The sequence below is a fragment of the Bacillus sp. CZDM1 genome (genome assembly GCF_055502545.1).
This window is the reverse complement of the sequence record NZ_JBUESO010000007.1, coordinates 1-115,343: the sequence shown is the minus strand read 5'-3', so window position 1 is coordinate 115,343 and position 115,343 is coordinate 1. Positions and strand designations below refer to the sequence as shown.

Here is a 115,343-nt window from a genome sequence, read left to right as displayed (position 1 = left end):
CGTAGCTGACGGGATCCATATGCCTTATGGGGAGAAACCATTTGAAAGAAAGCTAACCCCCAATTTAACACCTAATCAAGCTGCTCCCATCCTTATTTCTAATAAAGGAAGATTCGTTTGGTCAGAGGAACCTTTTGATTTCGCTTTTTCAAAAGACTTGCTGGAGATCTCTAACGCAAAAGGTGACATTCAACAAGGCGAGGGATATTTTCATCTAAAAGATGTGTATAAAGCGGTACAAGCAAAATTTTTCCCTCCAACTGGGAAGCTTCCTGAGCCCTTGATGTTTACATCACCACAATATAACACTTGGATTGAGCTCATGTACGACCAGGAGGAGGAAAAAATACTAGAATATGCTGAAGCCATTATTGCCAACGGGATGCCTCCTGGAATTTTAATGATTGATGATAATTGGCAGGAGGATTACGGTGTATGGACCTTTCATCCTAGCCGATTTAACCATCCCAAAAAAATGGTGGAACGACTACACCAATTGGGATTTAAGGTCATGCTGTGGACATGCCCGTTTGTTAGTCCTGATAGTTCTGTTTATCGAAAGTTATGGGCTGATGGTTTACTTTTAAAAGATGAGGCTGGAATGCCGGCCATTCGCCAATGGTGGAACGGTTACAGTGCGATTCTGGATTTAACAAACGAGGGTGCCGTGGACTGGTATCAACAGCAGCTTGACAATCTCGTAGAGTCCTACAATATTGACGGCTTTAAATTCGATGCCGGTGATCCTGTATATTATAAAGATACAGATAGGAGTGCAGTGCCAACTCATGCGAACGGGCATGCAGAAGAGTTTGCAAAGCTTGGAAGACGAAATCGTTTAAACGAATATCGAGCTTGCTGGAAAATGGCTGGTGAACCTCTCGGACAGAGATTGTGTGATAAATTACACAGCTGGGGAGATAATGGACTGGGGTCCCTTATTCCCAACGGTTTAGCACAAGGATTAATGGGCTACTACTTTACTTGTCCTGATATGATTGGCGGCGGCGAATATCAAAATTTCCTTGCCAACTCAGATAAATTAGATCAGGAGTTATTTGTTCGATATGCCCAATGCTCTGCTTTATTTCCGATGATGCAGTTTTCGGCAGCGCCATGGAGAGTTTTAGATCATGAACATTTTGGTTATTGTATTGAGGCAGCTAAGCTTCATGAAAGGTTAGGCAATGAAATACTGCAAATAGCGGAGAATGCTGCATTAAACGGTGAACCAATTATTCGACATATGGCGTACATGTATCCAAAAGAAGGATTCGAAACTGTGAATGATCAATTTATGCTTGGTGAGAATATTTTAGTGGCACCTGTAGTAACCAAAGGAACCACCCAGCGATTTGTTCAATTTCCTTCGGGTGCTTGGCAGGATAGAGACGGTATAATCACTCAAGGACCGTGTAATCAATTAGTAGAGGCCCCACTATCGCATTTACCTTGGTTTAGAAGAGTTAGATAGTTGTTAGTTATTGAAGCAGGATCATGATCAGTCTAGTGCCGTCATCTTTGGCGGCAAAGGCGGTGCAGAGATCGACCCGTAACCGAGTATGGATAAGGAGGTAAAGGTGGAATTGTCAAATCATAATAAACCAAATATCGTTTTTATTTTAAGCGATGACCAGGGGGCATGGGCGCTTGGCTGTGCGGGGAATCATGAGATTCGGACACCAAATTTAGACCGGCTGGCTGTTGAAGGAGTGAGATTCTCCAACTTTTTTTGTACCTCACCCGTCTGTTCGCCGGCAAGAGCCTCGTTATTTACGGGAAAGATTCCATCCCAGCATGGTGTACATGACTGGATTAGTGATGGGAATGTTGGAGACAAGCGGATCGAATATTTACAGGGGCAAACGGCATACACTGAAATTCTTGCCAAAAATGGTTATGTCTGTGGAATCAGCGGGAAGTGGCATTTGGGTGATAGTCTAAAACCGCAGAAGGGTTTTACTCATTGGTATGTTCATCAGGTAGGTGGGGGTGCTTATCATCACGCCCCGATGATTCGAAATGGTGAGCTGGTAAATGAAAGCAGTTATCTTACGGAGCTAATTACGGATGATGCCTTGCAATTTATAGAAAATCAGGATGGCAGTGGCCCCTTTTACTTAAGCGTGCATTATACGGCACCGCATGACCCATGGATCAATAGTCATCCGCAGGAGATTGTGGATTCTTATGATAGTTGTCCGTTTGAAACATGCCCGCAAGAACCAAGACATCCCGATTTGATTCAAACTGCACCAGAGGGGAGCAGGGAAAACCTAAAGGGATATTTTGCGGCTGTCACAGCCATGGATCAAAACATTGGAAGAATAGTAGATAAGCTTGATGATTTAGGCATCCGTGAACAAACCCTTATTTGTTTCCTAAGTGACAATGGATTTAATTGCGGTCATCACGGTATTTGGGGAAAAGGGAATGGAACTTTTCCTCAGAATATGTACGATACATCCGTTAAGGTTCCTGCCATTTTTTCACACCCTGGGATAATACCTAGTGGAAGGGTTTGTGATGAGCTAGTAAGCGGCTACGATTTTATGCCGACCCTTCTTGAATATACAGGATACCAAAATCCCGAAGCGGACAAACTTCCCGGAACAAGCTTTTTACCGCTTTTACTAGGACAGCAAAAACAGGGACAATCACATATCGTTATCTACGATGAATATGGTCCAGTGCGTATGATTCGTACGAAGGAATGGAAGTATATTCACCGCTACCCTTATGGCCCGCATGAATTATATGATTTAGCAGCTGATCCCGATGAGAGGAATAATCTTATAACTGATCCTGACACACAACAAAAGCGGATCGAATTGAAAGCCATGCTAGAGAACTGGTTTGTCCGCTATGTGGATTCGGAAAAGGATGGAACGCATGAAGGGGTTACAGGACTAGGTCAGTTGGATCTTGCTGGAACAGCAGGGGGTGGGAAAAGGGCATATCAAGATTTTAATGATTAGGAAATCGACAAAATCCTTGCAATGGCGATCGTCCCACACCTCCATGTAAATACAAAAAAGTATCAAAAATACAATATTACTAAAGACAGAATTGAACACGCATTTATTTCCAGTGTTAAAAACACTAATAAAAGAATGGGGATAGAAGAATGGAGATTCGTCAATTGTATGCAAATGAAAGGCAGGCTGCTATTAAATTTTCAGATAAAATATTCCGAACGACTGGCCAAAAGTCAATGGGTGAAGCATTTCCAACGATATTTTCTCCAGGCTTTATTGAACAGTCCTTTGGTGCATTTATAGGTGGGGAGCTCGTTTCATTTATGGGATTAGTACCTTCTTTTGTAAAAATAGGGCAAGCAAAGTTAACTATATTTTCACTTGGTTCAGTATTTACATTAGAAGAATACCGGAAAAAGGGGATTGCTAGTAAAATCTTAGAAAAGGTATTTCACTATATAGATGAAGCCGGTGCCTCATTACTGCTCGTATCAGGAGATTTGCCACTCTATACACGAGTTAACTGCTGTCATTTTGGTCAGGTGAAAAAGTACAAGTACTGTTCGGAAAGGAATGACCATAACCAAGATACTATGATTAGGGAAATGAGAAATGAAGATGTGGTACAAATGAAAAAGATCGCGGAACAACGAACCGTTACATATGAACAAAGTGTATCGGACTTGCAAATGCTGCTTCATGCTGAAGCAAATGCTAGCTGTGCTAATTTAACTCATAAAGTATTACTTATGGAGACCGATAGCCAGGTAAGCAGTTTTATAGTCCTTGGGCTGCCGGACCAAAACAATCAAACCAAAAAGGGAAAAATGATTGAGTGGGCAGGTCAACCAAATGAAGCCCATAATCTTATCTCATACGCATGTAAAAAGTACGAGCTGGAAGAAATAGAAGTGGCTGTCCCATGGTATGAAGATGAAATGGAGAAAGAACTGCTCGGCCAGCCATTTTCGCTTCATCCAAATGATGGAACGGTCTATATTGTAAATCCCGAAAGGTTAGTAAAACAACTAGAACCCTATCTAAACGATAAACTTTTGGATTCTTTTGAAGCTAAATTGGCGGCTCATGAACATGTTGAAATAACCTTTGGTAATCAATCAACTACACTAACGATTAAAGATTTCGTTTCGTTTTTATTTGATGTTCAACCACAAGATGCAAGCATTCAAAACTTACAAAATAAAATGGGGGGTGTATTTCCAATCCCATTTCCCTATACAGCTGGGTTAAATTATGTATAGTAATGGACGGGAATTGTACGCCCTGTTTAAAATGTCGTGTTGACAGATTATTGGGTGTTGGCGTATATTGGAATTAATTGAAAATTTCGGTTAAAGTACGGTTGTAGTTGTACCCACAACCCGTTAACAGTACTAGGAAAACGTTTGGATATAGTTCCAGAAAACATCGATGGTTTGTCGCTATGTGTAATGTTTGAATATCATCTCTAAAACCGGACTATCGGAGGATTGTCTTTTCATAATAATCAATCGTTATTTACAAAACCATCCAAGTGAAACTAAGGTGAAAAAAATGACATTTTTTAAAAGGTTTGATAACTTTTGGTTTTATTATAAGACACATATTTTAGTAGGAATTTTTATTATAGCTGCGGCGGTTCCACTGGTCGTTTTTGATAAAGATCAGAAACCAGCGGCTTTACAAGTTTCCCTGATAGGGAACGCCATCAGCCCGATAAATCAGGAAAAACTCCAAAATGAAGCAGCCGCTATTATTCTAGGGAAGGATGCAAAATCTGAGGTAAGGTTGAACTTTTGGCAAGTGGATGGGCAAATCCGTTCAATGTCCAATATTGATTTATACCAGAAACTCCTAGCTCAAATAGGAGTGAAAGAGATTGATGTACTACTACTAGAAAAAAGTGATTTTGATCTTATGGTAAAAGAGGACGCCTTCATGGAATTGAATAATATTTTGGGTAATGATGGCATCAGAGTGGATAACGAATTTGGAATTAACGTAACGGGGAATCCAATGCTAAGCAACGCCGGTTATCACACGGAAAATAAAATCGTTTGTATCTTGAAAAATACAAAACATAAAGAAACTGCTGTTAGGTTTGTAGATTGGTTAGTGAAACAATGAATCTTGGACTTTAGTCTCTTCACTATAATTCAAAAAAGGTTGTGATTACCCTTTGAAACCTAATATTTTGTTAATGATGGTCGATCAAATGCGCGGGGATTGTTTAAGTATGCTAGACCATCCCGTAGTGGATACACCGAATATCGACCAGCTAGCTCGTAATGGAGTCCTGTTTAAAAATGCCTATACTGCAACCCCTACCTGTGTCCCGGCAAGGGCGTCGGTATTAACGGGAATGTCGCAAACCTCTACGGGCCGTGTGGGGTATCAGGAAAAGATTCCTTGGACCTATCACCATACATTGCCTGGTGAACTAGCGAAGGCTGGCTATCACACACAAGCGGTAGGAAAAATGCATGTGTTTCCCGCTCGGAATTTAGTCGGCTTCCACAATGTGGTTTTGCATGATGGGTATTTGCATTACAATCGCTTTAAGCACCAGAACCTTGAGGCGGAATCCTTTAATTTCAGCGGCGACGATTATTTGCTTTGGCTGAAAGAAAGGGCAGGGACAGAGGCCGATTTGATTGATTTAGGACTTGACTGTAATGCATCGACAGTCACAAGGCCTTGGCATTTGCCGGAGGCCTTGCACCCGACCAACTGGGTAGTTACTCAGTCGATTGATTTCTTAAGAAGACGTGATCCAACAAAGCCATTTTTCCTAAAGATGTCCTTTGTTAGACCGCATCCGCCGTTTGATCCGCCGCAGGTATTTTTTGATATGTATAAGGATTTAGAACTTCCCGACCCGCCTGTGGGTGATTGGGCTGAACTCGAAGATTTAGAAAGAGCGGGCTATAACCCTATTACCTATAAAGGAAAGGTACCAAAAAATCGTCTGAAGCGGGCTCAGGCAGCCTATTATGCGCTGATTACCCATATTGATTACCAAATCGGCCGTTTCTTAATGGCGATGGAAGAGCACGGTGTTTTAAATAATACGGTTATACTTTTTGTTTCAGATCACGGGGAATTGCTGGGAGATCATCATCTTTTCCGAAAGGCCTTGGCCTACGAAGGAAGTGCGAAGGTTCCGTTTATTCTTTCTGACCCCGGAAATGTGCTGGGGCTTAAGAAAAATCAGGTGGCAAAAGAGGTTGTCGAGCTAAGAGATATTATGCCAACCTTGTTAGATGCGGCAGGTGTTGAGATTCCCGATTCTGTGGACGGAAAGAGCGTTCTGCCATTATTAAATGAGAAGCCAGGAGAATGGCGTGAGTATATTCACGGGGAACATGCATATGGCCAGCTTTCCCATCATTATGTAACCGACGGAAATGAAAAATATATCTGGTATTCTCAAACGGGGGAGGAACAGTTATTCAATTTAGTACAAGACCCTCAAGAATTGAATAATCTAGTAAAGAATGAAGAACTTCAGGACCGTTTAGAATATTGGAGACAGAAGCTGGTGAAGGAGCTGCACGGACGGGAAGAGGGTTTTACGGATGGAAATAGCCTTTTTGCCGGCTGTAAAACGAAAGCCTGCTTAGATCATTTGCTAAAAACAGTAGAATGATTTTGTTAACTCGGAAAACGTTTGGATTACTATGTGAAAACATTTGGATATGGAACTAGAGGGATGGTTCCTAATTTTTAACCATCGCAAGTGAATCGATTAAAAAATGTCACTTGTAAATAGGGGAGGCCAATATGGAGGAAAAGGGGTTAATAGGAAGATTATTTTATTTCTTTGAAAAGGTTATGAGAATTGCCCAATTTCAACTGCTCTGGGTATTGTTTACACTTTGTGGCGGGGTAATCCTAGGGATTATGCCCTCGACCGTTAGTCTCTTTACAGTTATTCGGAAATGGTTAATGGGGAACACAGAGGATCAATCATTTTTTAAATTATACTGGACCACGTTTCGAAAGGAATTTTGGAAAGCAAATTTCCTGGGGGTTGTTCTAACCTTGGTCAGCCTTTTGATCTATCTCAATATTTCCTTTATGCCTTTCATTCCTGGAATTGCTTATTGGTTTAGCTTAGTCTTTGTGCTTATGTTAAGTATCCTATTTTTCATCCTACTATTATATATCTTTCCAATTTATGTTCATTTAGATTTAAAGTTTTCCCGGTACTTTAGTGTTGCATTATTACTTGGGATATCTTCCCCTTTCCATACACTTTCGATTGCTGCCGGTTATTTCAGTACCTATTTGTTGTTAAAAATGATACCTGGATTTATTCCTTTTGTAAGTATCGGTTTATTCTCTCTAGTGTCCATGTGGGTATCATTGCGGGTGTTTAAACGAATGGAACAAAAGGAAGGAAGTGGACCATCAAAAGTGGAAAAAGCATTACTGAAAAGTTCGAATCCACAGCAGCTCAGAGAAGTTTAAGGCAAACTATTAAAATAGTAAATTTCATTGAAAGGAAGTGAGCGGGGATTGGCGAATTTACAAACTCCTGCAGAAGATGTTTTGGATATAAAGGAACAAGCCGCAATGATAGTTCCAAAAAAGAAAAGTGCATTACAAAGGTTATGGAAAGAGCGTTATCTATATTTATTGTTATTACCAGGGCTTCTGTTTTTTATTATTTATCGGTACGTTCCGATGGCTGGAAATTTAATTGCTTTTCAAGATTATAGCGCATTTCAAGGCTTCTTAAACAGTGAATGGGTGGGGATGAAGCATTTTAAAACTATCTTTGAAGATAGTGAGGTCATTCGTGTATTATGGAACACTTTATACCTATCCTTTCTTCAAATTGCCTTTGCCTTTCCAGTTTCTATTATTCTAGCTCTTATGTTAAATGAAGTGAGGTCTTCTGTATATAAAAGGATCATCCAATCTGTAGTTTATCTTCCTCACTTTTTATCTTGGGTTGTTGTAATCGGTATGGTCACCATCCTATTAAAATCAGAAGGGATTGTTAATAAAGTTCTTGGAAGCGTTTTCGGAATGGAGGCAATTCCTTTTTTGCAAGACCCTAACTGGTTTATGCCGCTGATTGTTTTAGAGGTTATTTGGAAAGAATCCGGCTGGGGAACCATTATCTTTCTTGCAGCTCTGTCAGGAATCAGCCCAAGTTTATACGAAGCTGCAGCCGTTGATGGTGCAAACCGGTGGCAGCAAATTTGGCATATTACCTTACCTGCCTTAAAAAGTACCATTATTATTCTATTAATTTTGCGTCTAGGCAGTGTATTGGATGTAGGCTTTGAGCAAATTTACTTAATGTTAACTCCATTTACAATGGAAGTTGGTAATGTTCTAGATACATTTGTTTATTTGAAGGGGATTCAAAACTCCGACTTTAGCTTTGCCACCGCGGTTGGTTTATTCAAATCCGTTGTCGGACTGATCTTAATTGTGACGGCAAACCGCTTGGCCAGAAAATTTGGTGAAGATGGAGTCTACTAAGAAAGGATGAAATCATGTTGGCTAAAAAAAGGAGCCTGTCAGAAAAGATTGTTGATTCAACCAATATTATTCTTCTCGGAATAATTGCGCTAGCGATGTTATTTCCATTTTATTATATGTTTGTGGTTTCCTTTGCTACCTATGAGGAATTCGTTAAATCAGATTTGCTTCTTATGCCTAAAACCTGGGTGCTCGATGCCTATGAGTATATTTTAGGCTCGAAAGAATTTATCCGTTCATTGGGAGTTACGGTTTATGTCACAGTGGTCGGCAGTTTGATAAGTATTATGCTTACAGCCATGATGGCCTATGCTTTAACGAGAAATATTCTGGGGCAAAAGGTTTATGTTTTTCTTGTTTTATTTACTTTTGTATTTGGGGCTGGGATGATTCCAACCTATATGGTTGTTCAAGCAACAGGTTTAATGGATACACTCTGGGCCCTTATTATTCCAGGTGCTATCAGCTCCTTTAACCTCATCGTCATGCGGCAGTTTTTTTTGAGCTTACCAATGGACTTGACGGAAGCTGCGATTATTGATGGTGCAAACGATTTACAGATATTTGGAAAAATTATTCTGCCACTGTCAAAACCGGCGTTAGCGGCGTTTGGATTATTTTATGCGGTAGGATATTGGAACTCCTATTTTACTGCATTGCTTTATTTAAGTGATCCGGCTAAGTGGACGGTACAGGTCGTTCTAAGACAGATGGTCATTCTGAATAAATCCAACTTACTAGATGTCGGTATGCAAGCAGGGATGGATCAGCCGCCGCCAGCCGAGACAGTAGGGATGGCGGCGATTCTCCTAGCTACAGTTCCAATTTTGATTGTCTATCCATTCTTACAAAAACACTTTGCGAAAGGAGTGATGCTTGGTTCTGTGAAAGAGTAATTACTAAACGAATATGAAAAGGTTTGAACGTTCGCAAGTTTGATAGTAAACAATTAATAGGGGGGAATTACTTTAATGAAACGTTTTTTATCAGTAACTCTATCGACTGTTCTTTTGGCAGGATCGCTTGCTGCCTGCGCACCAAATGATGAAGCCTCATCTAATAAAAGTTCAAAAGATGGTAAAGTATCGATTACGTGGTTTGATGGAACATGGGAAAACCCAGTGCCGGAGCCAGGAAATGAAGCAGTTAAACAGCTAAATGAAAAGTTTAATGTTGACTTTAAAGCACAGTATATTCCTTTTGACCTTTATACTGATAAGCTCACCGTTAAAATGGCTTCTGGTGATATTCCAGATGTAATTGGAACAGAGGGTGCAGATACAAACTATGTCAAGTGGGCAAAGCAAGGCGCATTCCTGCCATTAAATGATTATGTGGAAAAATATGAAAACTTTAAAGCGATCCCGCAGTCTGTATGGGATGCTGTAAGTATAGATGGGGAAATATACGGTATTCCACTCTTTTTCCCGGCATCTGGCGGTAAAAAACCAATCATCCGTCAGGACTGGCTTGATAAATTAGGTTTAGAAATGCCTACAAACTTTGAGGAATTAGAGGAGGTTGCTATAGCTTTTGCAACAAAGGATCCAGATGGTAATGGAAAAGATGACACGGTAGGGTTAGGTCTTGGGAAAGGGATAGTTTATGATCCTTCCTTTGGTGCCTATTGGGGCAATAGCTGGTACCATAAAAATGAGGACGGGCAATTAATTCCAGGGCAAATTTCAGAAGGAAGCAAAGAAAAAATTACCTCATTAAATAAGCTGTTTAAAGCTGGTGCACTTGATAAAGACTGGGCCGTTAAAGAATATAATGAAGTATTTAAAGACTTTAATGCAGGTAAAGTAGGAATTTGGTATGAACAGCCTGGAACTCAAAAAGGGGCCCAGCCTAACAATCTTGACTTAGCTACATTGAGAAAAAATGCACCTGATGCGAAAATTTCAGCTATTCCAGCATTTGAGCAGCCTGACGGAAAATCCGGGTATGTATTCGGAAGCGGTTATTACCGAATTTGGATGTTAAACGCAAAATTGAATAAAGATTCTAAAAAGGTTGAGAAAATCTTGGAAATGATGGACTATATGGCCAAGTATGTACCTGCTGATGAACAAACTGCGGACAATGAATATTTCGATTGGACGATGGGCGGCGAAGGCAAAGGGTATACCATTGTTGATGGGCAGCCGGAAAAATCAGAGGATTATAGTAAATATGCGCCATTAGCATTGTTCAACGAGAAGCTGGGTGGATTTGAAATTGGTGAAAAAGTAATGGAAGATTACGCTAAACAATCCAAGGCTCCAGAGGCAAAAGAATTTAATACTATCATGTTTGAAATGCTATCTAAATCGAATTACTATATCAGCCCTGTTGGTCGGATACACTCTGATGTATATAATGAAGAGATGGCTGCTTTAAATGAGTATGCTGCGAATGAACAAACCAAAATGATTGCGGGTCAAAGACCGATTTCTGAATGGGATGAATTTACAAATGAGTTTTTATCTAAAGGCGGAAAAGATGTAATTGAGGATGTTAATAAACTACTCGATGAAAATAAAATTGAAGGTGAATGGTTGAAAAAAAACAACCGGTGAAGTAACAGGGACATGGGACAAGAACCGTGTCCCTGGGCTTTGACAAATATGAAAGCGGGACAAGAAATCTGACCATCCGTCCCTGCCTCTGTCCCGGCCCGCATGCTGATATCTCTGGAATGATGGGGGTTATAATAGTATAATAAAGAAATATTATTAGGTGCGAAGAAGAAGGTTGAAAAAACCTATTAAAATGATGGATAAAGTTAGAAGTCTGAGGTGTATTTGTTGTGGCGAGATTAAAGGATATTGCTGAATATGTAGGGGTTTCTATCTCAACTGTTTCACGAGTCATTCAAAATGATCAAACACGAAATGTGAATCAAGAAACGAAAAACAAAATATGGGAAGCAGTAAAAGAGCTAGGCTATGTTCCAAATCAGCATGCCCGCAATCTTGTAAATAACAAGCAAGAAAAAAGTAAGACAAGAACGATGAAAATTGGCTGGGTCGCCAATCCGGCACAGGCAGAAATCAACCCCTATTTTGCGCAAATCTATAATGGAATTCGTGATACGTTAGGGGCAAATGATTATACCCTCATCACGATTACTAAGGGTGAGCTTGAAAATGAGTCATTGCTTATGAAAACCATTTATGACTTGGGACTTGAAGGTCTGTTGCTCATTGAAAGGATGGATGAGAGTCTCCTTGGATATATTCAGCAAACTATTCCTGTGGTAGGATTGGACTTTTTCTATACGGATCAGAATATAACGATTATCGACTACAACCGCGAAGCTGCCATCAAGAAGGTGGTTCAGTTTTTTGTTAGTCAGGGACATCGGGAAATCGGATTTATTGGCGGTGGCTTCAATAACGGATTTGAAGATATCGAGGCAGAACACCGGTTTAGAGGATTTCTAGCGGCAATGGAGGAAGAAGGACTTGAAGTCCGGGCTGATTGGATAATAAATACAAAGTGGAGGATGGAAAATAGCTATAAGGAAATGGATCAGTTTATCAAAAGAAGCAGAGAGCATTTGCCAACTGCCATGGTTTGCGCCAGTGATATGATGGCCATCGCTGCGATGAGAGCAACGATTGAAAATAATCTTAGCATTCCAGGGGACATCGCATTCTTTGGAGTAGATAATATAGAAATGGCAAAATATTCGTCACCACCTCTTTCTACTGTGGAAATCCCTAAATATGAAATGGGGCGTTTGGCGGCGAAGACCATTATAGGAATGCTTGAAGAGAAAAATACCCTTCCTCTTAAGATTATGCTTCCATTTGAATTAGTTATTCGAGAATCATCCAATATAAAACGAACCTAAAAGGTTCTTTTTTCATTCATTATCGGAAAACGTTTGGATAAAATCAGGAAAACGTAAACAACGCGAGAAATCATAAAAGGAGAGAAAAAGAGATGAAAACAATGACCGCAATCGTAATCGGAGCTGGTGACAGAGGGTCGAGAGCCTACGCCCCATATGCCTTGACATATCCTAATGAATTAAAGATTGTTGGCGTAGCAGAGCCGGGAGTAGAAAGAAGAACGAGATTACAGCAGACACACGATATACCCGAAGTAAATTGTTTCGAGTCGTGGGAGGAAATCTTAAGTAGCGGACAAAAGATGGCAGACATTGCGATTATTTGTACACTCGACCGAAATCACTTTAAACCAACAATGAGAGCATTGGAACTCGGTTACCATGTCCTGCTGGAAAAACCAATGTCTCCTGACCCCATGGAGTGTATCGCAATGGAACAGGCAGCAAAAAAGTATAATCGGCAGCTGACGATCTGTCATGTTCTGAGGTATACCGAATTTTGGTCCACGATTAAAAAGGTGATTGCTAAAGGGGAAATTGGCGAGGTTGTTTCACTGCAATTAAATGAAAATGTAGAAGCAATGCATATGTCCCATAGTTTTGTACGTGGCAACTGGAATAACAAAGAGAAGTCAAGTCCGATGATCCTGCAGAAATCATGCCATGATATGGATATCATCTCCTTTGTGATAGGCAAAGAATGTAAACGTGTTAGTTCCTATGGTTCACTCATGCACTTTAAAGAGGAAAATGCCCCTGCTGGAGCGCCGCAAAGATGTTTAGAGGGCTGTCCAGTTGAACTGGAATGTCCATTCCATGCAGGAAGGTACTATCTTGGCGAAGGCAGGGGCTGGGCGAAGAAATTTACTGAGGATTATACAAATGAAGGCATCATTCAAGCATTACAAGAAACACCATACGGAAAATGTGTCTACCGTTCAGATAATAATGTAGTTGACCATCAGGTTGTTAATATGGAATTTGAGGACGGGGCAACTGCCACATTCAGCATGTGCGGCTTTACAAGAGAGCAGACAAGAATTGTTCAAATTATGGGAACAAAAGGCGAAATTCGTGGGAATATGGAGGACAATAGTATATCCATTTTTAATTTCCTAACAAGGCATGAAACAGTGATTAAATTTGACCACCCTGTAGGCGGACATGGGGGCGGTGATAACGGTATCGTAAGAACATTTCTAAGGGAAATTCAATTTGGAAATAACGAAGACGGAGTTTCCTCGGCATCTGCATCCGTTAGAAGCCATCTTATGGCATTTGCCGCGGAGGACTCCCGATTAAACGAGGGACAATCAATCCAAATTGATGAATATTATAACAGTTTACTAGAGCGAAGTTCTAGATTGGGAAAGTAAACGAAGATAAGATATAAATCGTAAAGACGATTCGGTCCACACGAATCGTCTTTTTACTATTTGTGTAGGTTTGATTACGTTGGAATTTAAACTGCCTGATAAACTGGTTCTTTGGTAAAATCTCCTTCTATTATTATCTGATTTTACTAAAACAAACTCGATAAAACCCATTTAACTTATACCCGGATTCAGTAGATTTCAAGGGGTCAAACCCCTAATACCCCATTGTTTTATCAATGTTTTCATATCAATGCTAATCTTTACTGCACTCCTGTAGTATGATTTTACCATCATGATAAAGTCTAAAAATTACCAATATATCAATTTATTTTAGTAAAATCCATCATGAAAGCATTTACTTTTAGTAAAACTGCTATTATAATAATCCTATAAACAGCTAGGAGGGATAAAATGATGAACGTATCAAAGAAATGGAAATTATTTTTTCTTTTTACAATTGTAGCAACATTGCTTTTATCTGCATGCAGCTCATCCAATCCAAAGGAAGATAAAGCAGAAGATGGAAAAGTTAAGTTAAGGTTTGCGACGTGGGATGTAGGTGACGATGTCGAGCTGCAACAGGGATTAATTGATGAATTTAACGCGAAAAACAGCGATATAGAAGTAGTTTTGGAAGCTTACGGCGGCGATTATGACACGAAGATTACTGCCGGTATTGGTGCTAAGGATGCTCCAGATATCATGTATATGTGGAATTACCCTCAATACAAGGATGCGCTTGAGCCGCTTGATTCTTATATAGAAGATAGAGGGGAAGAGTACAAGGGTAACTTCTATGAAGCATTATGGAACTATAACTCCGTGGGAGAAGATATTTACGGTCTTCCAGTAGGTTATACGACACATGTTGTTTACTATAATAAAGATCTTTTTGATGCAGCAGGAATTGAGCATCCAAAAGCTGGCTGGACATGGGATGATCTACAGGCAGCAGCGAAGAAGCTGACAGATAAAGAAAAGAAAATCACTGGATTTGCTTTCCCAGGCCAGCCTGACCCTTATGATTTTGAAATGTATTTATGGGGCAATGGTGCTTCTTATGTAGACAGCAAAGGCAAATTAGCTGGAAACTTAAATTCCAAAAAATCAATTGAAACGTTTACGATGTTCCAAGATATGTTGAAAGACGGAATCGCGATTACCACTGAAGGCTATGGTGATACCGAGATGAAAACAGGCAGAGTAGGTATGCTTGTTAACGGTGCATGGTATCTGTCCGCATTTGAGGAAGCTGGAATTAACTATGGTGTCGTTGAAATTCCTTCATTTGGAGATAACCCAAGTGCAAGTATCGTAAGTTCTTCTGGTATTGCGATGTCAAAGGATTCTAAGCATAAAGAAGCAGCATTTAAATTTATGGAGTTTTGGACAGGGGAACAAGCTAATAAAGCACGACTTTCCTTTGAACTTCCAGTATTAAAAAGTGTAGTTGAATCAGAAAAGCTGCAAGAAGATCCAGTTAAAAAAGTCTTTTACAACATGCTGGAACAAAGTGAAGGATATACACCAACATCGTTTGTAACAGAGGACTGGAGTAAGTTATCTGAAGATTTAAGTTTAGTCTTTGAACAAATATTTAACCCAAGTACACGTGTTGATCCTAAAGAAGCTTTAGATAGTGTAGCTAAGTAGGTTGTCATTTGATCTAAATGAGGATATATCATGGCAGCATGATATATTCTCATTTTAATAAATTTTAACGGGGAATGGATTTCATTTTCTAAAAGGTCAAACCATTAAGAGGGAAATATATGATTACTAAAAAGAACAAACCAAAAAAATTCACATTAGTCCGTAAAAGAGTGCCCTTTTTATTTATTTTACCGTGGATTATCGGCTTTATTGTTTTTACTTTAGGACCTTTAGTTTTTTCATTAATTATGAGTCTATTTGATTGGCCAATCGCCGGTGAAGCGAAGTTCATTGGACTTGATAACTTTAAGAAGATGTTTACGGCTGATCCCCAATTTTATGATTCGCTCGTCATCACCTTGAAGTTCGCCTTAATATTTGTTCCATTAAACCTCTTTGTTGCTTTGGTGCTTGCGCTGCTTATCACGCAGCCAGTCAAAGGAATTAAGATATTTAGGACCATCTTCTATCTGCCGGCCGTTGTATCCGGTGTGGCAGTGTCGATTATATGGGGTTGGATGTTTAACTCTGAGTATGGTGTTTTAAATTATATATTATCTTTACTAGGTATGGAAGGTCCGAACTGGCTGATTGATCCTAAGTGGGCAATTATCACCATTGTGATTGCAAGTGCTTGGGGCGTCGGAACGATGATGTTAATTTTCTACACGGATATAAAAGGAATTCCGAATGAAATGTATGAAGCTGCATCCATTGATGGTGCGGGTCCCATCAGACAGTTTGTTAGTATTACGATTCCTACGATTACACCAACCATCCTATTTAATGTCATCACATCTGTCATCGCCGCATTACAGCAATTAACGTTAGTGCTTTTATTAACAGGCGGCGGACCATTAAAATCTACTTATTTCTATGGACTATTTGTTTACAACAATGCCTTTAAGCATCATGAACTTGGTTATGCCAGTGCAAATGCTTGGTTTATGTTTATCATCATCCTGCTATTGACGATGATCATCTTTAAGTCATCCTCTGCCTGGGTATTCTATGAGGCTGAAGTGAAAAAGGAAAGAAAAGGAAGGAAAAGAAAATGAAGATAACCCGAAAACATAAAATTATTGTTTACAGCATTCTTGTCCTCTTTTCTCTTTATTTCCTATTTCCGTTCATATGGGCATTAATCACAGCGCTTAAATCAGAAACAGAAGTTTTTAGCTTTCCACCTAAATTTGTCCCTGATACACCGCTGTTTTCCAACTTTATGGATGCCTGGAATAGCCAGCCATTTGGAACGTATTTTAAGAATTCGATGATTGTTACCGTGTTAACCACCATCGGCCAGCTTATATCCTGTTCCTTAGTTGCCTATGGTTTTGCCAGATATGATTTTAAATTTAAAAACATTCTCTTTATCTTGCTTCTATCAACGATGATGATTCCGTGGGATGTTACGATGATTCCACTTTATATGGAATTTAACATGTTTGGCTGGATCAATACGTTAAAACCACTGATTGTCCCTGCCTTCTTCGGCTCAGCTTATAATATCTTTTTGTTAAGGCAGTTTTTACTGAACATTCCTAAAGAATTAGAAAATGCAGCGAGAATTGATGGAGCAAATGAGTTTCAAATCTTTTATAAAATTTTCCTGCCAATCATGAAGGCTCCTTTAACCTTGATTGCTGTATTAAATATTATTTTGGTTTGGAATGACTACTTAGGACCACTGATTTATTTGAATGATCAATCTAAATATACAATGGCACTTGGTTTAGCATCATTCCAAGGTGTACATGAGCTTCAAATTATTCCAATTATGGCGATGACGCTTGTTATGATCATTCCGCCAGTCATCGTTTTTGCCTTTGCGCAGAAATATATTGTTGAAGGAATAAGCGGCTCAATCAAGTAATATAGTTCGGAGGAAGAGAACATGCAACGTGAAATGAAGAGATGGGAAAATATCCATCTTACGGCACTAAACAGGCTTCCGGCACATACTGATTTTTACAGATACCGTGCATTTGATGAGGCATTACAATTAAAAAAAGAAAATAGTAAGGGATATACGTCACTTGATGGTGATTGGAAGTTTCTATTCTTGGAAGCACCTGAATTTTCACCAATCAACTTTGAAACAGAGGAATTCGAAATTGAAGATTTAGATGATATCACGGTGCCGTCTTGCTGGCAATTAAAGGGATATGGCCACATGCATTATACCGATTTACTATATCCATTTCCGATTAATCCGCCATTTGTGCCACAGGATAATCCAACAGGAATCTATTTTAGAGAAGTTTATTTAGAAGATATAAAGGAAGAAGAAAAAATCATCGTTAAATTTAATGGTGTGGATTCTGCCTTTGATCTCTATGTGAATGGCCATCATGCAGGATATAGTAAAGGCTCAAGAATGCCATCAGAGTTTGATGTTACGGAGTACGTTCGTGCTGGAAAAAATAGATTTACAGTTAGAGTTTACCAGTTTTCCGATGGTACCTACTTAGAAGACCAGGATATGTGGTGGCTTTCAGGAATCTTTAGAAGTGTGGAACTCTACCGAATAAACCAAGATACGCTTCAAGATGTTTTCATCGAAACATTGCCGGACGCAGATTTTAAAGATTTTACATTAAAATTAACCGGGAAGTTTTTCACGAGTGAAATTCAGGCAGTAAATGTGAAGCTTTTTCTAGGGGAAATAGAGGTAGATTCCTTCTCGGCAGATGTGATTAATGGCGAATTCCAAGTGTTAAGAGAAATGGTGAATCCATTACTATGGAATGCAGAGGAACCTAATCTCTATATGGCTGTTTTGGAGTATCATTTAACAGATGGCGAAAAGGAAATGGTTTCGCTCAGATTCGGTGTAAGATCAATCGATATTATTGATAACGAAATGAGAGTAAACGGAAAAAGAATCTTCTTTAATGGTGTAAATCGACATGATTTTAACCCGAGAATGGGAAGAACCGTAACTTACGAGGATATGCTTCAGGATGTCATCTTAATGAAACAGCATAATATCAATGCTGTTAGAACTGCCCATTATCCTAATAATGATGTTTTTTATGATCTCTGTGATGAATATGGACTTTATGTCATTGATGAGGCAGATCTTGAGTGCCATGGCTTTGAAAACACAGGAAATTATAACTGGATCAGCGATAATGAGTTGTGGGAGAAGCAGTATGTAGATCGTGCCGTTCGAATGGTGAAAAGAGACCGAAATCATCCAAGCGTCATTATTTGGTCCTTAGGCAATGAATCTGGTCAGGGCAGAAACTTCACAGCCATGTATCAGGCAATAAAAGAAATTGATTCTACTAGATTGGTTCATTATGAAGGAGATTTTCATGCTGCCTATAGTGATATGTATACCACGATGTACACGAGATTAAAGGCACTTGAAGAAATCGGGCAGAATTCTGAAGGGAAAAAGCCGCATATCCTATGTGAATACGGCCATGCAATGGGTAATGGGCCTGGCGGGCTGACAGAATACCAAGAAGTGATGAGGAAGTATCCTCGTTTACAAGGTGGATTTGTATGGGAATGGTATGACCATGGAATCGAACAAGTAGATGAAGATGGAAATGTCTATTATCTATATGGCGGGAATTATGGGGATTTCCCTACGAATGGAAACTTCTGCATAGATGGACTCGTATTCCCAGACCGAACACCATCACCCGGGCTGATTGAGTACAAAAAGGTTATTGAACCGATTGTAACCGAGGCTATTGACCTCACCGAACTTAAGATTAGAATAAAAAACAGATATAATTTTAGGAACTTAGAAGGAATTCAGTTGAATATAACGGTAGAATCCTTCACCCATGTAATAGAAGAAAAGAATATTAATCTTCCATCCATTAACGCACAGGATGAAATGGAATTGACACTGCCAATTAATCTTGCTGAAGCCTTACATTACGATGATGCCCGTATCAAGTTAAGCTATTCAGAGCCGAAGAATACACTTTATGCGAGTGAAGGTCATCTCATTACAAGTGAAAGTTTTTTACTAGAAGCGACAAAGGTGAAAAAAATGGTTGTAAGCAAGCATGAGGGTGGAACAACGATTTCCATCAGAGATAATTTTGGCGAGCTGTTGGTTGAGAATGAGCATTTTAAAACAGTTTTTTCAAAGATTCATGGTGTTCTCGTATCTCATCAATTAAATGGGGAAGAAATTATTGAAAAAGGACCTGAGCTGACACTTTGGCGTGCGGTTATTGACAATGATATGTATAAGAAGGATGCCTGGATCAATAAATACTTTCTAAAAAATGCAAAGGAACAATTGGTTTCCTTTGACTATCAATTAAATGAAGGATATGCGGATATTGAAATCAATAAATATTTATCCAGTGTCAATCAAGCATGGGGCTTTCATTTGAATTATCACTATCGAATCACCCAGGAAGGTGTACTAAACCTTCAATTGAAAGGATCTAAAATCATTCGCGGGAAAGAAATACCTGAAATGCTGCCAAGAATAGGAATTACGATGCACCTAAACAAAGAGTATAATGATGTGACATGGTATGGTCGTGGAGATTCTGAAAGTTATCAGGATAGCAAAAGAAGCCAAAGTATTGGCCTTTACCATACAAGTGTAGAGGAAATGCACACGGATTACGTTTATCCACAGGAAAATGGCTCAAGATGTGATACCTCTTTCTTAGCGGTAACAAAGGGGAACCAGTCCATCCTCTTTAATTTTAAAGAAATCAGGGATTTTACCATCCATGACTACGAAACAAGCGCGTTAGAAGAGGCAACGCACCGTGGTAAAATTAAAAAATCACCATTCAATGTGTTAACCATCGATTATCGACAAAGCGGTCTTGGAAGTAATAGCTGCGGTGAGGAACAGCTGCCAGCCTATCGAGTGGGAATAGAAGACTTTGAAATCGGGCTGGAAATTAGGAGTGTTCAAAAAGATGATCTTGTAGAAGAAAGCAAGTACTTCAGAGCTAGATAAAATTTCAAAGGCAGGGGTAACCCTGCTTATTTGAAATATATCCAGTTCCAGCGGCTAGTTCAAATGACAAGGAGAAATAGGATGAAATTAGATATTAAAGAAATACCCTTTTCCAGATTTGGCTCCTATTTTTGTGTCTCACAAGAAAAGGATTCTGTATATATTAGAGACGTGCATGGAGGCGATGACGCACCATCCAAGCTTTTTCAAATCGATATCGTTAAGGATGGAGTGGAACAGGAGTACGAAGTGCGTGCTTCAGAGGTAGCCCTTTCCTTCTATTTAAAAGACAAATCGGAACGTGTTGCAGAAATCATCATTCCTGAGGAAGATGAACTCCATATTGAAGTACAGAATGTAGAACTTAGGTTACAAGCGACAAAAGGAAAGTATGATTCATTATTGGAATTGGAAGATGGAATGTATGAATACCACATCTATCCGAAGGAATTAAAATTAATGATCATCAACCTGAATGGCGAAATGGCAGTAGAAGCACCTTGGAATATTATCGGAAATGATTTTATTGATATGCGTTTGAAAAATGGACATTTTGTCATCGAAAGCTATCGAACGGTTTATCATACAAAGGAATACCTTCCTTTTAGCCAGGGAAAAGCACAAGTCGAGGGGCTTTACAAAGAATGGTTTGATTCCATGAAAAAGGGATACCAGCAAGAGGAATATCTGCCTTCCCTGGAGAGGGCTTCCTATATAACATGGTCTAGCATCGTCCATCCGGATGGAGTACTCAAAGATTATGCTATGTATATGTCAAAGCTTTGGATGTATAATATTTGGTCGTGGGATAATTGCTTTAATGCTTTAAATTTAGGTGAACAATATCCAGAACTTGCCTACGCTCAATTAAAGATTTTCATGGACACTCAAGATGAATCCGGCGCCTATCCAGATTTCGTAAATGATAAATTCATTTCCTACAATTGTGTTAAGCCGCCTGTTTTTGCTTACGTCTATGAGCAGCTTATGGAAAAAAATGATTACTTTAAGGACGAACAGCGATTAAGAGCGGTTTATGAGTCTACTAAAAAAGTAATGAATTATTTTGATCACTGTCGGACCTATCAGGGAAGGCTGCCACACTATAAACATGGCAATGATTCAGGCTGGGATAATGCTTCGTTATTTCATGAGGGAATGCCAGTGGAAGCACCTGATCTTGCTAGTTTTTTAATACGTTCATATGATATTCTCTCATCCTTTGCAGATAGATTGGGTGAAGAAGAAGAGGCATCAAATTTTAAGAATAAAGCCGACTCCATGTTTACCCTGCTGCTTGAGAGACTTTATGATGATGAAGGCTTTTATGGCCGAGTGGGCAAAAATGGTGAGAGGATCACGATTAGAACCAGTTTAATTCTAAGATTGCCAGTCATTATTGGCTATCGCCTAGATAAGGGCATCATGGACCAATTAGTGTCTGACCTTGAAGCAAACTATGAAACAAGGTATGGCTTGGCCACTGAGAGTGTCACAAGTAAGTTATATCGAGAAAATGGCTATTGGCTTGGTCCTATTTGGGCACCGGTTACCTACCTCTTTATCCATGCTTTAAAAAATAATGGATACAAAGAAGCTGGAAACCGGCTAAGGGATAAATTTATTGACCTCACGCTAACAGGAGGAATGGCGGAAAACTTTGATCCGTTAACGGGTAAGGGATTAGTAGATACATCCTTCACGTGGACATCAAGTGTATTTCTGCTGCTGTTAGAAGATAATCTAAGGGGTGATTAAATGCAAAAGTATATGGGAGAAATAGCACTTACGATTACGGCCATTATATGGGGAAGCGGATTTGTTGCCAGCGCCATCTCTTTGGAGCATTTCACTCCCTATCAGATTTTGGCGGGAAGATTTATTATCGGGACCATCATACTAAGCATAATTTTCCATAAAAGGCTGAAAAATATGAATAAAAGCACTATCATAAAAGGGGCTGTATTGGGGATCTTTTTATATTTGGCCTTTGCACTTCAAACAGTCGGCCTTCAATATACAACACCATCAAAAAATGCTTTTTTAACGGCAGTGAATGTCGTGATCGTCCCTTTTATTGCCTTTGTCATGTATAAACGAAAAATAGATATGTACGAATTAGTTGGCGCCATCTTAGCTATGGTCGGGGTCGGCATCTTATCGCTTAAACTCTCAGCTGACATTAATATCGGGGATTTGCTGACACTGGGCTGTGCATTTGGATTTGCCTTCCATATCTTCTATACGGCAAAATATGTGAAAGATACAGACCCTGTTTCGTTAACGCTCATTCAAATGGTAACAGCTGCAATAATTGGGAGCATTGTGGTTGTTTTCAAAGGAGAAACATCTGTTCTGATGGAAACGGAAGGATTGTTCTCCCTCCTTTATCTTGGTATTTTCTCAACAACAATTGCTTATCTATTGCAAACCGTTGCTCAAAAAATGATAACTGAAACAAAAGCTGCCATTATTCTTTCAACAGAATCGTTTTGGGGAATGGTCTTTTCCGTTGCCATATTAGATGAAGTAATGACGATAAAAATGGTACTAGGTGCGATTCTTATCCTTTGTGCTATCATTATTTCAGAAACAAAATTACCTTTTTTAAAAAAGAATAAATTAAAGGAAATACGTAATTGAATCGAAGCGGGTTAAAAAAACAGGCAGGCAGGGTGAAATAATGGCCACAATAAAAGAAATAGCCAGTTTAGCTAATGTTTCAATCACTACCGTTTCAAGAGTGTTAAATTACGATGAAACATTAAATGTCTCACCGGAAACAAGAAAAAGGGTATTTGAAGCGGCAGAGGAGTTGGCCTATGTGGTAGCTCCGAAGAAGAAGCAAAAGAGTAAATGGAAAATAGGATTATACGATTCTTTCTCACTTGAAGAAGAATTGGTTGATACGTATTACTTGTCGATAAGGGTTGCTTTAGAAAAAAAACTGAAAAGTAAAAGCATTGATTTTTTCAGAATTGACAAAGAAGGTAATGAAGAGAATCTCAGAAAAATTGATGGAATCTTATGCCTTGGGACTTTCAAAAGCAAGGATATTGAAAAAATTAGAGGTTTTAATAAACCATGTGTCTTTGTGGATTCCAATCCGGATGACTATTATTTTGATTCCGTTGTGATTGATTTCAATTCTGCCACCAAAAATGCGCTTAACTACTTAACAGAACTGGGCCATGAACGTATTGGTTTTATTGGCGGAGTAGAAACAGATATGTATGGAAATCGATTTAAAGATTTGCGGCAGGATGTTTTTGAAAATTATTTAATAGAAAAAAATATTTTCAAAGAGGAACTGGTAAGAATCGGCGGATATGACCCAAAGGATGGTTATACCAATCTTAGAGACATGTTGGCAAATGAAACAAAACCAACAGCCGTATTTGTTGCGAATGATACCATTGCGGTGGGATGCTATAAAGCTGCCTATGAACTAGGGGTTAAAATTCCAGATGAACTAAGTATTGTTGGTTTTAACGATGTAGCCACAGCGCAGTATATGGTTCCTCCTTTAACAACTGTTAAATTATACACAGAAATTATGGGTGAAACCGCTGTTGATTTACTGATAGATCAGCTGACCTCCAAAAGGGAAGTCAGTAAAAAGATCACGATAAATACAAAATTAATTATTAGAGAAAGTGCTTCAGTACCTCAAAGGAAATAATGTTATTTTGGGGTACTGTTTTACTCCTCTTTTTTTCATGTCCACATTTTGTTTTACAAGGTGGAGAAAACTTTGAAAAAACCTACTACAAAAATAAAAAACTATTCTTTCCTGAGCATTCGTACAAAAATGGTGTTGTTTTTCCTCATTGTTGCCCTGTTTCCATTATTACTATTTGGATTTCTATCCTATGGAAAGTCTTCTGAAATTGTAAATAAACAATTTAATGATTATGAGCAATTTGCTGTGTCTCAACTCGCCAAACAACTCGAAAATACGTTTGAGCAAATGTATGTCGTTTCGAAGGATATTAATCAATATTTATCAGATCCAACTTTGGTCATCCTACAAGAAGAAATCCCAAGAACGTATATAGGGTTTGTGGAAATCAAAAACTTTGAAAGATATTTAGAGGCACATAAAACCTATGACACAAAGGGAATCTATTTAATTACGAATACAGGCTATTATTATGGAAATAGCCGCTTGGATATACATAAACTCTTTCAAAAGCCATTTTGGAAAGAGATTAATCGCTTAAAAGAAGGAAATCACTGGATAGGGTTTTATAATTCTGACCATTATTACACTGGTAAAAAAGATGAAAAGGTCATTGGACTGGTTTTTCCAATTGAAAGTGATTTTGGAGTATTGAAAGGAAGTAAGCTTTTAATAGAAACAAATGCAGAGGAGTTATTCTCTTATATTGGTTTCCTAGAAAATGAGCTTCACTCTTCTATCACCCTTAAAAATGGTAAGAATCAGGTAGTTTATAAGACAAAGAATGCACCGAAAGAGTTGACAACGGATATTATCTGGAATAACCACTTTGATGCCTATGGATGGGATGTCCATGTTCGCATACCAGAGGAATATTATTATCAATCATCAAATGTGATTTTACGGTATACGATAGCGGCTATTATATTTTCAATCCTTTTGGTCTCCGTGCTTGCTGTTGTATTTTCTGTTCCGCTCACGAAGGGAATTAAACGCCTAAATTCCTCGATGAAACGAGTCAGTGAAGGAAACCTAGATACACAGATTACCGTTACTTCTAAAGATGAATTAGGAATTTTATCTCAAAGCTTTAATGATATGGTCAATCAAATCAAGGACCTAATCGAGAAAATCAGCATGACAGAACGTTTAAAAAGGCAGGCAGAATTAAAAGCTTTCCATTATCAAATTAACCCTCATTTATTATTTAACACCTTAAACTCGATCCAATGGAAGGCAAGGCTTATAGGAGCAAAAGAAGTTCAAGAGATGATCTACCATTTAACCGAGGTTCTGCATGAAAATTTAAATTTTGCTGATGAGTTAATTCCGTTAAGAAAGGAACTCCAGACGATCAAACATTACTTGAAGGTTCAAGAGATACGGTATGGCCAAACATTTGAATACATAGAGATGATTCATCCGGAATGCTTGGACTGTTTAATCCCTAGAATGACGCTCCAGCCTTTGTTTGAAAATATCTTTTTCCATGCTTTTGAAGATGGCCAAGGAAGAATTGAACTAGAGATAACCGTTAAACCTGAATATCTAGAACTTTCCTTAACCGATAACGGCAAAGGTATGAATGAAGAAACGATTGAAAAGCTTCTAAACCCGAAACATCAGGGTGTTAATGGGAGGGGAATCGGTGTTTATAATGTCGATCAACGGGTAAGGCTTCATTTCGGGTATGAGTATGGTCTATCAATCGAATCGGTTGTGGGAAGGAATACAATCTTTAGCATTAAATGGCCGAAAAGGAGATAACGTTGATGATAAAGGTATTAATTGCAGATGATGAACTCATTGTTAGAAAAGGATTAATCGCAACGGTCGAATGGGAGAAATTCGGTATGGAGGTAGTCGCCGATGCACCGAATGGGCAAAAGGCATGGGAGCTTTTTCAGCAGCATTCTCCCGAAGTAGTGATAACCGATATTGTGATGCCTGAAATGAATGGGATTGAGTTAGCCCGAAACATAAAACAATCTTCCCCAACTACTAAAATATTATTGTTAAGCTGCCATCGGGACTTCACTTTTGCGCAGGAGGGGATGAATATTGGTGCCTCAGGTTATATTTTGAAAACAGCCTTTGAAGACCAACAATTTGAAGAATACCTTTTGCGCATCGAACATGAAATTAGTCATGCAAATATCCAGAAGCCCTATGATTCTTCCATTCTAGCAAAGGAATTTTATGAGTGGTTATGTGACTTTGAAAATTCTTTTCATAGGTTAGTTGGTGAGCTATTTTCTAATGACTGGAATTGGATGGAAAATTCATATTATATTTACTTCCTTAATGGACTAAATAGCAGTGAGATATTTCATGAGAAACGTTTCTTAGAGAAACCATTTGCTAAGATTTCTTGCGGACAGGACCAAGCCTTTGTATTTATCCCTGAAAAGTCAAAACCAGATTTTGAGCATTTTCTAGTTGAGGCTAGAAGTAAAGAATCCTTTATTGGTTGGATGGAATATGGTCCAAATCGAGGAATGAATGACTGGATGGATGGAGTAACAAATCTTTACCGAAGGTTTAAATTTGAAAAACAATTTAAGGTTTCGATGGAGGATTGGCCGCTCCCCATTCGTAAGGCTGTTCAAATCATGATTCAAGATTTAGAGCAATCCTTTTCATCCAGCGATGTTGCAAATGAGGTAGGCTTAAGTCGGAGCCATTTTAGCACCATGTTTAAAAAGACAACTGGAGAAAGCTTTATCACTTTTACAGAAAAGCTGAAAGTTAAAGCTGCATGTGAACTTCTTGAAAATACTTTACTTCCATTGCAAGAAATTGGTGAAAAAATAGGCATTCAGGATGGAAAATATTTTAGCAAATGGTTTAAAAAATGTATGGGTAAAACACCTTCAGAATATCGACAGAACAAAAAGGAGAATGGAAGCTAACAAATTTCCTAATCAGACGCTATTTTAGGAAAACTCAAACAATAATACAAAAAGAATAAGATGATTCTAAGTTCTAGACCGCTTTCATTCACGTTATAATGAAAGCGGTTTCCACTATATATAAAGAAAAAAGGGGAACAAGTGATGAAGAATTTCAGGATAACCTTTCTAGCACTCCTATTCGTATTCGTTCTGGCTGCCTGTTCAGATGATAAGTCCAGCAGCGGGTCTAACCGAACAAGGGATGAAGGTAATGAAAAAATAGTGCTTCGCTTTGCAACCTGGGATTCAGGGGAAGCACTAAAAATCCAAGAGAAAATTGCCAGAAAATTCGAAGAAAAACATCCGTTTATAAAGGTACAGATGGAAGCCTATGGTGAAGAATTTGACCAAAGGCTGACTGCGGCATTTGGTGCAAAAAATCCTCCAGATGTTATGTATATGTGGAATTTTCCGGCCTATTTTCAATCACTTGAACCACTTGAAAATTTTATTAAAAGAGATCCCGCTATCGACTTGAATGATTTTTACCAAGGACTCTTTAATTATTCTACAATTTACCGAGAATTGTATGGTATGCCTGCCGGGTTTACAACAAGGGTGGTCTATTATAACAAGGATTTATTCGATGCTGCAGGGATTTCTTACCCAAAAGATGGATGGACATGGGATGACTTTAAGAGTGCGGCAAAGAAATTAACGAATCCTGCCTTGGGGCAATATGGATTTGGGGTAAGGCCAGAACCAGATACATATGACCTTCAGGGCATTGTTTGGAGTAATGGTTCAAGCTTTATTAGTGAGGATGGGCAGAAAATCAATAGCTATATGAACAGCCCAGAAACCATTGAAGCAATCGAATTGTTTGCAGACATGGCTAAGGAAAAAAGTGCAGTACTTGTAGGCGGGAAAAATCAACAGAGTGGTGAAGAGGCTTTTAAAACCGGCAGGATTGCCATGTGGGAAACCGGAATTTGGCCATTGGATGAGTTTAAAAAGGCTGGTGTAAACTTTGGAACAGTTGAAATGCCTGCCTTTAAAGGAAAACCGGTAAGAGGAGTGATTTCCGCCTCGGCAATATCGATTGCGAAGGATTCAAAAAATAAGGATTTGGCATGGGAATTTGTGAAATTTTACTCCTCAGCAGAAGCCATAAAAATAAGAACTGCTGATTTACCTGTCCGGATTCGTTTGGTGAAGGAGATGAAAACGGATCAAGACCCGTTAATCGGTCCATTCTACAAAATGCTAGAACGATCGAATGCTACACCAGCGTATTTACTGGCTGAAAATTGGGATGAAATCAATCGGAATCTATCATCAGCAATAAATTCCGTCATGCAGGAACAAGATGCGGAGAAATTACTGAATAATGCCGTTATCGATTCAGAGAAATATCTGGGGCAGTAAAAATAAATTGGGTTTCATGCATTTTTTAATATATATCAAATCAATTGGGGGTCAAAAAATGAAAAAGTACATGTCAATATTATTCGTGATGGTTCTGCTCATGCTTTCAGCCTGTTCCAATAATACGGCAGGGGATAATGAGAAAGCAGGAGATTCAAAAAATCCAGCAGGGACAATCACTGTATGGGGCTGGGATGTTGCGGCAGCCACTATGGAAGCTGCAGTTGAGGGATTTCAGAAAAAATATCCCGAAGTAGAAGTTAAAGTAGAGGATTTTAATAGCTCCGATTTATACGATAAGGTAACAGTGGGTCTGGCAGCAAGAGGTTCAGGATTACCAGATGTTGTGTTAATGGAGGATGAACGAATTCCTGGATACTTGCACCAATTTCCTGAAGGATTTGTAAATTTGGACAAGCTTGGGTATGACCATTATAAAGATTCATTCAATCCGGCTAAGGTCGCAGCTGTACAGAATAAAGACGGGGATTTCATCGCTGCCCCATGGGATATAGGTCCTGCGGGAATGTTCTACCGAGTAGATTTTTTTGAAAAAGCAAATATAGATCCAAACTCCATCGAAACATGGGATGATTACATTGCAGCAGGGAAGAAGATTAAAGAAGCTACGGGTGCGCAGCTATTACCAATTGATATACCGAACTATGATGGTGTCTTCCAAATGATGATGCAGCAGCAAGGGCTTTCTTATTTCGATCATGACGAGAAAATTACCTTACAATCCAAGGAAGCGGTTCAAGCCATGGAGATAATCAAAAAGCTTCATGATGAGGATTTAGTCCTAAACAACAAAGGCTGGGATGGAATTGTAACCGCAACAGTAAATGGTAGTGTTGCTACCATTCCTTATGGTGTTTGGTATGCAGGTACCATCATGGACCAAGCACCAGATTTAAAAGGGAAATGGGATGTATTTTATCTGCCGAGCTTTGAAAGTGGCGGCACTAGATATGCCAACGTAGGAGGATCCTCTGTGTTGATTCCTTCATCAAGCAAAAATCAATCTGCTGCCTACGCCTTCGTAGAATTCTTTACAACAGACCAGGCATCGCAATTGGTAGGTTTTGAAAAATACGGGCTTTTCCCATCCTTAAAGGAAACGTATAGTAATCCAATATTTACTGCGAATAACGAGTATTTTAATAATAGCCCTATTTTTAAAAAGTTTGCTGATATTGTTGATCAAGTGCCACAAATTAACGTAAACGAGAACTTTGCAAAAGCAACTAGTCTTACGAGTAATGCGCAGGCAGCCATTTTACTTGAAAACAAATCGGTTGAGTCAGGATTAAAAGATGCGCAGGACCAATTAGAGAATGAAATAAAATAATAGATTTATAGAGCTAAAGAGCTGAGTGTTTCAATTTTTCTCAGCTCTCTCTTATTCTAAAATCCCTTGAAGTTAGGAAGGTGGCTCGGTTGGAGCAAACAGAAAAGGTTGTAAATACCAAAACAAACTTTCGAGTTAAAACGAGTAGAAGTTTATTAACTCCTAAAAATGTTCCATATGTTTTTATCGCACCGGCATTTCTGCTGATTTTAATTTTTACCGTTTATCCCGTGATTTTTTCATTTATATTAAGCTTTCAAGAGGTACGCGGTGTGGAGAAATCATTTGTTGGTTTGGCCAATTATTTTCGTTTATTCCAAGATCCCGTATTCTATAAATCGCTGTTAAATACCTTTCAAATTTTAATTGTCCAAGTCCCAATCATGCTTTTTCTCTCTTTACTGATTGCTGTGGGGCTGCATTCTTCTATGTTAAAAGGGAAGGCGTTTTTTCGAATCTCTTTCTTTATGCCTGCCATCACAGCGCTTGTTGCAGCGTCGATTGTTTTTATGATCCTTTTAGATGAGCATTTCGGTCTCGTCAACTATTTATTATCATTCATCGGTGTTGAAGCCATCCCGTGGTTAACAACTCCATTTTGGGCGAAGGTCTCTGTCATCCTTGTTATGACCTGGAGATGGACAGGATACAATATGGTGATATTTTTAGCCGGATTACAGAATATCCCATCCGAGCTGTATGAAGCTGCAAGTATTGATGGAGCAAGTAAAGTAAAGCAATTTTTTATGATTACCATTCCTCAATTAAAACCTGTATTTATTTTTACAGTTGTCATGTCAACCATTGGCACCCTTCAGCTGTTTGACGAGCCGTTCATTTTGACTCAAGGCGGACCAAATAATGCCACGATGACGATTACACTTTATTTATATGAAGCAGGCTTTAAATTTTTTGATTTTGGATATGCCTCAGCGATTGCCTATGTTCTCGTAATCATCACGGCAATCATATCATGGGTTCAGATGAAATTAGTAGGTGATGAATAATGATACATTCTAAGAAACTATCTACGAAAATAGGGCTTTATGGTTTATTAATAGCAGGTGTTCTTCTTTCGATTGCCCCATTTTATTGGATGCTTGTCGGCTCGACCCTGCCATCAGGAGAGATTTTTCATTTACCGCCTAAACTTCTTCCAGGTGATTACTTGGCAAAGAACTTTCAGTCGCTTAATGAGTCATTAGGGTTTGCCAAAATCTTTTGGAATTCATTATTTATTGCTCTCGTTTATACATTGGTTAGTACACTTATTAGTTCAATGGCTGGATACGCATTTGCAAAGTTTAATTTTAAGGGAAAGAACTTGTTTTTTTTCATTATTTTATGCACATTAATGATTCCTTCTCAGGTGACGTTGATTCCACTGTTTGAAATGATGGTAACCTTTAATTGGTTAAATACGTATCAAGCGATCATTTTGCCAACCTTGGCTTCACCTTTTGCGATCTATTTAATGAGGCAGAATATGAAGTCGGTTCCAGACTCGATTATTGAGGCTTCCCGAGTAGATGGGGCAGGGGAATTAAAAATATTTTTCACGGTTATTTTGCCTGTAACAAGACCTGCAATGGCTGCGGTAGCTATATTTCTATTTATGTCCCAATGGAATAGCTTACTTTGGCCGCTAATTACGTTAAATTCACAAGAAATGTTCACCCTTCCTGTTGCATTATCCAGTTTAATCGGAATGGCGCGGATTGATTATGGACAGTTAATGCTGGGAACTACCTTATCTACGGTCCCCATTATGATCTTTTTCCTATTGCTGCAAAAGCATTTTATCTCTGGTATTTTAGGTGGAGCGGTAAAAGAGTAACAGGTGGTAAGGACTTAAAACAAAAGCGCCCAGCGACAATTTTAGTCACTGGGCGTCTTTTTATTTTGATTCTGCCGCTTTTCTTTCTTTGAACTCTGCTTTAATTTGAGCTAATGTGTCTTCATCTGTGATTAGTTTTAATGCGGTTAGTGCCAATGCTTTTGCACCTGTTATTAGTGCTTGGTCGCCTCTAGAGGAAGCAGCGGCTTCCCTAAAAGGTACAGTATGGGCAACAAGGTCCGCTGATCCAATTTTAATATACGGGTGAATGGTTGGGACAACTTGACTGATGTTTCCTGCATCCGTTGAACCGATACCGGGTCTGTCCCCTTCTGCAATGGTTTCACCTAGTTCTTCAACGACTTCCTTGAACACGGCATCATAATGTCTATTTAATAGAAGATTATCGACTTCATTTTGAAAGGCGATGACCTTTAAGGTTGCTCCTGTGGCTAATGCAGCGCCTTCTGCCACTGCTTTTACCCGCTTAGTAACTTCGTTCAAACCGGCTCTTGTAGCAGCACGAATGTAAAATCTGGCTTTTGCATATTCAGGGATAATGTTTGGTGCATCTCCGCCATGGGTGATGATTCCGTGAATGCGCACATCGTCTTTAAGCTGCTGTCTTAACGCGTTGATGCCATTAAACAGCTGAATCACCGCATCTAATGCATTAATTCCCTCGTGCGGGGAAGCGGCGGCATGTGCTGGCTTTCCAATAAATTCAAAGTCTAGTGGATCAACAGCAAGAGAGGTGCTGGTTATGCGAGTCTCGCCACTTGGGTGAATCATAAGTGCGGCGTCAATCCCGTTCACTAGTCCATGTTTAACAAAGCTTCCCTTTGCACTGCCGTTTGGCCCGCCTTCTTCTGCAGGGGTACCGAAAACAACTGCTTCTCCGCCTGTTTCTGCTAAAACCTTGCTCAAGGCAATCGCTGCAGCGACGCTAGTAGTACCAATAATATTATGTCCGCAAGCATGCCCTAGGCCTGGAAGGGCATCATATTCTGCTAGGAATGCAATGGAGGGACCAGGTTTTTCTGACTTTTTACGAGCTACAAAGGATGTTTCATGTCCGGCAACAGCCTTTTCAACCTCAAATCCTTCTTTTAAAAGAATATCTGTCAGTAGTTCAGAAGCAAAAAATTCCTCATTGCCGATTTCAGGGTTTTCATGAATTTTATGGCTTGTTGAAAGGTAAAGCTCCTTATTGCCTTCTACATTTTCAAGGATTGTTTCTTTTAATGAAGCTAACGTTTTTGTTGTCATATTTTTCTTCCTCCTTATGTAAAGAGGTTTTTGCTGTGAGCAAAAACCTCTTTGAATTATTACCAGCCAATGTTACTTAACGGAACGAATGTTGGAATCATGTTACCTTTATACTCTTTTTCAATAAACTTAGCTGTATCTTCGGACTGATAAAGTTCTGCTAATCTCTTATATGTCTTGTTGTCTTTGTCTTTTGCTTGGACCGCAATAATATTAAGGTATGGGGTAGCTGTTTCACTTTCAACAAAAATCGCATCTTCTAATGGGCTAAGACCTGCATCACCAGCAATCCCGTTATTGATAACTGAAGCGGCAACGTCTGGAAGTGCTCTTGGTGTTTGTGCTGGTACAACAGCAACAAAATCAATGTTTTTAGGGTTTTCTTTTATTTGCGTAAGATCACCATTTGGATCGAAGTCTTCTGGTAATTCAATAAGTCCAGCTTCTTGCAGAAGTAATAAGGCACGTCCTTGATTGGATGCGTCGTTTGGAAGGGCAATTTTCGCACCATCTGGAATGTCTTTGACATCTTTGTATTTTTCAGAGTAAATTCCCATTGGGGCAAGGACCGTTGTCGCGATTGGCACTAGGTCTAAATTGTGTTCCTTAATAAATACGTCAAAATAGGCAACCGTTTGGAATGCATTCACATCAATTTCGCCTTCTGCAAGAGCTGTGTTGGGAGCGACGTAATCAGAGAATGAAACGATTTCGATATTGATTCCCTCTTTTTTAGCCTTTTTCGCTACAAAATCCCAAATACGTGTATCAGTTCCGCTGACACCAAGCTTAACGGTAGTTGATTCTTTACCCTCTGATGTTTTTTCAGCACAGGCTGCGCTAATAATCGCCAAAGTAATAATAATGATGGATAGTAAAAGTTTTTTCATCGTTAATTTCCCCCTAGTTTATCTTCGTCTGATTTTCTTTGCTGCTATATTTCCAAATGACTGCAGGCCTTGAACCATTACAATCAGAATTGCTACTGTAATCATCATTGTGACTGTATCAAAACGCTGGTAGCCATAGGTAATGGCTAAATCTCCAATCCCGCCGCCTCCGACAGCCCCAGCCATTGCCGATGCACCAACTAATCCGATAGTGGCTATCGTTAAGGCTAAAACAAGTGAACTTAGTGCTTCTGGAATAAGAAATTTAAAAATAATTTGCCCAGGGGTTGCACCCATTGCCTCTGCTGCTTCAATGACACCTGGATCCACTTCTAGCAATGAATTTTCTATTAATCTGGCAATATAGGGACCGCAATAGAATACCAGAGGAACAACTGCCGCCGCCGTTCCAATCGATGTACCGACTATTAATCTTGTAACGGGAATCATCGCCACTAATAAAATAATGAACGGGACGGAACGAAAAATGTTAATGATCCCATTCAAGACGGTAAAGAACGGTAAATTCTGAAGCAGATGGCCTTTCCTAGTTACGACTAACAAGATTCCCAGCGGCAGACCAAGGATGGTTGAGAACAAGAGAGAGAAAGCGACCATTTGAATGGTTTCAATTAAGGCTTCTATGATTTGCTCTGAATTAACTAGCATGTGCGGTCACTTCCTTTATGCTGATTTTCTTCTGGTTGATATAGGTTAACGCTCGGATGACTTCTTTATCAGACCCCTGGAACTCAACAATGAGGTTTCCAAAAGGAGTTCCTTGAAGCTCGGTAATATTGCCGAACAAGACATTGATATGAATATCAAACTGTTTGGCTAGTTGTGACAATAATGGCTGACCCGCGGTGCTGCCGACAAAATTAATTCGGAAAATCCGCTGCATTCCATCATGCTTTTGAATGATTTCTTTAATAGAATCAGGCAGCTGGTCATTCATGACTGTGCTGACAAAATTTTTGGCAGTCTGTGTTTTGGGTGCTGAAAAGACATCAAACACTGTGCCTTCTTCAATAATTTTCCCTGCTTCGATAACGGCCACCCGGTCACATATCTCTCTAATTACCGCCATCTCGTGGGTGATAATTAGAATCGTAATGTTGTATTCGTTATTGATTTTTTTCAACAGCTGCAAAATCGAGCTGGTTGTCTGTGGATCGAGAGCAGATGTTGCCTCATCGCAAAGTAGAATGGAAGGCTGTGTTGCCAATGCTCTGGCGATTCCGACACGCTGTTTTTGTCCCCCGGAAAGCTGATCAGGATAATAGTCCGCCTTGTCTGCTAACCCGACAAATTCTAGTAATTCCATAACGCGCTTCTTAATCGCATCCTTAGGAACTTTGGCAAGTGTCAGAGGCATTGCCACGTTTGCAAATACTGTTTTTGAGTTTAATAGATTAAAGTGCTGAAAAACCATCCCAATATTTTTCTTAATCTCTCGGACCTCTTTGACAGACATAGAAGTGAGGTTATGACCATCAACAATCACACTGCCAGAGGTCGGACGCTCTAGTAAGTTCACACAGCGGATAAGTGAGCTTTTCCCAGCACCACTAAAGCCAATCACTCCAAATATCTCTCCCTTATTAATCTTCAAATCAATTCCGTTCAACGCGGCAACCTGCTGCCCGCCACTCTCATAAACCTTCTTAAGATTCTGAAATTCGATCATGGTGTATCGCTCCTTTATCAAATAAATAAAAAATCCTCTTCTAGAAACAAGAAGAGGATTGGCCAATGCAATGCATAGGAAGCTCTTCTTATCTCTCAAGCATTTTCCGCCTGCTGGATTTGGCACAGTCACCAATTTGGTTCCGCTGCCGAGGTGTCATAGGGCCAGTCCCTCAACCTCTCTGGATAAGAAATATTATTCAGTTAAAAATAAAAAACCTCTTCTTGAAAAAGAAGAGGGCGAATTGAAAAAATCATAGGTCCTCTTCTTATCTATCAAGTCGTACTTGCTGGATTTGGCACAGAATCAGAATTCCGCTGCCGAGGTGTCATAGGGCCAGTCCCTCAACCTCTCTTGATAAGAAGTATTTTTACTTTATTCATTTTTTGAACTTGTTAATTAATTTACTGTAGGAAAATTCAAAAGTCAAATACTATTTTTAAAATAATATTTAATCAGTTATCTTACAAACGCTTTCAAATGCTATAGATAGGCATTTTGAAAAAATAATATTTTTTTTATCGCAGACTTCAAATAAAGAGAAAAGAGAGCGTATGAATTCGCTCTCTTTCATGTTGCTTATTTTTAGAATTACCTTCTTTTACCAGCCAAATGAAGGACCCCATGGATGATTAGTACAAGAGAGAATAAAAGGATAGCCAGGACACCGATAAGGATAACTAATGGACTAAGCGGTGCAAAAAATCCTGTTAGCGGTACTCTTAGTAAAGCGAAACCAGCCAGGATACATAAGAAGTATAAAAAAGGACTGCGATCCAACACACTCATGGTATTCTCACTCCTTTCTAGGGTTAATACATTCGTATTCAAATAAGGAGTTATTTATTTACCAGAATAATAAATCAGTCCCATGTAACTATCTTTTTGGTAATATAATCCTCGCCTATGGACGGAAGGAGCAGTACCTTTGACATTGAACATTTACACTTTATTAAAATGCTTCCGCACTTTCCTTCACTGTATTTTTCACTGCAATCTCCGGATGAACCTTTCTTATGACGGTCGGTCTTAAAAGAGTAAGGACTACACTCACACATAATCCAGAAGACAGGAGCAGAACCCATTGTGCAGGGAAGATATCATACAAAAACCCATATAGCACCATTCCTAATGGTGATAAGGCCATGGCAACTGTTTCAATAAGGGAAAATACACGTCCCTTAAATTCATCTGCAATTTGTTTTTGCATCATTACTTGTGTTGGTGTATTGACGAAAACAATGCACACGCCTAAAACAAATTGAAGAAGAATGTAGTAGCCAAACATGATGTTGTAAGACATGGTGAAGAGTAAAGGGAAAGTGGCACTTCCCATGATGCCCCCCATGATAAGAATACCCCTTTTTGAAACCAGCAACGGAAATCTTATCTCTTTCCGGATGGAGAGATAAATCGATAACAGCAGCATGCCAACGGCAAAGGCGCCTTCTGTAAAACCAAAATGCTGGGAAAGCATTTTTAATTTTTCAATAAGAATGAAGGAATATCCAACCTGGTAGGCGCTGAAAAGGAAATTAACTAATAAGGCTATCCAGATAATGGTCATCAACATCGGCTGTAATTTTAAATAAGATACACCCGCCTTCATTCCTTGCCACATGGATTCTTTCGACTTTTCCACAGGTTCAGCTTTTTGGGCAGCGAACAAAGTGAAATTCATCGTGGCATCGAGAACAATCGCGATGGTAGAAGCGGCCATATAGAAAATCAGGAATAGCGGCATGGAAATGATTCCATACAAAAGTCCTCCGACTGCTGGAGAGGCAATAGCCGCAAAGGATACAGACATTTGATTTAAAGACATTGCTTTTTGAATTCTTGCTTCGTCCACAAGCCCTGTTATGGAGGAGGTGAATGCTACGCTGGAAAACATGGATGTAAGGGACAGGATGCAGGTAGTGATATAAATTGCTGTTAAAGATAATCCAGAGGTGACACTGACGACTAACAATCCCCCGATAGCCAAGGTAGTTGCAATTTGTGAGATAATCGCGATCCTTTTACGTGGATATTTATCGATGATATAACCTGCAAATGGTGCAGCGATGGTACGAGGTAATACATTGCAAATCAAGTTTAGTGCAAAACTTTTCGCCGATCCTGTGGCTTGCAAAATATAAAAACTAATGGCAAATGAATATACCTGTGAACCAAAAGAGGCAATCAGTTTGCTTATGGTAAAAGTCCAAAGATGGTAAGTGGCTTTTTTCAACATGGTGCTATTATTCACACTATCTCCTCATTCCTTAGAATTTTTGTAGAAGTTTAATTTAATTAAACAAAGCATAACATGAAGTTTTTACCAAATCAAGAAAAAGTTTAATTTAATTAAACAAAATCTAAGCCCGTTTTGGCTACAGCTTCCCATTTGTGGGTATGTTTAATATAATTAAACTATTCACAAGTAGGAGGATGTTCAGTCGATGCTCGGAGACCGAATACGAAAAATTAGAAAGCAGAAAAAGCTGACACTAGAAGCACTCGCAGGTGAGGGGCTTACGAAAGGTATGCTCAGTCTCATCGAAAACAATAAAGCGAAGCCTTCTATGGAAAGCCTCGTATACATTGCTGAGGGGCTGGGTGTTGAGGTAACGGATTTATTAGAGGAAATCAGCACACAGGAATTAAGAGAAACGCTTGAAAAGGCTGAAACGTTATATAATCAAAAATTGGAAAATACGACAGATAAATATAAACAGCTGCTGACTCTTATTGAACCTTATATAAAAAATCTACCCCAAGGATATGAATCAGCACGCTTATTAGATATCTATAGCAGAAGTCTTTACGAAGAAGAATTATCAGGCTGGGAGGAATTCCTAGATCAAGCTGCGGCCATGTATGACAAGATGAACTTAACAGCCAACCGCGCACAAATTGCGATCTTTCGTGAACTGGTGCACTTCGTTCAGCATGAGTATCAAAAGGCTTTAGAAAATTTGGTAAAGGAACGTGAAGAGATTGAATCCAATCATGTCTATATGGATCCAATGACCACTGTTGACCTTGACTATACTGAAGCAGTGTTACACTATGCGGTCGGAGATGATCGTTCAGCCACCGTTACGATGGAAAGGGCGATTGCTTTTTCAAAAGAGCATAAAATCTTTTATCGTATTGATGACTTATACAGACTTGGTGCAGGCCAGGCTATGATGCTGGGCGATAAAGAAAGAAGAGAACTGTATTTACGAAAGTTAAAGCAGTACGGTGAATTTGCGGATGATTTACTTTCTATACTCGTCCACGACCTTATTGTTGCCATGACTCTTAATGCTGAGAATCAAGAGTACATGAAAGCCTTAGAAATCATTGATCAATATTTGGAAGACCCAAAGGTTGAGGAAATAGTTGAATCTTTGTACCTAATTGAAAAAGGAAAGTCGCTCTATGGGCTAGGAGAGTATACAGAAGCCATTCTTCATTTTGAAAAAGTAGAGACGCCTTCTAGCACCCACCATCCGTTTGACTTGTCACTCTTTTATATTAGGTATTCTTACAAGGCACTTTGCCATTCAGAGCTTGGAGAGATGGAAGAGGCGGTTCAAGCTGCCAAACTGGCTGTTGAGAAATTCAGAGCCCTTCCAAATACACCTTTCAAGGAATTTGCGATCAAAACCTATGAAAAAATAACCCCCGTACATGAATGATTGTACGGGGGGCCTTTGTTAAATTCCTCTTTCAATCCCTCGTTTAAGCCTTGGGCCAAACCCTCGTTCTTTCTTCGGTTCAGCTTCAGGTTCATCCCGTTTGCCTTCGCTTCCAATCACTTTAAAGCTATTCTTGGTCATTTGATAGGAAGGAGCTTCACTTGCCTGATTCTCCTTTACCTTACGTGCTTTTGGAAGTTTATATAAAACTCCGACTTTAACCTGCTGCACTTCTTTCACCCCCTGGATAATCAGCTGCATCGCAAAAATGGCAAGCATGAAGGCAGCGAGTATCCACAAATACCAGTAGCGGCCAGAGGCGATGGTGGTTCTGCCTAATTCGCCAATTAACCCTGACCATTCATTGGTCATCGACATGGGAGGATTAGCACCTCCCGGATCAAAGTCAAGTTTAGTCCCGCCAAAGAAAAACTTAAATATTCCTAAATGAATAAAGATTAATAGTACTTGAATAAATTGAGTTCCAAGTAAAATCGTCAAACGGGGACCAATATGCGGGAAAATATGACGCCAGAAAAGATGAAATCTGCTGCCGCCTAAAACGCGGGCGCTGGCAATAAACTCATAATCAAGAACCCGCTTTATCTCTTTTCCTAATAAGACACTTGTTAAGGGAACAACCAGGATGGTTAAAATAAACATTTCTAATAATATCCGTTCGGTAAAGGTGTAAGTGAATTCATAGCCAAAACCAGTAAACGCCGGCATTAAGATTGGCGCAAGCAAGATGTAAGCTACCAAGCTTAATGGCAGAAAGTGAATCGAATCAATAAACTTTCCAAACCATTGCTGGGTACGTGGACCTAGGTGGAAAGCATAAATGACCCCAAACAAAAGCCCGCCGAGAATCCGTAATAAGGCGATTAACAAAGCAAAAATCAGTGTATACTTCGCGCCGATTACTAATTGGTCAAACAGGCTGAATCCTAATTTGTCTGAGCCAAAGAAAAAGGGCTTTGTTGGTGCATGCGGGACTGCGCTAAGGAGCGTTGCACCATCTTCTGCGTAATAAAGTAGTACTTGGTCGACGTGGTTATCGGTGGTGACCGAATAAATGATACTGTAGCTAATGGTTATAATGAAAAATAAGGCCCCAAGTGCAAACTTCCAATTTTTCATATGCCTTCCAAAGAGAAACAGTACATTGACAATTGGACGGAAGGGCGATAATTTTCTAAGGTTAATAGATTGAAGAGAAAAAAGGATGTTTTCAAAGAACCGCTTTGCCCCGCCTGTGATATTACCCATTCGCCATTTGTGCCACCAGGAACTTCGTCTTGTTTCGTAAGAAAGATGCTGATCTTCTTTAAGCCAAAGATCGACTAATTGGAATAGGAAGTAAAAGGGTGTAAAAATAAGACTCAGTGTAACAAAAATGGTTATCGGCTGGAAGTTATCAAGTAAGTAGAAGGTTAGTCCATGAACGTTAAACACCCGTTCAATAATAAATTGGCTTGAAAGTGTCCCCCAAATGATTATCTTTATATGATGAAACGAAAGGGGCATGATATTTTTTAAGATATGTCTGATTAAGATGTTGAATTTGTTTATCCCTTTACTTTTAACAAAGGTGACATAAACCTTCAAAAACTCTTCCTCTATCATAAGGATTAAAATCTTGAACATGGAGACGAGCGGTAAGATGGCCAAGGTAACGATTGGGGCAAAATAAGCCTTTTCCTTATAGCTGGCCACCTGAAATAAATCTAATCCAAACGTTTTAAAGATAACTATAGATAAAACTTGTAATAAGGTGGCGAGAATCAAATCTGGAACAGACTCCAATACATCAAGCAGTCTTTTTATCGGACTAAGCACTACTCTAGGCAAAAAGGCTGACCCTAAAGCGAGAAAAAGCGCGATGCTGAAACCTGCTAAAAGAGCTCCTAAGAGAATTTGCGTTGAATAAATAAATGCCGGCCCCATAACTTCCATCATTGGAGCACCGCCAGTTAGGGATCGCTCGAATTTATAAATCCATGTTTCTGGTTTAAACAAGTCCTTGCCAAAAGAGATTAATTGTTCAAAATAGCCTGGTGAATCAGGAGTTTCTCTAGTAGAAAAATATTGTGGGAAAATACTTACAGTAAATATCGAAAGTATTCCAAGTATATAGTATGTAATGAATCTAACAATCTTCAAATTCCCTCACCCCATTATCTCCTCTAAATTGCTACATTTGTATAATAGAAGTAGTGTCACGTAATGAAAATTATATTCGAAATATTCCCCCTTTTCAACTAAATTTATTACCAGTAATTTCAACTTATGGAATTTTGACGTAAGTGCGGCTGAATTGGTTACAAAAATAGGAAAAAATTTATTGGAGTAATAGAAATGCCCTTGCCTGCAGGTAGCAGGCAAGGGCATTTTAGAAGGTATTTATTAAAAAATGAATTGAATGATTAATTTTATCCAACCGAAAAATGCAATCCATAACGGTACACTTATAGAAGTTCCCCAAACTAGCCCGTACGCGAAATTACCCTGCTCGTCCATGAAATCCACTCCCTAGTATTAGTTGTAGATTACCTTCTTTGTTTTTTCGATTGCGTACATTCATTTTATTTGAAAACGTTTACAATAACAATGGTATAAACTACTTAATTCATAGTGTTTAACTTAATAATATATAAAGTAGACAATAACTAACATTTCCATGTCTATAAGATAACAAATTTAGAACGAGAAAAAACTAAAAGCTTGTCTAGGAAATAGAATTGTTTTTCGACTTTTTACCGACAAAATATTTTCCAGGAAATTGATTTAGATTCTTTTTACACTGGAGTTGAATGCACTTTTAATCAAACGTTTGATTAGTGATTGAAGGAGAAAATATTGTCTGAGTTTGTTGATATCTATCACAGCTAAATCTGCCAATTTAGTATAAGGTCACTTTAAGTAGTATTTGTTGATTCTCAGTGATAGTGGAAAGGAGATTTCTCTTGAGATATGAGATCAAAAAGTCAGATATGGGTTCTGTTGTCGAGGGTTGTAAGCCCTTACTTTCTGGTGCGCCAAATCCTTGTTATATAATGGATTTGGAGGGGAGTATTGTTTTTTCAAATGAAGCTATTCAAGAATTAACAGGTTATAGCAGACAAAGTGAATATCAACGGAGTTTTGTTTCGTTTTTAGAAGAAGAGGAGATTGATAAAACAATCGAGCATATTAATGCTGTCCTCAAGGGAGAAAAAAAGAGTCTTCAAACAAAGATTAGACATCGGGACGGTTATGTAATAGATGTAAATATTCTTTCAATACCTGTGAAAGTAGAGGGGATAATTCTTGGCATTTGCGGCTATATTACCAGTGCTTCAAATGAAAAGAATGTTCCGCATACCATTTCTAGGAACTGGGATAGTATCCTTACTGGTATTAAGAGGATTGACAGAATCTTTGTGGATATTACCAAGCGAAAAAAAGCTGAGGAAAAATTAACATTTTTAGCTTTTCACGATTCTTTGACGGGTCTGCCGAATAGACGGAAGTTGGATTATGAGCTTCATAAAACGTTATCGGAAGCAAAGGAAAAGAAAAAGAAGGTTGGAATCTTATTCCTAGATCTAGACCGATTTAAATATATCAATGATTCCCTTGGTCATAAAATGGGGGATAAGGTGCTGCAGGTTATTGCAGAACGGTTGAAGGATAGTTTGAGAGAAGATGATATGATCTCCCGTCAAGGCGGGGATGAGTTTGTTATATTGCTTAAAAATCTAACAACGAAAGAGGATATTCAGGAAACGGCAGCGAGGGTTAATGGTATTATTGCAGACCCCATTCGACTGCTTGGCAATGAGTATGTTTTAAGCGCAAGCATTGGGATGAGTATTTACCCTGATCATGGGTATGAGGCTGAGGGGCTAGTTCAGAAAGCTGACCATGCGATGTACCTAGCCAAGGAAAGTGGAGTAGGAATTCAGCCATATGAAGTGGGAATGTCGAAATGTCTATCGCGAAAACTGCTGCTTGAACAATATCTTCATAAAGCGATTGAAAAGAATGAATTATACTTGGACTATCAACCGATTGTGGATGTTTATGGAAAACAAGTGATAGGATTGGAAGCACTCCTTCGCTGGACTCATCCTGTTTTGGGGAATATACCGCCGGGAGAGTTTATCCAAATTGCTGAAGAGTCGGATTTAATCATAAAAATAAGCAGCTGGGTGTTGGAAACAGCCTGCAGACAGCGTAAGATTTGGATCGATATGAACTTGCCGCCCTTTTATGTATCGATTAATGTGCCTGCAAGACAAATTAATTTGGAGTCGTTCCTTCATAGTGTCAAGGACACATTGGAACGCTATCAGGTGCCGGCTAATCTGTTGAAAATTGAAATCACAGAAAGAACCGCGATGACCAAAGTTCAAAATACGTTGAATACGATAAAAGAATTACAGGATATTGGAGTCGATATCATTCTTGATGATTTTGGGGTGGGGTATTCATCGATTAGTTACCTTGTACAATATCCGTTTAATACGATAAAAATAGATAAGTCGTTTATTGAAGGGTTAGAGAATAGGAATCAGCGGTCTGTTTGTCGAACATTAGTGGCAATGGGAAGGAATCTTGGGATGAATGTGGTGGCAGAGGGCGTGGAAGAGCTAGAACAATATCAATTCTTATGCAGTATTGGCTGTCATAACATGCAAGGCTACTATTTTAGCAAACCCACTAGTGCTAAATTAGTCGAGAGATTCTTTATGCCTAAAAAGAAGGGGCTGCAGGATAAATTTCAATAGGTTAAAAGAATAGCCGAAGACAAAATTGTCTTCGGCTATTCTTTTACCATTGTTATAAATACAGTTGCTCTGCTACGAAACTCGATTTTCTTTACGAATCCTAGTTTCGTATAAAGATGAAGGGCTCGGTGATTAAATTTCGCTACTGTTAAACGGAAAGAATTCACCTTATAGTTTTCTTGAATATAAGACAGAATAAACGAGAAGAATGGAGCTCCAAAGCCCTGACCAGTTAAGGCGGGATTCATGCCAATTCCTATATCCGTTACATCCTCTGAATAAGCTCCAGCTGTATAACCAAATGGGACTTGTGCAGCTTTCCCCATGCAAAAAAAGCCGGCCAGTTCATTGTTTTGATTCAATACTGCATAATAGGGGTTTTCGAGCAATTCGTTAAGAGATTCAGAGCTTTCTTCGTTATTATAAAAATCATAAGGTGCTTCATATTTCCATGTTAGGATCTGTCTTGCATATTCCTCCGTCATACTCTTTACCATTAACTGCATGTTTAATGTTCCCTTCTTAAAAGTAAAACCGCCGCCGTTAAATGCAGCGGCGCTTACTTTTTATATTTTTGCCGTCCGAATGACCTTACTCATCATTTCTGCGTTTGGATAATTGACTTCATGGTAGAGGGCCGCGACACGTTCGAGCTCGTAGCTTACCCTTCTGATGGATGTTTTCAGATGACCATCCTCAATTTCAACCAGACCATAAGATGCCTTAGCCAGACCATCGAACGGCAACCCCACACTGCCGATATTCATAATGACCTTGCCATTGAGAAAACGAATGTAAGGCTTGTGGATATGGGCATAAACATATACTTGTGCTTCCTGTGCATGCATTAAACTTGATTCAATTTCGTTGTCATCGGCGTTTGGCAGTACGATATCAAACAAACTTTTTGGTGTGGCATGGAACGCCGAAATTCCAACCCCTTCGATTGAAAAATTTAATTGGGCAGGCAGGCTATTCAAATAATCAATGTCGGATGGTTCAAGCTGTTCCACAATCCATTGACGTTCAGTGTTCATCAGCTCCAATGCTTTCCCAGGAACTTCACCTTCCCGAACGCCGCGTACCACCCATTCATCGGCATTTCCTTTAATTACTTCAGTATGTAAAGAACGGACTAAATCAAGAGAGCGTTTAGGCTCTGGTCCTCGATAACAGATATCACCGAGTACATAAATCTTATCAATCCCTTGCTTTTCTATATCCTCAAGGACAGCATCAAGAGCAATAGCATTCCCGTGTATATCCGAAATAAAAGCAACTTTCATAGCACAACCAACCTCCTTTTATAAAAAATAGTACCATCATTTGTCTATAAAATCGAATTGGTTATAGGAAATAAAATATTAATTTTGACAAAAGACTTCGCTTCTGAGGGCTGTCTGCTGTATAATCTTTTCTAATAATAATAGAGGAGTTATGAGGATGAATTCATATATAAAAGACCAAGTAGAAAAATTTCAAAAAGAGAATCAAAATCGTGGACGGCTGCTTGTCAGCTGTTCGGATCAGCCAGGGATTGTTTCAGCCATCTCTCAATTTTTATTTTCCTATCAAGCCAATATCATCGAATCTAGTCAATATTCAACCAATCCGGAAGGCGGAGTATTTTTTATCCGTATTGAATTTGAATGCCCGGGTCTAAAGGAAAAGGCGAAGGAGATGGAGGAACAGTTTGCTGCGATTGCTGAGACGTTTTCGATGGATTGGAAATTAACGCATGTCTATCAGGTGAAAAAAGCGGCAATCTTTGTGTCAAAGGAGCTTCATTGTTTGCTCGAACTCTTGTGGGAATGGCAAAGCGGTGATTTAATGGCGGATATCGCGCTTGTGATCAGTAACCATGAGGAAGCAAGGGATGCGGTCGAAGGGTTGAATATCCCGTTTTATTACATTCCGGCGAATAAGGATATACGTGCTGAGGTGGAAGCACAGCAGCTTCAGTTGTTAAAAGAGTATGAGATTGATTTAGTGGTATTGGCGCGTTATATGCAGATATTGACGCCAGAATTTGTAGCCGCAAATCCAAACAAAATCATTAATATTCATCATTCCTTTTTACCGGCGTTTGTTGGTGCACGACCATACGAACGTGCCCATGCACGCGGTGTAAAGTTAATTGGAGCGACCTCCCATTATGTCACTAACGACCTTGATGAAGGGCCGATTATCGAACAGGATATTGCCCGTGTCGATCACCGTGATGACACGGACAATTTGAAAAAAATTGGCCGCAGAGTGGAAAGAAGTGTATTGGCACGAGCAGTAAGATGGCACATTGAAGACCGAATTATTGTCCATCAAAACAAAACGATTGTTTTCTAAAAATATATAGGTTACTGCGTAGTATGTTGTTTCTGGGGGCAATCTTTAAAAGAGGCTCTTAAGGACAAAACTCAATAGGGAAGTAAGAGATTAGTCTTTAATAATAGCCTTTAAGACAAACTAAACTAAAAAACTGTCATCTAGATAATTTCATTGTAGATGACAGTTTTTCTATTTTATTTACAAAATATATGTTTTCCGATTTTCTTTATCTGCGGTCTACTCCAAATCCAACTGCTTGTGGCGGTATCAGGATTAAAATAATAAATGGCATTACCGGTAGGATCCCATCCATTTAAGGCGTCCAGCACCGCTTTTTTTGCTGTTTCGTTTGGTGTTAAGTTAATTTGTCCATCGGCAACAGCCGTAAAGGCTCCAGGTTCATAGATGACGCCTCCGACGGTATTAGGAAAAGAGGCACTTTGGACTCGATTCAAAATAACAGCAGCGACCGCAACTTGACCAATGTAGGGTTCTCCGCGAGATTCCCCGTATACGGCATTTGCCATCAATTGGATATCGTTTTGGCTGTACCCGCCTGGAACATTGGCGCTAGTACCTCCTGAATTTCCTTGCTTTTCATATTTTGTCGCTTTCACTAGCATCGCCTTCGTATCTGCTCCGACAATCCCATCGACAGGAAGACCAAACTTATCCTGAAAGTTTCTAACCGCCCAGTAGGTATTCCATCCAAACACACCATCAATCTTACTTTTAAAGAAGCCATTATACGTAAGGCGCGATTGCAGCTCAATCACATCTTCCCCGGAAGAGCCTTGCTGGAGCACTTGGTTAGAAAATGCATGAATATCTTTACTCTGATCGCTATTGGCTAAAGATGTAACAGTTAGAAAAATAATTATCAGCAGAATCTTAAAGATTGTTTTCCTCAGCACAGGTTCAACCTGGTTACTAAAATCTATCAAATTCTACATCTCGCCTCCGAACCAAGAAAAGGAGACATACCGCGACGATTCTCACGTCATTCCATCAGGAAGGGAATTGCACCCTTGTCATGAACCTATTGTTCAAGACACCCCGCGGTGCTCTGTTAGAGCCGGTGATTTGCAGTAGACCATTCCTTCCATTGGTCAGCCTACCACAAAGAATGGATTTTAGTACCAGGATTACACCTCCTTCAGTTGTAATTCCTGGTTCTTAATCATTAATGTTTTATGAATCACATTCCATAGTTTCCAACTATGGTTTTCTTTGAACGTTTCCATATTTTTTAACAACATCCCCAAATACTTTCGCCTTTGCTTGCCGTTTTTTGACTTTTTCTCGGATTCTTCCATTGACCCAAGAATAGAAATCAACTTTGGCTTTACTAGCGTGCGTACCTGGTTTAGGATTTCTTGTGGTATTTTTTCATCACAACCAATCCCTCTTCTCCCAATCACTAAAGCAGCTGCTTCGTGAACGGATAAGCCATACTTTTTACTATATTTAAACCGTCCGATAACGGATGTATAAGCGGGATTTACTTTTTTTATTTTAAAACCAAATCTAATTCCTCTAGAGATAATGGCCTTTTGTAATTTTGTTTTTGCAAATGAATGGACAAGGCGGTTGAATCGTTTATTCGTATCATGATCTTGTTTTAGTTTGATATCTTCTATGACGATAGCTCCCACGTTCCAAGTCAAAAGATACTGAACGATTTCTTTTGAGATTTCTCCTGAAATATTGGACCTGCGGTTGCTTTTTACATATTCCATTTCATGACAATAGAAGGTTTTAGATTCTACTAAATTTCCTTGTTTGGTTAAAATAGAAACCGCTATGCGATCAATGTTCACATCAATTCCCGCAAATAAATCAGACTGAATCTTTTCATTCCAATTCAGCATAGAACCATGGACAACCTCTTCATAAGTGATGTGGACAAAGATCTTACTATTTTTCCGTTTTAACTCAATGGAATAGGGGATATATTCTTCCATAGGTTTGTTCTTTGAGGTAACACCAACTTCATGGGGTAATACTACCCCAACAACATCATTGAAATATTTCTCCGGTACATGTAGTTTGAATCGTAATCTAGGACTCCTTTTTCTACCCTCAACGAGTAGTGGATTGGCCACTTCTATAATAAACTGCTGTTCCACCTCGTCGAATACGATTCGGGTGTTCAAATTACCCATTTTTGACTTATCACCACGAGAATAAAGGGTATTAGAACGTAGACCCTTCCATTCATTTCTTGATATTTTCCCTTTTAAACGCTCATAAAAATTCTTTTTTCCACCAAAGATGACGGTTGGAATTGTCTGATCTTCCTGGTGTTTTAATAAAACGAATTCCTTTACTTGAAGTTTTTCTAAGCGGGTACTCAGCCCTTTTAAACAGGTCTCAAGAGGGACTTTTTTCGGTCTTTTCTTCCCTGTCTGATAATCTTTTAATTTCATGCAGGTCTTATTAATTTTTTCTTGTACTCCTTGGATTCTTAAGGGTAAAAGTTCTTTTTGACTTGAGATTATTGCTTGGGCTTGCATCACAGCATCTTCAGAATATCTTTTGTTCAAATGAAAGAGAGCACTTACCGATTTATTTAAATTGTTTGACTGTTCACCCTCTAACAAGCGATTAAAGGAATACCGCAATGCAGCGCAAAAAACAGTCATTAATCGATTTAGTTCTTCAAACTCGGCGGCACTACCATCGGCTATTTGGCAAATTTTCGTTACCTTCATTCCATCCCCTCCTAAAAAGAACAAATGTTCTATATTAATTATAGGATTTTATTGGAATAAAGTCAAAAATTAGTCCCTTTTCTTTTGTCAGATTTTAATAATATTTCGTAGTTTCTATAGATTTATTTAAGTAGTTACAACCTCCTAACGATTTAAAAAGCCGTATAATACTATCTTTTCATATTTTTAACATTTCTATGTACAAATGAAGGGAGTAAAGGTTAATACTGCAAATAATTTAAGGCTTTTAAAGATAGAACTCTATATCGGTCCTTCATAAGGGGGATTGAGGGCAAAGCCCAGAGATTAGCCTTTCATAAGAGGGCTGAAGGACAAATCCCAATAAGGAAGCAAGAGATTAGTCTTTCATAAGGAGGATGAAGGACAAATCCCTATAACTAGGTAAGAGATTAGTCTTTCATAAGGAGGATAAAGGACAAATCCCTATAACTAGGTAAGAGATTAGTCTTTCATAAGGGGGATGAAGGACAAATCCCGATAACGAGGTAAGAGATTAGTATTTCATAAAGACCAAGAAGTATATATCCCAATAGAATCAAAAATGTCCCCAACAATATGTATGGGGACAAGTCTAATTTTGGGCTTTGTTAAATTGTGCATAAGAAACTGTGTATTTCTGATATCGGACTTTTTCCTTCATTTAGAGGGGACTTGGTCTCTTTATGAATGATATTTTTTATACCAATCTACGAAATGACTTAATCCCTTTTCTAATGGGGTAGCAGGAGAGAAGCCAGCAGCCTTTTGTAGGTCGGTAATATCCGCATAGGTCACTTTCACGTCTCCAGGCTGCATCGGGAGAAATTCGATCTTTGCTTTTTTACCAATTAACTTTTCTAACGTTTTAATAAAATCCATCAATCTGACTGGACTGTTGTTGCCGATATTATAAATTTTGTAGGGAGCATGACTCGTGCTTGGATCAAGGTTTCTGTTTGAATCGGCTATAGGCGGATGATCAAGTAATTTGACGATTCCTTCGACAATATCATCAACAAATGTGAAGTCTCTAAGCATGTCGCCATTATTATATACCTGAATGGTATTCCCATCGAAAATATTCTTCGTAAATGAATAATAGGCCATATCTGGTCTGCCCCATGGTCCATACACGGTAAAGAAGCGAAGACCAGTGGTGGGGATATTAAATAAGTGACTGTAGGTGTGAGCCATTAATTCATTTGCCTTTTTCGTTGCGGCGTAGATACTAACCGGATGATCAACAGAATCTTGGGTAGAATAGGGGGTTTTGGTATTCGCTCCATAAACAGAACTAGATGATGCGTAAAGTAAGTGCTCCACTTGATTATGCCTGCAGGCCTCTAATATATTTACAAACCCTACTAAATTGGAATGAACATAGGAATGTGGATGGGAGATACTATAGCGGACACCAGCCTGAGCAGCTAAATTAATGACAATAGGGAGAGAATGATCCTCGAAAATTTGATTTAAGGATTCCTGGTCAGCTAAATCTGTTTGATAAAATTTGAAATTCATATTACTCTCTAAGAGCTTTAGCCGCTCTTTTTTTAAACGAACATCGTAATAATCATTAAGGTTGTCCACACCGATTACATAATAATTTTCAGCTAACAAACGTTTAGAAAGATGGAAGCCAATAAAACCTGCCGCTCCTGTCACTAAAATGTTCATCTTCTTCTACCCGATCCCTTTTTTCGATCATGCTCTTTATTATGACCCCGGTCTCTTTTATGGTTGTGATCCTTATTATGCCGATGGTTTTTATTTCGAGCGTTCCTCTTTTTATTTTCATGCTCTTTTTTACTACTGCGGTCACTTTTCCCTTTATTTACCGTTTTAATTTCCTTTATTTCTAATTGCGCTTCTTCATTTGTGAGTGGAATCGGTGTTTTTGTCCATTCCGCATGGGTGGAAGAATCAAGAATCTTTACTTGTTCAAGGAATGTGTCAAGAAAACCTCTCTCATGAAGGTTTTGAAAAAGTTCAAGGGGTCTTTTTTGTATGCGAGAGAATGAGTACACATGGTCGACCATTTTAAAACCTTTGTTGGTGACAAAAACATGTCTTAATGGGGTGTCAATTTGTTTAAATCCTGCCTTTTTCTGTGATGTTAAAATCTCTAGTAAAAGTTTTGTCACGAACTCCGGAAGGGTCGATTGTTTTTTTAGAAAGGTGTTTAAATCCGGTCCAACTAAATATTCCATGACAACATAATTTTCTCCCTTTTCGTATACCTTGGGAATAAATGATAGTTTTTGATTAGACAATAGAACTTTTTTTTCCAGCTCACAATGTTCCGGCTTTCCATAAATCTTCACGCATTTATCTTCTGATATTCGATAGACAGCCCCTTGATGCCCAGCTCCAATTAATGTCTGTGAGATAGCGCTATCTACTTTTACTCCTTCACCATCTCCTCCCGAATAAACGGGAATGTTTCGGTAGTCCATTTTGTTTTCATTAAAATATTTCTGCCATGTTTCATATGTTCCAGGTTCGAAATTTCTTACCTGTGATAAGAAAGATTCTTTTAATAGCATGATGTTTAAATCTCTTAATAATTTAAGAGGGACAGGATGAACACGCTTGAAGGCATTTACGTGGTCAATTACTTTTAATTCTTCATTTTCTAATACAAAAATATGACGCAGCGGGGCATCGACCATCGTGAATTGCGCCTTTCTCATTTCGCTGAGTAGATACAGGAGCTTTTTCGAAATGGATTCTGGGATGATCGTGCAATTCCTGAGGTATTCCTTTAATGTTGGAGCATTAAAGTATTCCATGACGATATAGTTTTCACCATACTCATATAATCGCGGGAAAAATTCTAAGTGCTGTCCAGCTTTCAGAGCTTCTAATTCCATTTTTGCTTGGAGAGTATTCGAATAAATTTTTACACATCGCTCCTCCGAAAGTTTAAATACAGCTCCTTGGGCACCCATTCCAATAAGTGGAAAGTTAGTGGGGTTATCAATTTCTAAGGTTTTTACACCTTTGGTTACATTAATAAATCTGAAATCTTCCATTATGATCCCCCTAACAATTCATCATAATATTTGGCCTGCAAAAAGAGCTGCTTTTTCTGGTCAAAGTTTTGTTCGACTTTTTGGCGAGCAGAAATGGTGTAGCTTTCCCATAGGTGTCTGTTCAGTAACATAAATTCTAATGCTTGCGCAAGATGTTCGACATCGTTTTCCCGTACTAATATTCCATCTTGGTTATTCGTGATAATCTCTGGAATACCAGCATGGTTCGTGGTGAGAACCGGAATACCGGTTGCCATTGCCTCTTTGATGGTATTCGGAATCCCTTCTACATCTCCTATGGAGGAAGTTAAACTTGGCGCGCAAAATAAATCAGCTTGTCCCATTAATTTTGGAATTTGACTTTTGGGAACATGATTTAATAGGCGGAAGGAAGTTCCTAAATTCAACTGCGTGGCAAGAGATTTAAGATACCCTTCGAGTTCACCACCGCCGATAATCGTAAGTGTGGCTTTTGGAAATTTATCTCTGATTTTTTCAAATGCCTGCATTAAGATATGATGACCTTTCTTTTCTACTAATCTTCCTATGGAAATAATGTTTTGTGAGTCATGTAGATTTGGCGTTCTGTATGGAAAAAGGTTAAGGTCGACACCCCCATAGAGAACTCTGATTTTATCTGCAGGACATCCCCACATATTAATTTGCTGCGCTAAATACTGACAAACAGGGAAAAATCGCTCCCCTTGCTCAAAAAGCAATTTCATACCATCTAAATAGCCAACCGGCTGATTAGCGAGAGTTGCATCTCTGCCACGAATACTGGTTACGAGCGGAAGAGACGTTTCTTCTTTAAATGGAAGAAGTAATTGACCTAATTGACCATGGTGCGCATGTAAGAGGGCTATCTTATTTTTTTTCACATATTCCTTAGGCGAGAAAATTTCACTAAGGTAGTGAACCCGCTCATTGAGAAGAGGCAGATTGATCATATACTTGGGCTGCCGTACCAAATGAATATAATCATAACCAGGAATATCGCGAATTTGAGGAATATACTGGGTCGGGTCAACCCTTAGGTTCAAATGCATAACTTTTGGCAATTGATTAATCTCCTTTCAAGAAAGTATATAAACTTATTATCCTATAAAAATAAGGTATGCAATTAGAATAGGGAGGCTTGGACAAATTGGAAAAAACACAAAAATGCGCCACAGTCCATTCTTGACTGTGGCGCTATCGTTTTATTTATTTGTCTTATCGGATTGTTTTTAAAGCGCCGCTCCAAGCGATTACTTCGTCAAGCATTGCAGTCATATTTGTTTGGTGTAAATCTTGTGGTTTGAACACAGAGCCGTTTTCAAAGTCTGTGAATAAAGACAAAGTTGGATGGGTGCGAACGTCAGCCACTTTTACTTCGCCAAGAATTCCACGTAAATGTTCTGCAGCACGAGCTCCGCCAGTTGAACCATAGCTTACGATTCCAGCAGCTTTGTTGTACCAAGCTTCACGTGCGAAATCAATGGCATTTTTTAATGCGCCAGTAATGCTGTGGTTGTATTCTTGAACAACGAATACAAATCCATCTAAACTAGCAAGCTTTTGATTCCAAGCAGCAATTCCTGGCTCTGAGCCATCAGTTGTGCCTAGGAATGGTAAGTTATAGTCTGAAATATCAACGATTTCATAGTCTGCATCTCCACGTTGGTCAGCGATTCCTTTTACCCATTCTCCTACTTGCGGGCTAACACGTCCTTGACGTGTGCTTCCTAAAATAATACCTATTTTTAATTTTGGATTTGTCATTGTTTCTTCCTCCTTAGTTGTTGTACCAAATAATTTGTTAAAAAAACCCATGCTGTCCACCCCTTGCTGTTATTTTTAATTTATATAGGTTTTTTGAATTCGAGTGTTTTGAATTAAAATATTACTAAATTTGTTATTTTTAATTCGAGATAAATATAATACATATTTATCTCGATGTCAAGAGATTGAATTTACGTTTTTATATGTTAAAGATTTCAAAAAGGAAAAATCTTTAATAGCTTGCATTCATTAAGGCCAAAATTACGAAAGGATGTAATGGAGGGTTCTCATAAGGTGGGGATGAAGCCCAAGTATAGCAGGGAAAGAGAAAATGGACCTCATGAAGGTTCATGAAGCCCAAAAATACTTTACTGAAATTCTTGTAGAGATCCATCATGAAGTTTCTTTTTAATAAATCGAAAAAGTACAATTAACAATACCGCGGTAAGTGGATAGGTTGGAATAGAAAAATATAGCTTCCAGCCGCTATAGGTTAATGCCTGGTTATGTACAGTGATCCATTCGAAAAATAAAGAAAAACCAGTCCAAAACAGAATATACCAAAGCGTTTTCCTGCCATATAGCTGCCATTTATCATACACATCTAAAAATAGGAGAGAGGCACATGGATACATAAAAAAATGAAACAGTGCACCAGAAAGCTCATATGTGGGGTTATCGCCGAAAAAATAAAATTTAAAGGGAGTGGCAATAAAAAAATAGTCAATGGTGGAAACGTACCAGATATTAAATACGAAAATAAAAAAGACGAAAACAGGTGGAAAGTAATTTCGAATCGGTAAAAATATCAAGAGTGCAATGAAAACAGCTATAATGAAATACCATTCATTCCAATCAAAGGTAACGTTCAATGTTTCCATCCTCCTATATAAAGGATGTTTCGAAAAAACTTCATTAGTCCAACTAAAACGATCAAAGTGACCAACCAAAAGGTAAAGGACCACCAAAGCTGCCAATGGACATGATTCATAACACCTAATAAATCAGATAGCCATTCTAACCCAGTTAATAGTATGATTAAGCCTCCTAATAAAATGAGCTTTCTCAAGTGAGAGTTTAGAATTTTAAAAAATTGAAGGAAAGTTACCATTATTGCTGGATAAAGCACTATTCGGTTGATAAAATGAGCAAATTCATAGGTGAGTTTATCGGGAATGATCAACGTTTTAAAATTCATAAAGCAGAGGGCAGAGAAGTTTTGAAAAAGATACGAGCTAAACATCCAGTAAACCAAAATTTCGAGAATATGGAGACTTTTCCATTTTTATAAAAAAGAATATAGTCAATACGTTGACTATTAAATAAAAGATTAAAATCATCTGAGCTGCTCCTTATCTTCACTTTGCCCTTTCATTTATTATGGTTGAAAAAAGGGAAACTATGTAGAAACTAGAGGGAGGCTTGTCCGTTTTTGCAGACTATGCCACAATATACAAAGAGGATGAACGAAGGGAGGAATTGAAGGATGTCTACTTTGCCAAATTGTCCAAAATGTAGTTCTGAATATACATATGAAGATGGAAGTTTATTGATTTGCCCAGAGTGTGGTCATGAGTGGAGTTTGGAAGCTGCAGCTGTGGAAGAAGAAAGAGTTATAAAAGATGCAAATGGAAATGTTTTAAACGACGGTGATTCGGTTACTGTCATTAAAGATCTTAAAGTAAAAGGAAGTTCCTCGACGCTAAAGCAGGGAACAAAAGTAAAAAACATTCGTTTAGTGGATGGAGACCATAATATCGACTGTAAAATCGATGGTTTTGGTGCGATGAGCTTAAAATCTGAATATGTGAAAAAAATATAAAAAATTGGCGCTCCTTTCGTAAGGGGCGCCTTATGTTTTTTACTAGAAATCAATGTTGTAAGTTGTATGTCATTTTATTGAACCTCCAATTTTTGATTTGAAAATGAACACATGTTATCGGTAACGGTTTCGTCTTTTTGCTCAAGCCTTCGACTCCAGGCAGTAAGGATGACAGCACCAAAAACCATTAGCGCTCCAATCCAAGTGGTATGAATCAGTCCAATTGAATCCGTGATGAAGCCGCCTAAAAAGGAACCAATCGCAATACCTGCATTAAAGGCTGCAATATTTAGGGCAGAAGCAACGTCTACAGCAGTTGGTACGTACCGCTCTGCCAGCATCACCACATAAACTTGTAATCCAGGTACATTCATAAAAGCAAGCATCCCCATTAAGAAGATGGTTATTAATCCTGCTATTTTAAATGGTGCTGTAAATAGCAGGATAAAAAGAACCACTGCTTGGGCGATGAACATATAAAATAGTGCCTTAATCGGATTATTATTCGCTGCCTTTCCACCAATCATGTTGCCGATTGCAATCGCGATTCCGTATCCAAGAAGAATGACAGCAACGGTACCTTCCTTAAAACCAGTGATTTCCTGAAGGATAGGCGTTAAATAAGTAAAGACAACAAACGTTCCTCCATACCCTAAGGCAGTGATGATAAATACAAGTAATAAGCGACTATTTGTTACTATTTTAATTTGATCAGTAAAAGATGTTTTTATCCCTTTTCGTAAAGCAGCTGGTACTAGGATACTATTAGCAATCATGGCAATGACACCGACTACAATGATAAGGATAAATGCCATCCGCCAGCCAAATTGCTGGCCTATAAAGGTACCAAAAGGAACACCCGTTACAGTGGCCACGGTTAATCCAGTAAACATAATCGATATCGCGCTGGCTCTCTTATTTTCTGGTACTAAATCAGCTGCAATGGTGGAGCCGATTGACATGAAAATACCATGTGAAAGGGAAGATATAACGCGGGCTACAAGTAGTACACCAATGTTCGTTGCACTTGCAGCTAGCCCATTTCCGATTATAAAAATAACCATGACCCATAGTAATAAAGATTTACGTGACATACTAGAAGTAAGAGATGTCAAAATCGGTGCCCCAAAGGTTATTCCTAAAGCATATAAGGAAACCGTTAATCCGGCAGTAGTAACGGGAATTTCTAGGTCATTTGCAATCAACGGTAAAAGGCCGACACTGATAAATTCAGTGGTGCCAATTGCAAAGGCACTAATGGCTAATGCCAGCAGCGCAAACGTACTTTGTTTATGATTCAAAGACATGTTGTCTCCTCCTTAAAAATATACAGATATATGATTTCGATTTGCTGGTTGCAGCTCAATCGATAAATGTTATTATGGGATATAGTAGAACATTAGTGAAGTACGCACTTTTAAGTGATATAGATACTTATAAGTAATATAGGTACTTTTTAGTGCCTATTCGTGAGGAGGAGTTTTACTTTGAAAGAAAAGAAATACAATATATCTGTTGAAGCGACGCTGGAAGTGATTGGAGGAAAGTGGAAGTGTGTGATTCTCTGCCATTTAACCTATGGCAAGAAACGAACGAGTGAATTGAAGCGATTGATGCCGGATATTACCCAGAAGATGTTGACGCAGCAACTGCGGGAATTAGAGGAAGATGGAGTCATTAACCGAATCGTTTATAATCAAGTTCCGCCAAAAGTAGAGTATGAGTTAAGCGAGTATGGATGGAGTTTAAAGAGTATCTTGGATTCCCTTTGCGCATGGGGAGAAAAACATATTTCCAAAGTGTATGGCAGTTTGGATGCCTTGGAAAAGAACGTACTTAATGAACATCTGAAATAAAAATTAAGGCGCGCCTATTAAAACTGAGCATTTTATTTGATTCACATGAACATGAATGCAGGCTTTTTTTCATACTATATTTTGGAGGTGAAAAAATGCCAAGAGTATCTTACCGAAGTTCAGACATTGACTTAATGGCAAGGATGATGAGAGCAGAAGCTGAAGGCGAAGGGAAACAAGGAATGCTGTATGTTGGAAATGTAATTGTTAACCGTGTAGTAGCAGAGTGTCCAGACTTTAGAGCATTGACAAATATTGAACAAGTCATATTTCAAGTACAAGGAGGAAATTTCTCTTTTGAAGCTGTTCAAAAAGGCAATGTATTTTATCAAAGAGCAAGAGAAGCTGAAAGAAGATTAGCAAGACAGAATGTGCAAAATTGGAGAGAACACCCAGCGAAATATTCTCTTTGGTACTTTAATCCAACTGGTCCGTGTCCTCCAACATGGTACGACCAGCCTTTTACTGGTCAATTTAAAGAACATTGTTTTTATGAACCAAAACCTGGAACATGTCCGAGCGTTTATAGCGGATGAACTAGTAAAAAAAACGCTCAGATTTCTGGGCGTTTTACTTTTTAGGTAACTTTTCTATTTTTTTAATAAAAGGTACATAAAATACGGTGCACCAATGAGTGCGACCATAATTCCTGCTGGGATTCCGGCGGAGTCCATGATATTACGTCCCACCGTGTCAGCAAACATTAACAGCCACCCGCCAATTAATATGGCAACAGGGATAAATAATTGATTTCTTGGTCCGACTAGCGCCTTAGCCATATGTGGAGCCATTAATCCGATAAAGGAAATTCCACCAGTAACGGAAACAGCAGATGCGGCAAGGGCAACGGCTGTAATCAGTAATACAATTCGTTCCTTTTCAATTGAAACTCCCACGCCGATCGCTACTGGTTCACTTAATCCAAGCAGGTTTAACCGATTGGCTTTATATAAGGTAAAAGGAAGCAGTGCAACCAGCCAAGGGAGGAGTGCCCATATAAAGGGCCAATCTGTCCCCCAAATATTCCCCGCTATCCATTTCGCAATAAAATCGACTTTTGCCCGCTCGGCAGATGAGATGAGAACAATCATCGCTCCGGAGAGTGCCATCGAAAACCCGACTCCAATTAATACTAATCGAACAGGCTGAAGACCCTCACTTTTGCTATACGCAAATAGATATAGAAGGATAGCTGTCAGCATGGCGCCGATAAAAGCTATAACGGGAATCATGTAAGTAAACGAACCTGAATCAATGGGGAAAAATAAAAAGAATACGGTAACGGCGACACCTGCACCGGAATTAATCCCAATAATCCCTGGGTCTGCCAAATCATTACGGGTAATACCTTGTAAAATAGCCCCTGATAATGCCAAGGCCATTCCAGCTAAAAGGGTAATGATGATTCGCGGCATTCGAATGGAAAATAACACGAATTCCTCTTTGAACGTCCCTTGCCCGAGAAGGGTTGGAATCAGCCTATCATACGATAGAAAGGAGAAACCCAATCCCAAGCCACCCACGATTGTAACCAGGATTAATGCAAATAAAATTAATAAAATGATACGTTGCTTTCTAAGTAACGAGGGTTGGATCATGAGAATGCTTTCCCTCCTTTACGAACAATCACAAGGAAGAAGGGTAACCCCAGTGTTGCCACAATCGCCGCGACAGGGGTTTCAAAGGGTGCATTCATTGTCCTGCCAAGTGTATCGGCAAAAAGCATAAACGTTGCCCCTGAAATGGCAGACATGGGAATAATAAAACGGTAATCCGTACCCACGATGGCCCGTACGACATGGGGAACCATTAATCCGATAAATGCCATATTTCCAATAAGGGCGACGGATGCGCCCGCTAATAAAATAATCGCAATGAAGAGAATAACTTTTATTTGGGTCGTTTTTTGACCTAATCCAACGGCGACTTCTTCATTTAAGCTAAGAATCGTGAGCTGCCTTGAGAGAAATAGAGAAACTAGTAACCCAACAAGGATGAAGGGAATAATGACTTGAAGCTGGCTCCAACTGGTTCCAACCATTCCTCCGGCCGTCCACATCGAAACATTTTTTGAAATTTTAAAGGTAATCCCAATTCCTTCTGCAATCGCATAAAGAAAAGCAGAAACAGCCGCCCCCGCTAAAACAATCCGCAGCGGAGAAAAGCCTCCTTTTTTCATCGCACCCATCCCAAATACCATCATTGTTCCGACAGCTGCTCCAATAAAACAGGCAATGGTAATGCTGAAATAGTTGGCAGAAGGGACGAAGGCGATGACGATTGCTAGTGCGGCATTTGCTCCCGCCGTTAACCCTAATAAACCTGGGTCTGCAAGGGGGTTTCTGGTAATACCTTGCATAATCGCTCCTGAAACCGAAAGCGCGGCTCCGACCACGATGGCTGCAACCTCACGCGGCAAGCGTATTTCACGGATAATCGAAATCTTTTCACCTTTTGCATCTGAAAAAAGGGCCTGTGATACATCTTTAAGGCTAATATCTGCTGCTCCCATCATCATGGAGAAAACAAACATCGCTGCAAACACAAGTATGCCGATTATCAGTTTATATGCAAAAGGAATAGATCGTTGTTTTTCATTGATCATAAGTCTCTCATCTTTTCTTTCCTAGAATAGGTGGAAAGAGGAATTCCGTTAAGAATCCCTCTCTACTATTAGTTGCCTAAAAATGATTTTTTAATGAATTCTAGCTGCTTTTCTAGTGTGACTGGATCACTGAAGGAAGCACCTTGACCATTCATTTCAAACACACGGTTGTTTTTTACCGCAGGAATGTTTTTGTATGTTTCTGTTTCTTGGAAAGAAGTATCAGCGTCTGAATATTTACTTAAGATCACATAATCCCCTGCATACTCAGGAATAACTTCGGCGGATAAGGCAAAATAACCGGCACCCTCTGCGACTTCTTTTACTTTTTCAGGCATTTTCATTTTCATTGCTTGATAAAGAATTTCCGTTCCCCGTGCCCAGTTGCTGCCGAATACATAAAGATCTTTTCCGTAGCTTTCCATAACAGAAACGGTTGCATCTTCACCGATTTTTGCACGAATTTCTTCACCAGCGGCCTCAGCTTCTTTTTTGAAGTTATCAACCCAGCTTTGAGCTTCTTTTTCTTTATTTAATAGTTTTCCAATTTCTAAGTGCTGTGTTAAATAATCAACTTTTCCCCACGTGTAGGTTACAGTTGGAGCAATTTCACTTAGCTTATCAACGTTTTTAATATTGGATAGACCAATGATTAAATCTGGCTCTAATTCGATAATCTTTTCTAGGTCTTCATCGGAAACTTCTGTAACATCTTTCATTTCTTTTTCAAATGTCGGGTTGTTCTTTGACCAAACATCAGCACCCACGATATTAACGCCTAAATCGATAACATTACCAGTGAATCCGGAAAGCATAATAACGCGCTTTGGATCTGCAGGAACTTCAATCGGTCCAGTTTCAGATTGATAGGTGATAGTATCAGACTTTTTATCATCTGGTGCCGCAGCTTCCTCACTTTTTGATGTTTCGGCTGTACCGCATGCACTAATAATTAACACTAAGAGCAGGATAAATGGCAGTAGTAGTTTTTTCATGTTTTGTTTCTCCCTTTAGTAGATTGTACGTTACGCACATTGTTTTTTTTGTTCGAGGGTCGTGTCCGATGACCGCGTCAATATTGAATACCTTTTTGAGAACTTTATGACTGATGACTTCCTCACAATTCCCTGCTTTTACAATTTCACCGTCTTTTAAGGCGATAATATGATCCGCAAAGCGGGCAGCCTGGTTTAAATCATGAAGGACCATTACAATTGTCCGTTCCTGTTCATGATTTAATTTTTGCAGAAGCTCCAAAACTTCTAGTTGATGGGCCATATCCAAGTAGGTGGTTGGCTCATCCAGGAAGATAATTTCCGTTTCTTGAGCAAGTGCCATCGCAATCCAAACGCGCTGGCGCTGTCCGCCTGATAGTGCGTCTACTGGACGAAATTTAAAGTCGATTGTACCTGTGACTTCAAGGGCCCAGTCAATCACTTCATAATCCTTTTTTGTTAAGCGGCCAAAGCCTTTTTGATAAGGGAAGCGCCCATAGGATACGAGCTCGCCAACTGTTAAGCCACTTGCACTTTCTGGTGTTTGCGGAAGGATTGCCATTTGTTTAGCAAGAAGCTTCGTGTTTACCTTTGAAATATCACTGCCGTCTAAAAGGATGTTTCCAGATTGATGGGAGATGATCCGTGTAATGGCTTTCAATAATGTCGATTTTCCACAGCCGTTCGGTCCGATAATCGTGGTAATCCTCTTATCTGGAATTTCGATACTAAGGTTTTTGACAATTAAGCGTTCACCATAACCAATGCTTAATTCATCTGTAGATAGGCGAACCATGGGAACACTCCTTTATGTAACTGAGAATTAATTGATAATGATTATCAGTATCGTATGAGATTACTATAAAGGTGAGTGATAATGATTGTCAATTACAATTTTGTGAAAAGTTTTTAATTGTTTGATAGTGTTTTTTTCATTCATCTCATTTCTTTATGTTCTAGAGGTATGTTGTACATTTTCATCCGTCAAAAAATCGACAAATATGGGTGCTACGGAATTTTCAAAAAAATATGTATTGTCAATCAGGAGAAAATCCATTACTCTTATTGATAATGATAATCAATTACAGTTGGTTAGGGAGTGGACGGAAATGGAACAACAAGAATTGTTTGATGTGACAGTTATTGGCGGCGGACCAGCGGGGCTTTATTCTACTTTTTATAGTGGACTCAGAGAAATGAAAACAAAGGTGATTGAGTATCAACCTCAGTTAGGCGGTAAAATTCAAGTTTACCCGGAGAAAATGATCTGGGATGTCGGAGGCTTAACACCAATAACGGGAGCAAAATTAATGGAACAGCTGGTTGAGCAAGCATTAACGTTTAGCCCAACCGTCGTCTTGAATGAAAAGGTTGAATACATCACGCGTAATGAAGAAGGGATTTTTGTCTTAAAAGGATCTTCTGGAGAACTTCATTATTCAAAAACAGTGATTACTGCCATTGGCAGCGGCATTTTGAAACCGCAAAAGTTGGAAATAGAAGGCGCGGAGAAATTTGAAGTCACGAATTTACATTACACGGTAAAATCTTTTAAACAGTTCAAAGACAAAACAATCATCATTTCTGGAGGCGGGAATTCTGCCGTAGACTGGGCCAATGAGCTAGAACCGATTGCCAAAAAAGTCTATTTAACCTATAGAAAAGAGGAATTGGGGGGCCATGGTCAAGAGGCACAGGCAACAAAGCTTCTCGAAAGCTCTGTAGAATGTTTCTTTCAATCTTCGATTACTAAATTAATCGCGAATGGCGAACGTGATGAAATCGCCACCGTTGAATTAACGAACCATGAAACAGGTGAGGTTTCACACCTGGCGGTTGATGATGTGGTGATTAGTCATGGCTATGAACAGGATGCAACACTATTGGAAAATAGTAAATTGAGTATCGATCGAGTGGATAATTATTATATTGCGGGTAACGCTACGAGCGAATCTTCGATTAAAGGTCTTTATGCTGCGGGAGATATTCTTATGTATGAAGGGAAAATCAACCTGATTGCCGGTGCGTTCCAAGATGCGGCGAACGCTGTAAATAAAGCCAAACAGTTTATTCAGCCTGACGCTGCTAAAGCCGCAATGGTTTCTTCCCATAATGAACTTTTTAAGAAGCGTAATAAGGAATTAGTGAAGCAATTAGTTGGAAAATAGAGTGAAGGCAGCCTTCACTCTATTTTTTTTTATAATTTGGGGCGATTAAATCAATTCGATTGGTCCAAATCCCGCCACTATATTTGTCAGGAAGTCTCGTTAAGTCATCTTGCGTATCAAAGCCTTCTGACCAACCTCCGTCACCTGCGACAACAATTACTCTTGTATCAACACTGTCCATCCGATTTAAAAATTTATCTGACCATCCCCAAATCCACGGAGCAATTTTTTCTGGCAGATGCAATTGTGTTTTCTCACATGCAGAGGGGATATAACCTGTCCACCCAACGGCAATATAGGGAAGAAGACAGCTTTTTAAAGTAGCCTTCGACATCACACGAAGACCTGGGATTTCCTCTTTTATTGTAGCAATGGGCTGGTCGCCGCCATAAACCGTTAATTGACTTAAGCGTTTTTTAGGCAGCTTTTTCAGTACTTGAGCTAGCTGATTTCCTTCTTCTGGATCATCACTTTTAATATGAATTAAAAATGAACGGTTTGGAAAATGGTTGAACACTTCATCAAGTGAGGGCATGAGGCCGACACCCTTACCGCGAAAAGGATAGGTTTTTCCATTATCCGCTGTGTATCCATAGCCAATGTCCAGCTGCTTTAATTCTGCCATCGTAAATTCCTTCGTTGTACCTTCTGCATTTGTCCGGCATTCCAGCGTCCAGTCATGAAAAACAGCAAATTGACCATCTTTTGTCGGTTTAATATCCAACTCAACAACATCCGCACCTGCTGCAAAAGCTGCTTCCATGGAAGGAATCGTGTTTTCGAGATAAGGGTGTTCAGGTGGGTGAATTCGTTCCGCCGTACACGTATCCCCCTGAATTCCTTCCATACTAAAAGTTTGGCCAAGCCCGCGGTGAGCGAGAAGCAGGGGATTACCCTCACGATCCTTCGCAAAAATAGAACTATTGTTGAGAAAAATAAACAAAGAAAATAAGAGTAGAAATATGAATATTCTTTTTAGTATTTTTTTCAGTTTCGTTTCCTCCATTGATTGATATGCAAGATAATTGACGCTAACGGGAGCAGAATTGTTTCGTTTTTCGTGGCTTTCATGTCTAAGTTAGTGAATTTTCTATGTTAATACAAGATTAGAAGAGAACTTTTTCACAAAAATGGGGATATCGGCGATAAATAAAATATATCAGTGAAAAGTGAAATATATCAGCAAAAAATCGATTATATCAGCATAAAAATGGAATATATCAGCGAACAGCAAAAATCCACAAAAAAACTGATTGGAGTTGCCAATCAGCACTAAACTAAATTCTCTTTTTAACATCTTCTCTAATGGATTCAATCAGTGTATCCGATAAATTAGCTGGCAGCGAGGTACCATCTTTAAAAACCCAGGCATTCATGATTTCCAAATCTGCTTTTTTAAAAGTAATGCTGTAATTCAGTTGATCATGGGTAAACTCTGCCGTCACATATTCCTCGCTGTCGAAATCATCATCAACAATCATATTTGTTATTTCATATGTATTCACAATAAAATCTCCTTTATGCATTCTATAAAATAGAGTTTACTAAAAGGAATTGTTTATACATTTTTAAGGAAAGTATATGTCTAGGTGGTTTTCATGGTTTCTTAGGGTGTAGTAGTTTTGAAAGTCTGTGTTTATGCTGGCATGTGGATAGTCTGTTGTATCAATCTTGACGAGCGTTCCATCTATTTTCGTAAAGATTAAGGAAGACGCTGTTACTTGGATCTTTTGAAAATGAAAACCGTCCCTTTGGACCATCATTTCTTCATCCTGATAATAGTTTAGAATCACTTGGCGATTTTGATAGTTTGACAGAAGTGACAAGTCGTTTAATTGTTTTTCCATACCCGTAGTACATACCCTCCACAACCGCATTGGTCGATAAATTTCATTTCAATTCTGCCGCCAAAGTAAGCCAATAATGCATCTGCTAAATAGTCATTAGGGTTCCCGAAAGAAGCCGGGGTCACAACATTTACATAATAACCCTTTCCAGTATTCTCTACGGCATCGATGGCATCCGTAATTACCAGCTCCATGTCCATGACATACTCCTCATGTTCAAGTGATATTGACCAATTCTTATCCAACGCAATCACCTCTTATCTTTATTTTAGTATGAAGAACTTAGTGACGAGGTGATAGGAATCACAATCATCCACAAAAACTCAGCGAAAGGATATAAGCCGTCATAAATAATACTCCAAACACAAAAAAAGGAACCATCTCCACTGATGGTTCCTTTTTTCGTAAGCTATGAGATTTTCGCGGACCTGTTGCTTTCAATCATGGCACTTACTTGCGTGACCGTTAATGGTTTACTATACAAATCACCTTGAAAGGCATCACAATTCATTTCTTTTAGAAAGAGCAGTTGATCTTTCTTTTCAATCCCTTCCGCAATGACTGATAAATCGAGGCTATGGGCTAGATAAATCGTCGTTTCTACTAATGCTTTGTCTTTATGGTTGTTCAGGACATCCTGAATAAATGGTTTAGGGATTTTTAAGGCGTTAATCGGAAATCTTTTTAGATAAACGAATGAGGAATATCCGGTACCGAAGTCATCGATGGATATTTGTACTCCCAAATCCCGTATTTCTTGCATCTTTTTAATGGCGGTTTCAGCGTCTGTAAAAGCAACCCCTTCGGTAATTTCTAACTCTAAATAGTTTGGATCAAAGCCCGTTGTCTTTAGTGCCTTCATGACCATACCCACCAAATTAGCATGAAGGAATTGTACAGGTGATAAGTTGACAGCCACTTTTAAATGGGTATGCCCTGAATCATGCCAGGCTTTCCCCTGCATACAGGCATGTGTTAGAACCCATTCTCCCATAGGGATGATAAGCCCCGACTCTTCTGCAACAGGAATAAAATGATTCGGTGCCACCATGCCGGCTTCCACTGTATTCCACCGGAGCAGCGCTTCCACACCGATTATTTCCCCCGTCTGTAAGCTCACCTGTGGTTGATAATTTAGAACAAACTCATTATTTTTTAATGCTTTCCGCAGCCCATTCTCGAGTGTCATTTTTCTAGAAATGGCTTTGTTCATATCAATCGAAAAGAATTTGTAGTTGTCTCTTCCTTCTTCTTTCGCACGATACATGGCCATGTCTGCATTTTTCATTATTTCTTCCGTACTTTTCCCGTCACTTGGATAAAACGCGATGCCAATACTCATGGAGACATGTAATTCTTGGCCAGAAATGACAATCGGTTTTGCGACAATGGAACGAATCCGTTCAACTAGCGGGATTACATCCTCTTCAGATCGAATGCGGTTCAAGAGGATGGTAAACTCGTCGCCGCCTTGCCTAGAAATCGTATCGATTTTACGGACACTTTTTGTCATTTGATTGGAAACATGCTTTAACAGTAAATCACCAAATTCATGCCCAAGCGTATCATTAATATTTTTAAAACGATCTAAATCGATAAAGATTACGGCTACTTTAAAATGATTGCGGTTTGCCTCTTCCATCGCTTTTAATAGCCGTTCCAAAAACATCCTCCTGTTTGGGAGTCCACTTAACACGTCGTGATAGGCCATATGCTTCATTTTTCTCACAGCAGCAAGAAGCTGCTGGTTTTTTGAGCTAAGTTCTTCTGTCCTCTCCCCAATCTTTTGCTCCAGCTTCTCCGTTAGGTCATGATACTTCGATAACAGAGTTTGATTTTCTAAGGAGGTAAAGACATGTCGTAAAATCACGAGGAGGATGGAGATAGCTGAACCAATAACTAAGCTTTTAACTTCTTTATTTTGAAAAATCATCATCATGAATAATAGGATGACGCTGATATAGGGTAATAACAATCGTAAGGAAATAGAATCCTTTAAATAATCTTTTTTGTTTTTCTTTGGAATGGCTTGATTTTCATTTAGAACAGTTTCCAACGCAAATGTTCCTGCAATGACCATTAATAATAGTGCCAGCGACCCTAATGGTTGAAATAGAATCTCTGAAAAAGGAATGTTTGTTAGGCTTAAATAAAGATAGGCTGAATCAGCACCAACCTGAAGTGCTAAGCTTACAAGAATGAAAGATAGAACCCGCGAAGGAAAAAAGTTTGCGGAGCCTAAGCAGAATACAATGGCCCCGAAAAAAAGAATTAAATCTCCAAGTGGATATCCAATCGATACCAACTGAAAAAGAAGTGAATGATTCGTATATTGAATCAGGATTTCGCGTATGATGAAGTGCCAGCTGAAGGTAACAGCCACAGTCATAATAATGCATGTATCAAAAATAAATTTAATTAGGTTCAGGTTCTTGCCATTACATCGAATTTTGTAAATAAAGGCGATGAGATAACATATGATTTGTAACATAGTAAACAAATCAGGTAATCCAGATAACCTATTATAGTACCTGGCCAGCACGGCGATAAAATAACAAAAACTGCCTATCGAAAGGAAAAGCCAAATATATTTATCACTGGTTTTAAGATTATGGTAAACGTAAAATAGAATACTAGATGATAACAAAGACGCCAGTATTAAAAGGATATTTCCACTGATTGTAATACTTCCATTGTCTAAGTAGAGCAGCAGATAAAAACCGAGGATATGAAACAGTGTATAGTAAATAAGCAGCTTTTTTCTAACTAACCAGTTCATCCAAGACACTCCCATGAGAAAAAGAAATACTATATTAAAAAGTTGTAGTAACCTTATTCTACCATTTGGAAGAGTGGGGTTATGTCGAAAAATGTCAGGGTGTAGTGAAAATTACCTATGTCATTTTAGGTTTATATAGCAAATAATTTCTGAGTATTCGTAAATCTACAACTGTTTATTGTAAAATATCACTATATATAACTTTGGAGGGGGGACCTTAGCATCGCTTGCGGGGCTGCCAGAATTCTAAGGAAAGGGAGACGACTATGAAACCAAAAATCTACATAACCCGGAAGCTTCCGGATCCAATCGTTGATAAATTGAAAAATGCATTTGAAGTGAGAATGTGGGAAAAAGAAGAGGAACCGGTACCTAGAGAAATTTTAGAAAAGGAAATACAGGAAGTCGAGGGACTCTACTGTTTGTTAACCGAATCCATTGACAAAGACCTTCTCCATCTTGCACACAGGTTGAAAATTGTTAGTAATATGGCCGTTGGCTATAACAATATCGATTTAGCTGCTGCAACAGAAAAAGGAATTATGGTTACCAATACACCGGGAGTATTAACAGAGACAACGGCGGACCTAACCTTTGCGCTGTTAATGGCAACAGCTAGGAGAGTGGTAGAAGCCTCCGATTACTTGCGTGCAGGCGACTGGAAGACTTGGTCGCCGATGCAATTAACCGGACAGGATATTTATGGTGCTATCTTGGGAATCCTTGGATTAGGCAGAATTGGTGAGGCTGTAGCGAAAAGAGCGCGCGGATTTGACATGAATATTCTTTATCATAATCGTTCACGAAAGCCTGAAGCCGAGGGTCAGCTTGGTCTAAAGTACGTAAGCAAAGAAGCCTTACTTCGAGAATCCGATTTTGTTTGTGTGTTGACCCCTTATACGCCGGAAACGGAAAATTATATTGATGCGAAAGAGTTATCACTCATGAAACCAAATGCGATCTTGATTAATACCGCTCGTGGCGGGATTGTGAATGAAGAAGCCCTCTATCATGCTTTGAAGAGTGGACAGATTTGGGGCGCTGGCATAGATGTATTTGAGGAAGAGCCGGTGAGAACAGACCATCCTCTGCTGAGCCTTCCTAATGTTGTAGCTTTGCCGCATATTGGAAGTGCGAGTAATAATACCAGATTGAAAATGGCGTTACTCGCTGCAGAAAATTTAATTCAAGGGTTACAGGGGAATACCCCGAAAAATTTAGTGAATTAACCTAATGGCGAGAAATACTGGCGGATGGCGAGAAATACTGGCGGATGGCGAGAAATACTGGCGGATGGCGAGAAATACTGGCGGATGGCGAGAAATACTGGCGGATAGCAGGAAATACTGGCGGATGGCGAGAAATACTGGCGGATGGCGAGAAATACTGGCGGATGGCGAGAAATACTGGCGGATGGCAGGAAATACTGGCGGATGGCGAGAAATACTGGCGGATGGCAGGGAATACTGGCGGATAGCGAGAAATACTGGCGGATGGCAGGAAATACTGGCGGATGGCGAGAAATACTGGCGGATAGCGAGAAATACTGGCGGATAGCAGGAAATACTGGCGGATAGCAGGAAATACTGGCGGATGGCGAGAAATACTGGTGGATAGCAGAAAATACTGGCGGATGGCAGGAAATACTGGCGGATAGTAAGAAAATCCGCCCATAAAACTCCCAGGTACCCCCTGGGAGTTAGGTCAGCTCTGAATTTTCTCTTTTAAATCAAGGAGATACTTTCGCCATTGTCCCGCAAGCTCCTCCACACTCAATATTTTATCTATCTCTTCAATAGACGGTGATGGGTCATGGAAGTAGAGATGATGGATGGAGGAAACAGTGATTTGCTCAGGATGTGAAAACAGCTTTTCTATTTGAGAATCTGCTGTGATTTTTCCTTCTTCGAGCACTCTGAAAAAATACCCCGTATACCCCGTTTCAATAATTCTTTTTAAAAGAAGGTTGTTGTTATTGCGTTTATTGATGGTGGAGCAGGGATAGCGCCCTTGAGACACCTGCAGGACAGCCTCCCCAATCTGAAAGACATCGCCAATACAAACCTGGTCTTCCTTCATGCCTAAAACAGTCAGATTTTCTCCAAAAGCAGAAGGATTTAATTTGCGGTCGAAAACACTTTCCCAATGAGCATAATGCTCGAAGGGATAAACACAGACGACTCGATCTGAACCGCCATGGTACTCAGGGTTCGCTACCTGATCGCCCTTTATCTGATCAAAGCCCACCAAAAGCTCATCAGTTTGTTCCTTCCAAATTCCGGACACATAGGCTTCATTCTTATAGACACGATTTTTAGGCAAACCCTTGCTTAAATAAATAATTTCTCTAGTATACAATGCTCTCTTCACCTCTTTGGTATTTATTTTACTACAAGGTTTAAACGTAAAAATAGAAGAAACCCTCATATGCTGAGGATTTCTTCTATTTTTAAGCTAGGCTAAAGACTCGCTGCGTGATGGTTGGTAAAATAATTTCGATGATTGTTCCTTCATTTACTTCACTATCAATCGTTAATTCGCCGTTATGGCTTTCAATAATTTTATAACAGGTCATTAGACCGAGGCCCGTTCCTTTTTCCTTTGTTGTATAAAACGGTTCCCCGAGTGTCGGAATCCGTTCTTTTGGAATGCCGATACCCTGATCAATGATCTGGATAGAGATTTTTCCTTCTTCCTTTACTTTTACCTTCACATCAATGTTTCCACCGCTAGGCATGGCTTCTATCGCATTTTTTAACAGATTTAATAAGACCTGCTTTAATTGGTTTTCCTCACAGCTTATCCTAGGCAAATCACATTCAAATTCTACGAAAATTTGAACGTTGTTTAGAATAGATTGTGTATTAATTAAGGTTACAACATCTTTAATTAGTTCCTTGATATCTTTTTCAGCAAAAACAGCAGCAGTTGGTTTTGCGAGCACGAGGAATTCGCCCACGATGTCATTGATTCGATCAAGCTCTGATAACACAATATCATAATATTCTTTTTGATGCTGCTCGGTTTTAAATAGCTGAATGAACCCTTTAATTGAGGTAAGCGGGTTACGGATTTCATGGGCAATGCCTGCAGCCATTTGACCGAGAAGAGCCAATTTTTCGGACTTTTGCAGGAGTTGTTCGGTTTGTTCTTTTCTTTCCGTGATATCTTTTCCAATTGATAGAACCGCTTCTTTTCCTTCAAACGTTATGTACATGGAGGAGCCTTCAAAGACAAATACCGAACCATCTAATCTAATAAATTTGTATTCAATATTGTTTAAAGGATTGGTTTCCTTTTTTACTTGTTTCATCCGTTCGTTCAGACGTTCTGTATATTCTGGAAAAAGGTAATTGAAAATAGAGGTTCCTATGACTTCTTCCTTGTCCTTTGCACCGATCATCGTTACGGCTTCCTTATTTACATAGATAACCTTATTATCTTGGTGAATGATCACGGATTTTGGCAAAGAGTCTATTAATTGTTTATAGCTTTCTTCACTAGCCCGAGCCTTTTTTCCAAAGAAACGTGCACGGTCATATTGCCAGCCAACCAGCCAGGCAATCACTGTAAAAATAAGAAAGTCTACTGTAAAGAAACGTTCATGCTCCACAATGGTTTGATAGCCAGAAAAAAGTAGAGATATTAACACTAATGTAATTTGACCTAATTTATTCATACTGTATCCTCTAATTATCTGAATTTGCTATAATCATATCATGAATTGGTAGAATGATAATAGGGAAAAAGTCCCATAGAATATTTACAAGTCTGGAATAGAAAAAAGCCCAGCTGATGCCGGCCTTTTTCTATGTGACAAAAATTTACTAGTGCTCGAGCATTACGCTTGTGTCATTTTTTGATACAAGGTTAAGATTGATTTGTCCATATTGTCGACGGGCATCCGCCTGTATATAAACAGAAAACCCCCGGATGGAGGTTCCCTTTAAGTACCGCTTTTAACGGTCCCCTTTATATGAAACTTTTTTTGCTGCTGCATTAAGAAGAAGAAGACACCGAGGAGAACGAGCATTCCGCCGGCAATTTGCCAGCTGGCAAGGTGTTCCCCAAGCATCAAGACTGCTAAAATCGTTGCACCCACGGGCTCGCCTAAAATACTCATTGAAATGGTGGTAGCATTGACATAGTTTAAGAGCCAGTTATTGATGATATGGCTGATTGTTGGAACGGTGGCAAGTAAAAGGAAAATCCCCCATTCCTTGGCTGGATAACCGCCAAAATCAACACTTGTACTTAGGTTATAGATTGTTAGAACGATCGTCGCAATGAAAAATACACAAAAGCTATAAATCCAGTGGGATACTTTTTTGACAATGCTTTGTCCAATCATTAAGTAGCCAACCACCGCAATAACGCTTAAAAAGGATAGGATATCCCCTAGGATGGCGTCCTGACTTAAAGCAAAGTCACCCCAGCCAATCATCATCGCCCCAATTATCGCAATTCCCATTGTCATCAGTGCGGAAGGAGTGGTGCGTTCCTTAAATAGGAAGTAACCGGCAATCAAGGAGACAATTGGCTGTAGCGCAAGGATAATCGTTGAGCTTGCAACGGTCGTTAATTTTAACGAACCGAACCAAAGAACAAAATGCAGGGCTAAAAAGAGACCTGAAAAAAATAAAAAGACCCAATCTTTGCTTGTTATTTTTTTAAATTCTTCACGGTTTTTCCAAACGATCGGAAGCATTAATAAACTTGCAAACATCATGCGGTACATACTTAAAATCGAAGCAGGTGCATCGGACCATTTTACAAAGATGGCGGAAAACGATATCGCAATAATCGAAATGGTGAGCGGTAAGACAATAGAGCGGGAATTATCTTGCTGGTTCATTTCTATCCTCTTTTCTAGATATATGGGGTAGAGATTTTTCAATTGAAATAAATCTAAATAATCTTATCATAAATGTGGTTTTCTAGACACTAACAAAACTCTCCAATTACAAACAAAAAACGTCAAGCCCTTTTGTTGAATAAGGGTTGACGCCTTTACTTTTGTTTAGTTATTAGAATATTGCTCTTCGGCACGATTTTCCTTCAGTTCCAAAGAGTTCATAAACCGTTCGATGCGCTTTACCGCTTCTTGAAGCTGTTCCAAAGAAGTGGCATAGGAGCATCTTATATAGCCCTCACCGCTCTCGCCAAAGGCGCTTCCTGGTACAACGGCTACTTTTTCAGCGAGCAAAAGCTCTTCTGCAAATTGTTCAGAGGTCATGCCGGTACTTTTAATAGAAGGGAAGACGTAAAAGGCACCGCCTGGAGTGTGACAGTCCAACCCAATTTTGTTTAACGATTGGACAATGTAATTCCGTCTTCTACGGTAACTTCTTCTCATGCTTTCCACTTCGTGATACGTATTTCGTAACGCCTCAATTGCACCGTACTGCAGCATAATCGGTGCACACATGGTGGTATATTGTAAAATTTTCACCATTTGTTCTGTGAATGACTTTGGGGCAGCTAAGAAACCTAGTCGCCAGCCTGTCATCGCAAATCCTTTGGAGAAGCCGTTGATTAAAATGGTCCGTTCATACATACCTTCTATAGAGGCAAAGCTCGTATATTCTTCATCATAGGTTAATTCTGCATAGATTTCATCGGAAACAACAAGCAGGTCGTGTTTTTCAATCACAGCAGCTAGCTTTGTTAGTTCCTCTTTGTTTAAAGAGGTTCCGGTCGGATTATTAGGTGAACACAACAAGATTGCTTTCGTTCGACTGGTAATCGCATTTTCAATTTGTTCCGGTGTCAGCTTAAAGCCATTACTTGGGTGAGTTGAGACGGGAATTGGTTTTCCTCCTGCCAGGGTGACTAATGGTGCATAAGAAACGAAAGCAGGTTCAATAATTAATACTTCGTCTCCCGGATTTAATATTGCACGAAAGGTTAGGTCAATCGCCTGGCTTGCACCGACAGTCACGATGACTTGGTCGATAGGGTTATACTGCACACCAAACCGCCTATATAAGTAGGATGAGATTTCCTGTCTTAGTTCTAATAAACCGGGATTGGCCGTATAGGAAGTATAGCCTTCTTCTAAAGAGAGAATGGCTGCTTCGCGAATGCTCCACGGGGTGATAAAGTCCGGCTCGCCAACACCCAAAGATATGACTCCCTTGATGGAGGCTGCCAGGTCAAAAAACTTCCGTATTCCAGATGGTTTGAGTTCTTTCACCATTTCCGATAAATAGTGTTGATGTTCTTTCATCATGGTGAAACCACCATCCGGTGGTCTTTGTCATTGCTTTCGCCAAAGATGACACCATCATGCTTGTATTTTTTTAACATAAAATGAGTGGTGGTAGAAATAACATTATCTATCGTTGACAGCTTTTCCGAAACAAAGCTAGCGATTTCACTCATGGTTTTTCCTTCAATGGTAATCGATAAATCATAGGCCCCGGACATGAGATAAAGAGAAGTCACCTCAGGAAAACGATAAATTCTTTCCGCAACATCGTCAAAACCAACCCCGCGTTTCGGTGTCACCTTTACATCAATCATCGCTACAATATTTTCCTTGTCAGCCACCTTACTCCAATCAATCAAAGCAGGATAACTCACAATTATCTTTTCATCCTCTAACTTCTTAATGACCGCCGTAACATCCTCCACACTCGAATTTACCATCAAAGCAATATCTTCCACAGGAATTCGATGATTCTCTTCGAGAATCGATAGAACCTCTAACTCCTCACCAGACAACCTCATACTATATCCTCCTCAAAACGTTCAAATTTAATATTACTATAATACAGCAAAGTTAGAATAAATAAAATATTTTCTGTTACCTTTGTGGGTGCCTTTCTGGGTGCCTTCTGGGTGCCTGTCACCGCTCGTGGACACTTTCCACCTGAGGCGGACAGTAAAGTTCCTTCTTCTTCCTCCGAAATGCAGAATAGTTGGTTTTGTCCGCTGAATAGAATAAATGATGAAGGAGCATTACTTCTTTGTGGGCGGCTATTTATTGATAAAATTGGGGTGGATTACATGAAAAATTTCTTCCATATCATTTTTCTCATACTATTATTCCTACTTTTAGCTGGATGCAGTGATAATGAGGAGGAGAATGTGTCAGGAGTTGGAAGTGGACCTGCTTCGCCTGTGGTTAACAATTCTAATGATCAACCAAAGGTGGAAGACCCTACAAAGATTCCTGTGATTGAAGCTCCTAGGGGTGGAGGGCAAGCACCAGGAGGACCTTTTCCTCAAGGGGACCAAACAAGTGGTAGATGAGGCTGCTGATCAGAATGCTGTAATCTTTCTGATGGAAGAGTATCTTGTGAACTTTGAAAAGGCAGTTAATGATGGAGCATTCGTCTATATTTCACATCTGCTCGATCCTGAAAGCCAGTTGTACGAGGAGCAAATCGATTATGTGTTAGACATGACGAAAGACAAATTACCGAGCAAATCATCCAATACCAAATTGGAACCCCGGTTAAATCAGGAGAAGATACCTACGAAGTCACCGTCCAAGAGACCTATTCCATTCATTATGGAAGCGAAGGAAGAGAAGAAATCAAAAACTTCGAAAACACCTACACAGTCATCAGGTACGACGCCAATGTTTGGCTGATACATGATTTAATCATCACCGTTGTAGAATAGATGGGGGCCGACGAGGTTAGTGCCGTTGAAGGTACCTGTCACCAAGGTGACACCTAAAAGGTTTTCACCACTCGTGGACACTGTCCACCTAAGGCGGACAGTTGATGCAAGGCTTTAATAGAAAAAAGGGTTTTGGCACATGCTGTGCCGAAAACCCTCTTTCTACTAGCCTTCATTTTTTATTAGATATCTAAGGATGGCTGCGAGTCCTGCTCCGTGTTTGAATTCCCCGGAATTAATTAGCTGGTGTAACTCGTTCATTTCAATTGTATGTAAGTCTATTTGCTCGGTCGCCTCTAGCTGTTGCTCTGTTTTTATCAGGTCAGTAGCAGCAAACAGGAATATTTGTTCACTTGTGGACCCGGGGGAGGGATAAACACTGCCTAAGTCTATCCAGTCTTTTGCTTGGCAGCCTATTTCTTCTTCTAATTCCCTTTTAGCTGCGGATAGTGGTTCATTATCTTCCGGATCAATAGCACCTGCAGGTAATTCCCATTGCCATTCCTTCACAGCATGGCGATATTGCCGAATACAAATAACCTTTCCATCTTCTGTAATCGGAAGGATACAAACTCCTTTTGCAAAATTGACAAAGGAAAAATGCATATCTGTATGATTTGGAAGGGTTACGTCTTCCTGTACAATTTCAAATCTATCTACTTGATCCTTTTGAACTTTGTTAATTTTCCACTCCACTAGTTCCACCTCATTGTATATCTTAATCTATTTATTTTTACCTAAGTCTAGAGGGAATTCAAGGGAAAAGGTGAGGAAACTGGTTTATTACCTTTTAACTTTTCACCGAAATCGTGCTTGATTGACTTAAAGTGAAGAGACTAGCCATCGCTAATGTAATCAAAATACCAATTAAATCAAAGCCAATATCAAAAACTCTGCCACCTCGGTGAAAGTATAATTGGAGAAATTCAGTAAGAGCGGCAAAGGAGGATGCTGCTAGTAGGATGAGAAACTTAGATTTGTATTTCATTAAAAGCAGGATTGTAAGAAATTGAAAGGCTAAAATATGACCCAGTTTTTGTAAGAATAAGTCCCTGCTAACGTCAGAGGGGAAGGGTAAAAAGAACTCTAAATATGGTGGATTTACATCCCATTGAAACCGCACTACTCCAAAATGAATTAAATCATGAAAACTTACCGTACAAGTAAAAGTCAAAATCGCACCGCACCAAACCAAAATAAACAAACTCCGCATCATCAAGCCTCCCATCTAACAAGCTTGACCGTTGCCAGTAAGTTTCATACATCTGAATAAAATGGCCGATATGACTGCATAAATGAAAGATTCTGCATAAATGGTGACAGGCACCGCCAGTGGTGTTTTCTCTGATATCTTTGAGAAAATGCCTTTTTGGTTTTAAAATAGGAATTTTCTATGGGAACCAGTTTATTCCTGCCTATATTTATTTATTTTATTACGTTCCATATACTCCAAAGTTCCATATGCTTTAGTAATAAGGGGTGAAATGTAATGAAAAAAGACCAATTTGACGCAGAAACGCTAAAGCACATAAGGAGCCGGTTGGATACTGTTTATGCAATTGCTAAGAAAAATTACAATGACAACCCTGAATTGATGGACACAATCGAGAGTTTAGCTCAAATAGCCATTATGTTTACCAATATTAAACTGCAAGAGGTTAATGATCAGGAAGAAACCGCCAGCCCTCAGGGGTACATCCTTTCAAAACTTTCACACTCGTACTCAAGAATGACAGAGTATGAAAAACAAAAGGTAAAAGAATTTCCAAAATGGAAACTGTAATCAGCCTGTTGAAACAGGCGCAGCCAAAGAGAAGTGCAACCTGCACTTCTCTTTATTTTTGTGCGTAGAAAACTAGTACAGATAGCTAAGTGTCCACTCCAGGAGGACATTTGTATTTTAATGGTGACAGGCACCGAATAATGCGAATAATGTTTATTTTACTAAGGTTGGAAAATAATGATAGGTATAGATGATTTTTTTCTTGGTGGAGGGGGCGTTTGGATGTGGATTAGTGATTTTTCGATTAGGCGGCCGATTTTTACTCTGGTAACGATGTTTCTTGTTTTGATTTTGGGCGGGGTTTCGCTTATGAAGATTCCGATGAAGCTGATTCCGGAGATTAATCCCCCGGTAGGAGTTGTCGTTACGACGTATCCTGGTGCTAGTCCTGAGGAAGTGGTCGAGAAGGTAACGAAGCCTTTAGAAGAGAACCTTGCTACACTGCCTGGGATTAAAACCATGACCTCCACCTCTCAGGAAGGTGCAAATTTCATATTAATGCAATTTTCCTGGGCGACGGATATCGATGAAATTCAAAATGAAGTTCTTCAACGCCTTGATATGACGCCGCTTTCTGATGATGTTGGCAAGCCTCGGTTCTTGAAGTTTGACCCTTCTATGTTTCCGATTATTCAGCTGTCCCTTCGTTCAGAAAAGGATGAAACCTCTTTAAGGGAGCTTGCGGAGCAATTGAAGCTCGAGCTAACAAAGGTTGCCGGTGTGGCCAGTGTTAACCTTTCAGGCACATCCGCCCAAGAGGTAAGAGTTGAACTTGATCAAGAAAAGCTGAGGAGATTTCAACTAAGTCAATCGGATATTGTTGACCTTATCAAAGCCAATCATATCTCGATGCCGGGTGATACGATTTTAACAGAAGGGAAGGAGCTTACAACCAGAATCATCAGCTCCATTCAATCTCTTGAAACTCTTAAGGGCCTTACCATAAGTGTCAATCCATTAACGGGTGAAAAAATCAAACTTCATGATATCAGCACGGTTGAATTAACGAAACTGGATGACCATACGATTACGAGGATGAATCAAAAACCATCGGTGCTGCTCAGTGTCCTGCAGCAATCCGATTCCAATACCGCTGCGGTTTCGAAGGAGTTTCTTAAACAGCTGGACAAGCTCTTGGAAAAAGAAAAGTACAAAGGTATTGAATCTGAAATTCTTTTTGACCAAGGGGAATTCATCCAGATGGCAATCCAAAATATTTCATCTTCGCTTCTCGTAGGTGGAGCATTGGCAATGGCTGTGTTGTTTTTATTTTTAAAAAATATAAAAAGTCCGCTCATCATTGGTATTGCGATTCCCTATTCGGTTATTGTTACCTTTGTTCTCATGTATTTTGCAGATTTCACCTTAAACATTATGACTCTAGGCGGGCTTGCGCTCGGAATCGGAATGCTCGTCGATAATTCAATTGTAGTGATTGAAAATATTTACCGTCATCTTTCGATGGGAAAAGAACCGATTGTGGCAGCAAAGGATGGAACGAAAGAGGTGGGAACGGCCATCACGGCTTCGACTTTAACCACAGTATCCGTTTTTATACCCGTGGTCTTTATTACCGGATTGATTGGGGAGATGTTTACTGAATTCGCACTGACGATTTCTTTTAGTTTATTCGCATCGCTTGTGGTGGCATTGACAGTGGTGCCGATGCTTGCAAGCAGGCTGCTAAAAGCACCAAAAAGGAGTTATTTAAACAAGAGACATAAAAACAGCTGGATAAAAAGAATCGATAAAGGTGTGCGCTGGTCACTACAGCACCGCGGTGCCGTTATCATCATCACCATCGTCTGTCTTGGTATTAGTATTTTTGGCTTGACTACAGTAGGAACACAATTCTTGCCGAGCACAGATGAGGGATTCTTTAGTGTTCGGATTAAACTAGAAAATGGAGCCGCCTTAACAGAAACGGAAAAGGTTGTGGCAGCCCTTGAGGACCGTTTGAAAAATGAGCAAGAGGTCGATACCTTTGTAGGTTTAATTGGCACCACCCAGGAAGGAACCTTTAGGGGTACAACGAATGCCAATGTGGGGGAGCTTTATATTAAAATGAAGGACTTGGAAAGTCGGGAACGAAGCACCTTCCAATTTGGCGAAGATATAAAGGCTAAGTTAGTGAAGGCGGCTGTGGAGGCGAATCAGACTGCGAAGCTATCCTTTATTATGCAGTCCTCAACGGGATCTAGTCCACATACACTCTCTTTTAGTGTCAGAGATACCAATCCAAAGCGACTAACCAAGTCTGTAGACACGATTTATCATGAGTTGAAAAACTTAAAAGAAGTCAATGAATTAACCACGGATTTGATGAAAAGAGTGGATGAAGTTCAGATAAGTGTTGACCGTGAAGCAGCATTGAGACATGGATTACTCCCTGCTCAGATTGCGATGATTGTAAATAATGTAACCCGTGGTTCGAGGGCAGCGCAGATGATTTCGGACACGGGTGAGATTCACAGTATATTTGTTCAGTACGACCGGAAGATTACGAGTAATCTGGAACACCTCAAAGGTCTCCTTGTGAAAAAACCAAATGGAGGATATGTGACGTTGGGTGAGGTTTCAAAGATTGAAGTGAAAAGCGGACCCGTTGATATTCAAAGAATCAACCAGCAGGGTGCGGTGCAGTTTACCTTGAAATACAAAACAATCACTAATTTAGGTGCCATTTCAAAGAAGGTCGAGCAGGAGATTGACTCTCTTAACCTTCCAGAAGAGTCAGAGATTGTTTTTAGCGGGGAGAAAGAATTGCTTGATTCATCCATCGATGAGTTGATTCTCGCTCTAGTTCTTGCGGTTGTGTTTATCTATCTCGTCATGGCTGCACAATTTGAATCTTTAAAATATCCGTTTGTAATAATGTTTAGTGTACCGTTAATGGTGATAGGAGTGGCACTCGCCTTGACCAGCACGATGAGTCCGATTAGTCTGACTGTCATCATTGGGGTCATTGTACTCGCTGGTATTGTCGTTAACAATGCCATCGTCATCGTCGACTTTATCAATCAGAAAAAAGAAGGCGGAATGGTCTCCTATGACGCCATTGTAGAATCTGTAAAAGACCGGGCAAGACCAATCTTTATGACATCCCTTACTACCATCCTAGGACTCATCCCGCTCGCCCTCGGAATTGGAGAAGGCACAGAAATCAACCAGCCCATGGGCATAACCGTCATCGGAGGAATGATTAGCAGTACACTGCTTACATTGTTTGTTATACCGGTTATGTATAGCTTGTTTGACAAGGAAGCCAGACGGATGTGAAATGGAATAAAAACATGCATGAGCAGCGCCTCCCAACCCATGCATGAAAAAGCTTTCTTCACAGAAAAAGGGTCACCCAAAAAAATTTGAAGTTGACCCTTTTTTATATGAAATTACATTATTGAATCGATTTTTGAAAGTGAAATAGGTGTTGATTTCGGACGATTTCGTTTATATAGTTCATGGTTATTTTTTCGGCGGCTTCGATGTCAAGGTGTGTCCGGTTATTTAGGATGTTTGATAGCATTCCTTGCCAAATGAGGATGGTTAGTTCATTGATGGCATCGATATTTTCTTCTTTTATATTGCCTTCGACTGCTGCTGCCAGTAATAAGGTCAGGCCGCGCTTGTTCATATTTCGCTCAAAGAGAATCGGTTTTAATCCTTCCGGGATGTTAATTAAATCATTTGGATAAAGCTTATAGTATTCTGCTAATAAATCTTCCGGGTGTTCACCTAAATCCATAATAAAAATCGCATGGAAGATTTGCGGTGATTTGAAGGAATGCTTACAAAAACATTCCCAGGCCAAAAGATATTGTTCAATTGGACTTTTTCCCTCCTCCATATAGGCAGCGACTTCATCTGTATATGCTTTCAAAAACTTCATCGAAGCAAAAAAGATTAAATGGGAAAGTTCGGTGAAATAGTTATAAATCGTGGCGCTATTATAGCCTGCCCGGTCCGCTACTTTCCTGATTGTAACCTTATCAATGCCTTCTTCTTCGATAATTTCAGCGGTTGCATCAACAAAATACTTCCACATCCGGCTCATTTGGATTTCCTTTTTTTTCATTTCAATCTCCTCACCAATAAGATTTTTTAAAGTAGTGAATTTTTAGAAAATTTATATTGTCAGAAAATAACCGCTATGGTAATATAACCATAGTTATAAAATAATCATGATTAGTAAATCAATCATATCACGAAAAGGGGAAGGTTGGAAAATATTTTTTATAAAAAGGGGTTGAGGGAATTGGATAAGGTAAAAATTGATCCGGTCGTTTTTTGGTCTTCATTAATGGTGATTGTAGCAGCCACATTATTGTTAGTTGTTAACCGTGAAACGGCAGAGCCGGTGTTAAGCAGCTTGATGTCAGACATCACCTTTAAATTGGATTGGGCTTTTCAATTATTAACGGTAGGTTTATTCATCGTCTTGATTTGGCTGATTTTCGGCCGCCATGGAAAAATTAAACTGGGTGAGGGGAAACCTGAGTTTTCTTCCTTTAGTTGGGGAGCCATGCTGTTTTGTGCCGGGATGGGAACCAGTATCATGTTCTGGTCCATTATGGAGCCAATCTACTATTATATGGGTCCGCCATTTGGTATTGAGGCGAATTCTAATGAAGCAGCAGAATGGGCAGTTACATACGGATTGTTCCATTGGGGGATATCGGCATGGTCGCTTTACGCCTTGCCAACAGTTACGATTGCTTATTCCTTCTTTGTTAAAAAACAACATTCGTTAAAAATCAGTACAGCCTGCCGCGGAGTACTTGGGAAACATGCGGATGGCTGGGTTGGAAAAATCATTGATATCCTCGTGATTTGGAGCTTGGTCGGAGGACTTGGTACTTCTTTAGGCTTAGGTGTTCCGATGATTTCTGCTGTCATAGGTGAAATTTTAGGGATGGAACAATCACTTGGTTTAAGCATCATCATCATCTTAATCTGGACAGTGATTTACTGTTCCAGTGCTTATCTGGGACTTTATAAAGGTATTCGAAAACTGAGCGATATCAACGTTTACCTTGCATTAGCACTTGCTTTATTTGTTCTGATTGCAGGTCCAACGATCTTCATATTATCCTATTTTACAAACAGTTTCGGCTTAATGCTTCAAAATATTGTCCAAATGAGCTTCTATACGGATCCGATTAATAAAGGCGGCTTCCCGCAGGCATGGACCGTGTTCTATTGGGCTTGGTTTGCAGCGACAGCTCCATTTATGGGGTTATTCGTTGCTCGTATTTCAAAAGGCAGAACGATTCGAGAATTGATCAGCTCCGTTCTTTTATGGGGTTCATTAGGAAGCTGGCTCTATTTTGCTGTCTTTGGCGGTTATTCTATGCATCTGCAATTAAATGATATTCTGCCAATTACACAAATACTAGATGCCAAGGGTGGTCCAGCTGTTGTGGTCGAAGTATTGAGAACGCTTCCGATTAGCACGGTTGTATTGATCTTCTTTGTGATTTTAGGCTTTATTTTCCTAGCAACATCCTTGGATTCTGCGACTTATATTCTATCTGCCATTGCGACCAAGGAGTTAAAGGATGGGCAAGAGCCTGCCCGCTGGCACAGACTGTTATGGGGAGCCATTTTAGCGGTAATGGCAATTGCCTTACTCATGATTGGCGGATTAAATGTCATTCAAACCTCATCGGTTATCGTGTCAGTACCGGTAATTATCATCTATATCTTATTAACAGTGTCACTGTTGAGATGGTTGAAGCAAGACCACAAGAAGGTCTCAGAAACGGAAACGGACTTAGAAGAAAAGGCCGGATGATACAAGCTAATTTAAAGAGTGTTACAATAGTTTGGAGGTAATACCATGGTTTTTAATGTACGTGATTCACAACTTTCGATTAAGACTGAATTTCCACGGAAGGTTCGTGAGATCGAGCATGTTTGGATTCCGATGTCAGATGGGACCAGGCTTGCAGCGCGAATTTGGCTCCCGGAGGACGCAGAGCAGAATCCCGTGCCCGCCATTCTAGAATATCTACCTTACCGTAAAAATGACTTTACTGCCTTAAGAGATTCCATCCGTCATCCTTATTTTGCAGGTCATGGATATGCCAGTATCCGTGTGGATATCCGCGGCTCTGGCGATTCAGATGGGATTCTGTACGATGAGTATTTGCCACAGGAGCAGGATGATGCGTTAGAAGTGTTGACTTGGATTGAGTCACAGCCATGGTCCACAGGTTCTGTTGGAATGATTGGCAAGTCTTGGGGCGGCTTTAATGGACTGCAGGTGGCTTCCCGCCGTCACCCTGCTTTAAAGGCGATCATCACTCTTTGTTCTACGGATGACCGCTACGCGGATGACGTCCATTACATGGGCGGCTGTCTTCTAGCCTCTGATATGCAGTGGTGGGCGTCAACGATGCTTGTCTATAATGGCCGGCCGGCTGACCCTGATGTTGTCGGTGAGCAGTGGCGCTCCACTTGGCTGGAACGGCTTGAGAGTACCCCGCCATTTGTCGAGGAATGGGTGAAGCACCAACGCCGCGATGACTATTGGAAACACGGGTCGGTATGTGAAAACTACACTGACATCAATATTCCCGTTTTTGCAGTCGGCGGCTGGGCAGATGGCTATACCAATGCGATCCTCAGACTGCTTGAGGGGCTGCCGGGTCCGCGCAAAGGCTTAATTGGACCGTGGGCCCACGAGTATCCAGAGGTCGCAGTGCCAGGGCCGGCAATTGGCTTCCTTCAGGAATGCTTACGCTGGTGGGATCAGTGGCTAAAAGGCATCGATACTGGGATTATGGAGGAACCGATGCTCCGTGCATGGATGCAGGATCATGTCCCGCCAAAGGCCGATTACATAGAACGCCCTGGACGCTGGGTGGCAGAAGGTGAATGGCCGTCACCGAATATTGCTCCGGCAGAATTTTGGTTAAAAGGGCAGCAATTACTTGAAACTCCTGCAGGTGAAGAGGAAACGATCGTACCAAGCGTACAGACGCATGGGCTTTATGCGGGTGTTTGGTGTCCTTTTGGGCAGCCTGGCGATTTAGCATCCGATCAGCGCCTAGAAAATGGGCAATCTGTATGCTTTACATCGGAACCACTCGAATCACCAATGGAAATTCTCGGCTTTCCGGAGATTACGGTTGACCTAGCGTCAGATAAGCCGAACGCTCTGCTTGCAGTACGCCTATGCGATGTTGCTCCGGATGGGGCAGCAACCTTGGTCAGTTGGGGAATGCTTAATCTATCCCATCGGGAGAGCCATGAGTTTCCAACTCCTTTAGTACCTGGAGAACGTTACACGATTAATGTTCGTCTCAATGCGATTGGTCATGTACTTCCAGCTGGACACCGCTGGCAGGTTGCAATGTCGCCAAACTACTGGCCGCATGCGTGGCCGTCGCCTGAACCTGCCACGTTAAAGGTATTCAGCAGCGAGCAAACCCGCCTTACTCTGCCAGTTCGTCCACCGCAAGAGAGGGATCATGAACTTCCGGCATTCGGAGCACCAGAGACTGCACGGGTGGCAGAACGGGAGATTTTACGGGAAGAAAGCCGTACCCGCAAGGTTCACCACGATCTTATTAACGGTGTATGGGTGCTTGAAGACTTTTCTGATGAAGGAGCACGTCGTCTTTTGGGCAATGGGGTTGAGTACGGGAGCACCAACCGCAATACGTATACGATTTCTGAGGGTGATCCTTTATCCGCAGAGGTTTGCTGTGAGTGGACGTTGGATGTAGGACGCGGCGAGTGGCAGACCCGTCTCGAGAGTGTCAGTACAATGAAGGCGGATGCGGAGCGATTTTTTATAACAAATGAACTTACAGCGTTTGAAGGTCAGAAACAGGTTTTTACGAAAAAGTGGAATTCTGAGATCCCGCGAGACTTTGTTTAATAGAGTAATTGAATGATAGGTTTTAAAATGTCCTCTGTAAAACTCTAGGGTTTTTTTCAGGGGACTTTTCTCTGCTTTTAAGGAAAGGCTGTTTTCGTGAAGAGTGTTGTTAAAATCTAAAAGCCGATTTTAACGTGGAATAAGCTATTTTGAGCTTTAGAATTAAGTTTGCAGGCTCTTTTCTCATAAGTTAAGTCGATTCCCAATGAAAAAAAGGCACAATCAATCTTCTAATTGCAACAATGTTTGAGAAAAGAGCCTTAAAAATAAGGAGGTTTTTCTGTTGAATATAAAAAATAGACTTGAGACTTTTCGAAGCTTTATGTCTGAAAAACAAATTGAGTTAAGCTTGATTTGGGAGCCGGACAATCAATATTATCTTAGTGGTTTTCGTGCGATCACATACTCTCGCCCGATTGTTACACTGATCAGCCACGGACAAACGGAACTCATTGTTCCTGGACTAGAAGAGGTTCATGCTGCTGAAAAAGCCAATGTAGATAAACTATATGTCTATTATGAGCAAATTGATAGGAGACATCGAGAGGTTTCGTATCTTGACCATTTATCAAAAATAGTAAAGAAATACCCTTCTGGCACGAGGCTTGGGGTTGAAACAGGGGTTCTGCCTTCAAGTGTGTATCTGTACCTGGAGGAATTTGGATTTAAGTTAGTGGATATTGGTGAAAAGGTTGTGAATATGCGGGCGATTAAAGATGAGTTTGAAATTGAAAGACTCAAAGTTGCCGGCAAGCTTTCCGATTATGCCATTGAAGAATCTCTAAAACATGCAAGGGCAGGAATCAGCGAGTTAGAATTTGACTCTTATGGTGATCGTTTATTGCTGGAGCTTGCCTCAAAGGACTATGCAGAGGAGTTAATCGGCTATGAAAACTGGACGTGTTCAGGGGTAAGAAGAAGTGAAATGCCGCATCTGTATTCAAGTACGAGAAAATTTGCAGATGGAGACGTGGTCATCCATAGCCGCCAAGTATGGTTCAATGGCTACCGCGCTGAAAATGAACGGACATTTTTTATCGGCCAGCCTTCTGAAAAACAAAAGGATCTTTTAAAGTTAGCCATTGAGGCACAGAGGGTTGCGATGGATTTGATTCGGCCAGGTATCACAGCGAGTGAAGTGGACCTAGCTTCCTATGAAGTTTTTAAAAAGGCTGGTTACGGTGAATATGTAAATCATCGGGTCGGGCATGGGTTGGGATTGTCTGAGCACGAAGAACCGTACCTGCGTTTTGATAATGAGTTGGTTTTACAAGAAGGGATGGTCTATACGATTGAACCGGGGGTTTATGTTCCAGGTCTAGGGGGGTACCGGCATTCCGATACGGTCATTTTAACCAAAAACGGAAGCTATTCCATCACCCAATACCCTAGAGATATTGACTCTCTTATGTTTTAAAGAAGATTGCCATTTTTGGAGGCGGAGTTATGCCATCGATTATTCTTGTTATTATTGGGATTAATATTGTCTATGTTTCATTGTTTACTCTGCGTGTCATTCTTGTCATTAAAGGCTTCAAGGTACTTGCTTCATTTCTATCAATGGGGGAAGTATTTGTTTATTTGATGGGTTTGACGATTGTTCTCGATAATCTTGATAAACCGCTTAATATTGCTGCTTATTGTATTGGCTGGGGGCTCGGGGTTTATATCGGAAGTAAAATTGAATCCTATTTGGCACTTGGTTACACAGTTTTGGAGGTAATTGTCGACTCTGTGGACTTTAACCTGCCTGATAAAATTAGGGAGGAAGGGTATGGAGTAACCTCGTGGCTGGCTGACGGAAAAGACGGGAAACGGTTAGCCATGAAAGTTTTAACGAAGCGAAACAATGAGCAAAAGCTAAGAAAACAGGTGCTGACGTTTGCCCCAAAGGCCTTCATGATATCGTATGAACCAACACATTTCGATGGCGGCTTTTTACTAAAAAGAGCAAATTCCAATCATGTAAGAGGAGTCGTTTAATGGAAGTGGTGCCTGTCACCACTCGTGGACAGTGTCCACCTCAGGCGGACAGTTCAATTCATTAGTTGAATTAATGGTCGAAAAGGGAAACGTGCAGGACGGTTTTCCTTTTTTTTACCGATTTTATGCACAAATTTTTATTAATCAGTGTGTTTTTTAGTATAATTGATTAATGTGCTTAGAATGTAAATATTCGGGGTACCGATTGGTTTCAATACTGATGTGAATGCAACTGCACTACTAGGTGAGGTAACCCATGGGGCAGCAAGGGACTCGATAGCTGTTTTTACATAACAATCGGAACTGGAAATGGAGCAGACCCAAGCGTTGCCGAATATGTTTTCTTACCTGAATTGTCACACTATATTGTCAGTCCTGGATTGGGCAATCACGCTGGGATTACAGGGTCGCTGATGTTAGCGAAGCAAGCACTTCAAGAGAATAACTAATTTAAGTGGAGGTTATCATTTTGCAGCAGCCATTATTTTTAAAACCAGTTTTTAAAGAACGAATTTGGGGTGGAACTGCCCTAGAAGCTCAATTTGGTTATGACATTCCAACAGATCAAACCGGTGAATGCTGGGCTATTTCTGCTCATCCTAATGGTCCGTCGGTCATTGAAAATGGACCATATGCAGGGATGTCGTTGGATGAGCTTTATAAAAAACAACCTGAGTTATTTGGAAATCCGAATGATGAGGTTTTCCCGCTTCTAACCAAAATTCTTGACGCAAATGCTGATTTATCTGTTCAGGTACATCCGGAGGATGAATATGCAAAAGTTCATGAAAATGGGGATCTAGGAAAAACTGAATGTTGGTACATCCTTGATTGTAAAGAGGGAGCGGATATGATCTTCGGTCACAACGCTAAAACGAAAGAGGAATTGGTCAAACGAATCAACGAAGGCAAGTGGAACGAGCTCTTGCGCAGGGTAAAAATTAAACCTGGCGACTTTTTCTATGTTCCTAGTGGGACCATTCACGCTTTATGTGAAGGAACGCTTGTGCTAGAAACACAGCAAAGCTCTGACACCACCTACAGGGTTTATGATTATGACCGCAGGGATGCCGAAGGGAATTTACGTGGGCTTCATTTGGAAAAAGCGATTGAAGTGACCACGGTTCCTCATCAAGAAACAGGTGTCACTCCTAAAGTGGAGGAACGTGAACATGCATCGGTAACAACATTTGTAGAATCAGAATTCTTCTCTGTCTACAAATGGACAGTTGCTGGCAAAGCAACTTTTTCTGCTGATGGTCACTACCTGCTCGCAAGTGTAATTAACGGTGATGGAGCACTACTTCATGCCGGTGAAACTTATCCCTTGAAAAAAGGAACTCACTTTATTCTTCCAGTTGGATTTGGGGAATTTGAACTTGAGGGAAATGCAGAACTTATTGTTTCTCATACGTAATTTGGACGTGAAAGAGGCTCAGAATATTGGATTCTGAGCCTTTCCTTTTAAATGTATGTTAAATCTCCTATTCATAAAGAAAAGCAAGTCACTACCTTCGTACCAAGCCTTTTCACTTTTCCTGCCTTCCCCTTTTTCGAGTATTCTTTATCCTCTTCGACTCCATTCGTTTGATACCGCTAATCTTAAACGTAAATGTCCCCTTCATAAAACAATTGCAAGTTGATATTAAGGGGATTATAGGGGAAATTGTCTAACGATTATCGTTCGAAAAGGCAGGATATCACACCATCCAAAAGGAAAATTATAAGATGTTCGATATTAGGAACGTCTTGAGGTGATGGTAAAAGGTGGTTTTTCTCTTTCATTATTTGTCGCTCTTAAATATTTTTGATGCCTTCATTACATTCTTTGGGTTGGGAAATTCATTTATAGAAGAAATGAACCCCTTAATGAGCAGAATTTATGAAGCAGATCCGGCATTGTTTTTGATTACCAAATTGACATTTTCGCTGTGCCTTTACTTGTTTATTTTTTTAAAAAAAGTACCAAGCACCCCCATTACAAAGGGGCTCACAGTCTTTGCCTCTAGCTTCTATACCTTGATATTTTTCCTCCATTGCTACTGGCTCGTCTCCATCATTTAAAGGTGCCTTTCCTATCTAAATGGAAGGCACCTTTAACTTTGAAGATTTCTAACGTTGAGTCTCTTTGACAACCTTCAATTTGTCGCGTGCTCCTTTACGCCAAAGTTTAACAGCAGAAATAGATCCCTTGTCCTTATCGGCAATTTCTTTGATACTTAAGCCCCCAAGAACGGTGGCTCATATTGGCTGGCTAACTGTTTGAAGCTTTCCAAGGATAATCCCTTTCAGAAAGCGTGCTTTTCTCTTACCTCTACCTTATAGGGAAACGGAGGACGTAGCGAACAAGCTTATATCAATAACTTTGAGGGAATTGTCAGAACAATCACGTTTTACGCGATTAATTTCATTTAGCAAGGGGATATTGCACTTTTTGCTTATTATCAGTCAATTTACGGTTTTTGTTTTTTTCAAAAAGGCTGTGTTAAACTGGTCTGTTGATTTGTGCTCCACTAAAGAAAGCTTCCTTGAATAATCGCCGAATAAGATATCCTTGCAGAAACAATAAAGTACATGTATTTGGCATAATTTTGTATAATTAATAGAAATTAGGATTTTGCAAAAGAGAGATTAATAGATTTGTAAAGGGAGAGTGCTGCATGAAGAAATTAACTATGGCAGGTTCTATCATCGGGATACTAGCCTGTATGGTGGGAGTCTATTTTTATTTAGGTAATGATAGTGGGCTGAAATTCAACTTGAAGAAAAATGATCCCGTTACAGCAAAAGAGGCACAAACAAAAATCGAAAAGGGCTTTGAGGCACCTGTATCAAGCAAAGTAACTGCAGAATATGAAACCATGAGGGAAGAGGAACTAATTCAAGAGGTCCACAACATGACACATCAAAAGGTCGAAGCGGACAAAAAGTGGGGAGCCTCAGAAATCACCGCCGATAAAGTACAAAAAATATATGAAGTGATAAAAAACAAAGACTTTAAAAAAAGCAGTAACAAACAAATGCTTCTGGACATCCTAGAACCCTGGACAAGGCAAGACTTTAGTAATTCCGTAAGCGCCCACAATCGCATTTGGGTCTACCAAAAAGGAAACATCGGCAAAGCCACCCGGCTCCTCACCCCACAGGAAGAACTAGAATATATAGAGGACGAGTTTAGATAATGGCGGTGCCTGTCACCGCTCGTGGACACTGTCCACCTCAGGCGTACAGTGATGATTAATAAACTATTTGAATGTTGTTAAGCAGGTTAACATGGTTAATATTTGGATGTAGCTGGACATAGTCTTTAGTGTAGGAGAGTCTGTACTAAAGGAGAGACATATGTCTAGAAAATCTATGCCAGTTACGGGTCTTGCAATGGGATTAGTGCTGCTTGTTTGTATCGTGACTGTTTTTATGTTCATTAAGGATGCTTGGTTTTCACCGGATAAAGAGGCAGTTGCTGTGGTGGAGGAGTTTTATCTGTATGAGCAGGAAGGGGAATTCGCCTCGTCCTGGGAGCTTTTTCATTCAACCATGAAGGAAAAATTCAGTAAAGGGTCTTACATTCAAGACCGTGCACATGTATTTATGAACCACTTTGGCGTCGAAACGTTCGACTTTACAATCAGTGAACCTGAAAAAATCGACCAATGGAAGATGTCCAAAACTGGACCTGTCATGAAAAATGTATACAAAATCCTCGTCACCCAAACCTACAAAGGAAAATACGGAAACTTTGATCTCGAACAAGAAGTCATTGCATTAGAAGAAAAAGACGAGTGGAAAATCGTTTGGGACTATAATCAGTAATGGTGACTTTGTATGGGTGACGCTATATGGGTGACAGGCACCGCCCGTGGACAAATTAACCATTTTGTCCACGGGCGGTGGACAGTGTGATTTTGCAAGTTGTGGAGATGTTGACGGCGGAGTCTGATTTGATTATAATTATCTTGAATTCGAGATAATTAAAGGTGAAATTCATATAGGAGGCCAATTAATGAAGCTGTTAGGTTTACATCATGTTTCGATCTTAACGGGTAAGGCGGAGAGGAACTTTCAATTTTATACAAAGATTTTAGGTTTGCGATTGGTCAAGAAAACGGTGAATCAGGATAATACAGAGTCTTATCATTTATTCTATGGTGATGCGAAAGGAAGTCCTGGCACTGAAATAACCTTCTTTGATATACCTGGGCTGGGGCATACCTATCCAGGTGTTGGGAGCATTTCATCAACCTCACTTCGAGTCAAGGATACTGCTTCGCTTCACTATTGGGAAGAGCGTTTCAAACGGTTTGGTATTCAATACGGGAAGATTGAGAAACGAAACCATCGCGATTCCTTGGCATTTCAGGATTTTGAGGGAACTAAGTTAATTCTGGTAGCGGACAATGGTGAAGATGGTGTTCGTCCAGGTGTTCCTTGGGATAAAAGTGATGTCCCGGCAGAAAATGCGATAATAGGCTTGGGTCCTGTTACTTTAACGGTTGCGGTTCCCGACAAAACAGTTAAAGTTTTAACAGAAGTTATGGGCTTTAAACAGGTAGGCACATATCCATCTCTTGCAGGTGAATTTCCTGCCATTCAAGTTTTTGAAACTGGCGAGGGAGGTTCTGGTGCAGAAGTACACATCGAACCAAGACCAGATCTGCCACGGGAGCGAGCTGGAAGGGGAAGTGTTCATCATGTCGCCTTCCGTGTACCGAATGAGGAAGAATATGAGTATTGGGTACAGAGGATTGCGGCATCTGGACTAATAAATTCAGGGAAGGTTGAACGGTACTACTTCAAGGCTCTTTATTTCCGCGAACCCAACCATATCCTTTTCGAATTATCGACGGATACACCGGGTTTCGACGTGGACGAACCGGTTGAAACATTAGGGGAAAGGCTTGCGCTCCCGCCATTCTTGGAACCTCGCCGTGCAGATATCGAAGCAAAGTTACGACCTTTAGATTTAGATAGTAAGTAATCCATTGAGACAAGGCCCAATTTGGTACTTGTCTTTTCTCTTGGCACACAGTCTCTCCTATATTAATCTATAGAAAATCCACTTTTTAAAATTTTTATAAAAATTTCTCCAACACTTTTCTTTCCCGAAACGTTATCTTACTGAAAGCGGCAAAAACAACCGAAATTCTCAAGCAGCAATCTAAAGATTTTTATTTTAAAAATAAAATGAGTAAAAGTGAGTGATCAATGTGCATGTGGAAGTGAGTGATTTATATGAAAAGTTAAAGGATGACTTGTTGCGCTTTGCAAAATCCATTGCCAGGCATGAGCAGGAGGCCCATGACCTGATTCAGGATGCATTGGTAAAGTCGCTCAACGAACCACAGCTGCTTAGTTTACCAGAATACAAGCAGCGGGCATGGTTTTTCCGGGTCATGAAAAACAGGCTTATTGACGACCGGAGAAAAGAACAGCGATTGACTCAGTGGGAGGAGGACTTTGATTTTTCGATTCAGGAGGCTGGTGTCAGCCACTTGGAGGTAACCGAGTTACTCGCTCATTTGCCACAGGAATTAAGTGATCTTATTTTTAAAAGATATTGGTTAGGGCTTTCCAGTCAGGAGATTGGTGAGCAGCTAAGGATTCCAGCGTCTACAGTGCGCTACAAGCTTCATCTTGCTATCAAGCGATTAAGAAAGATTTTGGAGGAGGAGAAATAATGAGTCAACGAATTGGAAATGTAGGATTATTAAATTTGGTGAATGCAACAGAAGAGAGTATTAAAGGGGTAGAACGGATTGAAAATGTAGGGCTAGTGCTTTATGGAAAAGAAAATGCGCATCTTTTAACGAAGTTAAATATCGGAAATATCGGGGCGAGCTTAGAAATACCTACTGGCTCCCGCCTGTTTAATGGAGTTTTTCATCTGGATCAATACTATCTTTCTGCAATCGTCGAGCCAGTTTTTCTCCTCGTAAACGGCGTTGTTATTATTGATAAAAATGTTCAGGCAGACCAAGTTCAAGCGGGGCAATTAACTATGCTGGTTAATGGTAAGGTATACAGTCCAACACATCTCACTGGAATTGCAGGCAAAATGCTTTCAAAAGGCAATGGAGCTGTGGAAACCTATGAAGGTGCAGCACCTCGGTTAGAAAATGGTAAATTCACACTGACAAATTCCTTCTTACTATCAATAGATGAGCCTTTATATTTAGTGGTGAATGGAATGCTTTCCTTTGCGCAGGACCTTAATCTTGATCTTTTTAATGAAAAAATCAGTAAGTTAGAAGTGAATGGAAAAATCTCGCTATTTGAGAATCAAGAATCGTATTTATATAAAAAAGTTGCTTCGTTAACAACCAGTGTAGTAGAGGTGATTCCAGCAGGGTATGAAGTTTTGGGAAAACCGCTGCGTCTAAATGCCCGTTCCATTCGCAGGTTCCAACAGAAAAACTGGTTTACAAATAAACCGGTAATCATTGAGAGTGATGTTTCAAGAGAAATGCTGACAAAAGCAATCGGAAAAATACACTCTACATCCGTCATCATTTGCCATGAGGGAGTCGAAGACCTCGTCTATGAATTTTTGAGCCTGATGGAAACAGAAGTATTGTCTTACGAAAATAGTTTTATCGTCATTGATGGGGAAGAAGTATGGTCGAATGATCAATTCCTTGCTCTAGACCAGCCAGTTTCCATTATTGTGAATGGTCAGCTTACCCTTGACCGTGATGTAAACGAAGAGGTGCTACGATCTAAGGCAGCAACCTTAGATGTTCTAGGAGAAGTAATCGTACGAGAAAGAAAATTAAAAGGAACACTTCAAAATATCATTCGACTAAATACAGGTACAATAGAAGAAGAAAAAGGCAAGGGAGAAGCCGAAGCCACACTACAAAACGTTGGCGAACTCTCATTATAACAGGAAGGCACCGACCAAAGGGCGGTGCCTGTCACCATTTATACATCACTGTATATTTTTTCAACGCTGACCCGGCCAGAGAAGAAGGTTGCTCCGCCGCCCATGTCGGCGATTCGGTCTGGTGTTAGGGTGTTAACGAGTTGTTTGGTTCCTTCTAAATCTGCCCAGAGTCCTTGGGTGGCGACTACCCCCGGGAGGACGTTTTCACCTACGCTGACTTTCAATATACATTCTCCGCGATGGTTCCAAACTCGGACAAGCTCGCCGTCAACAATCCCCGAAGTCTCGGCATCCTTACGATTCATATGCAAGCGTGGTTCCTTTTCCAGAACAATGTGTTTTTGATTATTTGAAAAGGTAGAGTTTAAGAAATTATGATTGGGTGCTGGAATAAAGTGAAAAGGATGAGCCCCGTCCACTTCGATTGGGATATAAGTAGGAAGTGGAGGATATCCATTCGCTTTCATCCGCTTTGAATACAGCTCGATTTTACCGCTTGGTGTCCGCAATTTGCCAGGAAACAGTGGTTTTACCTTTGCTTTTACATATTGCTTTGCTGCCAAAGTTTCATAATCTAATCCATCCAAACAGGGATTAGCCGTAAAATCAAGTGCCTCCGCTATCATTTCTTCTTCTGTTTCTTCAAATGCTGATTCTTCAAAACCCATCCCTTTCGCCAGCATACGGAATACATCAACATTGGATTTGGACTCTTCATAGGCCTCGATGACTGGCTGCTGAATTTGAATATAATGGTGCCAGTAAGAGGTGTAAACATCTTTATTCTCAAAGGAAGATGTTGCCGGCAATACAATATCTGCATACTTGGCGGTGTCAGTTAAAAATAAATCATGGACAACAATGAATAAATCCTCACGCTCAAGACCTTTCCTAACTTTAACTCCTTCTGGAGCTACAACCGCTGGGTTAGAACTATAAACATAAAGAGATTTTACAGGAGGGTCTAACGTGAGAAGTGCATCTCCAAGCTGGTTCATGTTTATTACCCTTGTCTGTTTGTTCTTTAATAGCCGAGGACGCTGTAATTTTACGGTGTTAACTGCTAGATAGCCAGAATTCCCCTTTATGGCACCTCCGCCTTTGATAAGCCATTGACCTGTCAAGGCAGGAAGACATGAAACCGTGCGGACAAACATACCGCCATTATCATGATGCTGTGGTCCGTTCCCAATTCGTATAAAGGCAGGAGAGGTATTTCCATACATCCTAGCAAGCGTGTAAATATCCTCAACGGGAACCCCTGTTATTTCCGAAACAGTCAAGGGATCATAATGAATCACATGCTCGCGCAGCTCTTCATAGCCAACCGTATATTGCTGTAAGAAGGAGGAGTCGACCAAATTTTCAGCAAATAAAATATGCATGATTCCAAGGGCAAGCGCACTATCAGTCCCTGGTAAAATCGGAATAAACCAATCTGCTAATCTACCGGTTTGATTCTTATGAACATCAATGACGACAATTTTTGCGCCGTTTTGTTTACGGGCTTTTTGTGCAAGTGCTACCTGGTGCATGTTGGTACTAGCTGCGTTAATCCCCCAAAAAATGATGAGCTTGGAATGGATTGTATCTTCTGGATCTATTCCGAAGCTGCCGCCCATCGTATATCTGTAGCCAACAGTTCCTGCAGATGAACAAATACTTCGATCAAGCTGTGATGCTCCCAAGCGGTGAAAGAAACGACGATCCATTCCCTCTGCGTTCAGCCGGCCCATGTTTCCATAAAAACTGTATGGCAGGATACTTTCTGGACCATTTGTTTGGATAAGCGTTTTCCAACGAGAAGTAATGGTTTCAATCGCTTCATCCCAGCTGATACGTTCGAATCTTCCTTCGCCCTTTGCGCCAACCCTCTTCATCGGATACTTTAGACGGTTTTCATCATAAATCCTGCTAGTCATATTCCGAACCTTATTGCAAATATTACCCTTCGTCACCGGATGCTCCTGATCACCCTCTACTTTAACAATCTTTCCATCCTCTTTATGCAGCAGCAAACCACACTGATCCGGACAATCCAGCGGGCAAACAGATTTAAAAACCCCATTTTGTTCCATAATAGGTCGATCCCCTTTCTCGTTACCCCTTTCGGTGCCTGTCACCATTTATACATCATTGTATATTTTTATAGTTACTATCTTATGACAGCAAAGGAGGTTCAGCAAGGTTAATGAATAGAGTGCTAGGTTTTCCAATAAAGGGGAATGTGCTTTTTATTTTGCGAATCGACAAAGGTTCTATTAAATTGACTAATAATATTCAAGTTAAGAAAAAATTACAAATTTTTACAAATAATAATTTTTCTTGTTAGTAGAATTATATAATCATATAATTCTACTAGGAGGTGTCTGAATACATAGAAGTAGTTAGAAGTTTGTTAATTTTGAAAGCGCTTTATCTCTTCAGCTTAAGTGATAGATTACTAAAACTTAGGATGATAAAAAGACTTGGAGAATTAGAGGGGTCATTCAGAGAAACAATGCAATTTAATGTAAATGACTATTGATTTAGTCATAGGAGGAGAAACATGAAAAAGAGACATAAAAAGAGTTTGAGTATTGTCACAGTTCCTGTCTTACTTATGAGTTTACTTTCACCAGTGGCTAGCACGAATGTAAAAGCTGAAACTGCTAAGGATTTGATTATCTCAGAATATATTGAGGGCAGTAGCTATAATAAGGCTATTGAATTATTCAATGGTACTGGTGCAGAAGTTGACCTCACTGGATATACACTAGAAATGTATAATAATAATTCAAGTGTTACTACTGGTACTACAACAACAAATCTGAGTTTACCATTAGATGGAAAAGTTGCGGATGGGGACGTATATGTAATTAGTAGATCAGATGCAGATGCTGCCATTCTTGCTGTAACAGACAAGTTAGATGATAAAAAAAGTGTCATTAATTTTAATGGTAACGACCAAGTTGTACTAAGAAAAAATGGGCAAGTAGTTGATTCAATTGGACAAGTTGGCTCAGTTGCGAATGATCTCAAAGATGTGTCTCTTGTACGAGACAGCGAAGTTCTAACTGGCGATACCATTATTGATGATGTTTTTGATATAAACAAGTGGAATAATTTAGGGATGGATAAGTTCACTGACATCGGCAAACATACCATGGGAAGTGACAATCCTGGTGAACCTGATCCAGAACCGATACAACTCGTCTCTATTGCAGATGCACGTAATGCAGCTGTTGGTGAAACAGTAACAATAGAAGGTATAGCGACAACTGATACAGGTCTTTGGGGTAACGAAACTTTCTATATGCAAGATGACACTGCGGGGATGTATGTTTTTAGAAGCCCAAAAACTGTCAAACCAGGTGATGAAGTAAAATTAACGGGTAAAATGACTGTATATAAAGGCGAAATTGAGATTGAACCATCTAATCTTGAGATTGTATCATCAGGCAATCCTATTCCTGCAGCACAGTCTGTTAAGGCAGTTGATAATACAACACAAGGTGAATTACTGAAGCTTGAAAGAGTAACTATTACTAATATGACTATGGATACCTATGGAACTGCTACGTTCCAAGCTAAATTTGAAAGCGGCGAAACCGTTAAAGTTATTCACGATAACCGTACAGGATCTACTTATGATGATTTAGTAAAAAAATATAAAGAAGGCGATCTAGTTCATATTATTGGACTTGGTTCTATAGTTGATACAGAATTCAATTTAAAAACAACTGGTCTAGATAGCTATGATCTAGTTAACAAACCAGCAGTTTATACTACAATGGATCAAGGTGTTGTATCAACTGGTACGAAGATTGAATTAAAATCTGGCCTTGAAGGTGCTGAAATCTATTACACAACAGATTGCACAACTCCAACTGCAGCAAGCACAAAGTATGTTGAACCAATTGCATTGGAAACTGGTGAAACAACCATTAAAGCGATTGCAGTTGTAAACGGAACTGTAAGTGAGGTATTTAGTTTTACGTATAAAATTTTATATACACAAGGTATTGCCATCCATGATATCCAAGGTAAAGGACATGTTTCCGAATATAACGGAGCTTCCGTTCAAGGGATTACAGGGGTTGTAACTCACAAATTTAATAGCAATAGCTTTGTTATGCAAGAAATTGCGAATGTAGACAATGACAATGCAACATCAGAAGCAATTGAAGTGTCTAAAACAGCTAACGGAGTGAATGTTGGTGATACAGTAACGGTTGACGGGAAAGTTACAGAAAATAGCGGCGGTGCGAACTTGTCTACAACTAGAATTACTGCAACTACAGTTACAAAAACAGGTACAGCTGAATTGCCAGCATCACTTGAAGTTGGCAAGGATATAATGCCTCCGAACAAGGTCATTGATAATGATCAAATGCAGTCATTTGATCCAGCGGAAGATGGTATTGATTTCTGGGAATCTGTTGAGTATATGCGCGTATCATTCCCGAATGCCCTTGTAGTTGGACCTCCGTATTCTAACGATGTACCAATTGTCGTTGAAAGTACTACAAACAATCAATTGAATGTTTTGGGCGGAATGAATATCGCAAAAGACGATTACAATCCTGAGAAGATTTTCCTTGATAATGTTGGTTCTGATTTCCGTTCTGGTGATAAGTTTGATGGTACTGTTGAAGGTATCGTAACTTATTCTTCTAACGGCTATCAAGTAGCCACTGATAAGACCAAATTGCCTGCTCTAATAAAAGCAGATTTAAAACAAGAAGTTACGCATATTGTACCTGCAAAAGAAAAATTAACTGTTGCATCTTACAATGTTGAAAACTTCTCAAATAATACAGCAAACACACCAGATGTTAAGGTTGCAAAAATCGCAAAGACGTTTGTAGAAAATATGAAATCTCCTGACATTATTACACTTGTAGAAGTTCAGGATAATGATGGAGAAACCAATTCAGGAAATACAGATGCAACAGAAAGTTATAATCGGTTAATTGAGGCGATCAAGGTTGCAGGCGGCCCAACATATCAATGGACAGATGTTGCACCTATAAACAATACAAACGGTGGTGCCCCTGGTGGTAATATTCGTGTTGGATACCTTTATAATCCAGAACGTGTTACATTGGTTAAAGGAACAAAAGGTGAAGCAACTCAAGCAAACGGATGGACTGAAAATGGTAACTTAAAACTTAACCCAGGCGTAATCAATCCTGATATATTCGCCGGAACGCGTAAACCTATCGCTGCAGAATTCGAGTTCCAAGGTCAACGTGTCGTTGTGATTGGTAATCACTTGAACTCTAAGGGTGGAGATGAATCTCTATGGGGATCGAGCCAGCCGCCTAAATTAAACTCAGAAGTTCAACGTCTAAAATTGGCCCAGGAAATTAACAGCTTTATTAAAGCAGGTCTTGCACAAAATCCTGCTCTGAATGTAGTTGTTGCTGGAGATATGAATGATTTTGAATTCACACCAGTTCTTGAAACACTTAAGGGCGGTGTTTTAACAAATATGGTTGATAAAGTTCCTGCTAAAGACCGTTTCTCTTACTTCTTCCAAGGTAACAACCAAGTATTAGACCATATTCTAGTTTCAAATAATCTCGTACCAAACACTGCAGTTGATATGATTCATATTAATGCTAATTTCACGGAAGCACAGGGACAAGCATCAGACCATGACCCTGTATTAGTTCAAGTTGATTTCCCTGATTTATCAATTATTCATACGAATGATACACACGCAGCTTTAGAAAACATGCCTAGAACCGTAACAGCTGTGAAGGATGTAAGAGGTACAAATCCTGGAGCACTTCTTCTTCATGCTGGGGATGCATTTACTGGAACATTGTTCTTCAATGAATTCCAAGGAAAAGCAGACTTAGATATGATGAACCTGATGAAATTTGATGCGATGACCTTTGGTAACCACGAATTTGACTTAGGTTCTTCTGCTCAAGGACATCAAAAATTGGTTGACTTTATTAAGGGAGCTAATTTCCCATTTGTAAGTGCAAATGTTGACTTTTCAAAAGATGCAAAATTCGATGGGGTATTCAATGATTCAATTGTGACAGATATTGAAAATGGTCAAATCTACAATGGAATCATTAAAGAAGTAAATGGTGAAAAAGTCGGTATTTTCGGTTTAACAACGGAAGAGACAGCAGATATCTCAAGTCCAGGTACTGTTGAATTTCAAAATTATATTGATGAAGCGAAAAAAGCAGTGGAAGCACTAGAAGGACAAGGTATTGAGCGTATTGTTGCATTAACTCATATTGGTTATGACGACAATGTAGCTATCGATAATGACTTGATCCTTGCAGAACAGGTAGAAGGCATTGACGTGATTGTGGGCGGACATAGCCATACAACATTAACAAAACCAGTTGTTGTTGCCAAAGATACAACTCCTACTGTGATCGTTCAAACAGGTAACTCAAACAGCAATCTTGGTGTATTAAATGTTGAGTTTGATGATAATGGTGTTGTAGATGCTCATAATGGTAAACTAATTGCAATCGATCCAAAAGTTATAGCTGCTGATTCTGAAGCAGTGGAAGTATTAAAACCATATCAAGATCGAGTAACTTTAGTATCTAGTACAGAAATTGGTGTAACTACTCCAATAACATTGGAATCTCCTCGTACGAATGGTGACAATACTAAACCAAGTGTACGTAAAAATGAAACAATTCTAGGTAACTTAATTACAGATGGAATGCTGAAGAAGGCAAAATCATTCACTGGTAAGAATGTAATCATGGCATTACAAAATGGTGGCGGTATCCGTGCCTCAATCCCAGAAGGACCAATCACGGTTGGTGAGGTAATCACAGTACTTCCATTTAACAATACTCTTGCAACAATGGAAGTAACAGGTGCTGAGTTAAAAGCGGCATTTGAAATTTCTCTTTCTCAATACCCAGCAGAAAATGGCGGATTCCTACATGTAGCCGGTGGTAAAGTCGTTTATGATATGTCAAAACCATCTAAACAACGTATTGTTTCTGTATCTTATCTAAATGAAGCTGGTAAGTATGTAGAAGTTCAAGATAGTGAAAAGTACATTATTGCAACTAACGCATTTACAGCAAAAGGTGGAGACGGTTATGATGTCTTCGCAAAAGCTTATGCTGAGGGACGTGTAACTGACCTTGGTCTTTCAGATTGGGAAAACTTACGAGACCATTTAGTAAGTATTGGAAGCGAAGGAATTCCAACTGAAATCGAAGGTCGAATTGTTGATGTGAAAGATGTAGAACCAGTAGAAATTAAAGTTCCAGTAATTAAAAAAGGGAACAAGTATACAATAAGTGAAAATGCACTTGAAAAACTTGAAGATAAAACAGTAGTTATTGTTGAAGTTGATAATAAAACAAAGGCAACTTTAACACTTACTAAAGCACAAATTCAAGCTTTAAAAAATGCTAGTGCAGTGGTTGTGGTAAGCAATGGAAATATAAATGTACAAATTCCCGCTTCTATGCTGCCAATTGCAGAAAATCTTGATCTTCTTATTAAGAAAAAGCAAGAAAAAGGCGCATTAGCTGCTTATGACTTTACAATTGAAGTCGATGGCAAAGAGTATCATAAGTTCAATGAAAAAGTTAAACTTACGTTTAAGGGTGATCCCGAACAAGTTAAATATCCTGAAAGTGTAAAAGTTTACTATTGGAATGAAGCAAAAAAGAACTGGGAGCTAATCGGCGGGGAATACAATAATGGCGAAATTTCTGCTAATACAGATTACTTCGGTACATTCGGTGTATTCGAGGTTACTCCAGATTTTAAAAGGATCCCAACAAAAGGAAATTAAACTTCCGAACACAGCAACAACAACTTTAACAATTTACTTGTAGGATTAATGTTACTTTTAGCTGGTAGTGTTTTATACTTTGTTAAGAGAAGAAATATTACATTAAAATAATATGTAATAAGAAATCTTGAATAGTAGGATTTTCAGAGCTGATCAAATTCATGGAAAGTGAATTTGATCAGCTTTTTATATTTTAATTGAATATTCGACTTATCTATTAGTTCTTTTTGTATAAATATGTAATATTATGAATGTTGTGGACTAGTAATCTCTCTGTTATGATTTATGTGAGCGTTATAAAGAACGGAGGGGTAGTATAATGAGAATTAGTAAGAAGTTTAAGAGTTTATTGTTAGTAGGTGTTTTAGTAGCATCCTTACCGGTTTCCGCGTTGGCAAAAGGTCCTGAGAAAAAAACAATTGACTATGTTGCGTTAGGGGATTCACTAGCGGCAGGAGCTACACCTTTTGGAAAAAAAGATTTTGGATACCCTGATTACCTAGCTAAACGTTTTGAACAATCGCAGTACACGGTTAATTTTGACAATTTTGCTGTAGGTGGGTATAGAACGGAACATGTGTTAAAAGACCTTGAAAAGAATAAAGATAATGTAAGAGAAAGAATTAGTGAGGCCGAGTTCATTACCATTGATATTGGTGGAAATGATTTGCTGCCAGTAGTTAAAAAAGATCCAGCCAATGTACCAGCTACAATTGGCAGTATAGCAGATAATATAGATATAATTTTAGAAACAATTGATGAATTAAATCCTAATGCGAAAGTATATGTAATGGGTTATTTCAATGTCCTGCCATATATGCCAGGTCAAGAAGTTTTATTACCTATATTAGATACCTTTAATGGTGCCATTGAGCATACAGCCATTGTAAATGGTGATACCTTTGTACCTACTGCTAACATCATAGCAAAGGACTACCCAACTTATCTGCCAAACCCAGCTGATATTCATCTTAGTTTAGAAGGATATCAAGCAGTAGCAAAGGAATTTTGGAAATACATTGATAAGAGTAAAAATAAATAGAGATAGACAATTGAATTACAAAGCCCCCTTCGGAATGTTGTGAAGGGGGCTAACATTATTTTTTATTCGATTTTAAAATGTCTAATACCATCGGTTTATATTCCCAGTTGGCAAATAATAATCTTTGGTCATCGAAGTGTGGTGAAAACGGGTTGCCGCTTTGACCCGGAGGCATGATGTTAACGCTTTTCGTATTGGATTTTGAAAACTCAACGATTTGGTTATAGGTGCCTCGGTTCATATTAGGGATTGGGGCAACTCCTATTGCACCAAGCTGCTGAAAGTTGATTTTTGAAATAGGTGTCCGCCAATCCTCCAAGTTTTTACCTTGTACAGCATGCTCAAGGCTGTTTAGAACAATTTGGTATAGGTCTAAGTCACCAAGGAATGCATACTTGGTCTTAAGATCTTCCTTATTAGCATTGAGGACATGGTATAGTAAATCATTCGAGTTCCCGCCGATTCCATTCAATTGGATAAATACAGTCGATTTCACATTATCGAACCAGCTGCGGAAGATCGTCAGCCCCGGGTCATCGTATAGCCCATCATTATTTTCATCCCATTGATACATGTTCCAATTTGCTAAGATGTCCGCTGCATTCTTTACGTCCTCCGGAAGTTCCTGGTCATTGTTTATTTTTGATAAAAGTAAATCTTTAAAGAAATAGGCATTTAATTCGATGTGCCCGGCCCTTTTGTTAATTTCCTCCATATCCGACCATGATACTTTATTAAGCGAGTCAAGCTGGTCAAGGATAAATCCAACGCGATGGGTTGGTCCAAATAAAGATTCCGTATACTCCCATTCGGCACTAGGCTTATTGTTCCAGTTTGCCACATATCCTTGAGCAGGATTAATGGCTTGTGTATTAGATTCAAAAGGAGCAATTCCCTGCCAGTCCTGTGAACCATCCCCGAGCATTGGGAGGCGGTTATCTGTTTCTTCGGCTCGTAATGCATTTTGTCCTGTAATCCAGTAACCGAAGTTACCTTGCTGGTCAGAATATAAGAAGTTATGGGAGGTTGGAATTTTTTTAGCGGCCTCTTCAAATTGTTTGATATTGCTTGCTCTGTTAAAGTCGTAGAAGCCAATCATTGCTTCGATTTCCTGGCCCAGTGAGCACGTTTCTGGGTGTAGGCTGTTTGAGTATCTTTATGAACTACAGGACCGTAGATGCTTCGGTATATAGGATAGTCAATTACAGTTCCACCAGCAACTTTTATTGTTTCGATCCGAACTTCAAAATTGACCCATTTTCCTTTATGCCAATATTGTTCAGGATTCGCAGGATTAATTTTTAAAACAAAGGTGTCGATTTGATCCCCCATTCCAGTTGTAGTGGTCCAGGCAAAGTCATTCCCACGTCCGATCAAAGGAATTGGTCAGCGCCAGCAAAGGCCATTCCCACTGAATTGTAGCCCGCGCCATGAATGCTTACTTCGTGGGAAATCTGTGGAGCAGAAAAGCCCATTTGTGGTCCGCCAAGTAACAGGGTACCACCTGATGCACTTCGTGAGGGACTGACAACCCAGGCGTTACTGCCCCCTTTGTGAGGGAAACCAAACGCTTTTTCAATATCCAGTTTCATTTGCTGTTCCTGTTCTAGTTGCTTCGCCACTGCCTCACTGTTCGGGAAGTTTGTTGTATCTAGCTTACTAGCCTTTTTAACACCTTTATCTGTAGTGGTGTGAAGAGAGACAAGGGCGCTTGGGTCGTTCTTTAAATTAATGGTTTCGAATGCTTTCAACCCTTGTTCTAGGCCAAATTTCGACTGTAACTTGATTAATTGATTAGCCTTTCCAAGTTCTCCGCCCCCGCTCTCTCCAAATCTCCGCACCATTAACTGTTGGACTTTAAGAGAATCGACAATGGTCCATTTTGTTGGTTTTTGCCCCTGGAATTCTGGTGGCAGTGCAGCAGCTGGTGTGGTTTCTATGTAATGGTTGATTCCATCAATATAACCCTGTAATCCGCGCTTTACATAATTAGGAAGACGTTCAAATTGTGCAAGGGCTTCCTCATCCGTGTATCCGTCACGGCGTATTATAAACTAGCAGCAATGAAAGTTGTGGATAAAACCGACAAAAAACGTTTCCCTTTCAAAAAATCCCCTCCTAATAATAGATACATGTTCACTATAACGCATGTTTTATGTGAAAAATGTAATTTTATGAAAGGGTTTGCATTGCAAAGAATATAGAATTTCGACAGGAAAAACAAGATACGACACTGTCCGCCTGAGGTGGACAGTGTCCACGAGCGGTGACAGGCACCGCAAAACAACTTCCTTTACAAGATGGAAAATTTATCATAAGATTAAGCCAACATTTAAAATTGCATACGGTTTTTGCACTAGGGGAGCTTTTTGGCTGAGAGGACGTTTGTCCGACCCTTATGACCCGATCTAGATAATACTAGCGTGGGGAAGTGCAGGAGAAGCTTATCTTGATATTTGGCTACGGATATGATTCGACTGCATTCCCATGGGATGCAGTTTTTTTGTTGCCAAAAATTCAATGGGGGTATTGTATTATGACTAATTTTTGTGGAACAAGTGAAATCACAGGAGCGCGTTTTTCGATTTATCCGATGTCTGATAGCTTCGTAGATATTATTCTATCAGCATTAGAAGAAGTGGATACTTCAAAGGTTTGGATGGAGTCGGACGATGTGAGTACATGTGTAAGAGGCAGATCCGAGCATGTATTTGATGTCGTAAAAGCGATTTTCCTAGAGTCGACAAAAAACGGTGATCATGTTGTGCTGCAAGCCACCTTTTCAAATGGCTGTCCGGGAGATTCTGCAGGCGATGTTTATCTTTCAGAAAACGCTGATCGATTAAATGAGGAAAAATCGCTGCAGATCCAGCAAGAGGTTGCAGTTCAATTTGCGCTATACCCAATGGGTATTCCTACATATATGAATGTGATTATGGATCAGTGTAAACTTGCTCAAGGACAGGGGACTTTTACAAAAGGTGTTCACTATGCCTCAAGACTTGATGGCGATGCAAACAAGGTTTTTAAAACGTTAGAGGATGCTTTCCAGGGCGCGCACGATAGCGATTCTACTCATATTGTGATGACGGTTGTGATGTCTGCGAACAGCCCTTCAAAAAAGGGGGATAAATAAATGCTCGCAAAATGGAAACTCCGTGAGGTTATTGTTTTATCCGTACTAGCCGTTGTTTTTGCTGTCGTCTATTTGTTATTTCTCCAACTGGGGAATGTCCTTTTCGGCCTATTTGGTTTGATTGGCTATGATATTATTTTTGGAATTTGGTTTATCGTTTCGATCATTGCTGCCTATATCATCCGCAAGCCGGGTGCTGCTTTTCTATCAGAAACAGTCGCTGCTACAGTGGAAGTTATGCTTGGAAACGCCGTTGGACCACAGTTGATCATCTCCGGTATGATTCAAGGTTTAGGTGCGGAAGCTGTCTTTGCCGCAACAAGGTGGAAGAATTATTCTACCTGGGTATTGATGGCAGCAGGGATGGGTTCATCCGTATTTAGCTTTGCTTGGGGCTTTTATGTCTCAGGATATGCCGCTCTGTCGCTAGGTTATGTGACTGCGATGTTCTTTTTCCGTCTTGTGAGCGGAGCACTGCTCGCCGGATTACTTGGAAAGTATTTAAGTGAAGGTCTTGCTAGAACAGGAGCCTTAAACAGTTTCCCATTAGGAAAGGAACACAAGCGCAATGTCACCGTATGAGCAGATTAAGGCAGAGGGACTGGGATTCAGCTATGAAGAGGGCGATATTTTTACAGACCTAACCTTTTCGATTGAAAAAAATCAATCCCTGCTGTTATTAGGTCCAAGCGGTTCTGGAAAAAGTACGCTAGCCTATTGTCTCAACAAGTTATATCCAGAAGCAGTGGATGGGGTTATAAAGGGGAGCATCACTTTTGAGAGCAAGAATCTGGATGATTTTAAACCCGGTGAGCTCAACCAAAAAATAGGGATTGTGTTTCAAGACCCAGAAAGTCAATTCTGCATGCTGACCGTTGAGGAGGAAGTAGCGTTTGGCTTGGAGAATTTCCATGTACCACGGGCAGAGATGGAAGCAAAGATTGATCATGCACTAGAATTGGTCGGCTTGCAGGCTGAAAAAAAGACCACCATTCATACCCTCTCTGGAGGGCAAAAGCAGAAGCTGGCGATTGCTTGTGTCTTGGTTCTCCAGCCTGAGGTTATCATCCTTGATGAACCGACGGCTAACCTAGACCCGCTGTCAAGCTCAGACCTGGTAGAGACCATCGCTCGTTTAAAGAAAGAGCGCCCGTTTACTCTGATTGTTGTTGAACATAAGCTTGATGATTGGGTGGAACTGATTGACCGCTGCCTTGTCCTAGATTCTAGCGCGAGGATCCTTTTCGATGGCACGCGTGAACAATGTTTTGGAGAATTTGCTCCTTTTTTAAAAGAGGAAGGCATTTGGCTGCCCAAGGTAGTAGAGGCAGCCATAACAGCAAAGAAGGCTGGCGTGTATAAAGGGGAGCGACTTCCGCTCCGAAATCATGAATTACTTTCAGGACTGAAGGACCCAGTTGCTTTTTTTAAAAAAGAAATCAAAACCATGTCCAAAAGCGAACCTATCCTCGAAGTTAGTGGTCTTTCTGCTCGCGGACACTTGAAAAATGTTAGTCTGACGATTCATAAAGGAGAACTGAGTGCATTGGTTGGCGCTAATGGTTCGGGAAAAACGACGCTATCCAAATGTTTGGCCGGGCTGATTCCACTTTCACAAGGTGAGATTCATTTTCTTGGTGTCCCACTATCTAAGTGGAAGGAAAAGGATTTATTTCAGCTTATGGGCTACGTATTTCAAAATCCTGAGCATCAGTTTATCACTGACAGTGTTTATGAGGAAATTGCCTTTGGTCTGGAGCATCGGAAATCCGCTCTTTCCATCCTTGAAAAAATAGGTTTGGAAAAACACGCAAATGCCCATCCTTTTTCCCTTAGCCAAGGACAGAAGCGTCGATTGAGTGTGGCAACCATGCTCGTTCATGAACAAGAGCTGCTTATCCTGGATGAGCCGACATTTGGGCAGGATGCCAACACGGCATATGAAATCATGAGGGTTCTTGATGAAAAGAAAGGCGCAGTTTTTATGATCACCCATGATATGGAGCTGGTTGACCAATATGCTGATACCGTACATGTATTGGATGAAGGAGAGTTGATCTTCTCCGGGACACCTGAGAGCTTGTGGGAAAAGCATGAAGTTGTAGACAAAGCAAGGCTAAAGCTGCCTTTTAGGAAACAGCAGCTAAATGAAATCGTAAGGAGAGAGATTCATGTTGCTACATGAGGTGAATCCAAGTATAAAAGCATTCGCGGTTGTCATTTCTATTCTTATTTTGTCGGTGTTTTTTGATCCGATTACACCGCTTGTGACGATCCTCTGGTCCATAACGGTCACCTTCCTATTCGGCCGTGTTTCATTTAAAAAATGGCTGTTGTTATTCACTCCGTTTTTATTTATCGCGTTTATATATGTATGGACAACGATGTTGTTCCCACGGCTGCAAGCAGGCGATTCGGTCATTTGGCAATGGGGGTTCTTGAAGCTGACAGCAGAAGGCTTTCAAAGAGGAGCTTCACTTGGTTTACGAGTGTTAAGCTTTTCCACGTTATCAATCATGTTTACGTTAACGACAAAGCCAACTGACTTTCTCTTAAGCCTAATGCAGCAGTGCAAACTGCCGCCAAAGCTCGCTTATGGAATTATGGCCGGATACCGATTCCTGCCGTTAATCAAGGAGGAGTTTCAGACTCTGCAAAACGCACATCGAGTAAGAGGCGTAGCAAGGGCACGAACTATACCGGAAAAGGTAAAGCAGCTGAAGCGATACGTGATTCCACTCCTTGCCGGTGCGATTCGTAAAGCAGAACGAACCGCACTTGCGATGGAATCAAAAGGCTTCACTGGAGATAAAAATCGGATATTCTACCGTGAGATTACGGTGTCGCGTATTGATTGGCTCTTTTTTATTCTCATGATTGGTGCCGTTTGTCTCAGTGCTATTATTTCTTGGAAACTAGGATATTTACAGTTTTATAATAGAGAACTTTAAATACCATAATGTTAAGGCATTACGGTAGCAAAAGAAAACAGGCTGAATCTGTCAGCCTGTTTTCTATTTGATGATCTCAATATTTAAAGCCGTGCCTTGTAAGGGATAGGACTCTCGAATTTTTCCATCTGTCCAAACCGTAACACTTTGACCTTTTTCGAAGTCTCGGCCATCGGTTCCATCAGGCAGTGAGAGCCAGATTAACCCCAATTTTTCATCTTCTACTAAAATGCTGCTGCTCTCAACCTCGATAACCGTTCCTTTAATATCATATTCACCTTTAACATTGCAGCCTGTTAGTATGATGGAAAATATAACAAACGAAAAGATAAGGAATTTCTTCATGTAGCTCTACCTCCTTGTTTTGGAGTCGAACTATTCACCACCAAGCTGTTGAATTTGGTCAATGATGCTGGTGATTTCTTGAACGGATTGAAACAGCTCAGTATTTTCAAGAATAGCTGGATCAAGCAGTCCATCCTTGAAATTGTTTAAATATGTTTCAATTTCAGTGACAATGACGCTGTTTTGTTCGATAATTTGCTGATGAAGCTCAGCCGCAATATCTGGTGCTTGAATTTCACTAAAGGCTTGAACGGTTTCCTGCATTTGTTGAAGCATGGTCTGGAGATCCTCAGCCGCCTGGAGGTCACCAACCGCTTGCTGAGCAAGAGCAGGGGCATCACTAGCAAAATCAGTCGCAGCAGACAAATAATCAGTTGCTTCATTAATATAAGTAATCGTATCCTGTGCATCATTAAGGAAAGAACATCCCCCAAGTAGAAATAACATGCTGGCAGTCAATATAATCAATAATTTCTTCAAAATAAAACCTCCATTTAATGGTGCTTTTTAGGGTGCCTGTCACCACTCGTGGACAAATGAACCTATTTGTCCGTGTGGAGTGGACAGAGGGCTTTTTGGCGGTGTTTTATTTAGATAACATGTTATATCTATTACGGAGGCTGATAATTGAGGCTGTTGGTTTATTTTCGATTATGTTTATTTTCTTTTTTAATTGATGTTTTGAATGTTTATTTTTGAATTTATGTGATCTTTTCTTTTGTAGAACTAAATTTCTTTGTTTGTCTCTTTGCTTTGTTAATTCATATTTATTACGTGCATATAGTTCGTTCCTATTAAGAAAATCAATATTTTCCTTTTCAATCTCTGCAAATAACGCGGTAGGATTCATTTTAAATGCCCTAGCAAGATAAAAAAAGATTCCAAATTGTATATCTGGGTACATCTCTGCTTCCAGTTCTCGAAGAAATTTCGGGTCTTCGTCAATAAGTTCAGCAACATCTTCAATTGATAGCTGCCTTTCCATTCTTAATCTGCGTATTACTTTACCATGTTCAAATTTTCCTAAATACATCTTTATCCCTCCTATCAAGTTAATTATATAACTAATTGCAATTAATTAGAAATGAATGACCTTTCTTCTGCTTACTGAGAAGGGATTTTGGAGGATGGTGTCGAATGGTATAATTTAATGTCTCCGTTTTTCAACTCACCAATTTTTCATCAATCAAAATCCAACGAAATAGGAGTGACCACTATGGGCCGAAAACGCCGTGCTTGGTTTCCAGGTGCAAAGTATCATATTACAAGCAGAGGAAATCGGAAATCTACGCTTTTTTATGATGATGAGGACCGAATGAAGTATCTAAGCTTTTTAAAAGAAACAATGGTTCGCTTTCCATTTACGCTCCACACCTTCTGTTTAATGACCAATCATACACACCTCCAGATTCAAACTTCAGACACTTCTCCAACTATTCTTATGAGTCACCTCAATACAAAATACGCCAAATATTTCAATAAGAAGTACGACTATAGCGGGCATGTATTTGAAAAACGATATGGAGCCGAATTATTAGATTCCCTTGATTACGAATTCGATGTCAGCAAGTATATACATCTGAATCCGCAAAAGGCTGGACTTGTAGATGAGTTAGAGGACTATCCATGGAGCAGTTACCACGCTTATGTTTATGGCGAAATTAGCCACCTTGTTGACACTAAACATCTGCTTTCCTATTTTCCTTTCCCCGCTTCCAAGCATTATGAGGAATACATAAAGACACCCCTAGCGGATTTATTTTTACTCGACAATGGGAAAGTCTTGATGATTTCTAGAAAAGAGGAAAATCCATGTGTGCAAAAGTAACGAGTATTGGCTTAAAAGGAATGGAAGGATACCGGTTAAATGTTGAAGTGAAAACGTTTGTAGGAAATGATTCTATACGAATTGTTGGTCTCCCTGACGCTGCCGTTAAAGAGTCCAAAGAGCGTATCCTAGCTGCGCTTCGGTCATTAGGATATACCGTAAATGGGCAAAAAATAATCATCAATCTTTCACCCTCTGAACAAAAGAAAAGTGGTCCAATGTTTGATCTTCCTATGGCTATTGGTGTCTTAGTAAGTCTGAATGAATTGGTCATATCGATACCGGAAAACACGGGATTTATTGGAGCACTCTCTTTGGACGGGGCGGTTGTTCCAGTTGAAGGAATGCTCCCTGCTGTTCTGGCTGCGAAAAGGTTAGGTATAAAAAGGCTTTATATGCCTTATGACCAAAAGCTCCCGGTCCTCGATTTCGATAAGCTGGAAATTTTCTATATATCTACATTGGAAGAAGTAATTGAGAACTTAGAAGGAAGGGCGGGAGCACATTTTACTCCAAAAATAGAGGAGATTGATTTACAAAATAATAATCATAACTTTATAGATTTCCATCAGATAATCGGACATAAAGGTACTAAAAGAGCATTAGAAGTGGCTGCAGCAGGGGGGCACCATGTCTTGATGACTGGACCACCAGGATGTGGGAAGAGTATGCTGGCAGAAAGCTTTCCTTCTATTTTGCCTCCATTGTCAAAGGAAGCACAACTAGAAATACTTGCTCTTCACCAGTTAAGTGGAATCAGTTATCCTAATGCAAATTATCCCCCATTCAGAAATCCTCATCATTCTGCTTCAGGAATCTCCATAATTGGCGGCGGGACATATCCTAAGCCTGGAGAGATTTCCTTAGCCCATCGAGGTGTCTTATTCCTTGATGAAATTGCTGAATTTCCGAAAAAAACATTAGATATGCTGCGACAGCCGTTTGAAAATGGCAAGATTACTATCAGTCGTACACATGCAACTCTTACTTATCCCGCATCCTTTATCTTAATTGCTGCCATGAATCCATGTCCATGTGGGCATGCTGGTTCTAATACACATTATTGCACATGTACGCCAAGGCAGACTCTATCTTACCACAATAGAATATCTGGTCCGCTTCGTGACAGATTTGATATTCATCTAACAATTAAGCCTGTTAATATAGAAGTTGAAACTGAAAAAGGAGAGATAACATCAGAATACTTTCAACATAGAGTAGAAACTGCAAGGACCAGGCAATATGAGCGGTATGGAAAAGAACTATGCAACAGCAGAGTCAGCTATGACACACTGCAAGAAACAAGTCAATTAACCCAAGAACAACAAAAAATCATTCAACAGCTTTCCTCAAAGAAAAACTGGAGCAATCGAACCCAAATAAAAATCATCCGACTAGCCCGAACTATATCCGACCTAGAGGGGGAAACCGATATAACCGATCAAAGCATTGAGGAAGCTGTCCTTCTTCGTTGAAGGAGACACCTTCATTGATGGTGACAGGCACCGCCCGTGGACAGTGTCCACCTAGGGTGGACACTTCCACCCCTCAGGCGGACACCTAAAAATAAAAAGGTCACTGCCAGGATTTCTAACTGGCAGCGACTCAATCTGTTTCTATTGACCATTTACTAATACTTGTTGTTTGGCATTTTGTTCATAGGTTATTACTCTATTTAAAAGGTGAGCCATTTTTTCCAAATCTGAGGCTGCATAGTGGTCGATGCAGGCAATCTGAATCCAGTTTCTTCGCTGTAGATAATCGCTTTCGTAGTGCAGCTGGTAGCCATGGTTGTAGAGAATATCACCAACAACAACGGAAGAAATGCAGCTTGGTATCTCAATCGTGAGAATGATCGGTGAGCTGTTCTCCTCGCTGACAATGGTAAAGCCAAATTGTTTAAGCTGATTGTTTAAGAAGGAGTGTGTTGCCACCACTTTTTCAAAGGTTTCGATATTAATATCTTCTAATGCTGCCAGGAGAGCCTCTAGGAGGTTGGATGACTGCGAAAACGGGATGCTTTCTTTTGCCATGTAGGTTCCTAGATCCAGATATTTCGGTAGTGTTAATGATGGCTGCACCTCGTGGTGGTGGAAAACGAACGAAAGTCCTGTTAGTGCGCGGATTGCTTTTCCACTAACACCTGTTGCCAAAAATACTCCATCTAAATCTACTTCCAATGCCCCTAAAGAGCTAATACAATCCACGCATAGCTTGAGTTGGTGCTGTTTAGATATCTCCTTCAACATACCAAGGTCATTGAGCATACCAGAGGAGGTTTCACTGTGAACGGCCCAGATCCAGCTCGTTTCCTCTAATAATTCAGCAATAATTTCATCACGTGTGAAAGCCTGTCCCCAATCTTTTTGAAGTACATCGAACTTCAGTCCCAATCTACTAGCCTGTTCTACTAAACGACCGCCAAATTCACCATTAGCTAAAATTAGCCCCCGTCCTGTTTCTAAGGACAACTGCCCTGCCACAACATCATTGGCAAGTGTTCCAGAGCCTAGGAAAATATGAACATATTTACTATTAACCAATTCACCAAGAATACCCTTTGCTTTCTCTAGTTTTTCCTTATACAGGTCTGACCGATGAGAAATCGGGGTTTTACTTAATGCGTCCATAACTTTATTCGAAATTTGAACCGGTCCTGGCAAAAAGGGGATGGACGGCGGCAGAATTCTGCCAGCAATAGATTCATCAAATGTTTTCTTTGTTAAATACATAGGCTGAAAGGGTGCTTCATCACTCCCGGTTAATTGAGCAAAAGGCTGAAATCCTAATTGACCGTAAAGCTTTAATTGGCGGACTGTTCCGGAGATAAAAGCAATATCGTACCCCTTTTTTATGCAATATTTTATTAGAAACTGCGCAAGTCCTAAAAATACTCGGCCATTCCGGTATTCTTTTTTGACAGATAGAAGTCGGACTTCACATGGGGCGTTAACTGGAAAAGATAATGATTGTTCAACTGGACCGATTTTTCGATCAAGTGAAAATGGTCGATTATCGCGAATCGCAGTCATGCCAATCACTTCGTTTTCTTTAATACAAATGATATATGTATTTTCAGCATGGAATGCATCCACTAACTTTTGTTCCTCATTTTTTTGGTGCTGTGGAATTTCCTCTGAAAAGGTTTGATAGTTTAAACGATGAATTTGTTCGAATTCATCAGGAGTAGTGGCAATTTTGAAAAAGAATTCGTGCTTACTCATTAGGTTTCAGCCTTTCCTTGAGATTTTCTGTATGTGCTGCGTAAAGCATAGCGATTATACCTAATGCTACGATGCAACTTAGCCAATCATTATTTTTTATAAAAAGTACCACTGGGATAAAAAGAAAGGTCGCTAATCCTGCTAAAGTGAAGCTTTTCATAAAAGGATAGAGGACGCAAAAGCCCAGGATAATTACTGGAACAAACAGTGGCTCAAAGGCGATAATTCCACCAATGAAGGTTGAAATCCCTTTGCCACCCTTAAATTTCAGGGTAATCGGCTTTATATGGCCTAAGATGGCCAGGGCAAGCCCTATTAGTTGAATAGTTTCAGAGAATTGCAAGTAACGGGCAGCTAAAATAACTAGGCCACCTTTAAGTGCATCTCCGAGAAAAATCAGTACAAAAGCCGTTTTGCCATGAAGGCGGCCGGCGTTTCTTGCACCTACATTACCGCTCCCTTGAACGCGAATATCCTTACGATAAATGATCTTCGTGATAAGAAAGCCAAACATGATACTGCCAATAAAATAGGAAAGAATAAAATATAACCAAATCATTCGAAACACAACCTTTGCGGGTTCTGGCTATAAAAGGAAAATATGAATTCATTACCATTATAATATGATTCTTACATTATTCACATATACTTTGTTAAAACAACCTTTAAAAGGCAATAGAATAGCCTACACCAAGCATTAAGAATGAGTGCTCTCCCTATTACTTAATAGAAAAACATCCTCCAGTTGAGGATGTTTTTCTATTAGTCGCCACCGCCACCACCGGAATCGCCGCCCCCTGAGTCGCTGTCTGCGCTGTAGGAATGATCGTTGCTATAGTCGTTGTCGTAATGAGAGTGGCGGCTTTTGCTATTACTTCGGTTAGGGAAAATTAAAAAGGCTAATATAATCGATAAAACCCCAAAAAATACTTGATCAGCAAAAATCAAATAAACCCCAAAGACAAAAATGAGGAAACCTACCAATCGTAAAATCCCTCTCAGAAGACATTCCCCCTCAAAAATTTCCATTTATAAATAGATATTATCTCCTAAGGCTTTTTATACGTTTTAATTTGAGGGGGTGCCTGTGCGTTGCGACCTTTAAAGTAGACACTATAAAACCAGAATTATAAAAAGGAATCAGTGATGAATAAATTACTCTGG

The 115,343-nt window shown here is 39.8% G+C and carries 99 protein-coding genes, 3 pseudogenes and 3 riboswitches (1 of these 105 running past the window's edge); of the genes and pseudogenes, 58 read left to right on the top strand and 44 right to left on the bottom strand.

Features of this window, described 5'->3' with window-relative positions:
- From ACY3XC_RS17175 to ACY3XC_RS17060, 24 genes are all read left to right on the top strand, one after another.
- On the top strand, nt 1-1,474 hold the 3' portion of the coding sequence (locus tag ACY3XC_RS17175; RefSeq protein WP_464869631.1) for a glycoside hydrolase family 31 protein. Its footprint begins 56 nt before the window's first position; only the last 1,474 of its 1,530 coding nucleotides appear in the window; its start codon lies off the left edge, out of view; it ends in the stop codon at nt 1,472-1,474.
- Nucleotides 1,475-1,580: 106 nt separating this feature from the next.
- Nucleotides 1,581-2,978: a sulfatase-like hydrolase/transferase gene (locus ACY3XC_RS17170; RefSeq protein ID WP_464869630.1), complete on the top strand. Its 1,398-nt coding sequence runs from the start codon at nt 1,581-1,583 to the stop codon at nt 2,976-2,978.
- A gap of 149 nt (nt 2,979-3,127) precedes the next feature.
- Entirely contained in the window at nt 3,128-4,240 is a 1,113-nt protein-coding gene (locus ACY3XC_RS17165) for a GNAT family N-acetyltransferase (RefSeq protein WP_464869629.1), read from the top strand.
- A gap of 292 nt (nt 4,241-4,532) precedes the next feature.
- Nucleotides 4,533-5,105, top strand: coding sequence for a hypothetical protein (locus ACY3XC_RS17160; protein WP_464869628.1), 573 nt, complete (start codon nt 4,533-4,535; stop codon nt 5,103-5,105).
- A gap of 52 nt (nt 5,106-5,157) precedes the next feature.
- Entirely contained in the window at nt 5,158-6,627 is a 1,470-nt protein-coding gene (locus ACY3XC_RS17155) for an arylsulfatase (protein WP_464869627.1), read from the top strand.
- 134 nt (nt 6,628-6,761) lie between these two features.
- On the top strand, nt 6,762-7,451 hold the full coding sequence (locus ACY3XC_RS17150) for a YesL family protein (protein WP_464869626.1): 690 nt from the start codon (nt 6,762-6,764) through the stop codon (nt 7,449-7,451).
- A gap of 105 nt (nt 7,452-7,556) precedes the next feature.
- On the top strand, nt 7,557-8,477 hold the full coding sequence (locus tag ACY3XC_RS17145; protein ID WP_464869775.1) for an ABC transporter permease: 921 nt from the start codon (nt 7,557-7,559) through the stop codon (nt 8,475-8,477).
- Nucleotides 8,478-8,491: 14 nt separating this feature from the next.
- A complete protein-coding gene (locus tag ACY3XC_RS17140) occupies nt 8,492-9,373 on the top strand; it encodes a carbohydrate ABC transporter permease (protein ID WP_464869625.1) in 882 nt (293 codons plus the stop codon).
- A 75-nt stretch (nt 9,374-9,448) separates the two neighbouring features.
- Nucleotides 9,449-11,038 (top strand): extracellular solute-binding protein, encoded by a 1,590-nt coding sequence (locus ACY3XC_RS17135; protein WP_464869624.1) that lies wholly within the window; start codon nt 9,449-9,451, stop codon nt 11,036-11,038.
- 230 nt (nt 11,039-11,268) lie between these two features.
- The gene (locus tag ACY3XC_RS17130; RefSeq protein ID WP_464869623.1) at nt 11,269-12,318 is read left to right on the top strand and encodes a LacI family DNA-binding transcriptional regulator; all 1,050 of its coding nucleotides are present in this window, start codon (nt 11,269-11,271) and stop codon (nt 12,316-12,318) included.
- 92 nt (nt 12,319-12,410) lie between these two features.
- Nucleotides 12,411-13,694 carry a Gfo/Idh/MocA family protein gene (locus ACY3XC_RS17125; RefSeq protein ID WP_464869622.1) on the top strand — a complete coding sequence of 428 codons (1,284 nt, stop codon included), beginning with the start codon at nt 12,411-12,413 and terminating at the stop codon, nt 13,692-13,694.
- Nucleotides 13,695-14,105: 411 nt separating this feature from the next.
- Nucleotides 14,106-15,347 carry an ABC transporter substrate-binding protein gene (locus tag ACY3XC_RS17120; protein WP_464869621.1) on the top strand — a complete coding sequence of 414 codons (1,242 nt, stop codon included), beginning with the start codon at nt 14,106-14,108 and terminating at the stop codon, nt 15,345-15,347.
- A gap of 119 nt (nt 15,348-15,466) precedes the next feature.
- The gene (locus tag ACY3XC_RS17115) at nt 15,467-16,405 is read left to right on the top strand and encodes a carbohydrate ABC transporter permease (RefSeq protein WP_464869620.1); all 939 of its coding nucleotides are present in this window, start codon (nt 15,467-15,469) and stop codon (nt 16,403-16,405) included.
- Nucleotides 16,402-17,223: a carbohydrate ABC transporter permease gene (locus ACY3XC_RS17110; protein WP_464869619.1), complete on the top strand. Its 822-nt coding sequence runs from the start codon at nt 16,402-16,404 to the stop codon at nt 17,221-17,223. The genes ACY3XC_RS17115 and ACY3XC_RS17110 overlap by 4 nt, the downstream gene beginning before the upstream one ends.
- A 21-nt stretch (nt 17,224-17,244) precedes the next feature.
- Complete coding sequence (locus tag ACY3XC_RS17105; RefSeq protein ID WP_464869618.1) at nt 17,245-20,304, top strand: glycoside hydrolase family 2 TIM barrel-domain containing protein; 3,060 nt, start codon at nt 17,245-17,247, stop codon at nt 20,302-20,304.
- 81 nt (nt 20,305-20,385) lie between these two features.
- A complete protein-coding gene (locus ACY3XC_RS17100; protein WP_464869617.1) occupies nt 20,386-22,062 on the top strand; it encodes an amylo-alpha-1,6-glucosidase in 1,677 nt (558 codons plus the stop codon).
- Nucleotides 22,063-22,947 carry a DMT family transporter gene (locus ACY3XC_RS17095; RefSeq protein WP_464869616.1) on the top strand — a complete coding sequence of 295 codons (885 nt, stop codon included), beginning with the start codon at nt 22,063-22,065 and terminating at the stop codon, nt 22,945-22,947. It abuts the gene before it with no gap.
- 40 nt (nt 22,948-22,987) lie between these two features.
- Entirely contained in the window at nt 22,988-23,986 is a 999-nt protein-coding gene (locus ACY3XC_RS17090; protein WP_464869615.1) for a LacI family DNA-binding transcriptional regulator, read from the top strand.
- 72 nt (nt 23,987-24,058) lie between these two features.
- Nucleotides 24,059-25,753, top strand: a complete 1,695-nt coding sequence (locus ACY3XC_RS17085; protein WP_464869613.1) for a sensor histidine kinase — start codon at nt 24,059-24,061, stop codon at nt 25,751-25,753.
- 5 nt (nt 25,754-25,758) lie between these two features.
- Nucleotides 25,759-26,898: a response regulator transcription factor gene (locus ACY3XC_RS17080; RefSeq protein ID WP_464869612.1), complete on the top strand. Its 1,140-nt coding sequence runs from the start codon at nt 25,759-25,761 to the stop codon at nt 26,896-26,898.
- Between the two features lie 144 nt (nt 26,899-27,042).
- Nucleotides 27,043-28,308: an ABC transporter substrate-binding protein gene (locus ACY3XC_RS17075; protein ID WP_464869611.1), complete on the top strand. Its 1,266-nt coding sequence runs from the start codon at nt 27,043-27,045 to the stop codon at nt 28,306-28,308.
- Nucleotides 28,309-28,366: 58 nt separating this feature from the next.
- Nucleotides 28,367-29,659, top strand: a complete 1,293-nt coding sequence (locus tag ACY3XC_RS17070; protein ID WP_464869610.1) for an ABC transporter substrate-binding protein — start codon at nt 28,367-28,369, stop codon at nt 29,657-29,659.
- Between the two features lie 89 nt (nt 29,660-29,748).
- Nucleotides 29,749-30,666, top strand: coding sequence for a carbohydrate ABC transporter permease (locus tag ACY3XC_RS17065; protein ID WP_464869609.1), 918 nt, complete (start codon nt 29,749-29,751; stop codon nt 30,664-30,666).
- Nucleotides 30,666-31,496 (top strand): carbohydrate ABC transporter permease, encoded by an 831-nt coding sequence (locus tag ACY3XC_RS17060; RefSeq protein WP_464869608.1) that lies wholly within the window; start codon nt 30,666-30,668, stop codon nt 31,494-31,496. Before ACY3XC_RS17065 ends, ACY3XC_RS17060 begins: the two co-directional genes overlap by 1 nt.
- 60 nt (nt 31,497-31,556) lie before the next feature.
- On the opposite strand, the gene ACY3XC_RS17055 is transcribed toward ACY3XC_RS17060, so the two are convergent.
- The 6 genes from ACY3XC_RS17055 to ACY3XC_RS17030 form a co-directional block, all read right to left on the bottom strand.
- Entirely contained in the window at nt 31,557-32,765 is a 1,209-nt protein-coding gene (locus ACY3XC_RS17055) for a M20 family metallopeptidase (protein WP_464869607.1), read from the bottom strand.
- Between the two features lie 59 nt (nt 32,766-32,824).
- Nucleotides 32,825-33,655 (bottom strand): MetQ/NlpA family ABC transporter substrate-binding protein, encoded by an 831-nt coding sequence (locus ACY3XC_RS17050; protein WP_464869606.1) that lies wholly within the window; start codon nt 33,653-33,655, stop codon nt 32,825-32,827.
- A gap of 18 nt (nt 33,656-33,673) precedes the next feature.
- Nucleotides 33,674-34,324, bottom strand: a complete 651-nt coding sequence (locus ACY3XC_RS17045; RefSeq protein WP_179156699.1) for a methionine ABC transporter permease — start codon at nt 34,322-34,324, stop codon at nt 33,674-33,676.
- Nucleotides 34,314-35,345 carry a methionine ABC transporter ATP-binding protein gene (locus ACY3XC_RS17040; protein ID WP_464869605.1) on the bottom strand — a complete coding sequence of 344 codons (1,032 nt, stop codon included), beginning with the start codon at nt 35,343-35,345 and terminating at the stop codon, nt 34,314-34,316. The genes ACY3XC_RS17045 and ACY3XC_RS17040 overlap by 11 nt, the downstream gene beginning before the upstream one ends.
- An 85-nt stretch (nt 35,346-35,430) precedes the next feature.
- A riboswitch (SAM riboswitch) is annotated at nt 35,431-35,537 on the bottom strand.
- A 73-nt stretch (nt 35,538-35,610) separates the two neighbouring features.
- Nucleotides 35,611-35,709, bottom strand: a riboswitch (SAM riboswitch).
- Between the two features lie 227 nt (nt 35,710-35,936).
- A complete protein-coding gene (locus ACY3XC_RS17035) occupies nt 35,937-36,134 on the bottom strand; it encodes a hypothetical protein (RefSeq protein WP_179156697.1) in 198 nt (65 codons plus the stop codon).
- A gap of 163 nt (nt 36,135-36,297) precedes the next feature.
- Nucleotides 36,298-37,596: an MFS transporter gene (locus tag ACY3XC_RS17030; RefSeq protein WP_464869604.1), complete on the bottom strand. Its 1,299-nt coding sequence runs from the start codon at nt 37,594-37,596 to the stop codon at nt 36,298-36,300.
- 193 nt (nt 37,597-37,789) lie between these two features.
- Here ACY3XC_RS17030 and ACY3XC_RS17025 point away from each other — a divergent pair, with 193 nt between their 5' ends.
- Complete coding sequence (locus tag ACY3XC_RS17025) at nt 37,790-39,016, top strand: helix-turn-helix domain-containing protein (RefSeq protein WP_464869603.1); 1,227 nt, start codon at nt 37,790-37,792, stop codon at nt 39,014-39,016.
- 18 nt (nt 39,017-39,034) lie between these two features.
- Here the strand turns inward: ACY3XC_RS17025 and ACY3XC_RS17020 are convergent, their stop codons facing one another.
- Nucleotides 39,035-41,179 (bottom strand): ABC transporter permease subunit, encoded by a 2,145-nt coding sequence (locus ACY3XC_RS17020; RefSeq protein WP_464869602.1) that lies wholly within the window; start codon nt 41,177-41,179, stop codon nt 39,035-39,037.
- Nucleotides 41,180-41,982: 803 nt separating this feature from the next.
- Between ACY3XC_RS17020 and ACY3XC_RS17015 the strand changes: the two genes are divergently transcribed.
- Nucleotides 41,983-43,788, top strand: coding sequence for a sensor domain-containing protein (locus ACY3XC_RS17015; RefSeq protein ID WP_464869601.1), 1,806 nt, complete (start codon nt 41,983-41,985; stop codon nt 43,786-43,788).
- 35 nt (nt 43,789-43,823) lie between these two features.
- On the opposite strand, the gene ACY3XC_RS17010 is transcribed toward ACY3XC_RS17015, so the two are convergent.
- Both ACY3XC_RS17010 and ACY3XC_RS17005 read right to left on the bottom strand, forming a co-directional pair.
- A complete protein-coding gene (locus tag ACY3XC_RS17010) occupies nt 43,824-44,294 on the bottom strand; it encodes a GNAT family N-acetyltransferase (protein ID WP_464869600.1) in 471 nt (156 codons plus the stop codon).
- A 60-nt stretch (nt 44,295-44,354) separates the two neighbouring features.
- A complete protein-coding gene (locus tag ACY3XC_RS17005; protein WP_464869599.1) occupies nt 44,355-45,074 on the bottom strand; it encodes a metallophosphoesterase family protein in 720 nt (239 codons plus the stop codon).
- Between the two features lie 157 nt (nt 45,075-45,231).
- Here ACY3XC_RS17005 and purU point away from each other — a divergent pair, with 157 nt between their 5' ends.
- A complete protein-coding gene (purU, locus tag ACY3XC_RS17000) occupies nt 45,232-46,131 on the top strand; it encodes a formyltetrahydrofolate deformylase (protein ID WP_464869598.1) in 900 nt (299 codons plus the stop codon).
- 176 nt (nt 46,132-46,307) lie between these two features.
- On the opposite strand, the gene sleB is transcribed toward purU, so the two are convergent.
- From sleB to ACY3XC_RS16965, 7 genes are all read right to left on the bottom strand, one after another.
- Nucleotides 46,308-47,027: a spore cortex-lytic enzyme gene (gene sleB, locus ACY3XC_RS16995; protein WP_464869597.1), complete on the bottom strand. Its 720-nt coding sequence runs from the start codon at nt 47,025-47,027 to the stop codon at nt 46,308-46,310.
- Between the two features lie 231 nt (nt 47,028-47,258).
- Nucleotides 47,259-48,827 (bottom strand): IS200/IS605 family accessory protein TnpB-related protein, encoded by a 1,569-nt coding sequence (locus tag ACY3XC_RS16990; RefSeq protein ID WP_464869596.1) that lies wholly within the window; start codon nt 48,825-48,827, stop codon nt 47,259-47,261.
- 681 nt (nt 48,828-49,508) lie between these two features.
- Nucleotides 49,509-50,504, bottom strand: a complete 996-nt coding sequence (locus ACY3XC_RS16985; RefSeq protein WP_464869595.1) for an NAD-dependent epimerase — start codon at nt 50,502-50,504, stop codon at nt 49,509-49,511.
- The gene (locus ACY3XC_RS16980; RefSeq protein WP_464869593.1) at nt 50,501-51,862 is read right to left on the bottom strand and encodes a hypothetical protein; all 1,362 of its coding nucleotides are present in this window, start codon (nt 51,860-51,862) and stop codon (nt 50,501-50,503) included. Before ACY3XC_RS16980 ends, ACY3XC_RS16985 begins: the two co-directional genes overlap by 4 nt.
- Nucleotides 51,862-52,923 (bottom strand): glycosyltransferase, encoded by a 1,062-nt coding sequence (locus ACY3XC_RS16975; protein WP_464869592.1) that lies wholly within the window; start codon nt 52,921-52,923, stop codon nt 51,862-51,864. The genes ACY3XC_RS16980 and ACY3XC_RS16975 overlap by 1 nt, the downstream gene beginning before the upstream one ends.
- Before the next feature lie 154 nt (nt 52,924-53,077).
- Nucleotides 53,078-53,677, bottom strand: coding sequence for an NADPH-dependent FMN reductase (locus ACY3XC_RS16970; RefSeq protein ID WP_464869591.1), 600 nt, complete (start codon nt 53,675-53,677; stop codon nt 53,078-53,080).
- 317 nt (nt 53,678-53,994) lie between these two features.
- The gene (locus tag ACY3XC_RS16965; RefSeq protein ID WP_464869590.1) at nt 53,995-54,498 is read right to left on the bottom strand and encodes a CBO0543 family protein; all 504 of its coding nucleotides are present in this window, start codon (nt 54,496-54,498) and stop codon (nt 53,995-53,997) included.
- Nucleotides 54,499-55,112: 614 nt separating this feature from the next.
- Here ACY3XC_RS16965 and ACY3XC_RS16960 point away from each other — a divergent pair.
- Entirely contained in the window at nt 55,113-55,448 is a 336-nt protein-coding gene (locus ACY3XC_RS16960) for a zinc ribbon domain-containing protein YjdM (RefSeq protein WP_464869589.1), read from the top strand.
- Between the two features lie 74 nt (nt 55,449-55,522).
- On the opposite strand, the gene ACY3XC_RS16955 is transcribed toward ACY3XC_RS16960, so the two are convergent.
- Nucleotides 55,523-56,755, bottom strand: coding sequence for an MFS transporter (locus ACY3XC_RS16955; protein ID WP_464869588.1), 1,233 nt, complete (start codon nt 56,753-56,755; stop codon nt 55,523-55,525).
- A 180-nt stretch (nt 56,756-56,935) separates the two neighbouring features.
- Between ACY3XC_RS16955 and ACY3XC_RS16950 the strand changes: the two genes are divergently transcribed.
- Together ACY3XC_RS16950 and ACY3XC_RS16945 are read left to right on the top strand one after the other, a co-directional pair.
- The gene (locus ACY3XC_RS16950) at nt 56,936-57,304 is read left to right on the top strand and encodes a winged helix-turn-helix transcriptional regulator (protein WP_464869587.1); all 369 of its coding nucleotides are present in this window, start codon (nt 56,936-56,938) and stop codon (nt 57,302-57,304) included.
- Between the two features lie 95 nt (nt 57,305-57,399).
- Nucleotides 57,400-57,840, top strand: coding sequence for a cell wall hydrolase (locus ACY3XC_RS16945; RefSeq protein WP_464869586.1), 441 nt, complete (start codon nt 57,400-57,402; stop codon nt 57,838-57,840).
- A gap of 54 nt (nt 57,841-57,894) precedes the next feature.
- Here the strand turns inward: ACY3XC_RS16945 and ACY3XC_RS16940 are convergent, their stop codons facing one another.
- The 4 genes from ACY3XC_RS16940 to ACY3XC_RS16925 form a co-directional block, all read right to left on the bottom strand.
- Nucleotides 57,895-58,902, bottom strand: a complete 1,008-nt coding sequence (locus ACY3XC_RS16940) for a FecCD family ABC transporter permease (RefSeq protein ID WP_464869585.1) — start codon at nt 58,900-58,902, stop codon at nt 57,895-57,897.
- Nucleotides 58,899-59,909: a FecCD family ABC transporter permease gene (locus ACY3XC_RS16935; protein ID WP_464869584.1), complete on the bottom strand. Its 1,011-nt coding sequence runs from the start codon at nt 59,907-59,909 to the stop codon at nt 58,899-58,901. The genes ACY3XC_RS16940 and ACY3XC_RS16935 overlap by 4 nt, the downstream gene beginning before the upstream one ends.
- Before the next feature lie 68 nt (nt 59,910-59,977).
- Nucleotides 59,978-60,904, bottom strand: coding sequence for an iron-hydroxamate ABC transporter substrate-binding protein (locus tag ACY3XC_RS16930; protein WP_464869583.1), 927 nt, complete (start codon nt 60,902-60,904; stop codon nt 59,978-59,980).
- Nucleotides 60,855-61,700, bottom strand: a complete 846-nt coding sequence (locus ACY3XC_RS16925; RefSeq protein WP_464869582.1) for an ABC transporter ATP-binding protein — start codon at nt 61,698-61,700, stop codon at nt 60,855-60,857. Before ACY3XC_RS16925 ends, ACY3XC_RS16930 begins: the two co-directional genes overlap by 50 nt.
- A gap of 313 nt (nt 61,701-62,013) precedes the next feature.
- On the opposite strand from ACY3XC_RS16925, the gene ACY3XC_RS16920 reads away from it, so the two are divergent.
- Nucleotides 62,014-63,072 (top strand): NAD(P)/FAD-dependent oxidoreductase, encoded by a 1,059-nt coding sequence (locus ACY3XC_RS16920; RefSeq protein WP_464869581.1) that lies wholly within the window; start codon nt 62,014-62,016, stop codon nt 63,070-63,072.
- 19 nt (nt 63,073-63,091) lie between these two features.
- Here ACY3XC_RS16920 and ACY3XC_RS16915 read toward each other — a convergent pair whose 3' ends face one another.
- The 5 genes from ACY3XC_RS16915 to ACY3XC_RS16895 all read right to left on the bottom strand — a co-directional run bounded on the left by ACY3XC_RS16915 (nt 63,092) and on the right by ACY3XC_RS16895 (nt 67,698).
- On the bottom strand, nt 63,092-64,078 hold the full coding sequence (locus ACY3XC_RS16915) for a glycerophosphodiester phosphodiesterase family protein (protein WP_464869580.1): 987 nt from the start codon (nt 64,076-64,078) through the stop codon (nt 63,092-63,094).
- Nucleotides 64,079-64,349: 271 nt separating this feature from the next.
- Nucleotides 64,350-64,577, bottom strand: coding sequence for a hypothetical protein (locus ACY3XC_RS16910; protein ID WP_179156673.1), 228 nt, complete (start codon nt 64,575-64,577; stop codon nt 64,350-64,352).
- Nucleotides 64,578-64,640: 63 nt separating this feature from the next.
- On the bottom strand, nt 64,641-64,919 hold the full coding sequence (locus ACY3XC_RS16905) for a hypothetical protein (RefSeq protein WP_464869579.1): 279 nt from the start codon (nt 64,917-64,919) through the stop codon (nt 64,641-64,643).
- Nucleotides 64,904-65,164, bottom strand: a complete 261-nt coding sequence (locus ACY3XC_RS16900; RefSeq protein WP_464869578.1) for a CGCGG family putative rSAM-modified RiPP protein — start codon at nt 65,162-65,164, stop codon at nt 64,904-64,906. Before ACY3XC_RS16900 ends, ACY3XC_RS16905 begins: the two co-directional genes overlap by 16 nt.
- Before the next feature lie 164 nt (nt 65,165-65,328).
- Nucleotides 65,329-67,698: an EAL domain-containing protein gene (locus tag ACY3XC_RS16895; RefSeq protein ID WP_464869577.1), complete on the bottom strand. Its 2,370-nt coding sequence runs from the start codon at nt 67,696-67,698 to the stop codon at nt 65,329-65,331.
- A gap of 266 nt (nt 67,699-67,964) precedes the next feature.
- Here ACY3XC_RS16895 and ACY3XC_RS16890 point away from each other — a divergent pair, with 266 nt between their 5' ends.
- Together ACY3XC_RS16890 and ACY3XC_RS16885 are read left to right on the top strand one after the other, a co-directional pair.
- Entirely contained in the window at nt 67,965-68,927 is a 963-nt protein-coding gene (locus ACY3XC_RS16890) for a 2-hydroxyacid dehydrogenase (protein ID WP_464869576.1), read from the top strand.
- A 4-nt stretch (nt 68,928-68,931) separates the two neighbouring features.
- Nucleotides 68,932-69,255 (top strand): hypothetical protein, encoded by a 324-nt coding sequence (locus ACY3XC_RS16885; RefSeq protein ID WP_464869575.1) that lies wholly within the window; start codon nt 68,932-68,934, stop codon nt 69,253-69,255.
- Nucleotides 69,256-69,402: 147 nt separating this feature from the next.
- Here the strand turns inward: ACY3XC_RS16885 and ACY3XC_RS16880 are convergent, their stop codons facing one another.
- The 5 genes from ACY3XC_RS16880 to ACY3XC_RS16860 form a co-directional block, all read right to left on the bottom strand.
- Nucleotides 69,403-70,056 carry an MOSC domain-containing protein gene (locus ACY3XC_RS16880; protein ID WP_464869574.1) on the bottom strand — a complete coding sequence of 218 codons (654 nt, stop codon included), beginning with the start codon at nt 70,054-70,056 and terminating at the stop codon, nt 69,403-69,405.
- Between the two features lie 91 nt (nt 70,057-70,147).
- Nucleotides 70,148-71,377: an ATP-binding protein gene (locus tag ACY3XC_RS16875; protein ID WP_464869573.1), complete on the bottom strand. Its 1,230-nt coding sequence runs from the start codon at nt 71,375-71,377 to the stop codon at nt 70,148-70,150.
- A 267-nt stretch (nt 71,378-71,644) separates the two neighbouring features.
- Nucleotides 71,645-72,553, bottom strand: coding sequence for a DMT family transporter (locus ACY3XC_RS16870; protein WP_464869572.1), 909 nt, complete (start codon nt 72,551-72,553; stop codon nt 71,645-71,647).
- Nucleotides 72,554-72,718: 165 nt separating this feature from the next.
- Nucleotides 72,719-73,927 (bottom strand): aminotransferase, encoded by a 1,209-nt coding sequence (locus ACY3XC_RS16865; RefSeq protein ID WP_464869774.1) that lies wholly within the window; start codon nt 73,925-73,927, stop codon nt 72,719-72,721.
- Nucleotides 73,927-74,430, bottom strand: a complete 504-nt coding sequence (locus tag ACY3XC_RS16860; RefSeq protein ID WP_464869571.1) for an Lrp/AsnC family transcriptional regulator — start codon at nt 74,428-74,430, stop codon at nt 73,927-73,929. Before ACY3XC_RS16860 ends, ACY3XC_RS16865 begins: the two co-directional genes overlap by 1 nt.
- 111 nt (nt 74,431-74,541) lie before the next feature.
- Here ACY3XC_RS16860 and ACY3XC_RS16855 point away from each other — a divergent pair, with 111 nt between their 5' ends.
- Both ACY3XC_RS16855 and ACY3XC_RS16850 read left to right on the top strand, forming a co-directional pair.
- Nucleotides 74,542-74,955, top strand: coding sequence for a hypothetical protein (locus ACY3XC_RS16855; protein ID WP_464869570.1), 414 nt, complete (start codon nt 74,542-74,544; stop codon nt 74,953-74,955).
- A gap of 31 nt (nt 74,956-74,986) precedes the next feature.
- Nucleotides 74,987-75,330: pseudogene (locus ACY3XC_RS16850) on the top strand (TcaA NTF2-like domain-containing protein).
- 165 nt (nt 75,331-75,495) lie between these two features.
- Here ACY3XC_RS16850 and ACY3XC_RS16845 read toward each other — a convergent pair.
- The gene (locus ACY3XC_RS16845; protein ID WP_464869569.1) at nt 75,496-76,026 is read right to left on the bottom strand and encodes an NUDIX hydrolase; all 531 of its coding nucleotides are present in this window, start codon (nt 76,024-76,026) and stop codon (nt 75,496-75,498) included.
- Nucleotides 76,027-76,120: 94 nt separating this feature from the next.
- A complete protein-coding gene (locus ACY3XC_RS16840) occupies nt 76,121-76,546 on the bottom strand; it encodes a VanZ family protein (protein ID WP_464869568.1) in 426 nt (141 codons plus the stop codon).
- Between the two features lie 273 nt (nt 76,547-76,819).
- Between ACY3XC_RS16840 and ACY3XC_RS16835 the strand changes: the two genes are divergently transcribed.
- On the top strand, nt 76,820-77,113 hold the full coding sequence (locus ACY3XC_RS16835; RefSeq protein WP_179156660.1) for a hypothetical protein: 294 nt from the start codon (nt 76,820-76,822) through the stop codon (nt 77,111-77,113).
- Nucleotides 77,114-77,335: 222 nt separating this feature from the next.
- Nucleotides 77,336-80,392, top strand: coding sequence for an efflux RND transporter permease subunit (locus ACY3XC_RS16830; protein WP_464869567.1), 3,057 nt, complete (start codon nt 77,336-77,338; stop codon nt 80,390-80,392).
- 118 nt (nt 80,393-80,510) lie between these two features.
- Here the strand turns inward: ACY3XC_RS16830 and ACY3XC_RS16825 are convergent, their stop codons facing one another.
- Nucleotides 80,511-81,188 (bottom strand): TetR/AcrR family transcriptional regulator, encoded by a 678-nt coding sequence (locus ACY3XC_RS16825; RefSeq protein ID WP_464869566.1) that lies wholly within the window; start codon nt 81,186-81,188, stop codon nt 80,511-80,513.
- Between the two features lie 180 nt (nt 81,189-81,368).
- Here ACY3XC_RS16825 and ACY3XC_RS16820 point away from each other — a divergent pair, with 180 nt between their 5' ends.
- The 12 genes and pseudogenes from ACY3XC_RS16820 (at nt 81,369) to ACY3XC_RS16765 (ending at nt 93,867) form a co-directional block, all read left to right on the top strand.
- Nucleotides 81,369-82,907 carry a BCCT family transporter gene (locus ACY3XC_RS16820; RefSeq protein WP_464869565.1) on the top strand — a complete coding sequence of 513 codons (1,539 nt, stop codon included), beginning with the start codon at nt 81,369-81,371 and terminating at the stop codon, nt 82,905-82,907.
- 45 nt (nt 82,908-82,952) lie between these two features.
- A complete protein-coding gene (locus tag ACY3XC_RS16815) occupies nt 82,953-85,001 on the top strand; it encodes a CocE/NonD family hydrolase (protein ID WP_464869564.1) in 2,049 nt (682 codons plus the stop codon).
- Nucleotides 85,002-85,284: 283 nt separating this feature from the next.
- Nucleotides 85,285-86,418 (top strand): M24 family metallopeptidase, encoded by a 1,134-nt coding sequence (locus ACY3XC_RS16810; protein ID WP_464869563.1) that lies wholly within the window; start codon nt 85,285-85,287, stop codon nt 86,416-86,418.
- Nucleotides 86,419-86,447: 29 nt separating this feature from the next.
- Nucleotides 86,448-86,984, top strand: coding sequence for a DUF2179 domain-containing protein (locus ACY3XC_RS16805; protein WP_464869562.1), 537 nt, complete (start codon nt 86,448-86,450; stop codon nt 86,982-86,984).
- 192 nt (nt 86,985-87,176) lie between these two features.
- A pseudogene (locus ACY3XC_RS16800) lies at nt 87,177-87,308 on the top strand (ROK family protein); the annotation flags it as partial.
- A 145-nt stretch (nt 87,309-87,453) separates the two neighbouring features.
- Complete coding sequence (manA, locus tag ACY3XC_RS16795; RefSeq protein ID WP_464869561.1) at nt 87,454-88,401, top strand: mannose-6-phosphate isomerase, class I; 948 nt, start codon at nt 87,454-87,456, stop codon at nt 88,399-88,401.
- A 350-nt stretch (nt 88,402-88,751) separates the two neighbouring features.
- Nucleotides 88,752-89,048: a DUF5658 family protein gene (locus tag ACY3XC_RS16790; protein WP_464869560.1), complete on the top strand. Its 297-nt coding sequence runs from the start codon at nt 88,752-88,754 to the stop codon at nt 89,046-89,048.
- A 596-nt stretch (nt 89,049-89,644) separates the two neighbouring features.
- Complete coding sequence (locus ACY3XC_RS16785; RefSeq protein WP_464869559.1) at nt 89,645-90,166, top strand: DUF6241 domain-containing protein; 522 nt, start codon at nt 89,645-89,647, stop codon at nt 90,164-90,166.
- Nucleotides 90,167-90,326: 160 nt separating this feature from the next.
- Nucleotides 90,327-90,797 (top strand): hypothetical protein, encoded by a 471-nt coding sequence (locus ACY3XC_RS16780; protein WP_464869558.1) that lies wholly within the window; start codon nt 90,327-90,329, stop codon nt 90,795-90,797.
- A gap of 190 nt (nt 90,798-90,987) precedes the next feature.
- Entirely contained in the window at nt 90,988-91,962 is a 975-nt protein-coding gene (locus ACY3XC_RS16775; RefSeq protein WP_464869557.1) for a ring-cleaving dioxygenase, read from the top strand.
- Nucleotides 91,963-92,182: 220 nt separating this feature from the next.
- Nucleotides 92,183-92,662 carry an RNA polymerase sigma factor gene (locus ACY3XC_RS16770; RefSeq protein WP_464869556.1) on the top strand — a complete coding sequence of 160 codons (480 nt, stop codon included), beginning with the start codon at nt 92,183-92,185 and terminating at the stop codon, nt 92,660-92,662.
- On the top strand, nt 92,662-93,867 hold the full coding sequence (locus tag ACY3XC_RS16765; protein ID WP_464869555.1) for a hypothetical protein: 1,206 nt from the start codon (nt 92,662-92,664) through the stop codon (nt 93,865-93,867). Before ACY3XC_RS16770 ends, ACY3XC_RS16765 begins: the two co-directional genes overlap by 1 nt.
- 38 nt (nt 93,868-93,905) lie before the next feature.
- Here ACY3XC_RS16765 and ACY3XC_RS16760 read toward each other — a convergent pair whose 3' ends face one another.
- Nucleotides 93,906-95,945, bottom strand: a complete 2,040-nt coding sequence (locus tag ACY3XC_RS16760; RefSeq protein WP_464869554.1) for a molybdopterin-containing oxidoreductase family protein — start codon at nt 95,943-95,945, stop codon at nt 93,906-93,908.
- Between the two features lie 470 nt (nt 95,946-96,415).
- Between ACY3XC_RS16760 and ACY3XC_RS16755 the strand changes: the two genes are divergently transcribed.
- The 3 genes and pseudogenes from ACY3XC_RS16755 to ACY3XC_RS16745 all read left to right on the top strand — a co-directional run bounded on the left by ACY3XC_RS16755 (nt 96,416) and on the right by ACY3XC_RS16745 (nt 102,695).
- Complete coding sequence (locus ACY3XC_RS16755; RefSeq protein WP_464869553.1) at nt 96,416-101,653, top strand: 5'-nucleotidase C-terminal domain-containing protein; 5,238 nt, start codon at nt 96,416-96,418, stop codon at nt 101,651-101,653.
- Between the two features lie 18 nt (nt 101,654-101,671).
- Nucleotides 101,672-101,764 (top strand): annotated as a pseudogene (locus tag ACY3XC_RS16750) (LPXTG cell wall anchor domain-containing protein); the annotation flags it as partial.
- A 208-nt stretch (nt 101,765-101,972) separates the two neighbouring features.
- Entirely contained in the window at nt 101,973-102,695 is a 723-nt protein-coding gene (locus ACY3XC_RS16745; RefSeq protein WP_464869552.1) for an SGNH/GDSL hydrolase family protein, read from the top strand.
- Nucleotides 102,696-102,750: 55 nt separating this feature from the next.
- On the opposite strand, the gene ACY3XC_RS16740 is transcribed toward ACY3XC_RS16745, so the two are convergent.
- The 3 genes from ACY3XC_RS16740 to ACY3XC_RS16730 are packed head-to-tail and all read right to left on the bottom strand — an operon-like array spanning nt 102,751 to nt 104,743.
- On the bottom strand, nt 102,751-103,794 hold the full coding sequence (locus tag ACY3XC_RS16740) for a penicillin acylase family protein (RefSeq protein WP_464869551.1): 1,044 nt from the start codon (nt 103,792-103,794) through the stop codon (nt 102,751-102,753).
- Complete coding sequence (locus ACY3XC_RS16735; protein ID WP_464869550.1) at nt 103,791-104,072, bottom strand: penicillin acylase family protein; 282 nt, start codon at nt 104,070-104,072, stop codon at nt 103,791-103,793. Before ACY3XC_RS16735 ends, ACY3XC_RS16740 begins: the two co-directional genes overlap by 4 nt.
- Nucleotides 104,069-104,743, bottom strand: coding sequence for a penicillin acylase family protein (locus tag ACY3XC_RS16730; protein ID WP_464869773.1), 675 nt, complete (start codon nt 104,741-104,743; stop codon nt 104,069-104,071). The genes ACY3XC_RS16735 and ACY3XC_RS16730 overlap by 4 nt, the downstream gene beginning before the upstream one ends.
- Nucleotides 104,744-105,043: 300 nt before the next feature.
- Nucleotides 105,044-105,142, top strand: a riboswitch (TPP riboswitch).
- 86 nt (nt 105,143-105,228) lie between these two features.
- On the opposite strand from ACY3XC_RS16730, the gene ACY3XC_RS16725 reads away from it, so the two are divergent.
- The 4 genes from ACY3XC_RS16725 to ACY3XC_RS16710 are packed head-to-tail and all read left to right on the top strand — an operon-like array spanning nt 105,229 to nt 108,782.
- A complete protein-coding gene (locus tag ACY3XC_RS16725) occupies nt 105,229-105,831 on the top strand; it encodes a YkoF family thiamine/hydroxymethylpyrimidine-binding protein (RefSeq protein ID WP_464869772.1) in 603 nt (200 codons plus the stop codon).
- Nucleotides 105,832-106,413, top strand: coding sequence for an ECF transporter S component (locus ACY3XC_RS16720; protein WP_464869549.1), 582 nt, complete (start codon nt 105,832-105,834; stop codon nt 106,411-106,413).
- A complete protein-coding gene (locus ACY3XC_RS16715) occupies nt 106,400-108,016 on the top strand; it encodes an ABC transporter ATP-binding protein (RefSeq protein ID WP_464869548.1) in 1,617 nt (538 codons plus the stop codon). The genes ACY3XC_RS16720 and ACY3XC_RS16715 overlap by 14 nt, the downstream gene beginning before the upstream one ends.
- Nucleotides 108,003-108,782 carry an energy-coupling factor transporter transmembrane component T family protein gene (locus ACY3XC_RS16710; protein ID WP_464869547.1) on the top strand — a complete coding sequence of 260 codons (780 nt, stop codon included), beginning with the start codon at nt 108,003-108,005 and terminating at the stop codon, nt 108,780-108,782. Before ACY3XC_RS16715 ends, ACY3XC_RS16710 begins: the two co-directional genes overlap by 14 nt.
- Before the next feature lie 63 nt (nt 108,783-108,845).
- Here ACY3XC_RS16710 and ACY3XC_RS16705 read toward each other — a convergent pair whose 3' ends face one another.
- The 3 genes from ACY3XC_RS16705 to ACY3XC_RS16695 all read right to left on the bottom strand — a co-directional run bounded on the left by ACY3XC_RS16705 (nt 108,846) and on the right by ACY3XC_RS16695 (nt 110,160).
- Nucleotides 108,846-109,127, bottom strand: a complete 282-nt coding sequence (locus ACY3XC_RS16705; RefSeq protein ID WP_464869546.1) for a DUF3221 domain-containing protein — start codon at nt 109,125-109,127, stop codon at nt 108,846-108,848.
- A 30-nt stretch (nt 109,128-109,157) separates the two neighbouring features.
- On the bottom strand, nt 109,158-109,607 hold the full coding sequence (locus ACY3XC_RS16700; RefSeq protein ID WP_464869545.1) for a DUF6376 family protein: 450 nt from the start codon (nt 109,605-109,607) through the stop codon (nt 109,158-109,160).
- 106 nt (nt 109,608-109,713) lie between these two features.
- Entirely contained in the window at nt 109,714-110,160 is a 447-nt protein-coding gene (locus ACY3XC_RS16695; RefSeq protein WP_464869544.1) for a helix-turn-helix domain-containing protein, read from the bottom strand.
- Between the two features lie 183 nt (nt 110,161-110,343).
- Between ACY3XC_RS16695 and ACY3XC_RS16690 the strand changes: the two genes are divergently transcribed.
- Nucleotides 110,344-110,955: a transposase gene (locus ACY3XC_RS16690; RefSeq protein ID WP_464869543.1), complete on the top strand. Its 612-nt coding sequence runs from the start codon at nt 110,344-110,346 to the stop codon at nt 110,953-110,955.
- A complete protein-coding gene (locus ACY3XC_RS16685) occupies nt 110,940-112,430 on the top strand; it encodes a YifB family Mg chelatase-like AAA ATPase (protein ID WP_464869542.1) in 1,491 nt (496 codons plus the stop codon). Before ACY3XC_RS16690 ends, ACY3XC_RS16685 begins: the two co-directional genes overlap by 16 nt.
- Before the next feature lie 141 nt (nt 112,431-112,571).
- On the opposite strand, the gene ACY3XC_RS16680 is transcribed toward ACY3XC_RS16685, so the two are convergent.
- The 3 genes from ACY3XC_RS16680 to ACY3XC_RS16670 all read right to left on the bottom strand — a co-directional run bounded on the left by ACY3XC_RS16680 (nt 112,572) and on the right by ACY3XC_RS16670 (nt 115,163).
- Nucleotides 112,572-114,179, bottom strand: coding sequence for an aminotransferase class V-fold PLP-dependent enzyme (locus tag ACY3XC_RS16680; protein WP_464869541.1), 1,608 nt, complete (start codon nt 114,177-114,179; stop codon nt 112,572-112,574).
- Nucleotides 114,172-114,738, bottom strand: coding sequence for a glycerol-3-phosphate acyltransferase (locus ACY3XC_RS16675; RefSeq protein ID WP_464869540.1), 567 nt, complete (start codon nt 114,736-114,738; stop codon nt 114,172-114,174). Before ACY3XC_RS16675 ends, ACY3XC_RS16680 begins: the two co-directional genes overlap by 8 nt.
- A gap of 203 nt (nt 114,739-114,941) precedes the next feature.
- Nucleotides 114,942-115,163: a hypothetical protein gene (locus tag ACY3XC_RS16670; RefSeq protein WP_179156629.1), complete on the bottom strand. Its 222-nt coding sequence runs from the start codon at nt 115,161-115,163 to the stop codon at nt 114,942-114,944.
- Nucleotides 115,164-115,343: the final 180 nt, after the last annotated feature.

Coding starts and splice junctions, on each gene's coding strand:
- ACY3XC_RS17165 (WP_464869629.1), top strand. CDS start 3,128: ATGGAGATTCGTCAATTGTATGCAAATGAAAGGCAGGCTGCTATTAAA.
- ACY3XC_RS17160 (WP_464869628.1), top strand. CDS start 4,533: ATGACATTTTTTAAAAGGTTTGATAACTTTTGGTTTTATTATAAGACA.
- ACY3XC_RS17150 (WP_464869626.1), top strand. CDS start 6,762: ATGGAGGAAAAGGGGTTAATAGGAAGATTATTTTATTTCTTTGAAAAG.
- ACY3XC_RS17145 (WP_464869775.1), top strand. CDS start 7,557: ATGATAGTTCCAAAAAAGAAAAGTGCATTACAAAGGTTATGGAAAGAG.
- ACY3XC_RS17140 (WP_464869625.1), top strand. CDS start 8,492: ATGTTGGCTAAAAAAAGGAGCCTGTCAGAAAAGATTGTTGATTCAACC.
- ACY3XC_RS17135 (WP_464869624.1), top strand. CDS start 9,449: ATGAAACGTTTTTTATCAGTAACTCTATCGACTGTTCTTTTGGCAGGA.
- ACY3XC_RS17125 (WP_464869622.1), top strand. CDS start 12,411: ATGAAAACAATGACCGCAATCGTAATCGGAGCTGGTGACAGAGGGTCG.
- ACY3XC_RS17120 (WP_464869621.1), top strand. CDS start 14,106: ATGATGAACGTATCAAAGAAATGGAAATTATTTTTTCTTTTTACAATT.
- ACY3XC_RS17115 (WP_464869620.1), top strand. CDS start 15,467: ATGATTACTAAAAAGAACAAACCAAAAAAATTCACATTAGTCCGTAAA.
- ACY3XC_RS17110 (WP_464869619.1), top strand. CDS start 16,402: ATGAAGATAACCCGAAAACATAAAATTATTGTTTACAGCATTCTTGTC.
- ACY3XC_RS17105 (WP_464869618.1), top strand. CDS start 17,245: ATGCAACGTGAAATGAAGAGATGGGAAAATATCCATCTTACGGCACTA.
- ACY3XC_RS17100 (WP_464869617.1), top strand. CDS start 20,386: ATGAAATTAGATATTAAAGAAATACCCTTTTCCAGATTTGGCTCCTAT.
- ACY3XC_RS17095 (WP_464869616.1), top strand. CDS start 22,063: ATGCAAAAGTATATGGGAGAAATAGCACTTACGATTACGGCCATTATA.
- ACY3XC_RS17090 (WP_464869615.1), top strand. CDS start 22,988: ATGGCCACAATAAAAGAAATAGCCAGTTTAGCTAATGTTTCAATCACT.
- ACY3XC_RS17080 (WP_464869612.1), top strand. CDS start 25,759: ATGATAAAGGTATTAATTGCAGATGATGAACTCATTGTTAGAAAAGGA.
- ACY3XC_RS17075 (WP_464869611.1), top strand. CDS start 27,043: ATGAAGAATTTCAGGATAACCTTTCTAGCACTCCTATTCGTATTCGTT.
- ACY3XC_RS17070 (WP_464869610.1), top strand. CDS start 28,367: ATGAAAAAGTACATGTCAATATTATTCGTGATGGTTCTGCTCATGCTT.
- ACY3XC_RS17060 (WP_464869608.1), top strand. CDS start 30,666: ATGATACATTCTAAGAAACTATCTACGAAAATAGGGCTTTATGGTTTA.
- ACY3XC_RS17055 (WP_464869607.1), bottom strand. CDS start 32,765: ATGACAACAAAAACGTTAGCTTCATTAAAAGAAACAATCCTTGAAAAT.
- ACY3XC_RS17050 (WP_464869606.1), bottom strand. CDS start 33,655: ATGAAAAAACTTTTACTATCCATCATTATTATTACTTTGGCGATTATT.
- ACY3XC_RS17045 (WP_179156699.1), bottom strand. CDS start 34,324: ATGCTAGTTAATTCAGAGCAAATCATAGAAGCCTTAATTGAAACCATT.
- ACY3XC_RS17040 (WP_464869605.1), bottom strand. CDS start 35,345: ATGATCGAATTTCAGAATCTTAAGAAGGTTTATGAGAGTGGCGGGCAG.
- ACY3XC_RS17035 (WP_179156697.1), bottom strand. CDS start 36,134: ATGAGTGTGTTGGATCGCAGTCCTTTTTTATACTTCTTATGTATCCTG.
- ACY3XC_RS17025 (WP_464869603.1), top strand. CDS start 37,790: ATGCTCGGAGACCGAATACGAAAAATTAGAAAGCAGAAAAAGCTGACA.
- ACY3XC_RS17010 (WP_464869600.1), bottom strand. CDS start 44,294: ATGCAGTTAATGGTAAAGAGTATGACGGAGGAATATGCAAGACAGATC.
- ACY3XC_RS17005 (WP_464869599.1), bottom strand. CDS start 45,074: ATGAAAGTTGCTTTTATTTCGGATATACACGGGAATGCTATTGCTCTT.
- purU (WP_464869598.1), top strand. CDS start 45,232: ATGAATTCATATATAAAAGACCAAGTAGAAAAATTTCAAAAAGAGAAT.
- ACY3XC_RS16990 (WP_464869596.1), bottom strand. CDS start 48,827: ATGAAGGTAACGAAAATTTGCCAAATAGCCGATGGTAGTGCCGCCGAG.
- ACY3XC_RS16985 (WP_464869595.1), bottom strand. CDS start 50,504: ATGAACATTTTAGTGACAGGAGCGGCAGGTTTTATTGGCTTCCATCTT.
- ACY3XC_RS16980 (WP_464869593.1), bottom strand. CDS start 51,862: ATGGAAGATTTCAGATTTATTAATGTAACCAAAGGTGTAAAAACCTTA.
- ACY3XC_RS16970 (WP_464869591.1), bottom strand. CDS start 53,677: ATGGGTTTTTTTAACAAATTATTTGGTACAACAACTAAGGAGGAAGAA.
- ACY3XC_RS16960 (WP_464869589.1), top strand. CDS start 55,113: ATGTCTACTTTGCCAAATTGTCCAAAATGTAGTTCTGAATATACATAT.
- ACY3XC_RS16955 (WP_464869588.1), bottom strand. CDS start 56,755: ATGTCTTTGAATCATAAACAAAGTACGTTTGCGCTGCTGGCATTAGCC.
- ACY3XC_RS16945 (WP_464869586.1), top strand. CDS start 57,400: ATGCCAAGAGTATCTTACCGAAGTTCAGACATTGACTTAATGGCAAGG.
- ACY3XC_RS16940 (WP_464869585.1), bottom strand. CDS start 58,902: ATGATCCAACCCTCGTTACTTAGAAAGCAACGTATCATTTTATTAATT.
- ACY3XC_RS16935 (WP_464869584.1), bottom strand. CDS start 59,909: ATGATCAATGAAAAACAACGATCTATTCCTTTTGCATATAAACTGATA.
- ACY3XC_RS16930 (WP_464869583.1), bottom strand. CDS start 60,904: ATGAAAAAACTACTACTGCCATTTATCCTGCTCTTAGTGTTAATTATT.
- ACY3XC_RS16925 (WP_464869582.1), bottom strand. CDS start 61,700: ATGGTTCGCCTATCTACAGATGAATTAAGCATTGGTTATGGTGAACGC.
- ACY3XC_RS16920 (WP_464869581.1), top strand. CDS start 62,014: ATGGAACAACAAGAATTGTTTGATGTGACAGTTATTGGCGGCGGACCA.
- ACY3XC_RS16915 (WP_464869580.1), bottom strand. CDS start 64,078: ATGGAGGAAACGAAACTGAAAAAAATACTAAAAAGAATATTCATATTT.
- ACY3XC_RS16905 (WP_464869579.1), bottom strand. CDS start 64,919: ATGGAAAAACAATTAAACGACTTGTCACTTCTGTCAAACTATCAAAAT.
- ACY3XC_RS16895 (WP_464869577.1), bottom strand. CDS start 67,698: ATGAACTGGTTAGTTAGAAAAAAGCTGCTTATTTACTATACACTGTTT.
- ACY3XC_RS16890 (WP_464869576.1), top strand. CDS start 67,965: ATGAAACCAAAAATCTACATAACCCGGAAGCTTCCGGATCCAATCGTT.
- ACY3XC_RS16885 (WP_464869575.1), top strand. CDS start 68,932: ATGGCGAGAAATACTGGCGGATGGCGAGAAATACTGGCGGATGGCGAG.
- ACY3XC_RS16875 (WP_464869573.1), bottom strand. CDS start 71,377: ATGAATAAATTAGGTCAAATTACATTAGTGTTAATATCTCTACTTTTT.
- ACY3XC_RS16870 (WP_464869572.1), bottom strand. CDS start 72,553: ATGAACCAGCAAGATAATTCCCGCTCTATTGTCTTACCGCTCACCATT.
- ACY3XC_RS16865 (WP_464869774.1), bottom strand. CDS start 73,927: ATGAAAGAACATCAACACTATTTATCGGAAATGGTGAAAGAACTCAAA.
- ACY3XC_RS16860 (WP_464869571.1), bottom strand. CDS start 74,430: ATGAGGTTGTCTGGTGAGGAGTTAGAGGTTCTATCGATTCTCGAAGAG.
- ACY3XC_RS16840 (WP_464869568.1), bottom strand. CDS start 76,546: ATGATGCGGAGTTTGTTTATTTTGGTTTGGTGCGGTGCGATTTTGACT.
- ACY3XC_RS16835 (WP_179156660.1), top strand. CDS start 76,820: ATGAAAAAAGACCAATTTGACGCAGAAACGCTAAAGCACATAAGGAGC.
- ACY3XC_RS16830 (WP_464869567.1), top strand. CDS start 77,336: ATGTGGATTAGTGATTTTTCGATTAGGCGGCCGATTTTTACTCTGGTA.
- ACY3XC_RS16825 (WP_464869566.1), bottom strand. CDS start 81,188: ATGAAAAAAAAGGAAATCCAAATGAGCCGGATGTGGAAGTATTTTGTT.
- ACY3XC_RS16815 (WP_464869564.1), top strand. CDS start 82,953: ATGGTTTTTAATGTACGTGATTCACAACTTTCGATTAAGACTGAATTT.
- ACY3XC_RS16805 (WP_464869562.1), top strand. CDS start 86,448: ATGCCATCGATTATTCTTGTTATTATTGGGATTAATATTGTCTATGTT.
- ACY3XC_RS16785 (WP_464869559.1), top strand. CDS start 89,645: ATGAAGAAATTAACTATGGCAGGTTCTATCATCGGGATACTAGCCTGT.
- ACY3XC_RS16780 (WP_464869558.1), top strand. CDS start 90,327: ATGTCTAGAAAATCTATGCCAGTTACGGGTCTTGCAATGGGATTAGTG.
- ACY3XC_RS16775 (WP_464869557.1), top strand. CDS start 90,988: ATGAAGCTGTTAGGTTTACATCATGTTTCGATCTTAACGGGTAAGGCG.
- ACY3XC_RS16765 (WP_464869555.1), top strand. CDS start 92,662: ATGAGTCAACGAATTGGAAATGTAGGATTATTAAATTTGGTGAATGCA.
- ACY3XC_RS16760 (WP_464869554.1), bottom strand. CDS start 95,945: ATGGAACAAAATGGGGTTTTTAAATCTGTTTGCCCGCTGGATTGTCCG.
- ACY3XC_RS16755 (WP_464869553.1), top strand. CDS start 96,416: ATGAAAAAGAGACATAAAAAGAGTTTGAGTATTGTCACAGTTCCTGTC.
- ACY3XC_RS16745 (WP_464869552.1), top strand. CDS start 101,973: ATGAGAATTAGTAAGAAGTTTAAGAGTTTATTGTTAGTAGGTGTTTTA.
- ACY3XC_RS16740 (WP_464869551.1), bottom strand. CDS start 103,794: ATGATTGGCTTCTACGACTTTAACAGAGCAAGCAATATCAAACAATTT.
- ACY3XC_RS16720 (WP_464869549.1), top strand. CDS start 105,832: ATGCTCGCAAAATGGAAACTCCGTGAGGTTATTGTTTTATCCGTACTA.
- ACY3XC_RS16715 (WP_464869548.1), top strand. CDS start 106,400: ATGTCACCGTATGAGCAGATTAAGGCAGAGGGACTGGGATTCAGCTAT.
- ACY3XC_RS16710 (WP_464869547.1), top strand. CDS start 108,003: ATGTTGCTACATGAGGTGAATCCAAGTATAAAAGCATTCGCGGTTGTC.
- ACY3XC_RS16705 (WP_464869546.1), bottom strand. CDS start 109,127: ATGAAGAAATTCCTTATCTTTTCGTTTGTTATATTTTCCATCATACTA.
- ACY3XC_RS16695 (WP_464869544.1), bottom strand. CDS start 110,160: ATGTATTTAGGAAAATTTGAACATGGTAAAGTAATACGCAGATTAAGA.
- ACY3XC_RS16690 (WP_464869543.1), top strand. CDS start 110,344: ATGGGCCGAAAACGCCGTGCTTGGTTTCCAGGTGCAAAGTATCATATT.
- ACY3XC_RS16685 (WP_464869542.1), top strand. CDS start 110,940: ATGTGTGCAAAAGTAACGAGTATTGGCTTAAAAGGAATGGAAGGATAC.
- ACY3XC_RS16680 (WP_464869541.1), bottom strand. CDS start 114,179: ATGAGTAAGCACGAATTCTTTTTCAAAATTGCCACTACTCCTGATGAA.
- ACY3XC_RS16675 (WP_464869540.1), bottom strand. CDS start 114,738: ATGATTTGGTTATATTTTATTCTTTCCTATTTTATTGGCAGTATCATG.